The sequence below is a fragment of the Paraburkholderia sp. BR14374 genome (assembly GCF_040948685.1).
Lineage (GTDB): Bacteria > Pseudomonadota > Gammaproteobacteria > Burkholderiales > Burkholderiaceae > Paraburkholderia > Paraburkholderia youngii.
In genome coordinates this window covers 57,382-170,564 of the sequence record NZ_JBFPKF010000016.1, presented here as the reverse complement: position 1 = coordinate 170,564, position 113,183 = coordinate 57,382, and the positions used below count along the sequence as shown (strand labels likewise).

99 protein-coding genes and 4 pseudogenes (1 of these 103 running past the window's edge) are annotated in these 113,183 nt (G+C 64.5%); 45 read left to right on the top strand and 58 right to left on the bottom strand.

Going from position 1 to position 113,183, the window contains the following annotated elements; genetic code table 11:
* Positions 1-1,024, top strand: the 3' portion of a protein-coding gene (locus tag AB3X86_RS28920; protein ID WP_368598661.1) for an acetyl-CoA hydrolase/transferase family protein. Its footprint begins 476 nt before the window's first position; the window shows 1,024 of its 1,500 coding nt (coding positions 477-1,500); its start codon lies off the left edge, out of view; the stop codon is at positions 1,022-1,024.
* A 112-nt stretch (positions 1,025-1,136) separates the two neighbouring features.
* Here the strand turns inward: AB3X86_RS28920 and AB3X86_RS28915 are convergent, their stop codons facing one another.
* From AB3X86_RS28915 to AB3X86_RS28905, 3 genes are all read right to left on the bottom strand, one after another.
* On the bottom strand, positions 1,137-1,391 hold the full coding sequence (locus AB3X86_RS28915; protein ID WP_176105653.1) for a GlsB/YeaQ/YmgE family stress response membrane protein: 255 nt from the start codon (positions 1,389-1,391) through the stop codon (positions 1,137-1,139).
* A 162-nt stretch (positions 1,392-1,553) separates the two neighbouring features.
* Positions 1,554-2,261: an MgtC/SapB family protein gene (locus AB3X86_RS28910; protein ID WP_176123196.1), complete on the bottom strand. Its 708-nt coding sequence runs from the start codon at positions 2,259-2,261 to the stop codon at positions 1,554-1,556.
* A gap of 486 nt (positions 2,262-2,747) precedes the next feature.
* Positions 2,748-3,911 (bottom strand): metallophosphoesterase, encoded by a 1,164-nt coding sequence (locus AB3X86_RS28905; protein ID WP_368598652.1) that lies wholly within the window; start codon positions 3,909-3,911, stop codon positions 2,748-2,750.
* A gap of 429 nt (positions 3,912-4,340) precedes the next feature.
* On the opposite strand from AB3X86_RS28905, the gene AB3X86_RS28900 reads away from it, so the two are divergent.
* Positions 4,341-4,688: a hypothetical protein gene (locus AB3X86_RS28900; protein ID WP_176382735.1), complete on the top strand. Its 348-nt coding sequence runs from the start codon at positions 4,341-4,343 to the stop codon at positions 4,686-4,688.
* A gap of 59 nt (positions 4,689-4,747) precedes the next feature.
* Here the strand turns inward: AB3X86_RS28900 and AB3X86_RS28895 are convergent.
* Positions 4,748-4,948, bottom strand: a pseudogene (locus AB3X86_RS28895) (nitroreductase family protein); the annotation flags it as partial.
* 116 nt (positions 4,949-5,064) lie between these two features.
* Between AB3X86_RS28895 and AB3X86_RS28890 the strand changes: the two are divergent.
* From AB3X86_RS28890 to AB3X86_RS28860, 7 genes are all read left to right on the top strand, one after another.
* Positions 5,065-5,667: an alpha-ketoglutarate-dependent dioxygenase AlkB gene (locus AB3X86_RS28890; protein ID WP_368598651.1), complete on the top strand. Its 603-nt coding sequence runs from the start codon at positions 5,065-5,067 to the stop codon at positions 5,665-5,667.
* Positions 5,668-5,848: 181 nt separating this feature from the next.
* Positions 5,849-6,835 carry an ABC transporter substrate-binding protein gene (locus AB3X86_RS28885; RefSeq protein ID WP_176105659.1) on the top strand — a complete coding sequence of 329 codons (987 nt, stop codon included), beginning with the start codon at positions 5,849-5,851 and terminating at the stop codon, positions 6,833-6,835.
* Between the two features lie 254 nt (positions 6,836-7,089).
* A complete protein-coding gene (locus AB3X86_RS28880; protein ID WP_368598650.1) occupies positions 7,090-8,730 on the top strand; it encodes a sugar ABC transporter ATP-binding protein in 1,641 nt (546 codons plus the stop codon).
* Complete coding sequence (locus AB3X86_RS28875; protein ID WP_184228225.1) at positions 8,727-9,770, top strand: ABC transporter permease; 1,044 nt, start codon at positions 8,727-8,729, stop codon at positions 9,768-9,770. The genes AB3X86_RS28880 and AB3X86_RS28875 overlap by 4 nt, the downstream gene beginning before the upstream one ends.
* Positions 9,767-10,867, top strand: a complete 1,101-nt coding sequence (gene yjfF, locus AB3X86_RS28870) for a galactofuranose ABC transporter, permease protein YjfF (protein ID WP_176105662.1) — start codon at positions 9,767-9,769, stop codon at positions 10,865-10,867. The genes AB3X86_RS28875 and yjfF overlap by 4 nt, the downstream gene beginning before the upstream one ends.
* A gap of 407 nt (positions 10,868-11,274) precedes the next feature.
* On the top strand, positions 11,275-12,189 hold the full coding sequence (locus tag AB3X86_RS28865) for a polyphosphate kinase 2 family protein (protein ID WP_368598649.1): 915 nt from the start codon (positions 11,275-11,277) through the stop codon (positions 12,187-12,189).
* Between the two features lie 77 nt (positions 12,190-12,266).
* Complete coding sequence (locus tag AB3X86_RS28860) at positions 12,267-15,023, top strand: HAD-IC family P-type ATPase (RefSeq protein ID WP_368598648.1); 2,757 nt, start codon at positions 12,267-12,269, stop codon at positions 15,021-15,023.
* Between the two features lie 21 nt (positions 15,024-15,044).
* Here AB3X86_RS28860 and AB3X86_RS28855 read toward each other — a convergent pair whose 3' ends face one another.
* From AB3X86_RS28855 to AB3X86_RS28815, 9 genes are all read right to left on the bottom strand, one after another.
* Entirely contained in the window at positions 15,045-15,854 is an 810-nt protein-coding gene (locus AB3X86_RS28855; RefSeq protein WP_368598647.1) for a class I SAM-dependent methyltransferase, read from the bottom strand.
* 604 nt (positions 15,855-16,458) lie between these two features.
* Positions 16,459-17,394, bottom strand: coding sequence for a malonate decarboxylase subunit epsilon (mdcH, locus tag AB3X86_RS28850; RefSeq protein WP_368598646.1), 936 nt, complete (start codon positions 17,392-17,394; stop codon positions 16,459-16,461).
* Positions 17,394-18,092: a malonate decarboxylase holo-ACP synthase gene (locus AB3X86_RS28845; RefSeq protein WP_368598660.1), complete on the bottom strand. Its 699-nt coding sequence runs from the start codon at positions 18,090-18,092 to the stop codon at positions 17,394-17,396. The genes mdcH and AB3X86_RS28845 overlap by 1 nt, the downstream gene beginning before the upstream one ends.
* The gene (mdcE, locus tag AB3X86_RS28840) at positions 18,092-18,907 is read right to left on the bottom strand and encodes a biotin-independent malonate decarboxylase subunit gamma (protein ID WP_368598645.1); all 816 of its coding nucleotides are present in this window, start codon (positions 18,905-18,907) and stop codon (positions 18,092-18,094) included. The genes AB3X86_RS28845 and mdcE overlap by 1 nt, the downstream gene beginning before the upstream one ends.
* Positions 18,904-19,788: a biotin-independent malonate decarboxylase subunit beta gene (locus tag AB3X86_RS28835; RefSeq protein WP_368598644.1), complete on the bottom strand. Its 885-nt coding sequence runs from the start codon at positions 19,786-19,788 to the stop codon at positions 18,904-18,906. The genes mdcE and AB3X86_RS28835 overlap by 4 nt, the downstream gene beginning before the upstream one ends.
* Positions 19,785-20,105: a malonate decarboxylase subunit delta gene (locus AB3X86_RS28830; protein ID WP_176123180.1), complete on the bottom strand. Its 321-nt coding sequence runs from the start codon at positions 20,103-20,105 to the stop codon at positions 19,785-19,787. Before AB3X86_RS28830 ends, AB3X86_RS28835 begins: the two co-directional genes overlap by 4 nt.
* A 5-nt stretch (positions 20,106-20,110) precedes the next feature.
* Positions 20,111-21,079 (bottom strand): triphosphoribosyl-dephospho-CoA synthase, encoded by a 969-nt coding sequence (locus AB3X86_RS28825; RefSeq protein WP_368598643.1) that lies wholly within the window; start codon positions 21,077-21,079, stop codon positions 20,111-20,113.
* Positions 21,080-21,081: 2 nt separating this feature from the next.
* A complete protein-coding gene (mdcA, locus tag AB3X86_RS28820; protein ID WP_368598659.1) occupies positions 21,082-22,752 on the bottom strand; it encodes a malonate decarboxylase subunit alpha in 1,671 nt (556 codons plus the stop codon).
* Between the two features lie 44 nt (positions 22,753-22,796).
* Positions 22,797-23,567 carry a GntR family transcriptional regulator gene (locus tag AB3X86_RS28815; protein WP_368598642.1) on the bottom strand — a complete coding sequence of 257 codons (771 nt, stop codon included), beginning with the start codon at positions 23,565-23,567 and terminating at the stop codon, positions 22,797-22,799.
* Between the two features lie 206 nt (positions 23,568-23,773).
* Here AB3X86_RS28815 and AB3X86_RS28810 point away from each other — a divergent pair, with 206 nt between their 5' ends.
* The gene (locus tag AB3X86_RS28810) at positions 23,774-25,072 is read left to right on the top strand and encodes an MFS transporter (RefSeq protein WP_368598641.1); all 1,299 of its coding nucleotides are present in this window, start codon (positions 23,774-23,776) and stop codon (positions 25,070-25,072) included.
* 21 nt (positions 25,073-25,093) lie between these two features.
* On the opposite strand, the gene AB3X86_RS28805 is transcribed toward AB3X86_RS28810, so the two are convergent.
* The gene (locus AB3X86_RS28805) at positions 25,094-26,038 is read right to left on the bottom strand and encodes a DMT family transporter (protein WP_368598640.1); all 945 of its coding nucleotides are present in this window, start codon (positions 26,036-26,038) and stop codon (positions 25,094-25,096) included.
* Positions 26,039-26,140: 102 nt separating this feature from the next.
* On the opposite strand from AB3X86_RS28805, the gene AB3X86_RS28800 reads away from it, so the two are divergent.
* On the top strand, positions 26,141-26,998 hold the full coding sequence (locus AB3X86_RS28800) for a LysR family transcriptional regulator (protein WP_176368242.1): 858 nt from the start codon (positions 26,141-26,143) through the stop codon (positions 26,996-26,998).
* A gap of 26 nt (positions 26,999-27,024) precedes the next feature.
* Here the strand turns inward: AB3X86_RS28800 and AB3X86_RS28795 are convergent, their stop codons facing one another.
* The 6 genes from AB3X86_RS28795 to AB3X86_RS28770 all read right to left on the bottom strand — a co-directional run bounded on the left by AB3X86_RS28795 (position 27,025) and on the right by AB3X86_RS28770 (position 34,987).
* The gene (locus tag AB3X86_RS28795; RefSeq protein ID WP_368598639.1) at positions 27,025-28,080 is read right to left on the bottom strand and encodes an ABC transporter ATP-binding protein; all 1,056 of its coding nucleotides are present in this window, start codon (positions 28,078-28,080) and stop codon (positions 27,025-27,027) included.
* A 57-nt stretch (positions 28,081-28,137) separates the two neighbouring features.
* Positions 28,138-29,742, bottom strand: a complete 1,605-nt coding sequence (locus AB3X86_RS28790) for an ABC transporter permease (protein WP_368598638.1) — start codon at positions 29,740-29,742, stop codon at positions 28,138-28,140.
* Positions 29,743-30,774, bottom strand: a complete 1,032-nt coding sequence (locus tag AB3X86_RS28785) for an iron ABC transporter substrate-binding protein (protein ID WP_368598637.1) — start codon at positions 30,772-30,774, stop codon at positions 29,743-29,745. It abuts the gene before it with no gap.
* Between the two features lie 71 nt (positions 30,775-30,845).
* On the bottom strand, positions 30,846-32,150 hold the full coding sequence (efeB, locus tag AB3X86_RS28780) for an iron uptake transporter deferrochelatase/peroxidase subunit (RefSeq protein WP_368598635.1): 1,305 nt from the start codon (positions 32,148-32,150) through the stop codon (positions 30,846-30,848).
* A gap of 37 nt (positions 32,151-32,187) precedes the next feature.
* Positions 32,188-33,282, bottom strand: a complete 1,095-nt coding sequence (locus AB3X86_RS28775; protein ID WP_368598657.1) for a hypothetical protein — start codon at positions 33,280-33,282, stop codon at positions 32,188-32,190.
* A 181-nt stretch (positions 33,283-33,463) separates the two neighbouring features.
* Entirely contained in the window at positions 33,464-34,987 is a 1,524-nt protein-coding gene (locus AB3X86_RS28770) for a carbohydrate porin (RefSeq protein ID WP_368598634.1), read from the bottom strand.
* A gap of 280 nt (positions 34,988-35,267) precedes the next feature.
* Between AB3X86_RS28770 and AB3X86_RS28765 the strand changes: the two genes are divergently transcribed.
* From AB3X86_RS28765 to hutC (AB3X86_RS28750), 4 genes are all read left to right on the top strand, one after another.
* Positions 35,268-35,945 (top strand): hypothetical protein, encoded by a 678-nt coding sequence (locus AB3X86_RS28765; protein WP_368598633.1) that lies wholly within the window; start codon positions 35,268-35,270, stop codon positions 35,943-35,945.
* An 86-nt stretch (positions 35,946-36,031) separates the two neighbouring features.
* Positions 36,032-36,868, top strand: a complete 837-nt coding sequence (locus AB3X86_RS28760; protein WP_368598632.1) for an arylamine N-acetyltransferase — start codon at positions 36,032-36,034, stop codon at positions 36,866-36,868.
* A 23-nt stretch (positions 36,869-36,891) separates the two neighbouring features.
* On the top strand, positions 36,892-37,572 hold the full coding sequence (locus tag AB3X86_RS28755; protein WP_368598631.1) for an isoprenylcysteine carboxylmethyltransferase family protein: 681 nt from the start codon (positions 36,892-36,894) through the stop codon (positions 37,570-37,572).
* A 112-nt stretch (positions 37,573-37,684) separates the two neighbouring features.
* Complete coding sequence (gene hutC, locus AB3X86_RS28750; RefSeq protein ID WP_368598630.1) at positions 37,685-38,464, top strand: histidine utilization repressor; 780 nt, start codon at positions 37,685-37,687, stop codon at positions 38,462-38,464.
* A gap of 20 nt (positions 38,465-38,484) precedes the next feature.
* Here hutC (AB3X86_RS28750) and hutC (AB3X86_RS28745) read toward each other — a convergent pair whose 3' ends face one another.
* From hutC (AB3X86_RS28745) to AB3X86_RS28725, 5 genes are read right to left on the bottom strand one after another with little or no spacing between them, the layout of a single operon-like run.
* Positions 38,485-39,297, bottom strand: a complete 813-nt coding sequence (gene hutC, locus AB3X86_RS28745) for a histidine utilization repressor (protein ID WP_176105685.1) — start codon at positions 39,295-39,297, stop codon at positions 38,485-38,487.
* On the bottom strand, positions 39,294-40,181 hold the full coding sequence (locus AB3X86_RS28740; RefSeq protein ID WP_368598629.1) for an amino acid ABC transporter ATP-binding protein: 888 nt from the start codon (positions 40,179-40,181) through the stop codon (positions 39,294-39,296). Before AB3X86_RS28740 ends, hutC (AB3X86_RS28745) begins: the two co-directional genes overlap by 4 nt.
* Positions 40,182-40,194: 13 nt before the next feature.
* Complete coding sequence (locus tag AB3X86_RS28735) at positions 40,195-40,857, bottom strand: amino acid ABC transporter permease (protein WP_368585298.1); 663 nt, start codon at positions 40,855-40,857, stop codon at positions 40,195-40,197.
* A 28-nt stretch (positions 40,858-40,885) separates the two neighbouring features.
* Positions 40,886-41,536, bottom strand: coding sequence for an amino acid ABC transporter permease (locus AB3X86_RS28730; protein WP_368598628.1), 651 nt, complete (start codon positions 41,534-41,536; stop codon positions 40,886-40,888).
* Between the two features lie 50 nt (positions 41,537-41,586).
* Positions 41,587-42,414 carry a transporter substrate-binding domain-containing protein gene (locus tag AB3X86_RS28725; RefSeq protein ID WP_368598627.1) on the bottom strand — a complete coding sequence of 276 codons (828 nt, stop codon included), beginning with the start codon at positions 42,412-42,414 and terminating at the stop codon, positions 41,587-41,589.
* 237 nt (positions 42,415-42,651) lie between these two features.
* On the opposite strand from AB3X86_RS28725, the gene AB3X86_RS28720 reads away from it, so the two are divergent.
* Both AB3X86_RS28720 and AB3X86_RS28715 read left to right on the top strand, forming a co-directional pair.
* Entirely contained in the window at positions 42,652-43,626 is a 975-nt protein-coding gene (locus tag AB3X86_RS28720) for an isopenicillin N synthase family dioxygenase (protein WP_368598626.1), read from the top strand.
* 11 nt (positions 43,627-43,637) lie between these two features.
* A complete protein-coding gene (locus AB3X86_RS28715) occupies positions 43,638-45,074 on the top strand; it encodes an FAD-binding oxidoreductase (protein ID WP_368598625.1) in 1,437 nt (478 codons plus the stop codon).
* 191 nt (positions 45,075-45,265) lie between these two features.
* Here AB3X86_RS28715 and AB3X86_RS28710 read toward each other — a convergent pair whose 3' ends face one another.
* A complete protein-coding gene (locus AB3X86_RS28710; RefSeq protein ID WP_368598624.1) occupies positions 45,266-48,682 on the bottom strand; it encodes an alpha/beta fold hydrolase in 3,417 nt (1,138 codons plus the stop codon).
* Between the two features lie 268 nt (positions 48,683-48,950).
* Positions 48,951-49,742 carry a hypothetical protein gene (locus AB3X86_RS28705; RefSeq protein ID WP_368598623.1) on the bottom strand — a complete coding sequence of 264 codons (792 nt, stop codon included), beginning with the start codon at positions 49,740-49,742 and terminating at the stop codon, positions 48,951-48,953.
* 395 nt (positions 49,743-50,137) lie between these two features.
* Here AB3X86_RS28705 and AB3X86_RS28700 point away from each other — a divergent pair, with 395 nt between their 5' ends.
* On the top strand, positions 50,138-52,033 hold the full coding sequence (locus tag AB3X86_RS28700) for an ATP-binding protein (protein WP_368598622.1): 1,896 nt from the start codon (positions 50,138-50,140) through the stop codon (positions 52,031-52,033).
* Between the two features lie 39 nt (positions 52,034-52,072).
* On the opposite strand, the gene AB3X86_RS28695 is transcribed toward AB3X86_RS28700, so the two are convergent.
* The 4 genes from AB3X86_RS28695 to AB3X86_RS28680 all read right to left on the bottom strand — a co-directional run bounded on the left by AB3X86_RS28695 (position 52,073) and on the right by AB3X86_RS28680 (position 55,878).
* Positions 52,073-52,816 carry a response regulator gene (locus tag AB3X86_RS28695; protein WP_368591670.1) on the bottom strand — a complete coding sequence of 248 codons (744 nt, stop codon included), beginning with the start codon at positions 52,814-52,816 and terminating at the stop codon, positions 52,073-52,075.
* 438 nt (positions 52,817-53,254) lie between these two features.
* Positions 53,255-53,452, bottom strand: a complete 198-nt coding sequence (locus AB3X86_RS28690; RefSeq protein WP_176368228.1) for a hypothetical protein — start codon at positions 53,450-53,452, stop codon at positions 53,255-53,257.
* Complete coding sequence (gene cydB / locus AB3X86_RS28685; RefSeq protein ID WP_368598621.1) at positions 53,427-54,431, bottom strand: cytochrome d ubiquinol oxidase subunit II; 1,005 nt, start codon at positions 54,429-54,431, stop codon at positions 53,427-53,429. Before cydB ends, AB3X86_RS28690 begins: the two co-directional genes overlap by 26 nt.
* A gap of 22 nt (positions 54,432-54,453) precedes the next feature.
* Positions 54,454-55,878, bottom strand: coding sequence for a cytochrome ubiquinol oxidase subunit I (locus AB3X86_RS28680; RefSeq protein WP_368598620.1), 1,425 nt, complete (start codon positions 55,876-55,878; stop codon positions 54,454-54,456).
* Between the two features lie 471 nt (positions 55,879-56,349).
* On the opposite strand from AB3X86_RS28680, the gene AB3X86_RS28675 reads away from it, so the two are divergent.
* The 3 genes and pseudogenes from AB3X86_RS28675 to AB3X86_RS28665 all read left to right on the top strand — a co-directional run bounded on the left by AB3X86_RS28675 (position 56,350) and on the right by AB3X86_RS28665 (position 59,677).
* On the top strand, positions 56,350-57,171 hold the full coding sequence (locus tag AB3X86_RS28675) for an alpha/beta fold hydrolase (RefSeq protein ID WP_176105698.1): 822 nt from the start codon (positions 56,350-56,352) through the stop codon (positions 57,169-57,171).
* Between the two features lie 364 nt (positions 57,172-57,535).
* The gene (locus tag AB3X86_RS28670) at positions 57,536-58,333 is read left to right on the top strand and encodes an NAD(P)-dependent oxidoreductase (RefSeq protein WP_176105699.1); all 798 of its coding nucleotides are present in this window, start codon (positions 57,536-57,538) and stop codon (positions 58,331-58,333) included.
* A gap of 45 nt (positions 58,334-58,378) precedes the next feature.
* Positions 58,379-59,677: pseudogene (locus tag AB3X86_RS28665) on the top strand (MFS transporter).
* 201 nt (positions 59,678-59,878) lie between these two features.
* Here the strand turns inward: AB3X86_RS28665 and AB3X86_RS28660 are convergent.
* From AB3X86_RS28660 to garL, 4 genes are all read right to left on the bottom strand, one after another.
* Positions 59,879-60,169: a contact-dependent growth inhibition system immunity protein gene (locus AB3X86_RS28660; RefSeq protein WP_368598619.1), complete on the bottom strand. Its 291-nt coding sequence runs from the start codon at positions 60,167-60,169 to the stop codon at positions 59,879-59,881.
* Positions 60,170-60,177: 8 nt separating this feature from the next.
* Complete coding sequence (locus AB3X86_RS28655) at positions 60,178-61,011, bottom strand: RNase A-like domain-containing protein (RefSeq protein WP_368598618.1); 834 nt, start codon at positions 61,009-61,011, stop codon at positions 60,178-60,180.
* A gap of 391 nt (positions 61,012-61,402) precedes the next feature.
* A complete protein-coding gene (locus tag AB3X86_RS28650) occupies positions 61,403-62,332 on the bottom strand; it encodes a 2-hydroxy-3-oxopropionate reductase (RefSeq protein WP_255215164.1) in 930 nt (309 codons plus the stop codon).
* Positions 62,329-63,129 (bottom strand): 2-dehydro-3-deoxyglucarate aldolase, encoded by an 801-nt coding sequence (gene garL, locus AB3X86_RS28645; RefSeq protein ID WP_368598617.1) that lies wholly within the window; start codon positions 63,127-63,129, stop codon positions 62,329-62,331. Before garL ends, AB3X86_RS28650 begins: the two co-directional genes overlap by 4 nt.
* Before the next feature lie 238 nt (positions 63,130-63,367).
* Here garL and AB3X86_RS28640 point away from each other — a divergent pair, with 238 nt between their 5' ends.
* A complete protein-coding gene (locus AB3X86_RS28640; RefSeq protein ID WP_368598616.1) occupies positions 63,368-64,951 on the top strand; it encodes an aldehyde dehydrogenase (NADP(+)) in 1,584 nt (527 codons plus the stop codon).
* Positions 64,952-65,095: 144 nt separating this feature from the next.
* Here AB3X86_RS28640 and AB3X86_RS28635 read toward each other — a convergent pair whose 3' ends face one another.
* From AB3X86_RS28635 to kdgD, 3 genes are all read right to left on the bottom strand, one after another.
* A complete protein-coding gene (locus tag AB3X86_RS28635) occupies positions 65,096-65,839 on the bottom strand; it encodes a FadR/GntR family transcriptional regulator (RefSeq protein WP_176105705.1) in 744 nt (247 codons plus the stop codon).
* Positions 65,840-66,063: 224 nt separating this feature from the next.
* Positions 66,064-67,422 carry an MFS transporter gene (locus AB3X86_RS28630; protein WP_368598615.1) on the bottom strand — a complete coding sequence of 453 codons (1,359 nt, stop codon included), beginning with the start codon at positions 67,420-67,422 and terminating at the stop codon, positions 66,064-66,066.
* A 189-nt stretch (positions 67,423-67,611) separates the two neighbouring features.
* A complete protein-coding gene (gene kdgD, locus AB3X86_RS28625; protein WP_368598614.1) occupies positions 67,612-68,529 on the bottom strand; it encodes a 5-dehydro-4-deoxyglucarate dehydratase in 918 nt (305 codons plus the stop codon).
* Between the two features lie 255 nt (positions 68,530-68,784).
* On the opposite strand from kdgD, the gene garD reads away from it, so the two are divergent.
* The 7 genes from garD (at position 68,785) to AB3X86_RS28590 (ending at position 77,219) form a co-directional block, all read left to right on the top strand.
* Complete coding sequence (gene garD / locus AB3X86_RS28620; RefSeq protein ID WP_368598613.1) at positions 68,785-70,374, top strand: galactarate dehydratase; 1,590 nt, start codon at positions 68,785-68,787, stop codon at positions 70,372-70,374.
* 100 nt (positions 70,375-70,474) lie between these two features.
* Positions 70,475-71,326, top strand: coding sequence for an NAD-dependent epimerase/dehydratase family protein (locus AB3X86_RS28615; RefSeq protein WP_368598612.1), 852 nt, complete (start codon positions 70,475-70,477; stop codon positions 71,324-71,326).
* Positions 71,326-72,255: an SMP-30/gluconolactonase/LRE family protein gene (locus tag AB3X86_RS28610; protein WP_368598611.1), complete on the top strand. Its 930-nt coding sequence runs from the start codon at positions 71,326-71,328 to the stop codon at positions 72,253-72,255. Before AB3X86_RS28615 ends, AB3X86_RS28610 begins: the two co-directional genes overlap by 1 nt.
* A 611-nt stretch (positions 72,256-72,866) precedes the next feature.
* Positions 72,867-73,859 carry a TRAP transporter substrate-binding protein gene (locus AB3X86_RS28605; protein WP_176105711.1) on the top strand — a complete coding sequence of 331 codons (993 nt, stop codon included), beginning with the start codon at positions 72,867-72,869 and terminating at the stop codon, positions 73,857-73,859.
* Between the two features lie 167 nt (positions 73,860-74,026).
* The gene (locus tag AB3X86_RS28600; RefSeq protein WP_368598610.1) at positions 74,027-74,536 is read left to right on the top strand and encodes a TRAP transporter small permease; all 510 of its coding nucleotides are present in this window, start codon (positions 74,027-74,029) and stop codon (positions 74,534-74,536) included.
* Between the two features lie 13 nt (positions 74,537-74,549).
* Entirely contained in the window at positions 74,550-75,902 is a 1,353-nt protein-coding gene (locus AB3X86_RS28595; RefSeq protein WP_176105713.1) for a TRAP transporter large permease, read from the top strand.
* Between the two features lie 78 nt (positions 75,903-75,980).
* Positions 75,981-77,219 (top strand): porin, encoded by a 1,239-nt coding sequence (locus tag AB3X86_RS28590; RefSeq protein ID WP_176105714.1) that lies wholly within the window; start codon positions 75,981-75,983, stop codon positions 77,217-77,219.
* Between the two features lie 166 nt (positions 77,220-77,385).
* Here the strand turns inward: AB3X86_RS28590 and AB3X86_RS28585 are convergent, their stop codons facing one another.
* The 4 genes and pseudogenes from AB3X86_RS28585 to AB3X86_RS28570 all read right to left on the bottom strand — a co-directional run bounded on the left by AB3X86_RS28585 (position 77,386) and on the right by AB3X86_RS28570 (position 79,574).
* On the bottom strand, positions 77,386-77,712 hold the full coding sequence (locus AB3X86_RS28585) for a 4-oxalocrotonate tautomerase (protein ID WP_368598609.1): 327 nt from the start codon (positions 77,710-77,712) through the stop codon (positions 77,386-77,388).
* Positions 77,630-78,066 (bottom strand): annotated as a pseudogene (locus tag AB3X86_RS28580) (class II aldolase/adducin family protein); the annotation flags it as partial. The gene AB3X86_RS28585 and the pseudogene AB3X86_RS28580, both read right to left, overlap by 83 nt.
* Positions 78,067-78,495: 429 nt before the next feature.
* Positions 78,496-78,804 carry a putative quinol monooxygenase gene (locus tag AB3X86_RS28575; protein WP_368598608.1) on the bottom strand — a complete coding sequence of 103 codons (309 nt, stop codon included), beginning with the start codon at positions 78,802-78,804 and terminating at the stop codon, positions 78,496-78,498.
* Between the two features lie 14 nt (positions 78,805-78,818).
* Positions 78,819-79,574: an SDR family NAD(P)-dependent oxidoreductase gene (locus tag AB3X86_RS28570; RefSeq protein ID WP_368598607.1), complete on the bottom strand. Its 756-nt coding sequence runs from the start codon at positions 79,572-79,574 to the stop codon at positions 78,819-78,821.
* 172 nt (positions 79,575-79,746) lie between these two features.
* Here AB3X86_RS28570 and AB3X86_RS28565 point away from each other — a divergent pair, with 172 nt between their 5' ends.
* The 4 genes from AB3X86_RS28565 to AB3X86_RS28550 all read left to right on the top strand — a co-directional run bounded on the left by AB3X86_RS28565 (position 79,747) and on the right by AB3X86_RS28550 (position 83,932).
* Positions 79,747-80,664, top strand: coding sequence for a LysR substrate-binding domain-containing protein (locus tag AB3X86_RS28565; RefSeq protein WP_368598606.1), 918 nt, complete (start codon positions 79,747-79,749; stop codon positions 80,662-80,664).
* 220 nt (positions 80,665-80,884) lie between these two features.
* Complete coding sequence (locus tag AB3X86_RS28560) at positions 80,885-82,330, top strand: IS1182 family transposase (protein WP_368598605.1); 1,446 nt, start codon at positions 80,885-80,887, stop codon at positions 82,328-82,330.
* Positions 82,331-82,759: 429 nt separating this feature from the next.
* Complete coding sequence (locus tag AB3X86_RS28555) at positions 82,760-83,317, top strand: isochorismatase family protein (RefSeq protein WP_368598604.1); 558 nt, start codon at positions 82,760-82,762, stop codon at positions 83,315-83,317.
* A 237-nt stretch (positions 83,318-83,554) separates the two neighbouring features.
* Complete coding sequence (locus tag AB3X86_RS28550; protein WP_368598603.1) at positions 83,555-83,932, top strand: RidA family protein; 378 nt, start codon at positions 83,555-83,557, stop codon at positions 83,930-83,932.
* 101 nt (positions 83,933-84,033) lie between these two features.
* Here AB3X86_RS28550 and AB3X86_RS28545 read toward each other — a convergent pair whose 3' ends face one another.
* The 3 genes and pseudogenes from AB3X86_RS28545 to AB3X86_RS28535 all read right to left on the bottom strand — a co-directional run bounded on the left by AB3X86_RS28545 (position 84,034) and on the right by AB3X86_RS28535 (position 85,775).
* Positions 84,034-84,237 carry a hypothetical protein gene (locus AB3X86_RS28545; protein WP_368598602.1) on the bottom strand — a complete coding sequence of 68 codons (204 nt, stop codon included), beginning with the start codon at positions 84,235-84,237 and terminating at the stop codon, positions 84,034-84,036.
* A gap of 149 nt (positions 84,238-84,386) precedes the next feature.
* Positions 84,387-84,701: pseudogene (locus AB3X86_RS28540) on the bottom strand (class II aldolase/adducin family protein); the annotation flags it as partial.
* Positions 84,702-84,902: 201 nt separating this feature from the next.
* Positions 84,903-85,775: an urea transporter gene (locus AB3X86_RS28535; RefSeq protein ID WP_368598656.1), complete on the bottom strand. Its 873-nt coding sequence runs from the start codon at positions 85,773-85,775 to the stop codon at positions 84,903-84,905.
* Positions 85,776-85,962: 187 nt separating this feature from the next.
* On the opposite strand from AB3X86_RS28535, the gene AB3X86_RS28530 reads away from it, so the two are divergent.
* The gene (locus tag AB3X86_RS28530; protein WP_368598601.1) at positions 85,963-86,517 is read left to right on the top strand and encodes a putative glycolipid-binding domain-containing protein; all 555 of its coding nucleotides are present in this window, start codon (positions 85,963-85,965) and stop codon (positions 86,515-86,517) included.
* 50 nt (positions 86,518-86,567) lie between these two features.
* Here AB3X86_RS28530 and AB3X86_RS28525 read toward each other — a convergent pair whose 3' ends face one another.
* The 3 genes from AB3X86_RS28525 to AB3X86_RS28515 form a co-directional block, all read right to left on the bottom strand.
* Entirely contained in the window at positions 86,568-87,149 is a 582-nt protein-coding gene (locus AB3X86_RS28525) for an N-acetyltransferase family protein (protein ID WP_368598600.1), read from the bottom strand.
* A gap of 76 nt (positions 87,150-87,225) precedes the next feature.
* Positions 87,226-88,134 (bottom strand): sap1 transcriptional regulator SapR, encoded by a 909-nt coding sequence (gene sapR / locus AB3X86_RS28520; protein ID WP_368598599.1) that lies wholly within the window; start codon positions 88,132-88,134, stop codon positions 87,226-87,228.
* Between the two features lie 119 nt (positions 88,135-88,253).
* A complete protein-coding gene (locus tag AB3X86_RS28515; protein ID WP_176105720.1) occupies positions 88,254-89,141 on the bottom strand; it encodes a DMT family transporter in 888 nt (295 codons plus the stop codon).
* Positions 89,142-89,251: 110 nt separating this feature from the next.
* Here AB3X86_RS28515 and AB3X86_RS28510 point away from each other — a divergent pair, with 110 nt between their 5' ends.
* Positions 89,252-90,691, top strand: a complete 1,440-nt coding sequence (locus AB3X86_RS28510) for a PLP-dependent aminotransferase family protein (RefSeq protein WP_368598598.1) — start codon at positions 89,252-89,254, stop codon at positions 90,689-90,691.
* A 43-nt stretch (positions 90,692-90,734) separates the two neighbouring features.
* On the opposite strand, the gene AB3X86_RS28505 is transcribed toward AB3X86_RS28510, so the two are convergent.
* The 3 genes from AB3X86_RS28505 to AB3X86_RS28495 form a co-directional block, all read right to left on the bottom strand.
* Positions 90,735-91,808: a TAXI family TRAP transporter solute-binding subunit gene (locus AB3X86_RS28505; RefSeq protein ID WP_176105722.1), complete on the bottom strand. Its 1,074-nt coding sequence runs from the start codon at positions 91,806-91,808 to the stop codon at positions 90,735-90,737.
* 256 nt (positions 91,809-92,064) lie between these two features.
* The gene (locus AB3X86_RS28500) at positions 92,065-93,255 is read right to left on the bottom strand and encodes a hypothetical protein (protein ID WP_368598597.1); all 1,191 of its coding nucleotides are present in this window, start codon (positions 93,253-93,255) and stop codon (positions 92,065-92,067) included.
* A gap of 420 nt (positions 93,256-93,675) precedes the next feature.
* Positions 93,676-95,217 (bottom strand): MDR family MFS transporter, encoded by a 1,542-nt coding sequence (locus AB3X86_RS28495; RefSeq protein ID WP_368598596.1) that lies wholly within the window; start codon positions 95,215-95,217, stop codon positions 93,676-93,678.
* Positions 95,218-95,334: 117 nt separating this feature from the next.
* Between AB3X86_RS28495 and AB3X86_RS28490 the strand changes: the two genes are divergently transcribed.
* Positions 95,335-96,105, top strand: coding sequence for a TetR/AcrR family transcriptional regulator (locus tag AB3X86_RS28490; protein WP_368598595.1), 771 nt, complete (start codon positions 95,335-95,337; stop codon positions 96,103-96,105).
* Positions 96,106-96,154: 49 nt separating this feature from the next.
* Here the strand turns inward: AB3X86_RS28490 and AB3X86_RS28485 are convergent, their stop codons facing one another.
* Complete coding sequence (locus AB3X86_RS28485) at positions 96,155-96,886, bottom strand: ribonuclease activity regulator RraA (RefSeq protein WP_368598594.1); 732 nt, start codon at positions 96,884-96,886, stop codon at positions 96,155-96,157.
* Positions 96,887-97,441: 555 nt separating this feature from the next.
* On the opposite strand from AB3X86_RS28485, the gene AB3X86_RS28480 reads away from it, so the two are divergent.
* Complete coding sequence (locus AB3X86_RS28480) at positions 97,442-97,954, top strand: response regulator (protein WP_368598593.1); 513 nt, start codon at positions 97,442-97,444, stop codon at positions 97,952-97,954.
* A gap of 157 nt (positions 97,955-98,111) precedes the next feature.
* Here the strand turns inward: AB3X86_RS28480 and AB3X86_RS28475 are convergent, their stop codons facing one another.
* Both AB3X86_RS28475 and AB3X86_RS28470 read right to left on the bottom strand, forming a co-directional pair.
* Positions 98,112-98,705 (bottom strand): Fur family transcriptional regulator, encoded by a 594-nt coding sequence (locus tag AB3X86_RS28475; RefSeq protein ID WP_368598592.1) that lies wholly within the window; start codon positions 98,703-98,705, stop codon positions 98,112-98,114.
* Positions 98,706-98,821: 116 nt separating this feature from the next.
* Entirely contained in the window at positions 98,822-99,448 is a 627-nt protein-coding gene (locus tag AB3X86_RS28470) for a glutathione S-transferase family protein (RefSeq protein ID WP_176123133.1), read from the bottom strand.
* Between the two features lie 238 nt (positions 99,449-99,686).
* On the opposite strand from AB3X86_RS28470, the gene AB3X86_RS28465 reads away from it, so the two are divergent.
* Positions 99,687-101,354: an ATP-binding domain-containing protein gene (locus tag AB3X86_RS28465; RefSeq protein ID WP_368598591.1), complete on the top strand. Its 1,668-nt coding sequence runs from the start codon at positions 99,687-99,689 to the stop codon at positions 101,352-101,354.
* A gap of 15 nt (positions 101,355-101,369) precedes the next feature.
* Here the strand turns inward: AB3X86_RS28465 and AB3X86_RS28460 are convergent, their stop codons facing one another.
* Positions 101,370-102,317 carry a phosphoribosyltransferase gene (locus AB3X86_RS28460; protein WP_368598590.1) on the bottom strand — a complete coding sequence of 316 codons (948 nt, stop codon included), beginning with the start codon at positions 102,315-102,317 and terminating at the stop codon, positions 101,370-101,372.
* A gap of 182 nt (positions 102,318-102,499) precedes the next feature.
* Here AB3X86_RS28460 and AB3X86_RS28455 point away from each other — a divergent pair, with 182 nt between their 5' ends.
* Together AB3X86_RS28455 and AB3X86_RS28450 are read left to right on the top strand one after the other, a co-directional pair.
* Positions 102,500-103,069, top strand: a complete 570-nt coding sequence (locus AB3X86_RS28455) for a molybdopterin-dependent oxidoreductase (protein ID WP_368598589.1) — start codon at positions 102,500-102,502, stop codon at positions 103,067-103,069.
* Complete coding sequence (locus tag AB3X86_RS28450; RefSeq protein ID WP_368598588.1) at positions 103,039-104,886, top strand: hybrid sensor histidine kinase/response regulator; 1,848 nt, start codon at positions 103,039-103,041, stop codon at positions 104,884-104,886. The genes AB3X86_RS28455 and AB3X86_RS28450 overlap by 31 nt, the downstream gene beginning before the upstream one ends.
* Before the next feature lie 40 nt (positions 104,887-104,926).
* Here AB3X86_RS28450 and AB3X86_RS28445 read toward each other — a convergent pair whose 3' ends face one another.
* The 3 genes from AB3X86_RS28445 to AB3X86_RS28435 form a co-directional block, all read right to left on the bottom strand.
* Entirely contained in the window at positions 104,927-105,781 is an 855-nt protein-coding gene (locus AB3X86_RS28445) for a helix-turn-helix domain-containing protein (RefSeq protein WP_368598587.1), read from the bottom strand.
* Positions 105,782-106,093: 312 nt separating this feature from the next.
* On the bottom strand, positions 106,094-107,434 hold the full coding sequence (locus tag AB3X86_RS28440; RefSeq protein ID WP_368598586.1) for a type II toxin-antitoxin system HipA family toxin: 1,341 nt from the start codon (positions 107,432-107,434) through the stop codon (positions 106,094-106,096).
* Position 107,435: 1 nt separating this feature from the next.
* Positions 107,436-107,690 (bottom strand): helix-turn-helix domain-containing protein, encoded by a 255-nt coding sequence (locus AB3X86_RS28435; protein ID WP_018433135.1) that lies wholly within the window; start codon positions 107,688-107,690, stop codon positions 107,436-107,438.
* 234 nt (positions 107,691-107,924) lie between these two features.
* Between AB3X86_RS28435 and AB3X86_RS28430 the strand changes: the two genes are divergently transcribed.
* The 5 genes from AB3X86_RS28430 (at position 107,925) to zwf (ending at position 113,050) form a co-directional block, all read left to right on the top strand.
* Positions 107,925-109,265, top strand: a complete 1,341-nt coding sequence (locus tag AB3X86_RS28430) for an NAD(P)/FAD-dependent oxidoreductase (RefSeq protein ID WP_368598585.1) — start codon at positions 107,925-107,927, stop codon at positions 109,263-109,265.
* Between the two features lie 52 nt (positions 109,266-109,317).
* Positions 109,318-109,950 (top strand): C39 family peptidase, encoded by a 633-nt coding sequence (locus tag AB3X86_RS28425; RefSeq protein WP_368598584.1) that lies wholly within the window; start codon positions 109,318-109,320, stop codon positions 109,948-109,950.
* 89 nt (positions 109,951-110,039) lie between these two features.
* Positions 110,040-110,318, top strand: a complete 279-nt coding sequence (locus tag AB3X86_RS28420) for a hypothetical protein (protein ID WP_176123124.1) — start codon at positions 110,040-110,042, stop codon at positions 110,316-110,318.
* An 83-nt stretch (positions 110,319-110,401) separates the two neighbouring features.
* Positions 110,402-111,334, top strand: a complete 933-nt coding sequence (gene lhpI / locus AB3X86_RS28415) for a bifunctional Delta(1)-pyrroline-2-carboxylate/Delta(1)-piperideine-2-carboxylate reductase (protein ID WP_368598583.1) — start codon at positions 110,402-110,404, stop codon at positions 111,332-111,334.
* Positions 111,335-111,568: 234 nt separating this feature from the next.
* Positions 111,569-113,050 (top strand): glucose-6-phosphate dehydrogenase, encoded by a 1,482-nt coding sequence (zwf, locus tag AB3X86_RS28410; protein ID WP_368598582.1) that lies wholly within the window; start codon positions 111,569-111,571, stop codon positions 113,048-113,050.
* Positions 113,051-113,183 lie beyond the last annotated feature (133 nt).

The following is a 113,183-nucleotide window of genomic DNA, read 5'->3' as shown; positions in this document are numbered from 1 at the left end:
GGACAAGGTCATCGTCGAGATCAATCTTGCGCAGCCACTCGAGCTCGAAGGCCTGCACGACATCTGGATTCCGGGGCGCCGGCCGCATCGCGAGCCGCTGCCGATCGTGCGCGCGCAGGATCGCGTCGGCGCACCCGCGATCGAGATTCCGCCGGAGAAAATCGCGGCGATCGTGATCACTGACATGGCCGACAGCCCGTCCACCGTGCTGCCCGCGGATCGCGAAACCGCGTTGATCGCCGGCCACTTGATCGAATTTTTCCAGCACGAAGTCACGCGTGGCCGCATGCCGAAGCAGTTGCCGCCGTTGCAGGCTGGCATCGGTACGATCGCCAACGCGGTGCTGGCGGGCTTCGTCGATTCGCCTTTCGATGTGTTCGAAATCTATTCAGAAGTCTTGCAGGATTCGACGTTCGATCTGATGGACGCCGGCAAGGTCGCGTTCGCGTCCGGCGCGTCGATCACGTTGTCGGCCGCACGGCAGGCGCAGGTGTTCGGCGATATCGAACGCTATCGCGACCGGCTCGTGCTGCGTCCGCAGGAAGTCAGCAACCATCCCGAGGTGATTCGGCGGCTCGGTCTGATCGCGCTCAATACCGCGCTCGAATTCGATATCTACGGTAACGTCAATTCGACGCATGTCGGCGGCACGCACATGATGAACGGCATCGGCGGCTCGGGCGACTTTGCGCGCAATGCGTCGTGCGCGGTGTTCGCGACCAAGTCGACCGCGAAGGACGACCGCATCTCGAGCATCGTGCCGATGGTGCCGCATTGCGACCACAACGAACACGACGTCGACGTCGTCGTCACCGAGCAAGGTCTCGCCGACCTGCGCGGCCTCGCACCGCGCGAACGTGCGACGCTGATCATCGAGCATTGCGTACACCCGCGGTATCGCGAACTGTTGCGCGACTACTACCGCGATGCGTTGCGTTGGGGAGGGCAGACGCCGCATTGCCTCGATCAGGCGTTTGCATGGCATACGCGGCTGAGCGATACCGGCTCGATGCTGCCGGCCTGATCCGCAACGGCCGCAGCGCCCACAATTGCCGCGATAAAAGCAGCAGAAACAGGCAATAAAAAAGCGCCAGCGGCACGAGCCCGCTGGCGCTTGATGAAATCGAATGCTGTGCTCAGGAGCCTCGTCGCACGAGCCGGATAATAAACAGCAGAATGACCGCGCCGATCACCGCGGTGATGATCGAGGCGATCCAGCCGCTGCCGATCGAGATATGCAGCACGCCCGCGAGCCAACCGCCGATGAACGCCCCGATGATCCCGACGATGATGTCGACGATCAGGCCGAAGCCGCCACCCTTGACCAATACGCCCGCGAGCCAGCCAGCAATCGCGCCGATGATGAGCCATGCAATGATGCCGTGTTCCATATTCGAGACTCCCTGGTTGAGTGTGAACAAATCACGGTGACAGAGCTTAGTCGAAGGTTATGGGACGGTCCACGTTCGGGACGCGGAATTAACACTATCTGAATCTGATGCAAGCTAAGTGTAGACGATGCGCGCGAACAGAGGAGACTTGTGCACAGCGCTTCACTCCGGTGTCGGTTCGGCTTCCCGCGCGGTCCAACTGACGCTGGAGACGCTCTTTTCCATGCTCAGGCGGCTCGCCATCTGTTCCAGCTTCGATTGATCCTTCGGATGCATCGTCAGCGTCGCCGTCACGCGAATGCGCGCCGGCTCGTCCTCGACATCCTCGCTGGTCAGGCTCTGGAACGACAACGGCGCAGAGTACATCGAGTTGGAAATCGCGGTGCGAATATGGATCTCGTCGGCTTCGCGGCAGACGATCGTCAGCACGTACTCGCGCACGAGGTCGGCGTTTGAAACCGGTGTCTGGTTGATCATCCGGCTCACTTCGCGCAGTACGGTGTTGGCCAGCAGCACGACCGCGGTGCCCGCGAACGCCGGTCCGTAATGTCCCGCGCCGCTCAATACGCCGACGGCCGCCGAGCACCACAGCGTCGCCGCGGTGTTGATCCCCTGGATCGAACCCTTGTCGCGCATGATGACGCCGCCGCCGAGAAAGCCGACGCCCGACACCACATAGGCCGCAATCTGCGTAATGCCGCTGACGCCGTTGCCGGTCAGCACGCCGAGCGTGACGAACAGGCACGCGCCGCTCGCCACGAGCGTGATCGTGCGCAGGCCGGCAGTGCGCTGGCGGATCTGTCGTTCGAGGCCGATCGCGACGCCGCAAGCAAATGCGGTCAGAAGCCGCAGGAAGAATTCGAGTGTCATCGTTCAGAAAGGTTGGCGTGCGCGCTGTCGCAGTGTGAAGCCTACGCGAGCGAACACCAGATCGTCTACCTCGTGCGCGGCAAGTGCATGCGGGCGGGACGAAATACGCGCGAATACGCGCGCACACGCGTGCAGCGGCCGTAGCGTGCGGTATCGGCATGGCATCGAGCCACGCCGTGCTTTACCGACAGTACGCGAATAACAATGAAATGAGAGCGACGTGCGCCGTCGAGCCCCGAGGGCAGGACGGCGACAGAAAAGACTGACGCGGAAATCCTGCGGCTCAGGAGAGCGGGCAAATCGATACTCGGCTCGTACAACTGCTACTGTCCAAGATCGTGATTCCGGTTAGAAGAATTGCGCGAATTTTAGGGGGCTGCGCAAAGATCAGTCAAGCCGCGAGCGGCACGGAGTGTGCATTTAGCGTTGCCATAGCCCTAATTCTGAAAGGCTGCAATTAATTGCTCCGGACTGCGAATGTTGAGTTCAATTGGGTTCGCCCGGTACGAGTCTCAACCGTGTGATCTCCGAAGGCGCGCCGAGTCGTTTGGGCGGACCCCAATAGCCCGTGCCGCGACTCGTATAAACCCATAGTCCGTCCAGACGCGCGAGGCCCGCCGTAAACGGCTGCTGCAGCCGCACGAAGAAATTCCACGGAAAGAACTGACCACCGTGCGTATGACCCGACAACTGCAGCGTGAAGCCGGCCGCCGCGGCCGCTTCGGCCGAGCGCGGCTGATGCGCGAGCAGCACCCTGATCAGCACGTCCCCCGGCGCGCCGGCGAGCGCCGCGACCGGGTCGCTGCGATGCGCGGGGTCGTGATGACCCGCCGAGTAATCGGTGACGCCGGCGATCACGGCGCGCGCGCCGTCATGATCGACGATCACGTGTTCGTTCAGCAGCACCCGCAAGCCGAGCCGGCGGAATTCAGCGATCCACGAGTTCGCGCCGGAGTAGTACTCGTGATTGCCGGTCACGAGAAACGCACCGTGCCGAGCGGCGAGCCGCGACAGCGGCTGCGTATGCCGGCTCAACTGCGGCACGCTGCCGTCGACGACATCGCCCGTCACCGCGATCAGATCCGGCTCGAGCCGGTTCACCGCGTCGACGATCGCGTCGACATAGCGGCCCTTGATCGTCGGACCGACGTGGATATCGCTGATCTGCACGATCGTGAAGCCGTCGAGCTCGGCAGGCAGATCGTCGATCGGCACTTCGATCGTGACGACACGCGCGCGACGGCGCGCGTTGACGAGGCCGATCAGCGTCGACAGCAGCGCGAGCAGCGGCACCGCCGCGGCCGAGCCGGTGCGCCAATGCGCGATCGTGAGCGTGTTCGGCCAGATCGCGTCGATCGTCAGCAGCGACGCCAGCATCAGATCGCGCGCGAACGTCAGTACCAGCAGCGACGAGAAGAAGCCCATCGCGAGCAGGCCAACCCACGCGAGCCGGTCGCCGAGCGGCTGGCGCTTGAAGCCGCGCGCCATCATGCCGACCGGGATCAGGTAGATCGACAGCAGGAGCCACAGCACGCACAGTCCGCGGCCGGCCGAGTCGATCGGCATGTCGGGAATCAGGCGCAAACCAACGTAGATATGCAGCAGGATGCCAATCAGGATGATGCGGACAAGAAACGATGAACGTCGCATAAAGAGGATCAGGACGGGAAGGGGGCCAAAGGGCCGGCATGACAGGGACAGCGCGGCGGCGATCCGTTGGCGGGCAGTGCTTGCGTGCGCGACGGTTAGCGAACGCGGCAAATCATTCTACCGACATGTTGGGTCCCTTGCCGTGGCCGCAATATTCATGCTCCCGCACCGCACGAGACGCCCGCCGGAAGGCGCCGGGACGCGCCACGACAGCGCTTCGCCGGGGGCACGCGCATTCCGTGCTCAGCACATACTTACAAGGGCACGCGCGACGTATTTAATGCCTACGCAAACGAATTAAATGGGCTTTGAATGGTATTCATGCGTGGAGTATGCTTGAAACCAACCAGCTTGTTGCCGGGGCAGCGCAGCGCGCTTCGGCCATGACTGGTTCTGTCGCCGGAGAAGACCGGCGGGGGGAGGCACACCATGAAGCTGCTCAAACCGGGCCACCTGTGGCATCACGCGGACGACGTGCATCATGCTCATCATGCGCATCATGTCGGATACGAGGGTAGCCATGTGATGCTGCCGCTCGTCGGCATTTCGCTGATGGCGATTGCGCTTTACATCGGCGTGCGCGGCATCGATTTCTCCGAACTCGGCAAAAGCGCGCTGTTCGACGTCGTGATGGTGTGTGTCGCGCTCGGCATCGCGGGCCTGTTCGGCGCGGTCGGCGCGTGGCTGCGCTCGAATGGCGACGAAGCGGATGAGGGCTTCTGCTTCGTCGGCGCGTTGATCGGCACCGTGGTGTTCTATATCGCGCTGCTAACCTGACGAGATTCGATTCAACGCGAGGCGCGACACCCGCCGCGCCATCCATCATCATCGCACCGTCACACTATCCGCGCCGCTTCGTCGAACGAAAAACGCGGGCTGCGAGGAAACAGCCTGGACGGATCGCCATAGCCAAGATTGATCAGGAAGTTCGACTTCACCGTCGTGCCCGCAAAGAACGCTTCGTCGACCTTCGCCTGATCGAAGCCCGACATCGGCCCGGTGTCGAGACCGAGCGCACCCGCGGCGAGAATCATATAGCCGGAACGCGCAGAGCCGCGTCGAATGAAAGAGCAAGGCGGATGAATCAGCGCGTGAGCCGTCGTCGCCATAATAGCCAAGGTACTTGCTCGTCCGCTCCCATCCAGGCATTCCGATGAACACCGATCTTTTCAACGACCTGCCGACCCCCGACGTCGACTGGTATCCCGACTGGCTCGCACCGGCCGACGCCGAACGCCTGCTCGCCCGCCTGATCGACGAAGTGCAATGGCGCCAGGACATGATGGGCACGCCTGGCGGCCGTGTTGCACTGCCGCGTCTGACCGCCTGGCAGGGCGAGCCGGACGCGGTGTATGTGTACTCGGGCATCCGCAACGTGCCGCAGGCGTGGACGCCCGCCGTCGCTGAACTGAAGGCCGCCGCAGAGGCGACCAGCGGCGCGCGTTTTAACAGCGTGCTGCTAAATCGCTACCGCAGCGGCGCCGACAGCATGGGGTGGCATGCGGACCGCGAGCCCGAACTCGGCAAGCAACCGGTGATCGCGTCGGTGAGCCTCGGCGTCGCGCGCAGGTTCGATCTGCAACACAACCGCAGTGGCGTCGTGCAATCGTTCTCGCTTAAGGGCGGCAGCCTGCTCGTGATGAAGGGCGACACCCAGGCGCAGTGGCGTCATCGGGTGCCGAAGGAGCCGCGCGTGAGCGGCGAGCGCATCAATCTGACGTTTCGCTGGGTCACCCCGAGAGTCACGCCGACCTGAATCAGCGAGCGGCAATGCTCTGATCGGCGCGCTATACCAAAATTGATATCGAGGGCGCGAATCATATGATTGGACGGTTAACGCGTCGCACAGTACGCTACATCACGATCCATGCGCCGTGAGGGCCACGAGGGCCGGGCTGACCGCTGGGTCGTCTACACAACAACGATTGGAGACTGTCATGGCGAATACACGACGTGCCGCGTGTCGCGCTCTGGGCGCGCTCGCGCTTTCCGCGAGTCTCGGAGTGCTAACGCTGGCCACGCCCGGCGCGCATGCCGAAGACAAGAAAATAACGCTCGGTTTTGCGCAAGTCGGTGCGGAAAGTGCATGGCGCACCGCGAATACCGAATCGGTGAAGTCGGCAGCGACGGAAGCCGGTATCAACCTCAAATTCTCCGACGGGCAGCAGAAGCAGGAAAACCAGATCAAGGCGATCCGCTCGTATATCGCGCAGAAGGTCGACGTAATCGCGTTCTCGCCGGTTGTCGAATCGGGCTGGGAACCGGTGCTGCTCGAAGCCAAGGCCGCGAAGATTCCGGTGATCCTGACCGACCGCAACATCGACGTGAAGGACCCGTCGCTGTACGTGACGATGATCGGCTCGGACTTCCTCGAAGAAGGACGACGCGGCGGCAAGTGGCTCGAGGAGAACTACAAGAACGATAAAGGTCCGATCAACATCGCCGAGCTGCAAGGCACGGTCGGCTCAGCGCCGGCGAATGACCGCCACTCGGGTCTGATCGAAGTGATCAAGAGCGATCCGAAGTTCAAGATCATCGCGTCGCAAAGCGGCGACTTCACGCTTGCCGGCGGCAAGCAGGTGATGGAAGCGTTCATCAAGACCTACGGCAACAAGATCAACGTTGTCTATGCTCATAACGACGACATGGCGCTCGGCGCGATCCAGGCGATGGAAGAAGCCGGCATGCATCCGGGCAAGGACGTCGTGGTGGTTTCGTTCGACGCAACCAAGGGCGGCTTCCAGGCGATGGCCGCCGGCAAGATCAACGTCGACGTCGAGTGCAGCCCGCTGCTCGGACCGCAGCTGATGACGGCGGTGAAAGACGTGGTGGCTGGCAAGCCGCTGCCGAAGCGCATCCTGACTCAGGAGACTGTCTTCCCGATGAGCGTCGCTGCGCAAACTTTGCCGTCGCGTAAGTACTGACGCGGCGCGCAACGTCGCCGCGGCATCGCTCGAGCGAGTGCCGCGGCGTGTGCGGTGTTCAGGCGCCCGGGCCGACGCGGCCCACGGCGCGAAGGAGATGTGCAGTACGGACGCATCGAACAGGTTTCTCCAGTGGTGCCTGACCGCCCGGGCTGCTTCCTTCTGCAGCGGGCGGTCTCTTTTCAGGAGCCTGCGTCCGCGGGAGCATGCCGCTGGGGCCTGCCGAACCATGCATAGCCGATCGAGCGAGGTCCATGACCCAATCCGCTACCGAACCGACTCAGCCGGACCAGCCGCAGCGCGGCACGTCGCCGGGTGCGCGAAGCCAACAGAATGACACGAGCGCGCGCGAACCGATCCTGGCGACCTCCGGCGTCAGCAAGACATTTCCGGGCGTGAAGGCGCTGCAACACGTCGACTTCCGCCTGTTTCCCGGCGAGGTCCATACGCTGATGGGCCAGAATGGCGCCGGCAAATCCACGTTGATCAACGTGCTCACCGGCGTGCTCGCACCCGATGCCGGCACGATCCGCCTCGGCGGCGAGGTGGTCGCGTTCGCGTCGCCGCAGGAGGCCGAGGCGGCCGGCGTGCGCACGCTGTACCAGGAGGTGAACCTGTGCCCGAATCTGTCGGTCGCGGAGAACATCTTCGCGGGCCGGCAGCCGCGCCGCTTCGGCGCGATCGACTGGCCCGACATCAAGCGGCGCGCGCAGGAAGCGCTCGCGCGCCTCGACGTGTCGCTCGACGTCACGCGCTCGCTCGACGCCTATCCGATCGCCGTGCAGCAGATGGTCGCGATCGCGCGAGCGTTGTCCGTCGATGCGCGCGTGCTGATTCTCGACGAGCCGACTTCGAGCCTCGACGACAGCGAAGTCGCGCAGCTTTTCAAAATCCTTCGCCATCTCAAGCAATCGGGCATCGCGATCCTGTTCGTCACGCATTTCATCGAGCAGACCTACGCGATCTCCGATCGCATCACGGTGATGCGCAACGGCGAGCGCGAAGGTGAATATCTGGCACGCGATCTGTCCGCGGATCAACTGGTGGCGAAGATGGTCGGCCACGAGCGCATGAGCGCGCGTCTGCGCGAAGCGGCGCACGAAGGTCAGGCCGCCGACGATCTGCAGGAGATCGCGCACGATCACCCGGAGCAGGCAACGGCCAAGCAGCCGTTCATCGAACTGCGCGGCGTCGGCCGTCGCGGCACGCTACAGCCGATCGATCTCGAAGTGCACGCCGGCAAGATACTCGGCCTCGCGGGACTGCTCGGCTCGGGGCGCACCGAAACCGCACGTCTCTTGTTCGGCGCGGATCGCGCGGACAGCGGCACGATCCTCGTCGAAGGGCGTCCCGTGCGGTTGCGCACGCCGCACGACGCGGTGCGCCACGGCATCGGCTATTGCGCGGAAGACCGCAAGAAGGAGGGCATCGTCGCCGAGCTGTCGATCCGTGAAAACATCATGCTCGCGTTGCAGGCGCGGCGCGGCTGGTGGCGCAAGATCAGCCGGCAACGCGCGCGCGAACTCGCCGATACGTGGATCGAGCGGCTCGGCATCAAGGCGTCCGACGCCGAGCAGCCGATCGCGCTCCTGTCCGGCGGCAACCAGCAGAAGGCGCTGCTCGCGCGCTGGCTGGCAACCGATCCGAAACTGCTGATCCTCGACGAGCCGACCCGCGGCATCGACGTCGCCGCGAAGTTCGACATCATGGACCGGCTGCTCGCGCTGTGCGCGAACGGCCTGTCCATCCTGTTCATCTCGTCGGAGATCAGCGAGGTGCTGCGCGTCAGCCATCGCGTCGCGGTGCTGCGCGATCGCCGCAAGATCGCCGAGGTGGCCGGCAACGCATCGAACGAGGACAACATCTACCGACTCATCGCAGGGAGCGGCGAATGAAGCTATCGAACTGGTTCGCGCGCGACGGCGTCGAGCGGCCGCTGCTGTGGCCATGCGTGACGCTGGTGTTGCTGTGCGGACTGAACCTGCTGGTCAATCCGCATTTTCTCGCGCTGCGCACGCTCGACGGTCACCTGTTCGGCGCGCCGATCGACATTCTGAACCGCGCGGCGCCGCTGGTGCTGGTCGCGATCGGCATGACGCTCGTGATCGCGACGCGCGGCATCGACATCTCGGTCGGCGCGGTGGTCGCGATCGCGGGCGCCGCGGCCGCGACGATACTCGCGACCCAGGCCGTACCGAGCGGTGCGCTGATCGTGCAGGCGCTCGTGGCCGCGCTCGTCGTCGGCATCTTGAGCGGCATGTGGAACGGGCTACTCGTCGCGTTCGTCGGCATGCAGCCGATCATCGCGACGCTGATTCTGATGGTCGCCGGCCGCGGCATCGCGCAACTGCTGACCGCCGGGCAGATCATCCCGATCGGTGCGCCCGGCTATCTGTTCGTCGGCGGCGGCTACTGGCTCGGCGTGCCGTGCTCGGTATGGATCGCGACCGTAGCGGTGCTGGCGACCGCCGCTTTGGTGGAGGGCACGGCGCTTGGCCTGTTCATTCGCGCGATCGGCGTGAACCCGGTTGCGACGCGGCTCGTCGGCTTGCGCTCGAAGGCGATCGTGTTCGCGGTGTATAGCTTCTCGGGCTTGACCGCGGCGCTCGCCGGCATCCTGATCAGCTCGAACGTGCGCAGCGCGGACGGCAACAACGCTGGCCTGCTGCTCGAACTCGACGCGATTCTTGCCGTGACGCTCGGCGGCACGTCGCTGCTCGGCGGCCGCTTCAGTTTCGCGGGCACCGTGCTCGGTGCGCTGATCATCCAGACGCTCACGTACACGACCTATTCGATCGGCGTGCCGCCGGAAGCGACGCTCGTCGTCAAGGCGGCCGTCGTGCTCGCGGTCAGCGTGATCCAGTCGCCTGCGGCGCGCGCGCTCGCGGTGTCGTTCGGCGCGTCGCTCGTCAAATCGCGCGGGGTGGCACGATGACGCGCTTTCTCGAAGCACTCGCCCGCGTGATCGATCCGCGCACGCTGCCGATCGCGGTGACGGTCCTGCTGTTCTGCGCGCTATTCGGCTTTGGTTCGGTGATGTACACCGGCTTCTTCTCATGGCAGGTGCTGCTCGATCTGCTCGTCGATAACGCGTTCCTGCTGATCGTCGCGATCGGCATGACGTTCGTGATCGTGTCGGGCGGCATCGATCTGTCGGTGGGCTCGATCGTCGCGCTGACGACGATCGTCGCCGCCGTGCTGTCCGAGCACATGCACGTGTCGGTGTGGCTGATCATTCCGATCGTGCTGTTGATGGGCACGGTGTTCGGCGCGGTGCAGGGCGCGCTGATTCACTACTTCCGCCTGCAGGCGTTCATCGTGACGCTGGCGGGGATGTTCTTCGCGCGTGGCCTGTGCTTTCTGATCACGACGCAGTCGATCACGATCACCGATCCGACGTTCAAGGCGATCTCCGCGTTCCGTCTCAATGTTGGCGTCGGTTCGGTATCGGCGAACGTGCTGATCGCGCTCGTGGCGCTCGCGGCCGCGATCTATGTCGCCCATTTCACGCGCTTCGGACGCAACGTATATGCGGTCGGCGGCAATCCGCGCTCGGCGCTGCTGATGGGGCTGCCGGTCGCGCGCACGCGGGTCGGCGTGTATGCGCTGAGCGGCTTCTGCTCGGCGCTCGGCGGCGCGGTGTTCACGTTCTATGTGCTGTCGGGTTATGGGCTGCAAGGGCAGGGTATGGAGCTGGATGCGATTGCAGCGACGGTGATCGGCGGCACGCTGCTGACCGGTGGCGTCGGTTATGTGGTCGGCTCGCTGTTTGGCGTCGGCATTCTCGGCACGATCCAGACGCTGATTACGTTCGACGGCACGCTGAGTTCGTGGTGGACGCGGATCGTGATCGGCGCGCTGCTGTGCGCGTTCTGTTTGCTGCAACGCTTGATCGAGCGGCATGCGAAGTCCGTGCGTCGGCCCGGCGGCACCAATGCGGTCACGACCACGGGGCATGGGCACGGCCATGACGAGCCGTCGACGACGGCGGCGTCGTCGGATTCGCAGGTGTTGGGGCGCGCGCCCGGCTAGGGCGCGGTCTTCCAGCGCGTCATACGGCGGCGCCCCGTTCTTCGGGGCGCCGCTTTTCCATCAGTCGCTAACGACTCGATTCGCTCGCGTCGCTGCCTTCGGTGCACGGCGATCGCGGCATCGTCCATGCCGGTCTGTCGCATTGGCGCAAGTGTGCCGAATTCGCGAGGATGCCGGTCCCCGACGAATCGCCCGGCCACCATTTCTCACCCGCGATGACCGCGCTCGAGGCAGCCGCCGACGGCGCTGGTGTCGTCGTCAGCTCGCCGTTTGCGTCGCTACGCCAGTGCGCAGCGACGTTGCCGATGAGCACGTTTCCGTTTGTGTGACCTATTATCAGAAAGAGTTGTGACCAGTACGACCGCGGTTGCGAGGCAACTGATTGCAGATGTCGTGGGGAACAAGCGATGGTTCGCACGGAAATACTCAACGCGCTGCGGGCATACACCGATCCGTTCCGCGTCACGAGCGGCAAAGATTTCTTCCTGAAGAATTTCGATCCCGGCGAGACGCTGGGACTCAAAATGCATAAGGGAGAGGCGCAGCAACTGCTCCAGCGCGGATCGAAATGGCTCGCGATGGAGCAGGAGATCCTCTACGCGCAGGATTCCTGGGCCGTGCTGCTGGTATTCCAGGCCATGGACGCCGCGGGAAAGGATGGGACGATCAAGCACGTGATGTCGCGCGTCAATCCGCAAGGGTGCGATGTCATCTCGTTCAAGCAGCCGTCGGACGAGGAACTCTCGCACGACTTCCTTTGGCGCTATTCGAGGAAAGTGCCTGAGCGCGGGCACATCGGTATTTTCAACCGCTCGTACTATGAAGAGGCGCTGGTGGTGCGCGTGCATCAGCATCTGCTCGGTGCACAGAAGATTCCGCCGGTACGGGTCGGCAACAACATCTGGGACGAACGGCTCGCCGACATCGCGCGCTTCGAAGACTATCTGACGCGCCAGGGCGTGGTCATAGTCAAGTTCTATCTGAACCTGTCGTACGGGGAGCAGAAGAAGCGGTTCATGGAACGCCTCGACAATCCCGACAAGAACTGGAAGTTTTCCGCATCCGACGTTCGCGAGCGTCGCTACTGGAACCACTATATGCACGCCTATGAAGAGGCGATCCGCGCGACGGCCTCCGCAGCGGCTCCGTGGTACGTCGTGCCCGCCGACAACAAGCCTTTCACGCGCCTCATCGTCGCGGCGGCGATCGTCGAGGCCGTCGAGAAGCTCGACCTCGCATATCCGAAAGCGACGCCAGGGCAGATGAAGGATCTCGCCGCCGCGAGGGAGGAGCTCGACGCTGAAGCGGTGGACGAGACGTGACCCGATCAACCCGGGGACGATCCGGATCATTGAGAGCGGCCCCTGACCCGAAATCACTGGAACCGGGAGACACGAGGATGAGCTCAGTTGAGAGTGCGACGCCGTGGCATGCGATGCCGGCCGGTGACATCGAACGGCAGTTCAACGTCGATCCCGCGCAGGGCCTCGATGCCGCGGAAGCGGCCGGGCGGCTGGCCACCTATGGGCCGAACCGCCTGCCGCAGGGCAAGAAGAGAGGGCCGGTCGCACGCTTCCTGATGCAGTTCCACAACATTCTGATCTACGTGCTGCTCGTGGCCGGTTTCATCAAGTTCATGATGGGCCTTTGGCTCGATGGCACGGTCATTCTTGCCGTCGTGATTCTCAACTCGCTGCTCGGCTTCATTCAGGAAGGACGCGCCGAGAAGGCGCTCGATTCGATTCGCAACATGCTGTCCGCCGAGGCGCGCGTGATGCGTGGCGGAGCGGTTCGCTTGATCCCCGCCGATGAACTCGTTCCTGGCGACATCGTGCTACTGGAATCGGGCGACAAAATCCCGGCGGACATGCGTCTCGTCGACGCGAGGAATCTGCACACGGAAGAAGCGGCTCTCACGGGCGAATCCCTCCCGGCCGAGAAGAGCACCGCGCCGGTGCCCGCCAAAGCGACGGTCGGCGACCGCGAGAACATGGCATTCTGCGGCACGATGGTCCTGTCGGGCCGGGCAACCGGTGTCGTGGTGACGACCGGCAGCCAGACGGAGCTCGGCCGGATCAACCAGATGCTCGCCGAAGTCAGCGCGCTCGAGACGCCGCTGCTGCGCCAGATCAAGAAATTCGGCTACGTCATCACGGCGGTTATCGCCGTTGTCAGCGTGCTGCTGTTCTCCTATGGGCATTGGCTCGGACACATGACGTTCGTCGAGCTGTTCCAGGCCATCGTGGGGATTGCGGTGTCGGTGATCCCGGAAGGCCTGCCGGCGCTGATCACCATCACGCTCGCCATCGGCGTGCAGCGGATGGCGCAGCGCAACGCCATCATTCGCCGCCTGCCGGCGGTCGAAACGCTGGGCGCCGTCTCGCGCATCTGCTCGGACAAGACGGGCACGCTGACCCTGATGGAGATGATGGTGACCTCTGCCGTGACGGCGGAAGCCGGCTATTCCGTCACCGGCGACGGCTACGCCAGCGAAGGACAGGTCAGCGCCGATGGCAAGCCGCTCGGCGCCGCGCCGGACGTGCTAAAGCTGATGGGCCGTGTGTCGCTGTTGTGCAACGACGCCGAGCTCTTCGAGGAAGAAGGGAAATGGAAAGTGGAGGGTGACCCGACCGAGGGCGCGCTCTATCCGTTCGCTTCCAAGCTGGGCATGGACCGTGCGGCCGAGACCGCGGCCGCGCCGAGGGTCAACGCGATTCCGTTCGAGTCCGAGCACAAGTTCATGGCGACGCTGAACCGCTCGGCCGACGGCGAGATGCTGCTGGTCAAGGGCGCGCCAGAGGTGATAATCGATCATTGCGACCGCCAGGAAACGGCGCAAGGCCCCGTGCCACTCGATCGCGAGTATTTCGCAAGAGAGGGCGACCGGCTCGCCGCGCAAGGTGAGCGCGTGCTCGGGCTCGCGTGGCTGCCTGAGCCGGGTCTGCGCACAGGGACACTCGGGCCGCAGGACCTGCCGCGTAATCTCGTATTGCTCGGCCTCGTGGGCCTGATGGACCCGCCGCGCAAAGAGGCGATCGAGGCCGTGCGCGAATGCCACGGCGGGGGCATCCGCGTGACGATGATCACGGGCGACCACAAGATCACGGCGGCGGCAATCGCAAGAATGCTGGGCATCGGCGACGGCAAAACGGCCGTGTCCGGCACCGAGATCGAAGCGATGAACGACGCGGCGCTGCAGGAATGCGTGCGCAGCGTCGACGTGTTCGCGCGCGCGAGTCCCGAGCACAAGCTGCGGCTCGTCAAGGCGATCCAGGCGAATCGGCAGATCGTCGCGATGACGGGCGACGGCGTCAACGATGCGCCCGCGCTGAAGAAGGCCGACATCGGCGTCGCGATGGGGATCAAGGGCACCGAGGTGACGAAAGAGGCGGCTGGAATGATCCTCGCCGACGACAATTTCGCGTCCATTTCCGCGGCTGTGAAGGAGGGGCGCACGGTCTACAACAACATCGAGAAGGCGATGCTGTTCATGCTGCCGACCAATATCGCGCAAGGCGCGGTGATCGCCGTGGCGATCCTGTTCGCCTTCACGCTGCCGATCACGGCCCCGCAGATCCTGTGGGTCAACATGGTGACTTCGGTCGCGCTCGGCCTGACCATTTCTTTCGAGCCGCACGAGGCCGACGTGATGCGCCGCTCGCCGCGCGCAATCGACCGGCCGATCGTCACGCGTTTCGGCATCTGGCGCATCCTGTTCGTCGGCGCGGCGCTCGTGCTCTATACGCTATCGACCTTCTTCTGGATGAAGTCGCACGGGGCGTCGGATGATTTGGCGCGCACGGCCGCGGTCAACGCGATTACGCTGGGCCAGGTGTTCTATCTGCTCAACATCCGGTATCTGCTCGATTCGTCACTGACCGTGCGCGCGCATATGGGCAATCGTCATCTGTGGTACGGGATCGCCGGGGTGGTGGTGTTGCAGCTTCTGTTCACCTACACGTTCCCGTTCCAGGCCGTTTTTCACACTGAGGCTTTGCCGTTGTCGGCGTGGGGGTGGCTCTTTGTCGGTGGCGTCCTGTTCTTCCTCGTGGTGGAGCTCGAGAAGCTCGTTTTCCGACTCACTCCCGCATTGAGAGGATTCGTGACTTCGCAACAGGAGGGCGGCGCGGCCTTGCGCAATGATCCGGCGGGGTAGGCCCGCCGTGGCGGCCTGCCGCTACATCTTTTGAACGCGGCGGAGGATGAAAAACAGATTCGCCGACACTGCATTGACGATCGGTATGCGCTCGAAAGCCCGGTTCAGCTTCATGCCGATATTGGCCAGTGCATTGAGCGCTCCACCGCCCTTTATGCCTTTTGCGAACGTCGGAAAGACCTGATGATAGCCGCATTCTTCCAGTACGAATCCCGACCTGAGAAACAGGCGCTTCGCGTCGCTGAGGCTGTACAGTCGATTATGGCCCGTGTACTTCTTCATCACTCTGCAGGCGTTTTCTGTTGCCGATAAGCGGTTAGGTAGAAATGTGATTATCAGCAAACCATTGTCTTTCAGCACGCGCCATAGCTCGTCGATGCTTTTTTGTTCGCGAGCCACGTGCTCGAGTACACCGCTTCCAATCACCACATCGAATTGATTGTCTTCGTACGGCAGCAGAAATTCATGATTGAGCGCAGCGAAAGATAACCCGGCGTACTGATGGAATTCCGCGAATTGCTCATCATTGCATCGGTCGCAGCCATAAATCTCGATGTCCCGGAAGAGCGTGCGAAGCATGCACGAATCTGGGGCGTGACGGCATCCCCAGTCGAGCACTTTCATTCCACGCTTGATATACGGGGCATAAATTTCGAACGCGCGCACATGACGATCGAGACTAGCGTCGTTGGCAATGACCGATTGCACATAGTCCCGGTATTCACCATCGGCGCGATGCGCAAGGTAGTCCTCGCAAAGCTTGGCATAAGTCGTCTTGACCTGCTGCAATTCATTGCTCGGAATCGTTTCGGTGTCGATGGGTCTATGCATGTCTCCCTCATATCGGTGCGAAGGCGGAGTTCTGCGCAACTCGTTTCCAGAATGCCGGCTGTTGCTACACGTGTGACATCAGACCGATAAATTCGCGGGAAGTTGATCAGCCTGAATTTGAACCTGCTGCTTCAACTGCGTTGCGGTTCAGGTTTTGTGTAAGGCTCTGTGCAGCCGGACAATCGCTCGAGGGCGGTGCACGCGACATGTGTCGCAGGCAACCCGGCAATGGAACGACGGGGCAAAAAATGTCGCGATAGTGCGGGACAACTCATGGATCCCTCTTTCCGAGTGCGCGCGCATGGGAGCGCTCGAGAACGGGTCGACTTCTTTCAAGGATAGCAGTTGGCCCCCCCGCATTTGGCCACGAATCTCCACGTTTCGCGCCTTATTGTGATGGTTTTGCGCCCTCGGCTCCCGGTGATGCGGTCGAGACCCGTCCCGTCGGGTCGAAGTGGGCTCTGCAAGGTATGCAAATGAAATATCCGGGCGGAGAAATCGATTCGGGCGTGGCAGTGTTGCGTTAGGGCAGACACCTGGGCGAATCTCGCGTTGTTCAGCGGCCGACACATTCAGGGGCAACCGGAAGATTTATATGAAACGCTTATGCTCCGCGCTCGAGGCGTCTGCGCACTGTCCCCACCAGTCTGTCGAACGGCCATGCACTGGCAGCCAGCGCGCTAGTCTCCGAAAAATACTCCCTCACGATATCCGTCAACACCTGCCCCGGCGGCGCCTCGACCAGCACATGCGCGCCCATTTCCTGCATCACGGTGAGCGCATCGAACCAGCGCACGGTGTAGCGCATGTTCGTCGCAAGATCTTCGCGGATCGCGTCGGCCGTATACAACGGCCGTCCACCGCGATTGCCGATATAGATGCCGCGCGGTGTTTCGAAACGCAACTCGCGCGAGTACGCCAGCAGTTCGTCGCTCGCGTGCGCGAGCAACTCGCAATGCGAGGGCACGCTGACCGCGAGCCGGGTGGCCTTGCGCGCGCCGGCCGCTAGTGCGCGTTCGATGAACAGGTCGAGCGCATCGTTCGCGCCGGCCATCACGATCTGGCGCGGCGCATTGACGTTGCCGATATAAACGGGTTGCCGGTGCTCTTGCGCCTGCTGCGCGACGAGCGTTTCCACCTGCTGCTCGTTCAAGCCGGATACGGCCGCCAGACCATAGCCCGACGGGTAAGCGGTTTCCATCAATTCGGCGCGCCGCCGCACCATCAGCAAGGCATCGCGAAACGGCACCGCGCCGCTACTGACCGCTGCCGGATATGCGCCGACCGACAGCCCCGCGCTGATTTCCGCCACCAAACCTTCATCGGCGAGCGCGCGCGTGATCGCGACGCCCGCGATCGTCAGGCCCAGTTGCACGGCGACGGTCGAGTCCAGAGCGTCGGGCGAGTCGAGCGTCAGCACGTCGACGCCGAGCGTGTCCGATGCTTCAGCGAACGTGTCCTGTACCGCGCGATGCCGCGGCAGTCGATTCAGAAAGCCTTCGCTTTGCGCACCCTGACCGGGGAAGATAAGCGCGAACATCAGGTAGCGCCATCCTGAGCGACCTCGGCCCACGGATTGGCGATCAAGCGGGGACCGCTCGCGTGGCGGGCCAGCACGCGCGCCTTGCCCGCAGCCCACTCCGCGAGCGCGACGCCGCCCGCGGGGGTTTCGAGTTGTGCATCGATGCGCACACCGATACGAGCCGAGAGCGTTTGAAGTTGCTCCAGCAAAGCACTCGCAACCTTCAACGCCAGCGGTTCGGGCACGCGGATCAACAGATCGAGATCGCTGGCTTCGTTCACGGTGGGAGCATGCGTCGCCAGTTCGAATCCCGTGCTACCAGAAGGGCCCCAAGCGAATCCAGAAAGCGGACCGCTCCGGTCCCGTTGCAACGAATTCAGCGCAACGAAGGAAGGCAATGCATCACGTTCGGGACCGGGTCGCGCCTGCGCCAGGGACTCCGGCGCTACGACGCCGACGATATCGTCCGCATGCGCCCACGTGCCGTAACGCTGCGCTCGCTCTGCGCCGCGCACGCCGATCGCGACGAAACCTTCAACGGCGAGCGCGCGTCGCACGACCGCATACGGTGCGCGTTCGAACGCAGCGCGGACCCACGCGGGTTCGTCATCGAGCGCATCGAGTCGTCGCAAGCGCAGCAGATCATGCGGCCGCCAGCGCGCGTCGCACGACGTGGCGCAAGCAGTCGGGAAGGGCGCAGCCGCGCACACGCGCATCACACGGCGTCCCACTGTTCGGCAAGGCGCCGCCGCACCTCGATCGACGCGGCGCGAGTCTGCCGCGCCGCAACCGATTCCAGCCGACGCGCAAGCGTCCGATCCCCGTCGCGCGCGCTGCGAATCTGTTCGATCAGCACGGTGCGCACGCGCTCGATCTGCGCCGCGTCGGGCGCATCCGCGTCGACGCCGTCGATCAGCCGATCGAGCAGCCCCAGCTTCGCGAACGAGGCCATCGAATACGACATCGGCACGATCGTCTCGCCGAGTTCGTCGAGTTCTTCGACCGTGCGGCGCGTGACGCGCGCGGCTGCTTCCTTGCCCATCGCGTGGACCATCGTGCCGGGCACGTCGAGCGCGACGATGCGGTTCGCCTGATAGCCGTGCGCGAGGAACGCGCCGGACATCGCAGGACCGACGATCAGCGCGATCACCGGATGGCCGGCGTCGCGTGCGCTCGCGTAAGCGTCGACCGCGGCCGCGCAGGCGAGGTGGATGCCGAGCATTTCCTCGCGATAGCCATACGCCTGGCTTTTCACATCGACGATCGCGACGATCGGGCGGCGTGTGCCGGCGCCTCGATCCGCCTCCATGACTTCGCGCACCGCGCGCGCGAGTTGCCAGCCCTGTTCGAGTCCGACCACGTTGCTGGTCGCGCGTGGAAAGCGGTTCGCGGCATCGGGCACGACCGCGATAAAGCGCGCGGTGTCGCCGCCGAGCGGCGCATCGCTGCTCCAGACGGGCGCGGCGCTCGAAGATTCGCCGGCCAGTGCGTTGAACCAGCGCGCGCCGCGCGTGAGTGTCGTGTCGCTCATGCCTGCTCCTTGTTCGATGCATCGCCCGCTTGCCGGTTGTACACATCACGCATTGTCTCGGGCGTGACGCTCGCCGGATCGATCCGCGCGAGCCGCTGCAGGAACGTGTCGACCTGCTCGCTGCGATGCGCGGCCGGCACGCCCTGCGCGAACGCGGCGAGCACGGCGGCGCGCACCGCGTCGGCATCGTCATCAACCAGGGTATCGGCGAGCGCGCTCGCGACGCGCTGCTCGCCGCCGATCAGTTGCCACACGCGGCGGCGATCGCTCGCATCGAGCTCTTCAATACCGGCTTCCTGCTCGATCACTTCGGGTCCGTTCATGCCGAGCCGTCCCTGCCTGGTCACGATCAGATACGAGCACAGCGCGGCCGCGAGCGACATGCCGCCAAAACAGCCGACCATCCCCGCGATCACGCCGACCACCGGCACGTGCCGGCGCAGCGCGACGATCGCCGCCTGAATCTCGGCGATCACCGCGAGCCCGAGGTTCGCTTCCTGCAACCGCACGCCGCCGGTCTCGAACAGCACGACCGGGCGCACGAGCTTGCCGCGCTCGCAATCGCGCCGCGCCATCTCGAGCGCCGCGGCGATCTTGCTGCCCGACACTTCGCCGATGCTGCCGCCCTGGAACGCCGCTTCGATCGCCGCGACCACGGCCGGTTCGCCGTCGATCGTGCCGCGCGCGATCACACAGCCGTCGTCGGCCTGGCAGACGATGCCCTGCATGGGCAGCCACGGCGACGCGATGCGGTCGAACGGTCCGAGCAGTTCGCGGAAGCTGCCCGCGTCGAGCAGCGAACGGGCGCGCTCGCGCGCGGGCAGTTCGATGAAGCTCTCGTGCAGCAGCGGTGCGCGGTGAATGCTGGTGCGCGTGCTCATACGCTGTCTCCTTCCTCGGCCGCTTCGACCGCTTCCGCGAGCCGCAGCGCGACCACGCCCGGCGTCGCGCCGAAGTCGTTGATCTCGATGTTCGCAGCGCCGTCGTAGCGCGTGAAGAAGCGGTCGAGCACGCTCTTCCAGATGTGGCTGTAGCCGTCGACGCTGGTGCGCACGACCACGTGCGCAGCAAGCGCCGAGCCGCCTGCATCGGCGGCGGGCGACAGCAGCACTTCCAGATCGCCCGAGCCGACTACGCCGACGTGCGCGCGGGTCGTGACGGCGCGTTGCGCCGGATAGTCGAAGGTCAGATGTTCCATGAGACTCAGCTCCGGCTGGCGTCGCGATGCGCCAGCATGTCGAGAAAGAGGGTGGCGGCGAGCAGATCGGCCGCGCCGCCAGGCGATGCGTTCAGCGCCAGCAGTTCGCGTTCGAGCGCGTCGAGCGCGACGCGGCCCGCGGCTGTCGAACTGCCGCCCGCGTCGAGCACGCGTCGTGCGCCGCGCTGCCCCGCATGCAAGCCGGCGAGGCCCGCGCGATGCAGCAGGCAGGTGTCGTCGAGCGTGCTCATGATCGCGAGCAAGGCGTCGATGCGCGCGGTGTTTTCGTCGATGCCGCGCGCGCGCGCCGCGCGTAATGCGGGCAGGCCGACGTCGAGCGCGTGCGGGAAGCCGTCCTGCGCTTCGCGCCGCGCGCCGCCGACCTGATAGCGTCGACGCGCGCGTTCGCCGTGGCTATCGGACGAAGCGGCGAAGCGGTCCGGGAAGCAGGCGATCTGCGCGGCCAAAGTGCAGACGCGCGAGGTATCCAGAGGGTTCGGCGCGCCAGGTCCGTGCGTACGCATCGAGGCACTCAAAGACGTTTCGAGCGCGACGCCCGCAACGAGCAAGCCGATGATCCAGATCGCGCCGCGATGCGCGTTGCTACCGCCGGTCGCCTGCATCATGTCCAGTTCGCCCGCGCGGCCGATCTGCGCGAGTTCGGCGCGCAGCAGCGCCGACGGTTCGCCGCGGCGGCGCGCGGTGCGCGCGAGCGCCGCGAACGTCGGTTCGAGCGCGTGCGCGGAGCGCCGCATGATCGCGAGATCGAGGTCGCGATGCGCGCCGCTGCCGCGCCGGTCGACGAGCGCGGGCTTCGGCGTGAGCTCGGCCTCGTCGATCAGCGCGGTGATCGCGTCGCGCGCGAGTTGCGCGTCGGAAAACGGCGCCCCCTTGGGCGATGTGCCGCACGCATCGCGCAGGACAGAAACAGGCGGCGCGTCCAACCGTTCGAGAACAGCAGCAGTGGACGCCATCGTCACCAGCTCCGGAAGCGCGCGGGCGGCGCGTACAGTCCGCCCGACCACGTGACCAGATCGTCGATGCTGCGCGCCGCGAGCAGCGAACGCTTCGCTTCGCCGCGCCGAATGCTGAGATCTTCCGGATACGCGACGATGCCGCGCCGGCGCAACTCGGCGGTTTTCTCGGGTTTTGCGCGCAGGCCGATCGGCGTGACACCGGCCACCGCCGCGATCGCCGCGCGCCGCTCGTCGATGCCTTCGGCCTTGTGCAGATGCGCGATGCCTTCCTCGGTGACCACATGGCTCACGTCGTCGCCGTAAATCATCACCGGCGCGATCGGCATGCCGTTTTTCGCGCCGACGGCGATCGCGTCGAGTTCATCGACGAAGGTCGGCTCGCCGCCTTTCTTGTACGTTTCCGCGAGTTGCACGACGAGCTTCTGGCCGCGCGACACCGCGCCGAAGCCCTTCAACAGCTTCAGCCACGCCTCGCTCGCATGACGCCGGCCGCGCGGATCGTGGCCCATGTTCGGCGCGCCGCCGAAACCGGCGAGCCGTCCGCGCGTGACTGTCGACGAATTCGCGTCCGCGTCGATCTGCAGCGTCGAGCCGATGAACAGATCGACGCCGTATTGGCCGGCCAACTGACACAGCACGCGGTTCGAGCGCAGGCTGCCGTCGTTGCCGGTGAAGAACACATCGGGGCGCGCCTCGATATACGCCTCCATACCGACCTCGCTGCCGAAGCAATGGATGCTGTCGACCCAGCCCGATTCGATCGCGGGGATCATCGTAGGGTGCGGGTTGAGTGTCCAGTTGCGGCAGATCTTGCCTTTGAGGCCGAGCGCTTCGCCGTAGGTGGGCAGCAGCAGTTCGATCGCCGCGGTATCGAAGCCGATGCCGTGATTGAGCGACGTGACGCCATACGGCTCGTAGATGCCGCGTATCACCATCATCGCGGTCAGCACCTGCAAGTCGCCGATATGACGGGGATCGCGCGTGAACAGCGGCTCGACCGCGAACGGCCGGTCCGCCTGCACGACCACGTCGACCCAGGAACCCGGAATGTCGACGCGCGGCAACTCGTCGACGATCTCGTTGACCTGCACGATCACGATGCCGTGACGGAACGCGGCGGCTTCGGCGATGGTCGGCGTGTCCTCGGTGTTCGGGCCGGTGTACAGATTGCCGTGACGGTCGGCCTTGTCCGCGCACAGCAGCGCGACGTGCGGCGTCAGGTCGACGAACATGCGCGCGTACAACTCGACATACGTATAAATTGCGCCGATTTCCAGCTGGCCGTCTTCGAGCAGTTGCGCGACGCGCAGACTCTGCGGCCCCGCGAACGAGAAATCGACCTTGTGCGCGATGCCGCGCTCGAACAGCGTCAAGTGTTCAGGACGACTGATGCTCGAAATCAGCAGATGCACGTCGTGCAGCTTTTGCGGATCGACCTTCGCGAGCGAGCGCGACAGGAAGTCGGCCTGTTTCTGGTTGTCGCCTTCAAGCGCGACGCGCTCGCCGGGCTGGATCAGCGTTTCGAGCGCATCGACGATGCGGTGCGTGGGCAGCACGCCGTCTTCGAGCCACGGCGCGATCGCCGCGAGGCGGCGGTTCTTCTCGTCGCGACGGGTCGTCCACGAGCGGGCAGTGGACCGCGATGCGGCGGCTTCGGCGGGGTGGTTCATCGGCTCGGTCATCGGCTCATTCATCGGCTCATTCATCGGTTCGTTCAGCTCCCGGTGTGGACGCGCGGGCGTCGGCCGCGCGGCTTCGGTTGATGCGCCAGCGCTTCTTCGCGCGCGCGCTCGGTCAGGAAACGATGCAGAAGCTCGCCGGTGCCGAGCAGATGCGCGACCACCAGCGACTGCGCGGTCGCGATATCGCGGCGCTCGACGGCGTCGAGCAGCGCGGCGTGCTCACTGTCGGACTCGCCCTTGTACGACGGCAAGCCGAACTTCAGCCGCAGATAGCGTTCGCCGCGCCGGTGCAGCAAGCCGATCATGTCCTGCAACTGCGGCCGGCCGGCGGGCGCGTACAGACACATATGGAACGCGGCATTGCGCTTCACGTATAGCGACGGGTCCTCTTCGCGCTCGGCGGCGCTGCACAACTGCGCGGCTTCGCGCAGCGTCGCCGCGGTGTGATTCGGAATCGCGAGGCCGAGCGCGAGACTTTCGAGCGCCGAGCGGATCTCGTAGATCTCGCGCGCCTCGCTGGCGGACAAAGGCGCGACCGTCGCGCCTTTGTGGACGGCTGCGCGCGCCCAGCCCTCGCTTTCCAGCTGGCGCAGCGCCTCGCGCACGGGAATCGCGCTGACGGAGAAGTGCCGGGCGATCGCGTCCTGGCGCAATGGTGCGCCGGGCGCGAGCGTGCCGTCGACGATCGCCGCGCGCAGCGCCTCCGCAATCATGTGCGAGGTGCTTTCGCGGGGTGCCGCGGCCGGAAGAAACGAGCCGGGCACGAGCGCGTCCAGGGGAAAACCTTCAGTTGCGTCGGTCATAGTATCAAATATTATATATAAAAAGACGCGTATTTCAGCGCGGGCAAACCCGGAAGGGTCTTCACCCACGGTCCCGGCAATTTCCCCGCGCCGCCCTCTGAATCAGTTGTACGAGGACATCGCCGATCAATCAACGTCGTCGATCCAACCCCAAGCGCGCCCGTCGTTTTTCGTTACGTTCAACCATCGTAGGCTGGAGGAGCAAGATGAATACAGTGACCGACCGACGAGCGCTCGCGCGTCAGCGCACACCGCTCAATCGTTCGCAGATCGCAGGGTTTTGGGGCGCGTGGGCCGGCTGGACGCTCGACGGCATGGACTCGTTCATTTACGCGCTGGTGCTCACGCCAGCGCTGACCGAGTTGCTGCCGCGTTCGGGCTTCGCGGCCACGCCGTCGAATGTCGGCCTTGCGGGATCGATCCTGTTTGCGCTGTTCCTGGTCGGTTGGGGGCTGTCGTTCATCTGGGGACCGCTCGCCGATCGCTTCGGCCGCACCAAGGTGCTCGCCGCGACGATCTTCACGTTCGCAATTTTCACCGGGCTTGCCGCGACCTCGACCAATGTGTGGCAGCTCGGTATTTATCGCTTCATCGCGGGCGTCGGCATCGGTGGGGAATGGGCGCTTGCGGGCACCTACGTGGCCGAAGCGTGGCCCGAGGATCGCCGCAAGATGGGCGCCGGTTATCTGCAGACCGGCTACTACGCGGGCTTCTTTCTCGCGGCCGCGCTCAATTACACGATCGGCGTGCACTTCGGCTGGCGCGCGATGTTCCTGACCGGCGCGGTGCCGGTCGTCGTCGCGATTCTGATTCTGCTGCGCGTGAAGGAGCCGGAGAAGTGGCAGAAGGCCGACGCCAAGACAGTGCGCGTGAAGCCGCTGCGCGAGATCATGGGGCCGGCCTACAGACGTCGCACATGGGTCGCGTGCATTCTGCTGACCATCGCGATCATCGGACTCTGGGCGGGTGCGGTCTACGAGCCGTCGGCGGTGATCCAGCTCGCGGCGCGCGCCGGCATGTCGAAGGGCGATTCGATTCGCACGGCGTCGCTGGCTACCGGCCTGCTGTCGATCGGCACGATCCTCGGCTGTCTCGCGCTGCCGCCGATGGCCGAGCGCATCGGCCGCAAAATGACGTTGGCGGTGTATTTCGCTGGGATGGCGGTGTCGATCGCGGCGAGCTTCGGCTGGGCGTTCTATCTGCCGAACGGGCTCGCGCCGTTCATCGCGTGGCTGTTCGTGCTGGGCTTTTTCGGCGGCAACTTCGCGTTGTTCAGCCTGTGGCTGCCCGAGCAGTTCGAAACCCGCGTACGCGCGACCGCGTTTGCGTTCTGCACGTCGTTTGGACGCTTCGTCGGCGCGGGCGTCAACTTTCTGCTAGGCGCGGCGGTGCTGCATATGCAGACGCTCGGTGTGCCGGTCGCGTTGACCGCGCTCGCCTTCGTGCTAGGCCTGTTCGTGATTCCGTTCGCGCCGGAGACGAAGGGTGAGACGCTGCCGCAGTGAGCACCAGGCGGGCGGCGCGCGTTATTTCGCGTGACTGCGCGCGTGACTGCGCGCCCGCCCGGCCGGATGCAGCAGCGTCAGCAACGGCCAGCCGAGATTGACGCCGAGACTCGCGGCGACGATCAGCGCCATGCCGGCCAGTTGCGCCAGCGACAGCGCCCGGGCATACACGAGCGCATCCACGACGATCGCGGTCAGCGGATAAACGAACAGCAGCACCGCGATTACCGGCGTGCTGAGCTTCGGCAGCGCGCCGTAAATCAGCACGTACGACAATCCCGTGTGCAGCACGCCCATGCCGATCAGCCAGAACCACTGCATCGGCCCGATATGCGTGAGCGTCAAAGGCGCGATGAACGGCGCGATCAGCGGCAGGCAGATCACGCCGACCGCGCATTGCATGAGCGTCAGCAGATGCGGGCGCATGTCGCCGAGGCTTTTCGCGATCAGCGTGACGCTCGCGTACAGCAGCGAGCCGAGCAGCGCTTCGCTCAAGCCGATCAGGTAGCTGGTGTGGCCCTGCAGATTGCCGGCCGCGATGACGCCCGACGCGAGCACGAGCCCGACGAACGCCGTCGCGATCCAGCCGAGCCGGTCCGCCCCGAGCCGTTCGTTAAAGAGCGCCGCGCCGATCAGCACGACCCAGAACGGCTGCACATGAAACACGACGGTCGCGACCGCGATGCTGGTGCGATGAATCGCGTCGAAAAAGCCGACCCATTGCGTAACCATCAGCACGCCGGAAATCAGCGCGAGCGCGACCGTGCGGCGCGTGAACTGCGCGCGCGTGAAAAAGCCCTTCCACGCGCAATAAGCGGCGAGCGACAGAAAGCCGAACAGGCAGCGGAAGAACACGAGCGTCAGCGCATCGAGCCGCGCCTCCTCGACGAAAACGCCGATCGTGCCCATCAGCAGCCCGCCGCTCGCCAGCGTGATCGCGCCTTGTTGACGTGAGGTGAGGGGCATGCGCAACGACTCCTTGAGATGATGCCTGCGAGTATTGCGCCGCTTGCGGGCTTATCACAAACGAATTAAATTGAGCAATTCCATAAGCCCGGTTGATAAATCGTGAACCCTGAATTCGACGTCGATCTGTTGCGCAGCTTCGTGGCGGTCGTGGAGGCGGGCAGCTTCACGAAGGCGGCGGCGAGCGTGCATCGCTCGCAGGCGGCGGTCAGCATGCAGATCAAGCGGCTCGAAACGATGCTCGGCACGACGCTGTTCGCCCGCAACACGCGCAACCTGTCGCTGACACGGCCCGGCAACACGCTGCTCGAATACGCGCGGCGCGCGCTCGCGTTGCAGGAGGAGGCGTGGTCGGCGATCGTGCGGCCCGAGGTGACCGGGCGCGTGGTGCTCGGCGCGCCGGACGACTATGTGTCGTCGCTGCTGTCGCCGGTGTTGCGGCGTTTCGCAACGCTGTACCCGCGCGTCGAGATCGAGATCGTCTGCGCGCAGAGCACGGCGCTTGCGCCGATGCTCGCCGACAACAAGATCGACCTCGCATTCGTCACGCGCGACCGCAAGCTGCGCGGCGAATTCGTGCGCAGCGAGCCGATGGTGTGGGTTGGGGCGTCGGTCGATACGCCGGTGTTGAAGGCGTCGCCGTTGCCGGTGGGGTTGTACGAGCCTGGCTGCGTCGCGCGCCAGCATACGCTCGCCGCGCTGGATGGCGCGCGCATCCGCTATCGCGCGGCGTTCAGCAGCGCGAGCCTGATGGGACTCGTCGCGACCGTGGATGCCGGTTTGTCGGTGATTGCGCTGACGCGTTGCAGCGTGCCGCCGCGGCTCGCGATTCTCGGCGACGCGCAAGGCCTGCCGAAAATCGCGCCGCTCGAAATTGTCGTCGCACGCAGCGCGAAATCGGATCGGCCGACCTGCGATTATCTGGCGCAGCAGATGGTGCAGGATCTGTCGTTGCGGTAGCCGAGCGTGCCAGCCCTGGTCACCCTTCAAGCCCGCGTATAGGCGGTCACTTCACCCTCGACCGCTAGCCGCACGCGCTCGCCCGGACGCGGGCACAGATAACCGGGCACGCGTGCGCGCACCATCGTCTGCGTGGCGGACTGCAATTGCAGCGCGACGCTCGCGTCCTGCCCCTGGAAGATCACATCGGTGACGAGCGCATCGTGCGCGGCACCCGTGCGCGCGGTTTCGTCGGCGCGCAGCAGACGGATCTGCTCGGGACGCAGCATCACGTCGACCGCGCCGTTGCCGACGGGCGCGGCCAGTGCTAGTTCGCCGAGCTCGCAGCTCGCGCGATCCTGTTGCGCGACGCCCGGCAACAACACCGCCTCGCCGATGAACGACGCAAGCTCGCGCGTCACCGGACGGCGGTACAGCGCTTCGGGCGTCGCGGTCTGGATCAGCCTTCCGTTCCACAGCACCGCGACCTCATGCCCGAGCGACAACGCCTCGGACTGATCGTGCGTGACCAGCACGGCAGTCGCGCCAGCCGCGGCCAGCGCATTCGCGACCGCCTGACGCGTCTCGACGCGCAACGCGGCGTCGAGCGACGAGAACGGCTCGTCGAGCATGACCAGCGTCGGCGCGGGTGCGAGTGCGCGGGCGAGCGCAACACGCTGCTGCTGACCGCCCGACAACTGCTGCGGCGCGCGTTCGCCGAAATGCGCGGGCAGACCCACCAGCTCCAGCAACTCGGCCACGCGATGGCGCGCGCGACGCTGCGTGCGCGACAGGCCGAACACGATGTTGTCCGCGACCGACAGATGCGGAAACAGCGCGCCTTCCTGCGGCACATAGCCGATGCGGCGTTGCTCCGACGGCACGTGCAGGTTGTCGCCGACGACACGTCGGCCGTCGATCTCGACACTGCCGCCGTCCGCGCGCTCGAAGCCGCACAAGAGCCGCAGCAGCGTGGTCTTGCCGCTGCCCGAGGGCCCCAGCAACGCGAGCAGCGTGCCGGGCTCGACCGAAAGATCGATGCCGTGCAGCACGGGATGACCGTCGAACGATTTCTGCAGTCCGCGGATACGAAGTTCGCTCATGGAATCCCGAAGAAAGTCGAACCAAAAGCAGCGATGAAAAAGCCGACGCGTGTCGGGTCAGCCGCGCTCGCCGAGCAGCGCCGAGCGGCCGAGCAGCGCGAACAGCAGTCCCGACGCGCACAGAGAGATGCCGGTCAGCAGCGCCGCATACGGCGCGGCGGCGGCGAACGCCATCGTCGACGTGTCGGCCCACACCTGGGTCGCGAGCGTTTGCGTGTCGAGCGGCGACAGCAGCAGCGTCGCGTTCAGCTCGGTGACGACCGAGATGAACACCATCGCGGCGGCCGCGCCGAGCCCGGGACCCGCGAGCGGCAGCACGACGCGCACGAGTGTTTGCGTCCAGTTCAGGCCGAGCGCGCGCGCGGTTTCCTCGAGGCGCGGCTGCGCCTGCATGAACGCCGCGCGCACGCTGACCAGCGCGACCGGCATGAACAGAATCGCGTAGGCGACGATCAGCAGCGTAGCGCTTTGATAAAGCGGCCGCAGCGCATGCACCGCGAGCGACACGATCGCGAGCGCAATCACGAGCCCCGGCACGCCTTGCGCGAGAAACACGGCGCGCTCGAACAGCGTCGCGAAACGGGTCGGGTAACGCACCAGCAGAAATGCGAGCGGCACCACGAGCAACGTGGTCAGCACGGCGGCGGCGAGGCCGAAACCGAGCGAAGACATCGTCGCGTTCCACAGCAATTCGGGCGAGACATCGGCGGGCGTCACCGCGGCCGCGCCCGGCTGCGTGAGCCAGAAGCCGATCATGCCGAGCGGCACGCCGAGCGTCGCGAGCGTCAGCAGCGCAAAGCCCGCGACGACGAGCCAGCGCCAGGCACCGAGCTCGTAGCGCAACACCGGGCGGCGCGTGCCGCGATCGACGCGCTCGTAGCGCGCCGCGCCGCGCACGCGAAACTCGAATGCAAGCACGACGAGGCAGATCACGATCAGCAGACACGCGAGCAGCGATGCGCCGCCGGCGTCGAAGCTGGTGCGGAATTCCGCGTAGATCTGCGTGGTGAAGGTATGAAAGCGCAGCAGCGTGAACGCGCCGAACTCCGACAGCACGCCGAGCGCGACCAGCAGCATGCCGCCGAGCAGCGCCGGCCGCAGTTGCGGCAGCACGACGCGCACGAAGCTGGTCCAGCGGTTGCAGCCGAGCGCGCGGGCGCTTTCCTCGAGTGCCGGGTCCATGCCGCGCAGCGCGGCGGCGACCGGCAGATAGACGAGCGGAAAATACGCGCAGGTCAAGACGAGCAGCGCGCCGTTGAAATCCTGCAAGTCCTCGCTCAACGACACCCACGCGTAGCTCGAAATGAAAGCCGGCATCGCGAGCGGCGCGGCGCATAGCACGGCCCACGCGCGCCGCCCCGGCAGATGCGTGCGTTCGACGAACCACGCGGCGGCCGTGCCGATCACCGCGCAAACGAGAGTAGTGGTGACGGCGATCAACACCGTATTGACGAGCAGCTCGCCGACGAGCGGCCGCCAGATCAGATCGAGCGCGTCGCCGATGCCGAAGCTCGCCGCGCGCCAGAACGTAAACGCAATCGGCAGCAGCACCAGCAAAGCGCTGAGTGCCGCCGCCGCAAGCAGGCCGCGCGGCGCGCGCGTGCGTGCACGCGCCGGGGCAGGGGGGACAGCCGGCGGACCGGCTGACAGGGCTTCGCTCATTTACAGCAGGCCTGCCCGACGCAGCAGTTTGCCCGCCTGGCTATCGTCGCCGAGCTGCTGGATCGTCAGCGTGGGCGGAGTCAGTTCGGCAAACGGTTTGAGGACCGGGTCAGGCGCGACACCCGCATGCAGCGGGTACTCGAACATCACGTGGCTATTGGCCATCAACTGCTGCGCGCGTTCGCTGACCAGGTACGCGAGAAACTTCTGTGCGCCGTCCGGGTTGTGCGCGGACTTCAGCACGCCCGCGCCCGAGACGTTGACGAGCGCGCCGGCGTCGCCGTGGCTGAAGTGGTAGATCGCGCTGCGGGTTTTCGCATCGCCGATTTCCGCATGCAGACGCGACCAGTAGTAGTTGTTGAGCAGACCGGTCGCGACCGCGCCGCGATTGACCGCGGCGACCAGGCCTTCGTCGTCGTCGAAGATCTGCGAGTTGGCTTTCAGGCCCTTCAGCCACGCGAGCGTCTGCTCGTCGCCCTTCAGTGCGAGCACCGCGCTCACGAGCGGCAGGAAGTCGGCGTCGCTCGGCGCGATGCCGACCTTGCCTTTCCATTCAGGCTTCGCGAGGTCGAACACCGATTGCGGCAGTTGCGACGGCTGCAGCTTCGCCGTGTTGTATGCGAGCACGCTCTCGCGCGCGGTCACGGCGACCCATACGCCGCTCGGCGAATTGAAGCGCGCCGGCACCGAGCCGAGCGTCGCTGCGTCGACCTTCGCGAGCAGACCCTTTTCCTCCAGCAGCATCAGCTCCGGCGAGTTCTCGGTGAAGTACACGTCGGCGGGCGAGGCCGCGCCTTCCGCGACGATCTGCGCGGCGAGCGCCGGGCCTTCGCCGTTGCGGATTTTCACCGAGATGCCCGACTGCTTTTCGAAGTCCTTCGCGAGCAGATTGACGACCTGCTCGTGCTGCGCGTTGTACAGCGTGATCGATGCCGCATGGGCCGCCGACGGCATCGTCGCGAGTGCGGTGAGCGACAGCGCGGCCACGCTGCCGAGTGCGCGCAGGCGGGAGGCAAACCAGGAATGAGCCATGTTGCAGAAGTCCGTTCAGATTGTGTTTAGTGAGAGAGGCGCTGCGCGCCCGGCGTGCTTCATGTGCTTCATCACGCTTCGAACAGCCCCGCGCCGACATACGAACCCGGCTTCGCCCCGGGCGGCACGACGAAGATCGCGCTGCCCACGTGGGTCGTGAACTGGTTCATCATGTCGAACTTCGCGAGGCGGTCGTTGATCGGGATGAAGCCGGTGCGCGGGTCGCTCTGATGCGCAATGAAAATCAGCCCCGCGTCGTACTCGGTTTCCTGACGCCACGGCGGCCAGCGCTCGATATAGAAGTTCGTGCCTTCGTTGTACGAATACGAGCGCCGCAGAATCTGCGCGCCGTTGTTGCTCGCCTGATTCGACAGACGCACGTGCGAGTTCTCCGGAATCACCGGATCGCCGTTCTTGTCCTCGGCTTTCAGGTCCACCGCGTCGAACTCGTTCTTGCTGCCGATCGGCGCGCCGCTGTACTTGTGGCGGCCGAACACCTGTTCCTGGAAGCCGAGCTCGGTGTTGTCCCAGTGTTCGAGCGTGATGCGGATGCGGCGCACGACCGTGTAGGTGCCGCCTTCCATCCACGGCGCGTCGTTGGTGGCGCGGGCCCACACGAACTGGTTCATCAGCTCGGGTTTCGCGGTCGACGGATTGTTGGTGCCGTCCTTGAAGCCCATCAGATTGCGCGGCGTCTGGCCGCGCGGACCGGACAGGAAACCGGCCTGGCCCCAGCGCATCGCTGCGACGCCGTAGGCCCGGCGCGACAGTTGGCGCACCGCGTGAAACGCGACCTGCGCATCGTTCGCGCAGGCCTGGATGAACAGGTCGCCGCCGGTCTTCTCCTTGATCAACTGATCGCCGTTGAAGCGCGGCAGATCGACGAGCGCGGCGGGGCGGCGCGACGCGAGCCCATAGCGGTCCTTGCCGTCCTTCGTGAAGAGGCCGGGGCCGAAGCCGAACGTGATGGTCAGACCGTTCGGGCCGAGGCCGAGCACGTCGCCGGAATCGGGAGCGGGCTGGTCGTCGCCGGCGGGCATCGCGAAGGCCGTGCCGCCTTGCGTCAGGCGCGCGGCCGCTTCGGTCCATGTGCGTAGCAGTGCGATCACGTCGTCGCGCTTGTCGGTGGTCAGATCGAGCGCGGCGACGTAGGTGTGGCTCTGCTGCGGCGTGACGATGCCGCCTTGATGCGGACCGTAGAACGGCTCGACCGCGAGCTGCGGATCGGCGTTCTGCGCGCTATGCGCGGGCGCCGTCGCGAGCGCTGCCGGCGAGCTCGCGAGGCCGGCGCCCAGCGATGCACCGGCGGCGACCGCCGCGCCACCCGCTTTGAGAAAGCCGCGTCGTGACGGCCGTGGGGGTTGATCGTTTGTCATGGTCACTTCACCTTCCTGCAGCCTGCGTGGGTGCCGCTTACTTCGCGAGCACCAGCGTGTTCACGTCGTCTTCGACGTAGTAGAAACCGTCGCCTTCGGGCGTCATCGCGATACCGAACAGGTCGCCGTTGCCGGGGGGCGACTGCGCCTTGTCGGTATCGATCCAGCGTGCGTATAGCTGCTTGCCGGTCGCCGGGTCGATTTCGACGACCTGGCCGTTCAGCGCGTTGGTCACGAGCAGGTGGCGGTTGGGCGCGGTGGCCATCGCGAGCGGACGATGCAGCAGGCCGTCGGCGCTCAGCTGGCGGCCGACGCCCGCGCTGGTGTCGCGCGTGAGCGGATCGTCGATCTCGGTGATGCGGTTGCCGATCGCATCGGACACGTACAGCAGTTTCTGGTCGGCCGACAGCGCGAGCCCGGTCGGCCCGACGAGGAACACGCCCTTGTCGGCCTGCGCGCCGAAGCCGCTGCCGATCACGGTTTCCTTCTTCACGACGGGCGGCTTGCCTTGCGGTACGTCGAGGTCGATGCGCAGCACGGTGGCCTGCTTGAACACGGGCGGATTGCCTTGCGCGCCGCCGACGCCGAAGCCCGCGTTGCTGACGAACAGCGTCGCGCTCGCGCCGTGATCGACGACCGCCATGTTGCCCCATGGGTCGTTGATGTTCGGCGTCGAGATCGTCGAGGCGATCTTGCCTTGCGGGTCGATCACGATCAGGCAGCCGGCGCCTTTGGTGCCGGTCGTGCCGTCGTTGCTCGGCGTGCTGCCGACGATCACCCAGCCCGACTTCAGCATCGTCATCGCGGTCGATAGGCCGATGCCGCCCGGACATTCCTTCAGATCGCGCGGCACGGTCGCGAACACCGTCATTTGTCTGGTGTCCGGGTGATAGTCGATGATCGTGCTGCCAGTGCCCTGCAGGTTCGTCGAGTTGTTGAAGTTGCCCACCAGCACGTCGCCTTGCTTCACGGTGCCCGCGCTGACCGGCGCGACCACGATCGCGTACGGGTTCTGGTCGCCGTTGTCGGGGACGGTGTTGATCAGCGTCGTGTGATGCTTGATCGTTTCAAGGAAGCCTTGCGGCTCCGCCTGCGCGGGCGCAGCCATCGTGAGGGCGGCAGCGCCGGCCATCGCGGCGAGCAGGGCGCGCGCGGCGCGCGGCGCAAACTTGCGCGTGACTGGGTTCACGGTTGGGCCTCCGTGCGGGCGCACAAAGCGGGAGTGGCGGTGACGGTCGAAAGCATGGGAAGTGCTGGTCCGGTTGCGTGGGGTGGCATCTGCTTGCGTGGATGAAAGCGCGCGGCGGGCGGCATCAGAAGTTGATATTGGTCCGCACGCCGACGACGAACGTATTGCGCAGCGACTGCGTCGGGTCGTTCGGGTTCTGGCCCGCACCGGCGTTGAACGTGTATTGCGCGTCGGCCTGCACTTGCCACCACGGATTGATCTGGTACTGGTAGGTCGCCTCGAGCGTGGTTTCGCTGGTGCGCACGCCGTACGGACTGCCGTTGAATGCCAGGAAGTCCTCGTCGAGTCCGTTCACGTGGCTGCCGACCTTGATGTAGGTCAGCGCGAGGCCGGCGCTGTCGTTGTCGCGGCCCTTGAACGGCGCCTTCAGCACGACGCCGAGATTGGCCGCGACTTGCACGAGATTGCGATCGCCCGGCGCGCCCATCACGCGCGCGAACACGCCGAGGCTGCGCGGTTCGTCGGGGTCGGGGCGCCACACCATCTGGTCGGCGACCGCATAGAAGCTGTAGTTGCCGCTGTGATTCGCGGCGATGCCGGTCGACGCAGGATTCGCGAGCGACAGTCCCATGTTGTCGAAACGCCGATCGGCGAATTTGTTGGTGTTGTACCAGACGCCGAGCTTGTAGGTGCCCGGCAGACCGCCGCCGCCCGTGCCGACCATTTCGCCGTCGGACGGCTGGTTGATCGCGTACTGCAGCTCGCCGATCCACAATGCGCCGTTATGCAGGTTGAAGTTCGTGCCGCTCATGTTGTCCGGGTTGTTGCCGAGCGGATCGCCCGAATACACACCGGCCAGCGCGGTCAACGAGGGGGTGATCTGGCCGCGCACGCGCACGCCCAGACCCGCGAGCGGATAGGCGGGACCGCCCGACGGCAGGTCGTATGAGGGCAGCGCGGGCCAGCCGAACATGGTGTTGAGGAACAGCGCCGCATACGTGCTCGTGATGAATTCCTGGTCGAGACTCTGTTGACCGATCTTCACGTCGACGCGTTTGTTGAGGAACGACTGCTGATACCAGAGCTCCCACAGACGCGTCGCGTTGTCGGCCTCGATGCCGCTCGCCGTGTTCAACGTGCCGAGCTTGTTCGCGCTCAGGTTCGAGCCGTGAATCTGTAGCGCGCTGACGTTGAAGAGGCCGCCCGGCAGGCCGAACGCCTTTTGCGTATCCATCTGCAAGGTGGCGGTGGTCAGGCCGTCGTAGTCGGCGCCGCGCGCGAGACCGCCGCGCAGATTGGCCAGCACTTCGCTGGTTTCGGTCAGCGTGAAGGTCATGCCGTACTTGCCGAGCCACGGACGCAGGCCGCCCATGTCGCCGAGCATCTGCTGACGATTCCAGAAACCGGTCCACTGGCTAGTCTGCGTCGCCTGAATGTTCAGGTCGGCTTCGGGCGCTTCCGGGTTCGCATCGGGATTGGCTTCGGCCAGCGCCGCGTGGCCGGTCAACGAGGCCCACGCGAAGGCCGTGCACAGTGCGACGCGCCGCATCGAAGGCATACGCGTACGATGAATTGCGCCGGTACTTGCCAAAGCGTCGCAAAAGGGACGCGCGTTGGCGCGCAGTCCATTGAGTTGGGCGAACTTCATCGAAATCCTTATTGGTGTTGTTTCGTCCGATGCGAAAGCAGCTGATGGCGAGATCGTACGCAGGCCATTTGCGAGAGTCAACACAAATGAGAACGATTCGCATCAATATTACTGGCATGTAAACCCGGGATTTACGGACTGCTCGTAAAGCGCAGGAAGGTGTAATTATGTAGTAATAACAGTGTAATAAAACAGTATTGATGTGGTCAGACCGAACGCGCGACAGGGTGAGGTGTCGAAGTGCACGAGTAACCCCGAAAGTCAAAGTGAGGAGGTCGAAATGAGCAAGCGCATTCTTCTGGTTTCGTTGCTGGCGAGTGGCGGTCTGTTGTTGGGCGGCGCCGCGCACGCGCAGTTGAATCTGAAGCAGTTCGGTATCGGCGGGGGCGGTGACAGCTCGGCCGGTGCCGGGGCGTCGTCGGGCGGCGTGTCGCAGCTGCTGCAGAGCTATGTTGGCGCGAACCAGCAGGTGCTGAGCGGGCAGTCGAGCCTCGCGTCGGCGATGGGCATGACGAGTGCGGCCGGCCAGGCGCAGCAGGCGGCGGGGCTGCTCAGCGGTGGCACGCCGTCGCTCAGTCAGTTGACGCAGGTCGGCAGCACACAGCAGTCGCTGTCGCAGAAGCTCACCGATGCGTTCGCAAATCATGCAAGTGGCGGCGCGTCGGCGACGCCGGTCAACAAGGAAGCGTTCACCCAGGGGCTGTCGTCGCTCGGCAAGGGAGTGAGCCAGTATTCGAGCTTGCAGTCGGGGCTTGGCAGCCTTGGTCAGATGAGTCCGTCGTCGCTGCTGCAATCGGGCCTCAATCCGCAGACCGCGCAAAGCGCTTCGTATATCGCGCAGTCGGCGCCGGGGCAGTTGCAGTCGCTGATGTCGACGCTGAGCTCGGCCGTGCAGTTCGCGTCGAGCCACGGTATTACGGTGCCGTCGATCGCGACGTCGGCGTTGAAGGGCATGTAGGCGCGTTTCGCTTCGCCTCGCGCGATCGATTCAGCGCGAAAGCGCTATGATCGCGTCGAACCCGCTACTCAACTGGAATTCCGCCGATGTCCCACTCCGTCAATCTGGAAAACTACTTCGCCCGCATCGGCTATCAGGGCCCGCGCGCCGCCACGCTCGAAGTGCTGCGGGCGATTCACCTGCTCCATCCCGCCGCGATCCCGTTCGAGAACCTGAACCCGCTGACTCGCCAGCCGGTCAGGCTCGAGCTCGAAGCGATCGAACGCAAGCTCGTGACCCAAAAACGCGGTGGCTACTGCTTCGAGCAGAACATTCTGTTCGCGAACGTGCTGATGCAACTCGGCTTCAAGATCACGCCGATGCTTGCGCGCGTCATATGGGGCCGCGAGCCCGGCACGATCTCGCCGCGTACGCACATGGTGCTGCGTCTCGATATCGACGGCGACGAATGGATCGCCGACGTCGGCTTCGGCGGCGTCACGCTGACCGCGCCGCTGCGCCTGACCGCCGGCCTTGCACAACCGATTCCGCTCGGCACGTTCCGTCTCGCCAACGCGGGGCACGACACCGTCTATCTCGAGGTGCTGGCGCCGGACGAGAGCTGGTCGCGCGTCTATCACGTCGATCTGCGCGCAGTCGAGTGGGTCGACTATGAAATCTCGAACTGGTACACGTCGACGTCGCCCGATTCGAAGTTCGTGAATAACCTGCTGGCGTGCCGCGTGCTACCCGAACTGCGCCTCGCGCTATTCAACGATCAGTTGAACGAGCGCGACGCGCAAGGGCAGATCGTCAGCGAACGGCGCCTCGCGAGTGCCGCCGAACTCGCCGACTGCCTGCGCGAGCGCTTCGGCTTGAACCTGGAGGACATCGATATCGCCGCCGTGTTCGAGCGCGTGCGCACGCGTGATGCGTCCGCATAACACCAGCCCATGAGGGAGCCGCGATGGTCGCACGTCTGATTCTGCAATCGCTGGCCTGGCTGGCGTTCATGGGCGTGCTGCTGTTCGGCGCGGCCGGCACGCTCGCGTGGCCGGCCGCGTGGTGGTATCTGCTGGAGCTGGTGGTGTTGAGCCTGTGGGTCGGCTTGTGGCTCGCGCGTCATGATCCCGCGCTGCTCGCGGAGCGGCTCGCGCCGTTCGTGCAGGCGCAGCAGAGCCGCTGGGATCGTGTGTTCATGGTCGCGATTGGAGCCGCGTGGTGCGGCTGGCTGGTCCTGATGGGCTTCGACGCGATGCGGTTTCGCTGGTCCGGGCCGCTGCCGTTGTGGCTGATGGGCTTCGGCGCACTATGCGTGTTCCTGTGCATCTTCATGTGCCGCTTCGTGTTTCGCGCGAACAGCTACGCCGCGCCGGTGGTCAAGGTTCAGGCGAGCCGCGGGCACAAGGTCGCCGACACCGGGCCTTACGCGTACGTCCGTCATCCGATGTACGCGGCCGCGCTGGTGTTCTTCGTCGGCACGCCCTTGATGCTCGGCTCGTGGTGGGGGCTTGGGGCGCTGCCCGTGATGGCGTGCGGCATGGGCTGGCGCGCGGTGCGCGAGGAGCGGCTGCTAGCCGAGCAACTCGACGGCTACACGGCGTACATGGAACGTGTGCGTTACCGTTTCGTGCCGTTTATCTGGTAGCGCGTCCAGGTGGTCTCGCCGCCGTCGAAGCGGGTAAGATGGCTCCCGGCCGCCGGAGAACCGGCCACGGTGTACCTGATGTAACACCGGCGAATCACCGATGAGGTTTGGAGTGAAAACAACTACACAGGCGCGCATCGCGCCCGCCGCACAGGCCGAGCAGAGCCAGGACGCCGCCGATCGCAACCGCGACACGCCGGTCAAGGCGATGCCCGCCTACGAGCAGATCAAACGCTACGTGCTCAAGCGCATCAGCGAAGGCGCATGGAAGCCGGGCGGACTGATTCCTTCCGAAACGGAGCTGGTCAAGGAGTTCGGCGTCGCGCGCATGACGGTGTCGCGCGCGCTGCGCGAGCTGACCGCCGAGCGCGTGCTCACGCGCGTGCAAGGCTCGGGCACCTTCGTCGCGCCGCAGCGATATGAATCGACGGTGCTGGAGATCCGCAATATCGCCGATGAAATCGCCGCGCGCGGTCATCGTCATTCGGCGCGCGTGCTGACGCTCGAACCGAGCGACGACGCCGATGCGCTCGAAGCGCTCGGTCTCGCGAGCGGTCCCGCGTTTCATTCGTGCATCGTGCACAGCGAGGAGGGCGAGCCGATTCAATACGAGGACCGTTTCGTCAATCCGAAAGTGTTCCCCGAATATCTGCAACAGGACTTCTCGGTCGAAACACCGAATCACTATATGGTGCGGCTCGCGCCCGTGCAGCGTGCCGAGTTTCGCATCTATGCGCAGAAGCCCGACGCCTATGTGCGGCGTCATCTGATGATGGATATCGGCGAGCCGTGTCTGCTGCTGTGGCGGCGCACGTGGGTCGGCGAGAACGTCGCGACGTCGGTGCGGCTATGGCATCCGGCGTCGCGGTTTCATCTGGCGGGGACCGTGTAGCCCGGTTGCTGAAGCACGCTTTATCCCTGCCGCTGCGACGTATTCGGCGAAAAGCGGCAACCAAGCCGGTAGCGCGAACCCGGATGCACGAAACGCGCGAACGTCACCGCGACGCCGCTCGTCCACGTGCGGCGTGTCAGCGTCAGGCACGGTTCCTCCGCGTGAATTTCGAGCAGCTCGGCTTCGGCGGGCGTCGGCAGCGCCGCGTCCACGACGTGTTCGAGATCGTGCATCGGCACGGCCGTCAGCAGATACTCGGACGGCTTCAGCGCCGAAAAATCGTGCTGCAGAAAATCCGGCGCGACGGCCGGATTCACATAGCGATCTTCGAGCTGCACCGGCAGGCCGTTCTCGCGATGCACGCAGACCACATGAAACACCGAAGCGCCCGGCGCCAGCCCCAATGCGTTCGACACCGTGACCGATGCGGTCTCGCGCTGCAACAGCACCATGTCGCAACGATATGCGTGGCCGCGCGAGCGGATCTCGTCGCCGATATGGGCGATCATCAATAGCGTGGATTGCGGCTTGTTCGGTGCGACGAAAGTGCCGACGCCCGATACGCGGGTGACGAGCCCCGCGTCGGCGAGCTCGCGCAGCGCGCGGTTGACCGTCATCCGCGATACGCCGAGCGTCCCGACGAGATCGAGTTCGGAGGGCAGACGATCGCCCGCCTGGCGTTCGCCCGAGTCGATGATCTGGCGGATGTGCTGCTTGACCTGCTCATAGCGCGCGGCGGGCGCCTCATCACTGCCGCGCGCGGTTCTGGCCGCGGCGCGGGCCGCGCTGGCGGAGAATTTGCCGTGAGGCTTGCTGCGAGCGGTGGTGCTCATAGGGGCTGGGTGTCGTCGGGGCCGCGCGTCCAGAACGCATTGCGGTCGAAATAGTTTTGCAGAAACTGCCGCAGACGCGGCTGCGCGGCATCGTGAAACACGTCGCGCGGCTTGCCCTGCACGGCAATGCGGCCTTGGTCGATGAACATGACCTTGTCGGCGACCTGCGCGGCGAAGCCCATTTCGTGCGTGACCACGGCCATCGTCATGCCGTCGCGCGCGAGCTGCTTCATCACCAGCAGCACTTCGCCGACGAGCTCCGGATCGAGCGCCGAAGTCGGTTCATCGAACAGCATGATGTGCGGCTCCATCGCGAGCGCGCGCGCAATCGCGACGCGCTGCTGCTGACCGCCCGACAGCTTCGCCGGATACGCATCGCCCTTGTGCGCGAGGCCGACTGTCTCCAGCATCGCGTTCGCGCGGCGGCGCGCTTCGTCGTTCGACAGGCGCCGCACGCGCAGCAGCGCTTCCATCACGTTGCCGAGCGCGGTCATGTGCGGCCACAGGTTGAACTGCTGGAACACCATGCCGACGTTGCGGCGCACGCGGTTGATCTCGCCATGCGACGCGCGCACGCGTTTGCCGTTGCGCTCGGTATAGCCGAGCAGTTCGCCTTCGATGCGCACGTCGCCGTGATCGTAGGTTTCGAGCGCGGCGAGGCAGCGCAGCAGCGTGCTCTTGCCCGAGCCCGACGGCCCGATGATGCAGACCACTTCCGAGCGCGCGATCTCGAGATCGATGCCGCGCAGCACCTCGACATCGCCGAAGCGTTTGCGCAGATCGCGCACTTCGATCAGCGGCGCGGTATTCGATGCGTTCGCCGTTGCGCTGGCGGACGGCGCGGATGATTGCGCGGGGGAGTGCATGTCGGCGATGGCGTTCATAGGGGTCCCGGAATCATGCCATGAAGCGTGCGAGGCGGGCTTCGGCCCACATGCCCGCGCGCGAGGTCAGCTCGACCAGCGCGAGATAGCACACGCACAGCACCAGCAGCGTTTCGACGAAAGCGAAGGTGGCGGAGCCGATGCCGGTCAGCACGAAGGTCAGTTCGGGCACCGTGACGATCGACAGCACGGCCGTTTCTTTGCTCAGCACGATGATCAGATTGGTCAGCGCGGGCACGATCAGCACCAGCATCTGCGGCGCCTGGATGCGTACGATCGCCTGCCAGCGTGTGAGCCCGAGACACGACGCCGCTTCGAGATGACCTTTGGGCACCGACTGGAAGCCGGAGCGGAACGCCTCGGCGAAATACGCACTGCCGTAGAGACCCAGGCCGACGATGCCGGCCGTCATCGGTTCGAGCGTGAGCCCGATCGACGGGCCGCCGTAGTACAGCAGAAACAGCTGCACCAGAAACGGCGTGCCGCGCAACAGTTCGATATAGACGCGCAGCGCGGCGCGCAGCCAGCGTCCGCAGAACAGTTGCAGCACCGCGATCAGGAAGCCGATCACGAGACCGATCGCGACCCCCGCGGCCCAGCTGCCGAGCGTCGTCGCGAGACCGGCAGCGATAGGCTGCAGGTTGTGCGTGATGACGGTCGGATCGAACGTTTGCATGGCGAGATTGGCTTAAACGTGAGTCGATTCAGGCGTGCTGCAAACGGTGCTCGGCCGCATGCGCGACGAGCGCGAGCGAACCGCAGATCACGAAGTAGATCATCCCTGCCGCGACATACGCTTCGAGCGGCCGGTAAGTGCTCGCGGCGATGTTCTGCGCGGTGCGCGTCAACTCGGCGACGCCGACCACCGAGATCAGCGAAGAAGCCTTGATCAGCAGCACCATTTCGTTGACGAGCGACGGCAGCGTCAAACGGAATGCTTGCGGCACCAGAATGCGCCGCAGCGTATCGAGCGGGGAAAGCCCGAGCATGCGCGCGGCTTCGAGATGTCCGGGCGGGATGCTTAGAAACCCGCCGCGCAGAATCTCGGCTATATACGAGGCCGAGCACAACGACACCGCGCTGATCGCGGCGACGATCGGCGACACGTTGATGCCGGCGAACGGCAACAGGTAGTAGACGAGCAGCAGCTGCACGAGCATCGGCACGCCACGAAAGAAGAACACGTAGGCACCGCCCGCGAGCCGCGCGGCGCGATGCTGCGACAGCCGCGCGGTGCATACGCCGATGCCGACGAAGAAGCCGATCACGAGCCCCGTCAGCGAAATGCCGACGGTGGCGAGCGCCGCATGCAGCAGCAGCGGCAGGCCCTGAACGAAGACGGTCGTGTTGAACATGGGTCGCGGCCGGTGGAACGGGAAGGACGACGCGTGCCGCCCACGGACGCTCAGTAGTTCGGCGTGGGCATCGTGGAAGGCATCTCCATCGCGACACCGAACCACTTCTTCTGCAACGCGGCGAGCCGGCCATCCTTCTGCATCTTCACGAGCGCGGCATTGAACGCGTCGGCGAGCGGCTTGCTGTCGGCGTCCTTACGCAATGCGTATGCGAAGTACACCTTCGCGCCGAACGGCGGCTGCACGACCGCGAACATCTCGGGGCGCTGCTTGGCGACATACGCGATGTTGGTCATCGAATTCGCCACCGCGGCGATGCGGCCTGCCGCGAGGTCCGCGTAAGCCTGATTGTTGTCGACGTACTCGCGGATTTCCGGCGGCTTCGGCAGCGTGGCCGCGTAGCTCTTCAGCTGATCGAGCTGCGCGGAGCCCTTGCCCGCGCCGATCGTTTTGCCCGCGCTATCCGCCGATTGCTTGATCGACGCATCGTTCGCGCGCTTGAGCAGCGCGTCGGTCGCATCGGCGACGGGCAGCGTGTACGTGTAGCGTTCCATGCGCGCCTTCGTGACCGTCAACGGGCCGCCGACCATATCGAACTTGCCCGCTTCGAGACCGGGCAGCACGCTCGGCCACGGCAGATCGATGAAGCGCACCTTGACGCCGATTTCCTTGCCGATCTCCGTGAACAGGTCTTTGTTGAAGCCGGCCTGCTGACCGTTCTCGAGGAAGTCGAACGGTGCGAACTGCATTTCGGTGCCGACCACCAGTTCGCCGGCTTTCTTCACTTTGGCGAGCTGGTCTTCGGCGTGCGCTGCGACGCTCGCCGCGCACAGCGCCAGCACGACCAGACCACATTTCCAGCCTGCAAGGATACGCATGGGGTTCTCCGGGGGCGAATTGGTGTTGGGTGCCGGCGTGTCGAAGTCTTCGTTGTGGACCCGCCGCGCCGACGCCGATTGCGGGCCCTGCTGGGCAGTATATACTGCGTTTCCGGCGAAAAATAAATGCTCGCGCGAGTAGAGAAAAGCCCTGATATGGAGGTACGCGAAGCAACTTGCAGCAGTGCTTTTGGCGGTATATACCACTGCAATACCGATCCTCGAAGGAGCAGCGCGATGCCCGCGACTCGCATTCCGATCATCGATGTCGCCGGCGTGCGCGCGGGCGACCGGCAGGCGCTCCGACGCGTCGCGCAAGAAATTCATGAAGCGTGTACGACGATCGGTTTTTTCTACATCGTCAATCACGGCGTACCGGAGGCGACGATCGATGCCGCCGCGCAAGCCGCGCGCACCTTCTTCGCGTTTCCGGTCGACACCAAACGACGCGCGGCCGTCAATCATCGGCATCGCGGTTTCAATGCGCTGGGCGACGCGACGATGTACCAGGCCAAGCGTCCCGACTACAAGGAGTTCTTCAGCATCGGCCTCGAACTGCCGGAAGACGATCCCGACGTGCTGGCAGGGCAAGCACTGCGCGGGCCGAACAACTGGCCGGACTTCATGCCCGGGTTGCGGCCGGTGCTGTATGACTATTACGAGGCGGTCGGCGCGTGCGGTGCCGATCTGCTGCGCGCGGTCGCGGTGAGCCTCGGCGTCGAAGAAAATTTCTTCGTGCCGCGCTACACGAAGCGCATGCAGCGCACGCAAATGGTCTACTACCCGCCGCAGCCGCCGCAATCGGATGAAGATCAGTTCGGCGTCGCGCCGCATACCGACTACGGCTGCATCACCTTGCTGTGGCAGGATCAGGTCGGCGGCCTGCAGGTGCGCGAAATCGCCAACGATACTTGGGTCGAGGCGCCGCCCATCGAAGGCAGTTTCGTCGTGAACGTCGGCGATCTGCTCGCACGCTGGACCAACGACCGCTTTCGCTCGACGCTGCATCGCGTGATCAATGCATCGGGGCGCGAGCGCTATTCGATCGCGACGTTCTACGATCCGACCTATGGCGCGCTCGTCGATCCGCGTGAGCTGGGTGCGAGCGACGCGCAAAGCAAATATCAGCCGGTCGCCGCGGGTGACTATATCCTCGGCCGCATCAACGATTCGATGGGCTATCGCAAGAAGCTCGCCGCTACGGCACGGTAAGGAACTCCTGCATGACAGAGCAGAGCATCACCGAAGACAAGAGAACCCGGACCGCAAGCGCGACCGCGCCGCTCGCGACGACACTCGAGGCGTTGCGCGCCGCGCTCGGCGCCGACGCGGTGCGCGTCGGCGAACAGATCGGCGAACACGCGATGACCGACTGGACGCGCCACGAGCCGACACGTCCGGCGGCGTTGCTGCTGCCGCGCACGACCGACGAGGTATCGCGCGCGCTCGCGATCTGCCACGCCGCGCATCAGCCAGTGGTGCCACAAGGCGGCATGACCGGACTCGCGGGCGGCGCGATCGCGCGCGCCAACGATATCGCGTTGTCGCTGGAACGCTTGAGCGGTGTCGAAGAACTCGACGCGGCGTCGGCCACACTGACCGTGCGTGCCGGCACCACGTTGCAGGCCGCGCAGGAAGCCGCCGAGCAAGCAGGCTTCGAACTCGCGCTCGATCTCGGCGCGCGCGGCTCATGCCAGATCGGCGGCAATCTGGCGACCAACGCGGGCGGCAATCGCGTGATCCAGTCCGGCACCGCGCGCGATCAGGTGCTCGGTCTCGAAGTGGTGCTCGCGAATGGCGACGTGCTCAGTTCGCTCGGCAAGATGGTCAAGAACAACACCGGCTATGACCTGAAGCACTGGTTCATCGGTTCGGAGGGCACGCTCGGCGTGATCACGCGCGCGGTGCTGCGGCTGCATCCGCGACGCGCGGCGCGTCATACGGCGCTCGTCGCGCTGAACGATTACGATGCCGCCGTGAGCCTGCTGCGCCGTCTGGCGACGCGCTTCGGCAACGACATCGGCGCGTTCGAGATCATGTGGCCGGACTTCTACGATTTCGGCGTGAAGCTGACCGGCGCGCGTTCACCGTTCGACGCCGCGTATCCGCTCTATGCGTTGATCGAGCATGCGGGCTTCGATGCCGACGACGCTGGCGACCGCTTCGCGCAAGCGCTGAGCGATGCGCTACAGGCGGGCGCGCTGCGCGACGCGGTGATCGCGCAGTCGGTCGCCGATGCGCGCGCGCTATGGGCGATCCGCGAGTGCACCGCGGAGTTTCCGCTCAAGCTCGACCCGATCAACTTCGACGTGAGTCTGCCGATCGGCGAGATCGGCAGGTTCGTCGACCGTTGCCGCGCGGCGCTCGATCAGCGCTGGCCCGGCAACGAAGCGTATTTCTTCGGGCATATCGGTGATTCGAATCTGCATCTGACCGTTGATGGCCATTCGATTCCGGGCGTCGATCATCACTCGGTCTATGCGTTTGTCTACGAGATGCTGGGGCCGCTGCGCGGGTCGGTGTCGGCGGAGCATGGCATCGGAACGCTCAAGCGCGAGTTCCTGCCGATTTCACGCTCGCCAGCCGAGCTTGCCGCGATGGTCGCGATCAAGCATGCGCTCGATCCGCACGGCATCCTGAATCCGGGCAAGCTGTTCTGATACTGATGGAGGCGGCGCGTGCGCCGCCTGATCGCTCAGTGCGCGGCGACCGGATCGAGCCCGGTTGCACGAACCGTTTCCTGTGCGGCCGGCGACGCCGAGCCGCTTGAACATCGCGCTGAATATAGACGCCGCTTGCGCTGTCCGAGTAGGCGATCGACTTCGCACGGTGCATCGGCGATGCCGCGCCGTCAGTGCGCGTTCAAATAGCTGACGATCAGCGGATAAACGTCGACCGCCGCGTTCTTGCCGAAGATGCAGTCGATATGTCCATAGCCCGGAATCAGATGCCGCTCGTACGGCTGCTCGGGGAAGCGCTCGCGCAGCAGGTCGTAAGTGCGTTCGGTGCTGACCGGCAGATAGGTTTCGTTCTTCTCCCCGTGAATGAAGCCGATCGGCAGACGCATGCCCTCGAGTCCTTTCACGCCGTTTGCACCGCTCAGATACACGTCGTCGCCGCGCGCATCGACGACATGGCCCGCGCGCACCATCGTGGCCAGATGCTGGAACACGGCCATGTCGTGAATGCCGAACAGTTCCTGCAGGTTCGCATGCAGCGTCTCGTTCAGCTTGTCGTGCTCGTAGAGCAGGCCATACAGGAACGTCGCGCGATGACAGATCGCATTGCCGCAGCCCTCGTCGTGATCGACCGGATAGAGACGCAGCGCTTCGTCGAACAGGTTCGCGGGCCACGAATCTTCCTGCGTATAGGCAGTGAGGTCGCGGATGCGCAGATGCTGCATCAGGTCGGGAATATGCAAGCCGGCCTTGATCCGTTGCAGCGTGCCCGGAACCGGATGTGCGGACACCTGCGAAATCACCGCCGAGCGCACGCCCTCGAGTCCATATAGCAGCGACATGCTGAGCGCGAGGCCGCCCAGGCAGTGGCCGAGTACCTGGATGTTCGGCGCGCCGGTCACCTCGCGAATCTTCGCGACCGCGGCGGGAATGTCCTCGCGCGCGACCATGTCGACGTTGGCCGGCACGAGCACGCTCGGCAGTTCGATGCTGACGCGCAGATCGACGAGCCATACGTCGTAGCCCGACGCGTATAGATATTCGACGAGGTTGGTCGATATCAGATCGGTCGAGAAAATGCGGCTCGAGACGCCCGAGCCGTGGATCAGCAGGATCGGCTTCGACTCTTTGTCCGCGTCGGGATCGAAGTAGCGCGTGAGCTTGAGCCGCGTGCGGTCCGGTGTATCGAAGTAGGTGATCTGCGGCGCCGGCGCGCGCAGCGTGCGCTTGGCGCGCGGCGGCGTGTAGGGATCGTAGAACTGCAGCGGCGCGGCGATGCCGCCGTATTCGGTGAACAGCACGCCCGCGAAGAATTTGCCGAACTTCAGCGTCCATTCGAGGCGCGTCTTCAGGTCGGGCGCGTGCGTGACTTCGAGCGTGCGCTGCTGCTTGAGGAAGTTCTCCGGCGTGATGACGAGCGTGGCGGTGCCCACGACGGGCGCATCGTCGTTATTCGACGCGCGTATCTCCGCATACAGCGTGTTGGTCTGCTCCCATAGGTTGATCGGCGACGTGCGCGTGATGATCTTCCTGCCGGTCAGGTACCAGGTGTTGCCTTCGGCCGCGTCGAGCGTCATCCGGTAGTTCATGTTGCGCTCGTCGACGTCGGACTTGTCGACGACGAACAGGTTGAACGTGCCGTCGCTGATCGTCAGCGGTTGTGCGGAGAGGGCGCCGCAGGTCAGCGTGCCGGCGGTGCGCGCGAGGTGATTCGGGTTGCTCAGCATGTCGGCGAGATCGTCGGACTCGACCGTCAGCGTGAATTCGATCTGGCTCTTTGCAGCTTCGCCCGCCACCTCGGGCGTGTAGGTGCCGACCATCGTCTCGGTGAAGCGCAGGCCGATCTTCTGCGCGGGCGGCGTGGCGGCGGTGCCCTTCGACGCGTAATCGATCGACCAGTCGTGCGCTTTGGCCAGCAGCGCGCAGTTGCGTTCGGCGAGCGCGGAGATGGTCAGGAGCGGATTGACGCCGAGCGACATCGGCATCACCGCGCCATCCATCACGTAGAGACCGTCGTGCACCGCGGCGCCGTCCGTGCCGCTGAACACGCGGCCCAGATGATCGACCACGCCATGCGCGGCGTCCTCCGCCATGCCGCAGCCGCCGAGCGGATGCACGGTCACGGTGCGCCGGCCGGCGATCTTCGTCGAAATCGGGTTGCGCAGATATTTGCCGCCGAGCGGCCTGGTCGCCTCAATCAGCACGTCCTCGACGGTCTGCAAGATCGGCTGGCGTCCCGCGTTTTTCCATTCGATGCGCGCACGGCCTTTATCCCCGATCTTGATGCGGCCGCTTTCGTCATCGTGCGCCATCACGAGGTAGCTTTGCGTGTGATTGAGCGCACCGTGGTACGGGCCGCGGATCAGGCTCTCGATCGCGCGCGCGTCGTAGGCCATGCGCTCGAGCAGCGACGGGGCGCCGGCCGCATCCACGCCTTCGAGCGGCGCGACCGCGCCGAGCATGCCGACGAGCGCTTCGCCGACCGGGCCGGCCAGCGAGCCTTCCTCGATCACATAGCCATCCCCGACGTTTTTCTCGGCGGCGCGATTGTCGATCAGGCCGGTGATGGTCGGCCCGACCGGAGGAATCTGCCCTGGCTTGTGCTCGCCCCAGCCGACGCCGTTGATCGGGTCCTTCGTGTTGTACGCGAAGGCGAGCACGTCGCCGTTGCCGGTGAAGTGCTGGCCGAGCATCTCCGACGTGCTCAAGCCGGTGGCACGCGAGCGCAGCAGCAGCGCGGTCGAGCCGATCGTGCCCGCCGCGACGATGACGATATCGGCCAGCACGAACAGATCGGGCGCGTCGTAGCTTTCGCGGCCGAGCTTCACGAGCTGGAAGTTGACCTTCCATTGCTGGGTGTCGGGATCGCGCAGCACCGAATGCACGGCCGTGCCGGCGAAAATCTGCGCGCCGTGGGCGACCGCGTCGGGCAGATAGTTCATGTGGGTCGAGTTCTTCGCGTCGTAGTTGCAACCGGAGTTGCAATCGCCGCAACCGACGCAGCGCTGCTGCTCGACGCCCGCCGCGTTTGGGCCGGTCTCGAACGTGACCGTGATCGGCGGACGGCTGAAGCGGTCCGCCATGCCGAGCGCCTGCGCCGATTTTTCGAGTGCCTGCAGCTTCGGCAGCGGCGGGAAGTCGTCGGGGACCGGCGACGGCGACAGCATTGTCCGGGCGAGCGCATAGCCGTCGTCGCGTCCGGCTTTGTCGGCGCGCAGCGCGGCGGGCCAGCGCGGGTCGTCCCACAGGCGCGGATCGGCCTCGAGCGCGACGTTCGCATTGATCAGCGACGTGCCGCCGAGCCCGCAGCCCACCACCGCGTTGACGTCCTCGTTCACGTGCACTTCGAGCAACGCGAGCGGCGAACCGATCTGCGCCTCGGCCGTGTTGTACTGGATATTCTCGACGCCCTGTACGGGCGTGCGCGGATACTCGCCGGCCATGAATTCGCGGCCGCGCTCGAGCACGCATACGCGACGGCCCGCGCGCGCCATGCGGCTCGCGGCGATCGCGCCGCCGTAGCCCGAACCAATCACCACCACCTCGTAATGCCGTTGCAGCGCCGTCGGCGCGCTTGATAAGCGGTTCATCAGGACCACCTCGTCTGGAATCGGATGCGGGGAAAGGAAGCGCGGCTTCGGAACAAAGACGGCGTGCTGCGGCAGCTTTTTTATCGTAGGCGGAATATCGCTGCAAAAAAAGCGAATGCAAAAAATGCGCGCCATGAAGGGGCGCGCCGAAGTCGTAGCGTGCGACGTTCAGGGCGGCATGACCGGCCGGCCATTGCCGGGTGTACCTGGCCGTACGGGCATGCGCTCTTACTCCGCTTCTTATGTGGCCTGTTGGTTCTCCGAACTATTACGCGGCCACTTCATTGCATTCGCTATCGCTCGATTCCGCCGCGAGCAGATTCAGCGCGACCAGAATCGCCGCGCGGTTGTCGACGTCGATCTCGATGCCGAGCGCGTCGGTGAGCCAGCGGCCGATCTTGGTGTTGGAAAATTCCGCGGCGCCGGCCGTCTTTTTCATCGTGACGCCGAGTTTGACGGCGCGATAGTGATAAGAGGGCACTCGATGCTGCGCCGCCACCGCCGAAAGCCCGCCTTTGCCTTCCGAGCACCAGCCGAGGCTGCCGGCCAGCACGATCCGCTCGGGTTCGTCGAGCCCTTCGATGAACTCGCGCGCCGCGCGCCGCACCTGCTGTTCGTCGAGGCCGTATTGCAGCAGCACGCTTTCCACCGGGTCTTCGAGCGCGTGCGCGTGCAGATCGATTTCCTGCGCGACGCCCTCGGTCTCCATCGACACGTTGCGCTGATGGCACGCGCTGCGCAGGCAGTCGATCAGATAGCGGCGGAAATACGCGCACACCGCGTAGCTGTTGGACGGCGCGCTGTCGGCGCAGGCGTTCGTTTCGGTGTGGCCGGGCGCAAGGCGCAACACCTTCGCGTAGATGAACTGCGCGACCAGTTCTTCCTTGTCCTCGCCGAGCGCCTGCAGTTCGAGCGGGTGATAGGTCCGCAACGCGCGCTTGACCAGTTCGACCATCGACACCATTTCGTCCGCGGAGAGCCGGGTGCGTTTGCGCCACAGGTCCGGCAGGATCGCGTCGTCGAGTTGGCGGGCGAACTCGTAGCTCGGGACTGCGCCCATGGAAACCTCCGTCACGGTTGGCAGGGAGCGCGGTGAGCCGCGGCGCGTGGACCGCGAAGCGGGGAAGTTGCCTGTGATGCCGCGCTGAAACGTGAATGCAGTATGGTTCGCGGCAAGGCCTTCGCCTATATGGAAGAAGTGTTAGCTGATGGGTAAACTGCCGGGTAAACCTTCTGACGGATTGCCGACGGTTCGCCTGAAGCGTGCGCATTCGCCGTAGAATGAACCGCGCGGGCGGCGCGTTTGGTCGCCCGGTTCGACCCGCGGTTTTCCCGGGGCACCGCCGCTTGGCCAGTGCTTCGTCTCAACGAAGTTGCGATGCCCCCGCGATCAAACTGCGTGGGATCGGATCAGGCGCTAAAGCGCTAACGCCGATCGACAGAGGAGAGCGCCCCATGCGGGCCGACCCGATCCAGCGTGCCATCGACGAAGACCTCGTGCGCGTGCTCTACGCGCAGGACCCGATCGCGTTCTTTTCGCACTGGTTTTCGATCGCGGTGCTGGTAGCCATCTACTGGCCGCATGTGCCGGCGCCGCCGTTGTTTATCGCGTGCTTCCTTTTTTATGCGCTCGCCAATTGCGCGGGCCTCGCGCTGTGGATTTGCAATCGCCGCTACCCGCAGCTGGCGTCGCCGCGCGACTGGATCTATCTGCACGCGCTGCGTGGCGTGCTTCTTTACAGCGGACCGGGCTTCGCGGTGTGGTTCGCGTTCCAGAGTCCGCAAACCGATCTGCCGCTATTGCATACCGTGCTGCTGGTGACGCTCGCGGCCGGCGTGTTCATGTCGAATGGGTTCGATCTCCTCAATTTTTCGACGTCGATTCCGTTTCTGCTGCTGCCGTCGATCGTGCTGCATTTCGGTTCGCATACGTTCGATCGCACGATTCTCGCGATCGTGCTCGCGTTCTTCTTCTGCGCGATCAACGTGTACGCGATGAGCTATCGCAAGCTGTTTCGCCAGGTCGTGCAGGCGCGTGTCGATCAGCAGTACCTCGCGGAATCGCTGGCCGCGCAAAAGCGCGTCGCCGAGGAAGCGAGTCTCGCGAAGACGCGCTTTTTCGCGGCGGCGAGCCACGATCTGCGCCAGCCGCTGCATGCGATCGGCCTGCTTGCGGCGTCGCTGAACGACCCGGCGGCGACGCCCGAGCAGCACGCGAAGACGGCCGGGCACATCGTCTATAACGTCGAGGCGCTCAATCAGCTGTTCAACCAGGTGCTCGATCTCGCGCGGCTAGAAAGCGGGGTGACCCAGGTGATCCGGTTGCACTTCCGGCTCTCCGAGCTGTTCGAGCGGGTCGGCAGCCAGTATCGTCCGCAGGCCGCGGCGAAGGGGCTCGCGCTGCGCATCGCGCCGACTTCGATGGTCGTCTACGACGATCCTGTGCTGCTCGAACGGGTGTTGAGCAATCTGTTGTCGAACGCGGTGCGTTATACCGAGCAAGGCGCGATCTGGCTCGGCTTCCGGCGCGCGGGGCGACAAAAGGGCGGCTATATCGAGGTGCGCGATTCGGGCGTCGGCATTGCGCCGGAGGAGCATCAGCGCATTTTCGAGGAGTTTTACCAGGTCGAGAATCCGCAGCGCGACGCGCGTCAGGGGCATGGGCTCGGATTGCCGACCGTCAGGCGGCTGGTCGGCCTGCTCGGCGGCGAGTTGCAGCTGCGCTCGGCGCCGGGGCGCGGCTCGGTGTTTCGCTTTGCGGTGCAGGCGGGCGACGCGAGCGGCATCGTCGCGAGTCTGAACGATTCGGTTGCGCGCGGCCCGGCTTCGCTGGGGCGGCGCGTGCTGTGCATCGACGACGAGCCGTCGATACTCGAAGGCCTCGCGAGCCTGCTCGAGCGCTGGGGCTGCGAGGTGCGCGGCGCGCGCGACGAAGCCGGTGCGCTCGCCGCGCTCGCGGACGGCTTCGTGCCCGACGCGGTGCTGTGCGACTACCAGCTCGCCAATCGTCGCACCGGCGCGCAGGCGCTGAGCGCGATGCGCGGCGCGCTCGCGCGCGAGGGGCACGGCAATGTGGTCACGCTGCTGATCACCGGCGATATGGCGTCGGCGGAGCTGGCGGCGCTCGCGTTGCAGGGAATTCCAGTGCTGCACAAGCCGGTGACGCCGGCGCGGTTGCGGCGCACGCTGGAAATGCTGTGGCAGCAGACGGAACTCGACAAGGGGCGGCTGGCGGGCCCAGTAGTGTTGGGAGACGGGGCGGCACAGGTTGGTTCAGCGCAGTCGCGCGTGGGGGGCGGCTCGCCGCAAACGGAAGCGGGCTCCGGGGCGCAAAGCGAAACGCAGCCTTAGCAACGCGGAATCAGCGACGGTTGGCGCTGCGGCGCAGCGCTACAGCGTTTTCCCCGCCTCCAGCCATCCATTGATTACCGCGATCGCCGTCGAGCGGTTATGCACGCCGAGCGCGCGGAAGATCACCGACAGATGCACCTTCACGGTACCCTCGGCGACGCCGAGATCGCGCGCGATCATCTTGTTGGTCCAGCCGCGATGCACGAGCCGCATGATGTCCTGCTGACGCGGTGACAGATTCTCCAGCAAATGCTGCTGGTGCGGCTGCAGCGACGGCACCGGCCTGAGCGGTTCGGTCTGCGCGGCGGCGCTCGGGGGCGGCGCTGCTGCCGATGCATCCGCTTCTGCACCCGCGCAGCCGGCCGCCTGCGTCTCGCGCGTGCCGAGCAGACTCAGCGCTTCCATCGGCACATAAGCGCCACCGGACAGCACCAGTTCGATTGCCTTCAGCATCACGCTGGCGGGCTGGCGCTTCGGCACGAAGCCGAGCGCGCCGGCCGCGAGCACCGCGCGCATCTCGTCGGGCGATTCTTCAGCGGACAGCACCACGACCGGCAGCGCCGGATTCGCCTTCAGCAGCGATTCGAGCGACGTCGCGCCGCTCATCCCCGGCATATGCAGATCGACGATCGCCAGATCGTGATTGGCGTCGGGGCGTGCGGCGGTCGCAAGGGTTTCCCAGCTGTCGGCTTCGTCGAACTGGGCGTCGGGATCGAAGCCGCGCAGCATGCCTTTGACGCCTTGCCGGATCAGTTCATGGTCGTCGGCTACAAGAAACTTCATGATGTCTCCGCGAGTCGAGCCAGTCCGTTGAGGGCTGCCGCCGATGCGCATTCCGCCGTTGCGGGCTGCGCACTTGCAGCGTAAATAACTGCGGTACTCATGACACACATCATGGCCGGTCTTCCGCGCTTCTTGGTCGATCTCAGGGACCCCGGACGAGCCGATCCGATTGCCGTTCTCTCGTGCTGCGATTCGCATCCGGCATCGTTCCAACTCGCCAGGGTCCCGCTCCCTTGCCGTGCCGCGCGCCGCTCAGCAGGGCTGCGACGCGCATGGCCGGCTGCCGGCATCGTTCGATGCGCTTCGTGATGTTAAGGCAGGTCTCCCGCGCATAGGTTCCGGCTTGCTACGTAGACGAGCCGTGCGCAGCTTTTTTTGAAGCGCTGGCGGGCGATCCGAGAGGTTATGCCCACTGGATCGACACGGGTTCGCGCGCCGCTATCTGACCGCAAACAGCGTCGCTTTCATCAGAAGCTTGAAGGCGAAACCGAGCGACATCGCCGCGGCCACGCCGAAGCACCAGAGCGCGATGAACCAGAGCCAGCCCGGCAGCTTGCGGCCGGGCGCTGCCGCATTGGCAGCCGGAGCCGACGCGCGGACACTCAGCTTTTCAGTGGTAGTGATGTTGGTCGCCATGACGCACCTTACCTCGAAAGACCCAGTAACCCATCGTCGTATAGGCGACGATGATCGGCAGGATCACCGCCGCGCCGGCCAGCGTGAACGTCTGGCTCGTGCGTGGCGCGGCGGCTTCCCATAGCGTGAGGCTCGACGGAATCGCGTACGGCCACAGGCTCACCAGCAACCCGAGATAGCCGAGCAGCACGAGCGCCAGCGCGAGCACGAACGGCGTGTTGTGGTGGCGCGCGCGCACCGCGCGATGCATGAAGAACGCGCAGATCGCGACGAGGAACGGCACCGGCAGCAGACGATAGAAGATCCCGTCATGGAACCAGCGTTGCGCGATGCCCGCATCCATCAGCGGCGTCCATAGGCTCACGAGCACGATGAAGCCGAGCAGCACCAGCGTCAGCGGCCAGACCACGCGATGCAGCCGGCGCTGCAGGTCGCCTTCGGTCTTCGCGACGAGCCAGCAGCAGCCGAGCAGCGCGTAGGTCGCGACGAGCCCGAGGCCCGTCAGCAGGCTGAACGGCGTGAGCCAGCCGAACGCGTCGCCGGCATACGCGCCATCGACGACCGGAATACCTTGCAGGAAAGCGCCGAGCACGATGCCCTGGAAAAACGTCGCGCCCGCCGAGCCGCCGATGAACGCGAGGTCCCACAGGTGCCTCGTGCGACGCGACTTCGCGCGGATCTCGAACGACACGCCGCGAAAGATCAGGCACACCAGCATGAACACGAGGGGCAGATAGAGCGCTGACAGCACGGTCGAGTAGACGACCGGAAACACCGCGAACAGCGCGGCGCCGCCGAGCACGAGCCAGGTTTCGTTGCCGTCCCACACTGGCGCGACCGTGTTCATCATCAGGTCGCGTTCTTTCTCGTCGGGGAAGAACGGAAAGACGATGCCGATGCCGAGGTCGAAGCCGTCCAGCACGACGTACATGAAAAGGCCCAACGCGATGATCGCGGCCCAAACGACGGTTACGTCCATATTCTTTCTCTCGTAGCGTGGGTTAGACGACGTCGATCATCCGATCGGCGGCGGACAGCGGGCGGCGCGCGGTCTGTGCGGGCGTCGGCTGCGGCGTGTCGTGCGGCGTGTCGTGCGGCTTGCCGCCAGGCAGTGCGGGACCCGAGCGCATCAGCTTCAGCATGTAGTAGATGCCGGTGCCGAACACGAGGAAGTAGACGGCCACGAACGTCATCAGCGACAGACCGACCTGCTGCGTGGTCAGCGGCGACACCGCCTGCGACGTGCGCATCACGCCGTACACGACCCACGGCTGACGGCCCGCTTCGGTGGTGACCCAACCGGCCAGCAGCGTGATGAAGCCGCTCGGCCCCATCGCGACGCATAGCCGCTGGAACCACTTCGCTTCGAATAGTCGCCCGCAACGGTGCAGCACCCAGGCCGCGATCGACATCGCGATCATCAGCACGCCGAGGCCGGCCATGATGCGGAAGCTCCAGAACACCACGGTCGAATCCGGCCGGTCCTGCGGCGGAAATTCCTTCAGGCCGCGGATTTCGCCGTCCCAGCTATGCGTGAGGATCAGGCTGCCGAGGTGCGGGATCGACACCGCGTAGTGCGTGGTTTCGGTCTTCATGTCGGGGATGCCGAACAGGTTCAGCGCGGTGCCGCCTTTTTCGGTGTCCCAGATGCCTTCGATCGCCGCGATCTTCGCCGGCTGATATTCGCGCGTGTTCAGGCCATGCTGATCGCCGACGAATGCCTGGATCGGCGTCAGAATCAGCAGCAGCCACAGCGCCATCGAGAACATCTTCTTGACGGCGGGATCGCGTCGGCCGCGCAGCAGATGCCACGCGCCGACCGCCGCGACCACCAGCCCCGCGACGATGAACGCCGCCAGCGCCATATGCGCGAGCCGGTACGGGAACGACGGATTGAAGATGATCTTGAACCAGTCGAGCGGCACGACATGGCCGTCGACGACCTCGAAGCCCTGCGGCGTCTGCATCCAGCTATTGGACGCGAGAATCCAGAAGGTCGAGATCAGCGTGCCGATCGCGACCATCAGCGTCGCGCCGAAGTGCGCGCGCCGACTCACGCGCTGCCAGCCGAACAGCATGATGCCGAGGAAGCCCGCTTCGAGAAAGAATGCGGTCATCACCTCGTACATCAGCAGCGGACCGGTGACGGGCCCGGCGAAACTCGAGAAGCCGGACCAGTTGGTGCCGAACTGATAGGCCATCACGACACCGGAGACGACGCCCATGCCGAAGGCCACTGCGAAGATCTTCGACCAGAACAGACAAAGATCTTTGTAGTAGGCCTTGCCGGTTTTCAGCCAACGCCATTCGAGGACCGCAATGAAGCTGGCGAGACCGATGCTGAGCGCGGGGAAAACGATGTGAAAAGAGACCGTGAACGCGAATTGAATGCGCGCGAGATCGAATGCCGATAGTGCCGAGTTCATGATCCTGTTGTGCGTGATGGCCGCGTGAGCGGAATGACGCGCATCGACCGATATCGGTGCGCACTGCGCGGGGCAGATGGCGCAAGAGTAGGGGATCGAAACAAAATGTGTTGCAATGCGCTGTGCGTCAAAAAACCGCCTTGTTTTATGCGAAATACGCTAATCGATGAGGCAAGCCGTTGATGAGTCTCAAGTTTCCTTTAGCGGCCGATGCATGGCCGCATGTGAGTCGTTGCGGGTGCTGCGTCAATCGACCGCGCTGCAGCAATGCTTGTTGCGCGGCCTTGCGCGACAAGGTAGAAAGCGGTGCCCGTCATCGGCCGACAATCGATCCATCCAAACCGACTTCGTCGGCTCGCGCGCTAGTCAGGCGATTTTTTTATCTCTACGATTCGGCCGTTTCCGTAGTTCCGTTATTCCGCTTCATCCACCTGCCGGCGACGGCAAACTTCAACGACAAGGAGTTAGCAGATGAGCACGATCAGGACGAAAGACGGTACTTCGATTTTCTACAAGGACTGGGGCAAGGGTCGCCCGGTCGTGTTTTCGCACGGCTGGCCGCTGACCGCCGATGCGTGGGATGCGCAGATGCTGTTTCTCGGCAGCAAGGGCTTTCGGGTGATCGCGCATGACCGGCGCGGCCACGGCCGCTCGGAGCAGCCGTGGGACGGCAACGAGATGGACACCTACGCCGATGACCTCGCCGCACTGATCGAACATCTCGACTTGCAGGACGCGACGCTGGTCGGCCATTCGACGGGCGGCGGCGAAGTCGCGCATTACATCGGCCGGCACGGCACGGGGCGTGTCGCGAAGGCCGTGCTGATCGGTGCGGTGCCGCCGCTGATGCTGAAGACCGCCGATAACCCGCTCGGCCTGCCGATCGATGTGTTCGATGGCATCCGCAAGGGCGTCCTCGACGATCGCTCGCAGTTCTTCAAGGATCTGGCCGTGCCGTTCTATGGCTATAACCGCGAGGGCGCGAAGGTGTCGCAGGGCGTGATCGATTCGTTCTGGCGCCAGGGCATGGCCGGCTCGATCAAGGGGCTGTACGACTGCATCAAGCAGTTCTCCGAAGTCGACTACACCGAAGATCTGAAGAAGATCGACGTGCCGACCCTGGTGCTGCACGGCGACGACGACCAGATCGTGCCGATCGACGCAGCCGGCCGACGCACCGCGGAGATCGTCAAGAACGCGACGTTGAAGGTCTATGCGGGCGGCCAGCACGGCATGTGCACCGTGGAGGCCGACAAGGTCAATGCCGACCTGCTCGAATTCATCGGCGCTTAAGCGATCAGAAACGCGCAATAAGGTGATTTTTGACCGCGCGGGCGGCGCATGGACGCCGCCCGCGCCGAATGCCAGGCGACCGCAGGCGTCAGGCGAATCCACTTCTTGAACAAAAAAGCAGCTTTGGTTATACGATGTCACATGAATCCGGCATTCGTATGTCTTTGTTTTTTAAGAGGCTGCGAAACTGGTCCTACGTAGTTTAAGGGTAAATGCGGAGTTGAAATCCGCTGGTTCATCGTCGATAGTACGTTATCGTACAACTCGGGCGTGTTATGCGACGCGCACAGCGCGATCCGCCGGCCGCTCAAACCGCTGTCTGTTCTCTGTAGACGTCGCGCGCGGCGCAGTTAAAGGAACCCCTATGAAGAAGATTGCCCTGAGTGGCGCCGGCGGCCAGCTCGGCTCCGTGGTACGGGCTGAATTCGTCGCGCGGGGCGTGCCGTTGCGCTCGGCCGCTGGCTCGAAAGTGCTGACGCCGCTCGTCGAAGGCGAAGACGTGATGAACGGCGACCTGCGCGATCCGGCGGTCGTCGACCGTCTGCTGAACGGCGTAGACGTGCTGATCCATTTCGCCGGCACGAGCGTCGAGCGTCCGCTGCCCGAGATCATCGAGAACAACCTGCGCGGCCTCGTCGAAGTCTACGAAGGCGCGCGCCGCAACGGCGTGAAGCGCATCGTGTTCGCGAGCTCGAACCACGCGATCGGCATGTATCCGGTCACCGAGCATCTGAGCCTCGACTGCGAACTGCGCCCGGACGGCTTCTATGGTCTGTCGAAGGTGTGGGGCGAAGCGCTCGCGCGCATGTACTGGGACAAGCACGGCATCGAAAGCGTGTGCGTGCGCATTGGCAGCTGCCTCGAGCGTCCGACCGAGCAGCGTCACCTGAGCACCTGGTTCGGCCACAAGGACCTGATGCATTTTCTCGATCGCTGCATCGAAGCGGAAGAGGTCGGCTTCATGACCATCTGGGGCGTGTCGGCCAATACGCGCAGCTGGTGGGACAACAGCGTCGGCGCCGCGCGTCTCGGCTACGAGCCGAAGCAGAACGCCGAAGACTACGCCGAAGACATCCTGTCGCGCCCGAATCCGCTCGATGAACTGGGCCAGCGCTTCCAGGGCGGCGGCTTCGTCGGCATCGACTATTCGCGCAAGGACTAAGTCCCGGGCAGTTCGACGGGCAATGCATCACGAGGAGATGGAGTGGTGAAGATCAAGGGTATTCGCTGGTGGATGGTCGCGCTGGTCGCGGCCGGCCTGATCATCAATTACCTGGCGCGCAACACGTTGTCGGTCGCGGCGCCGACGATGATGAAGGAGCTCGACATCACGACCGAGCAGTACGCGCACGTGGTCGTGGCGTGGCAGCTCTGCTATGCGTTCATGCAGCCGGTCGCCGGTTTCGTGCTCGACACGATCGGCACCAAGATCGGCTTCGCGGTGTTCGCGCTGGCGTGGTCGGTGGCTTGCGCGGCGGCGGCATGGGCGACGGGCTGGCGTAGCCTCGCGGTGTTCCGCGGTCTCCTCGGACTCGCCGAATCGGCGGGTATTCCGGCTGGCGTGAAGGCGACGAGCGAGTGGTTCCCAGCGAAGGAGCGTTCGGTTGCGATCGGCTGGTTCAATATCGGCTCGTCGATCGGCGCGCTGCTCGCGCCGCCGCTTGTCGTGTGGGCGCTGTTTCACGGCCGCTGGGAACTTGCGTTCGTGATCGTCGGCGTCGCGGGCATCGTGTGGAGCTTGCTGTGGATCATCGTCTACAAGCATCCGCGCAACCAGAAGCTGCTGGGCAACGCCGAGCGCGACTACATTCTGAGCGGCCAGGAAGCGAAGCATCACGATGACATCAACACGCCGAAGAGCAACTGGCGCGCGATGCTCGCGAGCCGCGATTTCTGGGCGATCGGTATTCCTCGGATTCTGTCCGAGCCGGCATGGCAAACGTTCAATGCGTAGATTCCGCTGTACATGATGACCGAGCGTCACATGAACCTGAAGGAAGTCGCGATGTTCGCGTGGATGCCGTTCCTCGCCGCCGATATCGGCTGCGTGCTCGGCGGTTATCTGAGCCCGCTGTTTCACAAGTACGCAAAAGTGTCGCTGTTCACGTCGCGCAAGATGGTGTTCGTGGTCGGTGCGCTGTTCATGATCGGGCCGGCGTGCGTCGGTCTCGTCGAAAGCCCGTACATGGCGGTGGCGCTGCTGTGCGTCGGTGGCTTCGCGCACCAGACGCTGTCGGGCGCACTGTACGCGATCACGTCGGATATGTTCGGCAAGCACGAAGTCGCGACCGCGACGGGCATGGGCGGCATGGCTGGGTATCTGGGCGCCGCGGCGTTCACCACGCTGTTCGGTGTGCTCGTCACGCAGATCGGCTACAGCCCGCTATTCGTCGTGCTGGCGGTGTTTGATCTGATTGCCGCGGTCGTGGTGTGTCTGATGGCTAGGAGTTCGGAGAAGATGCCGGAGCCGCAGTGGGTGTCGTCCGATGCGGTGGCGGCGAAGTAAGGCGAAGTGGGGGCGGCTTGTGTGGGCCGATCCGGCGAAAGAAACGGCGCTCATGAGGTGGGCGCCGTTTTTTTTGGTCGGTTGTGCGGCCGTTTTCGAGTTGGCGATGTCGCGCCGTGAGTGTTGCAGCCGGCAAGCAGACTAGTCGCCCAGTAGACGGTTTTAATTCTTCTTAGAAGGATGTGGGAGCACCGGGACAAACTACTCGATGAGAAGCCTCTTTAATTCGTCAAGAAATGAGGCGGTCGTGTAGCCCCATAGTTTGGGAGAAAAATCTTGACCATAGGCATCTTTGAACGCTGAGTCCAAATCGTCCCGGTGTTCGCCCATAAATGAATTGATTTCATGAACCATCTCGAGATGGCTCTCCCGGGGGCAGTCTCTCTTGTAGCAAGAGATGATTTCGGGAATCGTATCTCCCCATATTTCAAAGTCCTCATTCAGGTATGCACCAAACAGCTGATACATTTTGGGGTAGCGGGTTGATAGCATAGATTTCTCTATTTAATGTAAGCAGTAACGATATAGTATGGCATTCCGTTGTAGGTTTGATATTTCAGAACGACTACAACCTCATTCATGGGCGTCAGTTTTCCTGTCTCCCTCGTTATGCCATAGCCGACGTTACCCGCCACGCGCCGCGTCAGAGCGAGAGGCCCGCCTCTGCCCGAATACTGCGCCCATTCCCGAATGATGGTCGCATTGGCGCGCATGACTTCTGAGATGGCCGATTCGGCCCGTTCAAGGTTTGTGAACGACGAAACCTTCTCTCGACGCGGCTCGCGGTTGAGTCGTTCTCGCAACTGCGCTTCGGTCCGTCCGACATGCTTCAAGAGCGTGTGTCCGCCAATCCCGCTCCCTGCTTTCGCTTCGTGCATGTCCAGACTGATCCGGCCCATCGCGATACGCGAAGCCCGTATAGCCTTGATCGAACTAGCAAAGCCAAACGGCACGACCATATCGAGCCACAGACCGATATTGTTCGCCATATCGGGACTGGCCTTCATCGCTTCCGCGAGTTTTGTCGTGCCCTGTTGGGTTAGCGTCGCCGTATCTCGCGCCGTCCAGATCTGACGCAAGCCAGCGGCCGCCGTATCCGAGCCATGTACGCCGAACACAACGCATCCAGCCTTGCTCGCCATGGTCGGTTCAGGCATCACACACAGCGCGCCGGCCCCGACCATTTCCAGCAAACCGCCGACAAGTTGCAATCCGCCCCATAACCGGTTGGAAAGCATTTCGCTGTGGCTGATCGATTGGCGGGTCAGCACCGCCGCCAGTTGCGGCGCACTCAGCACGACACGCACGCCGTCTCCATCTTGTTCGCGCGACATTTGGTTTTCCTCTGTGATTGTTCGAGGCCGCCAACGTAGCAGTCGACCAAAGGGACAGGAAATGGGCGATGGATGATTCTTGTGTCCCATTAATCCGATGAGCTGCGAGTCATTGACTGCATATCGCTCGTGGTCATGCACTAGCCACGCGGCTTAACGCACCGGAGCAGACGGCAATCCGAGGAGACACGGGGCGGGGAGTCGCCATCGCCAAACATGATACGAACGTGTCGCGTCACGCGGCGAAAGAGCCCTACGGCCCGGAAGAGGGAAAGGGCATCACGTGCGAACTACGCACGCCCCCAGAAATGCAAAATGCAATCGAGCCGTCCATCGGTCACATGAACACCGACGGACAACCCGATTGCAACGATTTCGAACCTACATCAAATCACGCAGTCTTCTGCCCAATCTCATGATTCGCGAGCACTTCGAGCGCGCGCACCATCGCCGAGTGGTCCCACGCCTTGCCGCCGTGCGCGACGCACGCATTGAACAGCGCCTGGCAGGTGGCGGTGTTCGGCAGCGACACGCCGAGCGCCTGCGCGGTCGACAGCGCGAGGTTCAGATCCTTCTGGTGCAGCTCGATGCGAAAGCCCGGATCGAACGTGCGCCTGGTCATGCGCTCGCCGTGCACTTCGAGAATGCGCGACGACGCAAAGCCGCCCATCAGCGCCTCACGCACGCGCGCCGGATCGACACCCGCCTTCGACGCGAGCAGCAGCGCTTCGCCGACCGCTTCGATGGTCGCCGCGACGATCACCTGGTTGGCCACCTTGCACACCTGGCCCGCGCCCACCGCGCCGATCAGCGTGACGTTCTTGCCCATCATGTCGAACATGGGCTTCACGCTGTCGAACGTGGCCTGTTCGCCGCCGACCATGATGGTCAGCGAGCCGGCCTTCGCGCCGACTTCGCCGCCCGAGACCGGCGCGTCAAGATAGTCGGCGCCGGTTTCGCGCACGCGCGCCGCGAACTCGCGGGTCGCCATCGGCGAGATCGAGCTCATGTCGACGACGGTCTGGCCGGCGCGCAGCGCGCTCGCGAGGCCGTTCTCGCCGAACAGCACGCGTTCGACGTCCGGCGTGTCCGGCACCATGACGAAGATCACGTCCGCGTTGGCTGCGACCGCGGCGGGGTTGTCGCATGCGACGGCGCCGGCCTGCGTCAGTTCCGCGGGCACGCCGCTACGCGTGAACGCTGCCAGCGACACGCCGTTTTTCAGAAGGTTGGCGGCCATGGGCTTGCCCATGATGCCGAGTCCGATAAAGCCTGCTTTTTTCATGGAATGCTCCGAAGATATCGTGGCGGCCGCGTTCAAGCTTCGCCCGCCGGTTTCTGCATGAAGTGTTTCTGCGCCGCTTGAGCGGCGCCCTTGAGCAGCCCGAGATCCGCGCAGACGGCGACGACGCGCGCGCCCATCGACAGATAACGTTCCGCGTCGGCTTGCACCGGCGCGAGAATGCCGCTCGACTTGCCTGCCGCCCGCGCGCGCTCGAACACATGCGCGATCGCCTGCTGCACGTCCGGATGGCTCGCGTTGCCGAGGTGGCCATACGATGCCGCGAGGTCGGACGGACCGATGAAGACCGCGTCGATGCCGTCCACCGCGAGAATGCTGTCGATCGCCTCGACTGCCTTGCGGCTTTCGATCTGCGGGATCACGCAGATATTGTCGTTGGCGAGCGCAAAGTAGTCGGGCACGGTGCCATAGCGGTTGCCGCGATGGCCGACCGACACGCCGCGGATGCCCTGCGGCGGATAGCGCGTTGCCGCGACCGCGCGGGCCGCGTCGTCAGCACTGTCGACGAACGGCACGAGAAAGTTCGAGAAGCCGCTGTCGAGGAATCGTTTGATCACGACGCTGTCGTTAGCCGGTGGTCGGACGACCGGCGCGCTGCCGCTGTCCTTGAGCGCCATCAACTGGGGGATCAGCGTGAGCACGTCGTTGGGCGCGTGTTCGGCGTCCAGCAGCATCCAGTCGAAGCCGACCGTGCCCAGCAGTTCAGTGGCGATCGGGCTGGCAAGCGATGCCCAACAGCCGATCTGGATTTTTCCCTCGCGTACCGCGCGCCGGAAGCGGTTGGGCAAGGATTCGTAAGGCGTGACGGCGGGCATGCGGTGTCTCCTCGAACTACGATGGACCGGGAACAAGGCTTCGACGACCGCGATAAACCACGCAGAATGCGAGGTTATAAGTCGTCGTATGACCGTGCCAGATTAGCACTGAGCTCCTTGGTTGTAACGGTCGTGTAAACCCGAATGAGCCTGTCCGACAAGCGTTTCGGGTTGCGTGGAGTCCCCGCAATGTTGTAGGATGACCTATATCCGAAGCCTTCATTCAAGGAAAGCCAAAATGCCCATCACCGGTGAAATGCTGATCGGTCGCAAAGCAGTGCGCGGCGAAGAAAAACCGCTGCGCGCGTTCAATCCTGCCACGGGTTCCGAGATTGCCGAGCCGGTGTTCGGCAGCGGCACGGTCGAGAACGTCGAGCAGGCCTGCGCGCTCGCGCAGCAGGCGTTCGACGCCTACCGTCAACTGCCGCTCGCAGTGCGCGCCGAGTTTCTGGATCGTATCGCGGACGGCATCACCGGGCTCGGCGACGAGCTGATCGAACGCGCGATGGCGGAATCGGGCCTGCCCAAGGCGCGTCTGGACGGCGAACGCGGCCGCACCACCGGCCAGCTGAAGCTGTTCGCGCAAACCGTGCGTGCGGGCCAGTGGCTCAACGCCACGCTCGATTCGCCGCTGCCGGAACGCAAGCCGTTGCCGCGCTCGGATCTGCGCATGCAAAAGATCGCGCTCGGCCCGGTCGCCGTGTTCGGCGCGAGCAACTTCCCGCTCGCGTTCTCGGTGGCGGGTGGCGACACCGCCGCGGCGCTCGCTGCCGGCTGCCCGGTCGTCGTGAAGGCGCATCGCGCGCACCTCGGCACCTCGGAGCTGGTCGGTCGTGTGATCCAGCGCGTCGCGCAGGAAATGGATCTGCCCGAAGGCGTGTTCTCGATGATCGTCGGCGCGGGTAACTCGGTCGGCGAGGCGCTGGTTGCGCATCCGGCCATCAAGGCGGTCGGCTTCACCGGTTCGCGCGCGGGCGGCACGTCGCTGATGCGCGTCGCGGCGGCACGTCCGGAGCCGATCCCCGTCTACGCCGAAATGAGCAGCATCAACCCGGTGTTTTTGCTGCCGAACGCTCTGACGGCACGCGGCGACAGCATCGCGCGCGGTTTCGTCGACTCGCTCGTGCTCGGCGCGGGCCAGTTCTGCACGAACCCGGGTCTCGCAATCGCGATCGACAGCGACGCGCTGAAGGGCTTCGTCGCGACGGCATCGGAGGCGCTCGCCGCCAAGCCGGCGCAGACCATGCTGACTTCGGGCATCCACGCCGCGTATCAAGACGGCGAAGGCAAGCTGGCTGCAACCAGGGGTGTCGAAGTCGTGGCACGCGGCGTCGCCGCTACTGGCCCGACCCAGGCTTGCGCGGCGCTGTTCGTGACCGACGCGCAGACGTTCCTCGCGAACCCGGCGCTCGAAGACGAAGTGTTCGGCCCGGTGTCTACGATCATCCGCTGCAAGGACGAGCAGGAAATGCTGAAGGTCGCCGAGCACTTCGCCGGCCAACTAACCGCGACGCTGCAGATGGACAGCGCCGACGTGGCGGCTGCGAAGAAGCTGGTGCCGATTCTCGAGCGCAAGGCCGGCCGCATTCTGGTCAACGGTTTCCCGACCGGCGTCGAAGTGTGTCACGCGATGGTCCACGGCGGCCCGTTCCCGGCAACGTCGGACAGCCGCGCGACCTCGGTCGGCACCACCTCGATCGACCGCTTCCTGCGCCCGGTCTGCTACCAGGACTTCCCGGCCGAGCTGCTGCCGCAAACGCTGGCCGACGGCAACCCGCTGGAACTGTGGCGTCGTCGCGATGGCGAACTCACGCGCGGTTAATCGTGTGACGCCGTCCTGAACGGATGCGCGCCTGGTGCCAATATGTTCGTGGGCGCGCATGGAAGGGAAGGGCAGTTGCAATCACAAAAAAATGGCCGGGAATTTTCCCGGCCGTTTTTTTTTCGCCCGCGTGCTTCGTGAAAATCAGCTGTTCGCGTCGTTCGCTTCATTCGCGCGACGCAGCCGTTCGCGGCTATTCGACAGATGCATGCGCATCGCCGCGCGCGCGCCTTCAGCGTCGTGCCGGCTGATCGCCTCGAGGATGCTTTCATGCTCGAGGTTCACGAGCGACAGATATGCATCAGGATCGGCGCGCGCGATGCCGGCCGAGTCGAGCCGGTTGCGCGGAATCAGTGCGCTGCCCATCTGCGACAGGATGTCGACGAAATAGCGGTTGCCGGTTGCGCGCGCGACCGAGATGTGGAACTGCAGGTCGGCCTCCACGCTGTCGAGTCCGTTGTGACGCGTGGCTTCGATCGCGTCGAGCGCGGTACGCATGTGCGCGAGGTCGTCCGGCTTCGCGCGTTGCGCGGCAAGACCGGCGCATTCGGTTTCGAGGCTGATGCGCAGTTCCAGAATGGACAGCACGTCGCGCAGCGTGGTGGCGGGCACCATGTCGATGCCGAGTTTTTCGCGCTGCGGTTCGAGCACGAAGCTGCCGATACCGTGCCGCGTCTCGATGATTTTGCCTGCCTGCAGGCGGGAGATCGCCTCGCGGATCACCGTGCGGCTCACGCTGAGCGTGTTCATCAGCTGCGATTCGGTCGGGAGTTTGTCGCCCGGCTTCAGCACGTTGGCCGCGATCTGCTCGGTGACGTAATTGACGACGAACTCGGCAAGATTGCGAGCGCGTCGTGGCGGTGCCGCGGATGCTAGTGGTGTAGCCATCGAAAACGCTCCTTGTTTGAAAAATCGCGGGGAATCCTGCATTTTTATTATATCGTCGTCTGACGACTGATTATATAAGCGCCGGATCGAATTCGGCGCGATTGTCACGTATACCGGCGGATGCCCAATGTTTGGCGCCTCGGTGCGCATGGCTCGCGCGAGGCGCCGGGCGTCCGCCGCCCGGAAGTACGATAACCGGAACGATAACGGAGCCTATAACGGGCTCACGCCGAGCGCAACTCGACTCGCCGGATGTCCTTGACGATCACCAGATAGCTGATCACCGTCATCAGGGCGTTCGCGCCGACGAACACCAGCGCGCCATTGAACGAGCCCGAACGCGCGACCAGATAACCGATCACGATCGGCGTCACGATGCCGGCGATGTTGCCGAACATATTGAAGATCGCGCCGGACAGACCGAGCGCTTCCTTCGGCGCCGTATCGGCGACGACGGCCCAGCCGAGCGCGCCGATGCCCTTGCCAAAGAACGCGAGCGACATCAGCGCGACGACGATCCAGTCGGTCGACACGTAGTTGCAGCCGATGATGCAGGTCGACAGCAGCATGCCGCCGACGATCGGCACCTTGCGCGCGACGGTCAGCGACCAGCCGCGGCGGATCAACCCGTCCGACAGCACGCCGCCGAGCACGCCGCCGAGAAAGCCGCAGATCGCCGGCAGCGAGGCCACGAGGCCCGCTTTCAGGATCGTCATGCCACGCGCCTGCACGAGGTAGATCGGAAACCACGTCAGGAAGAAGTAGGTCAGCACGTTGATGCAGTACTGCGCGAGATAGACGCCGAGCAGCATGCGGTTACCGAGCAACTGACGCAGGAGCGTCCAGCCGCCGGTCTTCGACACGTCGTCCGGACGCGTCTTGCGCGCGCCGCTGACGAGGCCGCCGCCTTGCTCGATGTACTCGAGCTCGGCGCGCGACACGCCCGGGTGATCGGCGGGATTCTTCATGACCTTCAGCCAGGTCAGCGCGAGCAGCAGCCCGACCACTCCCATCACGACGTAGACCGTCTCCCAGCCGAACGCATGCGTGAGCCACGCCATCAGCGGCGTGAACACGACCGCCGCGAAGTATTGCGCGGCGTTGAAGATCGCCGACGCGGTGCCGCGCTCGTTGGTCGGGAACCAGCTCGCAACGACCTTCGCGTTCGCCGGAAACGCCGGCGACTCCGCCGCGCCCATCACGAAGCGCAGCACGAACAGCGCGGTGATCGCCGCACCGGCGCTGCCGAGCAGGCCGACCGAGCTTTGCAGCAGCGTGAACAGCGACCACGAGAAGATGCTCGCCGCGTACACGCGGCGCGCGCCGAAACGGTCGAGCAGCCAGCCGGCCGGCAGTTGCGACAGCACGTAGGCCCAGCTGAATGCGGAAAATATATAGCCCATGCGGATCGCGTCGAGGCTGAACGCGGTGCGCATCGCGGAACCCGTGACGGACAGCGTCGCGCGGTCGGCATAGTTGAGGGTGGTGATCACGAAGATCAGCGCCAGAATCCCGTAGCGGACCTTGGTGCGTGCCGCGCTAGGGGCGGCGTCGGTGGAACTGGCCGTGCGGCTCAAGTCCATGGGTCATCTCCTGTATTGTTGGGCGAGGTGTGGTCTCCAAGCCAGGCGGTCCGCAGACCACCTGCCTGTCGCGCAAATGCACGAACGCCCGGCAACGTTGCCGTGCCGGGCGTTCGCAACGGGGCCGTCTATGCAGCCCTCGTCGATGAGGCTCGCGAGCTTCTTCGCTCGAAGCCCGACGCCGGTGCGTTACTGCGGTCCGAGCTTCTTGATCAGCGCGTCGAGCTGTTCCAGTTCTTCCGGCGTCAGGTCGGTCAGCGGTGCGCGCACCGGACCTGCGTCGTGGCCGACCAGCTTCGCGCCAGCCTTGACGATGCTTACCGCATAGCCTGCGCGGCGGTTGCGGATCTTCAGGTACGGCAGGAAGAATTCGTCGATCAGCCTGCCGGTCGTTGCGTGGTCGTCAGCGGCGATCGCGCGGTAGAACTCCATCGCCGTCTTCGGGATGAAGTTGAACACCGCCGACGAGTACACCGGCACGCCCAGCGCCTTGTAAGCGGCAGCGTAGACTTCCGCAGTCGGCAGGCCGCCGAGGTACGAGAAGCGCTCGCCGAGGCGGCGGCGGATCGTCACCATGTTTTCGATCTCGCCCACGCCGTCCTTGAAGCCGATCAGGTTCGGGCAACGGTCGGCCAGACGCTCGAGCATGTCGGCGTTGAGCTTCGAGTTCGCGCGGTTGTAAATGATCACGCCCATGCCCGGAACGGCCTGGCAGACCTCTTCGGCGTGCGCGGCGATACCGTCCTGGCTTGCTTCGGTCAGGTAGTGCGGCATCAGCAGGATGCCGTGCGCGCCGAGGCGCTGCGCTTCCTTCGCGTAGGCGATCGCCACGCGGGTCGGGCCGCCTGCGCCGGCGAGGATCGGTACCTTGCCCTTGCAGACTTCGACCGCGGTCTTGACGACTTGCGTGTAGTCGTCTTGCGTCAGCGAGAAGAATTCGCCCGTGCCGCCGGCGACGAACAGCGCCGAAGCGCCGTACGGAGCGAGCCATTCGAGGCGCTCTGCGTAGGTGTTGGCGCGGAAGTCGCCGTTAGCGTCGAAGTCGGTGACGGGGAAGGACAGGAGGCCTTCCGAAACGATCTGCTTGAGTTCCTGCGGTGTCGTCATGATCTAAATATCCCGGCGTCGGATGGGGTCGTTAGTAGGATCCAACTAGTACGACAGACGTCGTACTAGTAGAAAATCTTGGAAAACAGATTTCTTATACGTCATCGTACAACAACGAATCCCGTAACTCAACGGGGTTTTCACGGCATAATGCTGTCTATAGGGTAAATACGGAACATCCGACCAAACTCTAGCGTTGTAGGATGACGTATGATTGCTGGAGAAGCAGGCCTGTCACGCCTCAAGGATTTATCAATGGAACAAACTCCGCTCTACATCCGCGTTCATCCCAATGACAATGTCGCGATCGTCGTCAACGACGGCGGTTTGGGTGAGGGCGCGGTATTTGCCGATGGGCTCAGGCTGCGCGAGCGTGTGCCGCAGGGCCACAAGGTCGCGCTGGCCGATTTCGCCGAAGGCGACGAGGTCATCCGCTACAACGTCGTGATCGGTTATGCGCTGAAGCCGCTGCCGAAGGGCAGCTGGATCAACGAGCACGTGATCCGCATGCCGAGCCCGCCCGGACTCGAAGACCTGCCGATCGCCACGACCAGGGCGCCGGACATGCCGCCGCTCGAAGGCTACACGTTCGAGGGCTACCGTAACTCGGACGGCTCGGTGGGCACGCGCAACATCCTCGCGATCACGACCACGGTGCAGTGCGTCGCCGACGTCGTGCAACACGCGGTCACGCGCATCAAGGCCGAGCTGCTGCCGAAATATCCGAATGTCGACGATGTCGTGAGCCTCGGCCACACCTACGGCTGCGGCGTCGCGATCGACGCGCCCGACGCGATGGTGCCGATCCGCACCGTGCGCAACATCGCGCTGAACCCGAACTTCGGCGGCGAAGTGATGATGGTGAGCCTCGGCTGCGAGAAGCTGCAGCCGGAGCGTCTGATGCCGCCGGGTACGATCCCGATCGCCGCGGCAGCGGTGGTCGACGACGTCGCCGACATCGGCGATGTCGCGCTGGACCAGAACGGCGACGTCGTGGTGCTGCAGGACGAATCGCACGTCGGCTTCCAGTCGATGATCACGTCGATCATGAGGATGGCCGAAGGGCATCTGAAGCGCCTGAACAACCGTCGTCGCGAAACCTGTCCGGCGTCGGATCTGGTGATCGGCGTGCAGTGCGGCGGCAGCGACGCGTTCTCGGGCCTGACCGCGAACCCGGCCGTCGGCTTCGCGACCGACCTGCTGGTGCGCGCCGGGGCGACCGTGATGTTCTCGGAAGTCACCGAAGTGCGCGACGGCGTCGATCAGCTGACCGCGCGCGCGGCCAACGCGGACGTCGCGGCGGCGATCATCCGCGAGATGCAGTGGTACGACGATTACCTGAAGCGCGGCGGCGCGGACCGCAGTGCGAACACGACGCCCGGCAACAAGAAGGGCGGCCTGTCGAACATTGTCGAAAAGGCGATGGGCTCGATCATCAAGTCGGGCAACTCGGCGATCTCCGGCGTGCTGTCGCCCGGTGAGAAGGTCAATCAGAAGGGCCTGATCTACGCGGCGACGCCGGCCAGCGACTTCATCTGCGGCACGCTGCAGGTCGCTTCGGGCATCACGCTGCACGTGTTCACGACCGGCCGCGGCACGCCGTACAGCCTCGCCGAAGTGCCGGTCATCAAGGTGGCGACGCGTTCGGACCTCGCGCGTCGCTGGCATGATCTGATGGACATCAACGCCGGCACGATCGCGACCGGTCAGTCCAGCATCGAGGAGGTGGGCTGGGAGCTGTTCCGCCTGATGCTCGATGTCGCGAGCGGCCGCAAGGAAACCTGCGCGGAGAAGCTCGGGCTGCACAATGCGTTGACCCTCTTCAACCCGGCGCCGGTGACCTGATCAGGCGACCCGCACCATCCAATCTCAGGCGAGCGCCGGTCCAACCGGCGCTCGCTTTTCCGTTCAGAAGACCCGATCGCAATCACAACAGCAAAGAGACATGACCGATTTGAACGTTGACCGCTCCGCGGCAAAGAAACCCTTCCGCCGTCTGCTGCTCACTGGCGCCGCGGGCAACCTCGGCAAGCAACTGCGTCCCGCGCTCGCGCAGTGGGCCGACATCGTGCGCGTATCCGATATCGCGCCGCTCGGCGAAGTCGCCGCGCACGAGGAAGCCGCCGTCGTCGATCTCGCCGATGCAGCGGCCGTGCACGCGCTGCTCGAAGGCGTGGACGCGGTGGTGCATCTCGGCGGCATTTCCGTCGAAGCGCCGTTCGAAGACATCCTCGAAGCGAATATCCGCGGCCTGTACAACGTGTACTCGTCGGCGCAAAAGCACGGCGTGAAGCGCATCGTCTACGCGAGCTCGAATCACGCGGTGGGTTTCCATCCGGTGACGTCGGTGCTCGGCACCGACGCGCCGCTGCGTCCTGACGGCATGTATGGCGTGTCGAAGTGCTTCGGCGAATCGCTGTCGCGCTACTACTTCGACCGCTTCGGCCTCGAAACCGTGTGTCTGCGGATCGGCTCGTCGTTCGAGCAGCCGAAGACCGCGCGCATGCTCGTCACGTATCTGAGCTACCGCGATTTCATCGAGCTCGTGCGCTGCTCGCTGTTCACGAACCGCGTCGGCCACGCGATCGTCTACGGCGTGTCGAACAACCGCACCGCGTGGGTCGACAACACGAACGCAGCGTTCCTCGGCTACCGTCCGCAAGACAGCTCGGCGCAGTTCGAACACCTGTTCCCGCCGAGCGCCCCCGACACGCGCTTCGACGACCCGACCCAGCTGTACCAGGGCGGCCCGTTCGTGCTCGCCGGTCCGATGGAGCCGAAGCGGGAGCCTAAATAATGAGCGCGAATCCGCAAGTGGAACGCTTCGAAGCCGCCGGTCCGTTGCCTGCGGCCACCGGTGAAAGTCCGGTCTGGCGCGCGGCCGAGCAGGCGTTGTACTGGGTCGATATTCCGGCGAAGAAAATCGTGCGCGGCTCGCTCGAAACTGGCAAGCGCACCGAATGGCTACTGCCGGAGCAGGTTGCCTGTATCGCGTTCGATCACGCTGGCACCGTGCTCGCCGGCTGCGAGACCGGCTTGTTCGCGGTCGCGCTCGCCGACGCGTCGAATGCGCGGGGCGGCGAGCCGCTGACAGCGTCGCTGCGCAAGCTCGCGGCGCCTGAATTCCCGCATGGCGGCATGCGTTTCAACGACGGCCGTTGCGATAGGCAAGGGCGCTTCTGGGCCGGCACCATGGTGATGGACATGGCGGCGGCGATCCCGGGCGGCGCGCTGTACCGCTTCGATGAGAAGGGCGTGCTGTCGGCGCCGGTCGTCGATTCGCTGATCACGCAGAACGGCCTCGGCTGGTCGCCGGACGGCACGACGATGTATCTGTCGGACTCGCATCCGCTGCGCCGGCTGATCTGGGCGTTCGACTACGACGTCGACACCGGCGAGCCGCGCAACCGCCGCGTGTTCGCCGATCTGCATCACTATTCGGGCCGTCCGGACGGCGCGGCCGTCGATGCGGACGGCTGCTACTGGATTTGCGCGAACGACGCCGGCCTGCTGCTGCGTTTCACGCCGCAGGGCAAGCTCGACCGGCAGATTCCGGTGCCGGCCATCAAGCCTGCGATGTGCGCGTTCGGCGGCCGCGATCTCGATACCTTGTTCGTCACGTCGATTCGCCCGGCCAACGGCGCGAGCGAGCACGACGGCCATGTGTTCGCGCTGCGGCCAGGCGTGAGCGGGCTGCCGGAGCCCGAATTTGCGGGCCAACTGTAATCTTTCTTACATGAGACATGCGCCGGGAAGAAGTTTTTCTCCCGGCGTTTTCATTTTCGCCGTCGTTCGTGTGGCCCTTTATTCGTCACTCGTCATACAACATTGGGCGGGAAGACATGTTCGCGCATCTTTGTTCGACAAAAGTACAACAATTCCGGAGAGCCATGCCAATTCGCTCTCACTCGGCGCCACACGGCGCGGGGCTTGGCGGCGTGCGATGCCGGTCATACATGCCGGCGCTTTTCTCGATGCGGGTAAATACCGTCTGTACAAGTTAAAACCCCTTTTATAGACTTCGTATGTCGTCGTACAACATATAAGTCCAAACAAACGGCTTTCTGTGTTTGTGTGACAAGTGCAATTCAGTAGGTTTTCAGGTCAGTTGCGCGGCTTTGGTCGATGCCGCATGCATGTCGGAAGCCGGCCGGCGTGATTGAAATAAGTAGTCGAGTTGTCGATTGGAGTGCTGGGTCAACTGTGCCGGGGAAGTTGCACAGCCAGTACGGCCAGCGCCCGCACCTGCGAAGGCGGCGGGCGCGAAGCCCTAGACGCGTCAAAACCATGTCACATCCGCTGTCGCTGGGATGGTCCATTTTTCAAGGAATGTCACGATGAACAAGAAGTTTGCCTCTTCCCGTGTTTCGATGATCGTCGCAGCTGCGGCGTTGGCGTTCAGCACGATGTCGGCTGAAGCACGCGTGTTCCGCGTTGCCGATGTGCACGGCGACACCTTCCCGACCAACATGGCCGTGAAGTACATGGGCGAGCAGATCAGCAAGGCGACCGACGGCAAGGACTCCGTGAAGGTGTTCGGCAACAGCGCGCTCGGCTCGGAAAACGACACGATCGACCAGGTTCGTATCGGTGCGCTCGACATGACGCGCGCGAACGGTGCTGCGTTCAACGAAATCGTGCCGGAATCGATGATCCCGTCGCTGCCGTTCCTGTTCCGCGACGTCGATCATTTCCGCAAGGTCATGTACGGTCCGGAAGGCCAAAAGATCCTCGACGCGTTCACCGCGAAGGGCATGATCGCGCTGACGTTCTACGAGAGCGGCGCACGCTCGATGTACGCGAAGAAGGCGATCAAGTCGCCGGCAGACATGAAGGGCCTGAAGGTTCGCGTGCAGCCGTCGGACCTGATGGTCGACGAAATCAAGGCAATGGGCGGCACGCCGACGCCGATGCCGTTCTCGGAAGTCTATACGGGCCTGAAAACCGGCCTCGTCGACGGCGCCGAAAACAACATCCCGTCGTACGAAGAAACCAAGCACTTCGAAGTCGCTCAGGTCTACTCGGAAACCCAGCATTCGATGACCCCCGAAGTGCTGGTGTTCTCGAAGAAGGTGTGGGACACCCTGTCGCCGCAAGAGCAGCAGATCATCAAGAAGGCCGCGGCTGACTCGGTGCCGTACTACCAGAAGCTGTGGACCGCGCGTGAAGCCGACGCGCAGAAGACCGTCACGAAGGGCGGCGCAACGGTGGTCGCGGCTTCGCAGATCGACCGTGCGGCTTTCGTGAAGGTGATGCAGCCTGTGTGGACGAAGTACGAAAAGACCCCGCAGATGAAGCAGATCGTCGACGAGATCCAGGCAATCAAGTAAGTCTCGCGTTCCGGGCGCAATCAGCAATAGCAACGTTTGTCGCAGCAGCGGCGTGAATGGTCCGCGAGGAAACTCGCGAGCCATTCCGCCGCGCAGTTTCGCGCGCGCGGATCGCCTCGGGACGGCTGAATTTCAAGCACAGGTCGGACGTAAGCAAGGACAGGGTAATGAGTTTCCTGAAACGCCCAAATGATTTTCTTTTTCGCGTGCTGCTGGTCGTGGCGTCGGTCAGCCTCGCCGCACTTTGCCTGCTCGTGATTTATAGCGTGGTGATGCGCTACGTGTTTAGCGACGCACCCGATTACGTTGAGCCCATCGCATTGTTGCTGGTGATCCTGATCGCGATGTTCGGCGCCGCATTGAAGGTTCGCGAGGGCGGTCACATCGGACTCGACTCGCTCGTCAAGACATTGCCCGAGAAGGGCCAGGTGATCGCGAAAGGGATTCAGCACCTCTGCCTGATTGCTTTCGCGGTGGCCGTTTTCGTCGGTTGCTTCGAGATGGCGGAAACCACGATGGGCGACCGCATTCCGATCATCGGCGTGCCGGAAGGCGTGCGCTACTGCATCCCGATCTTCGCGAGCGTGTGTATCGCGTTGTTCTCGATCGAGCATCTGCTCGAGCTCTTTGCCGGGAAACGGGAAGAGCCAGCGCTCGAACTCTCCGCCACGGAATAAAAGTAGAGCCATCATGGAACTTGCCCTCCTTACCGTCAGTTTTCTGGTTTTCCTCTTTCTAGGGGTTCCGGTTTCATTCGCGCTAGGCCTGTCCTGCGTCCTGACGTATCTGTTCGAAGGTCTGCCGACCGCGACCGCGATGCAGTCGATGATCTCCGGCATGAACGGTTTCTCGTTCCTCGCGGTGCCGTTCTTCATCTTCTCCGGCGAGCTGATGCTCCACGGCGGCATCGCCGACCGCATCCTGCGCTTCGCGCAGGCCACGGTCGGCCATTTCCGCGGCGGCCTCGGCATGGCCAACGTGGTCGCCTGTACGCTGTTCGGCGGCGTGTCGGGTTCGCCGACCGCGGATACGTCGGCAATGGGCGGCGTGGTGATCCCGCTGATGAAGCGCGAAGGCTATAGCGCCGCCTACGCGGTCAACGTGACCACGCACTCGTCCCTCGCCGGCGCGCTGATGCCGACGTCGACCAACATGATCATCTACGCGTTCGCGGCGCAAGGCGTAAGCGGCGTGCTGAACGGCAAGCAGATGAGCGGCGTGTCGATCGGCGATCTGCTGTTCTCGGGTCTGTTGCCGGTGCTGTGGGTGATGGGCCTCGTGCTGATCGCCGCTTACTGGCAGGCCGTCAAGTTCGGCTATCCACGCCGTCCCGACGGTTCGACCCAACTGCAGCGTTTCCCGGGCTGGATGGCGGTGCTGCGTACGTTCATCGGCGCGGTGCCGGGTCTGATGGTCATCGCGATCATTCTGTTCTGCGTGGCGCGCGGTATCGCCACTGCGACAGAGGCGGCCGCGATCGCCGTGGGTTATTCGCTGATTTTGACCATCGTCGTGTATCGCACGCTGACGCTGAAGAAGCTCGGCCATGCGCTCGGCAAGGCCGCGAAAACGACCGGAGTGGTGCTGCTGCTGATCGGTGTGTCGAACATGCTGCGCTTCCAGATGGCCTATCTGGAGATCCCGGACGCGATCGAACGCATGCTCGACGGCGCGACCTCGCTGCCGTGGCTGATGTTGTTGTACATCAACGTGATTCAGGTGTTCCTCGGTACGTTCGTCGACATGGCGGCGCACATCCTGATCACGACCCCGCTGTTCCTGCCGATGGCGATGCACAACGGCGTGGGCCCGGTTCAGTTCGGCATCATGATCCTGCTGAACTGCGCCTTGGGTCTCGTGCATCCGCCGATTGGCTCGGTGCAGTTCATTGGTTGCGCAATTGGCAATGTGTCGATAGGGGAAACTACTAAGGTGGCGTGGCCGTATTACCTCGCTATCTTCTCGGCCATCAATATTGTCACTTACGTACCGTGGTTCTCGACGTGGTTGCCGAGCGTCATCAACGGTCATCCGGTGTTCTGATTCAAATAAAACGTCTTACCCACACTCTGCGGCGCTTGCATAGCGCTGCTTCAAAAAGTTTTTAACAGAGGAGTAGAAATGAAAAAGACTCTCGTGGCTTCGGCAGTGGCGTTGGTCGCGCTTGGTGCACATGCTCAAAGCAGCGTGACGCTCTACGGTATTGTCGATGCTGGCTTGGGCTGGCAGAACAGCTCGACGTCGTTGAGCGCACTGGGATCGTCGAAGCCCTCGCCCGGTGGTGCTTCGAAAGTCCAAATGATCAACGGCGTCTGGGCTGGTAGCCGTTTCGGCCTGAAGGGCTCAGAAGATCTGGGCGGCGGCACGAAGGCAATTTTCCAGTTGGAACAAGGCTTTAACAGCGCAACCGGCGCGCAAGGCGTGTCGGGTCTGGCATTCAACCGCCAAGCATGGGTGGGTATGACGAACGGCCAGTTCGGTACGCTGACGGCCGGCCGCCAGTACACCTCGTACTACACGCTGCTGTCGCCGTATAGCCCGACCACGTGGCTGACCGGTTTTTACGGCGCGCACCCGGGTGATATCGACTCGCTGGATACGCTGTACCGCTCGAACAACTCGCTGGTCTATACGTCGCCGAGCTTTGGCGGCCTCACGGTCAGCGGTTCGTACTCGCTGGGCGGCAACGCAGGCAGCTTCGCCGCTGGCCAGGTTTGGAGCGTGGCAGCACAGTACCTGAACGGCCCGGTCGGCATCGCAGCAGGTATCCAGCGCATCGACAATGCGGGCATCTTCACCCCCGCCACCGCCACGGCCGCAGCCAGCACGAACTGGAATTCGGCGATGTCGAACAACGGCGCACAGCCGGCGGTCTCGGCAATCAACAACGGCTTCCAGACCGCAGCGAAGCAGCAGCGCGTCGCAGTGACGGGCGGCTACGCGTTCACCTCGGCGTTGGACGTTTCGTTCGCATACTCGAACGTTCAATACGCTGCGGGTTCGGGCTCGTTGTTCCACGGCACCCAAATCTGGAACACGGGTGGCGCAGTGCTGCACTGGAAGCCGATCTCGGTGCTGGACCTGGCCGCTGGTTATAGCTACACCCGTGCAACGTCGTCGAACGGCATTTCGGACACGGCCAGCTACAACCAGTTCAACCTGTCGCAGTACTACACCCTGTCCAAGCGCACCGGTCTGTACGCGCTGGAAGCCTATCAGCGTGCTAACGGCAAGACGCTGGCAGGCGACGGCAAGACCATCATCAACGCACAAGCAAGCATTGGTGACGGTCAGAACAGCGCGCCGGCATCGTCGCGCAGCCAGGTCGCTGTCGGCGTTGGTATCATCCACAAGTTCTAAACAGTTACTGAACACGCGGCGGCGCGTTGTTTTGCCGCCACATCGACGCGATTTTTTTCGCGTTGTAAGCCTCGAAAGCTGCGCATCTCACGTGCGCAGCTTTTTTTTTCGATGCCTCGTTTTTATGCATGGAAGCGCTGGTCTCGCCAGCGCTTTTCCGGGTCGATCAGGCCTCCGACCACAAACGCCCACCCGTCGCCCAGTTTTCGCGCTTCACGTCGGTCAGGATAATGTCGACCGAATTCGGCTCGACGCCGAGCGATTCGCAGGTGGCTTTCGTAATCGCTTCGACGAACTGGCGTTTCTGTTCCAGCGTACGGCCTTCGAAGAGTTCGATATGAAACGTGGGCATGACGTTGCTCCGTGGGGTTGAGAGTTGGGACTGGAATGAAGCGCACCGGCTCGGGCGTTCAGGAGCGATAGCCGCGATCGAGTCGATCGAGCTTGCGCAGCAGCGCAGGCCATTCGAACGCGCCTTCGATCGCGCCGCCATCGTAGAGCTGCTCCGCCGTGCGCGCGGCGACCGCGTCGCTCGGCATGATCAGCGGCGCGCCGCAGCTTGCGCCTGAATCTGGATTTCACAGGCTTTCAGCAGCGTCGCCATCAGCACATAAGCTTCGGCAACCGTGCGTCCGAGCGTCAGCGTGCCGTGATTGCGCAACAGCATCGCCGGGTGATCGGCGAGATGCGCGACGAGGCGCTCGCCTTCGGCCGGCGTGAACGCGAGGCCTTCGTAGTCGTGATATGCAAGCTGGCCGTAAAAGCGCAGCGCGTGCTGCGAAGCCGGCAGCAATCCTTCCGGCTGCGCGGACACGGCCATGCCCGCGGTGTTATGCAGATGCATCACATATGCCGCGCCATCATACGCGCGCATAAGGGCCACTATTGGCGCGGAATCCTCGGAGAGTGGAACGAGCTTCACCGTGCAACTTCCGCGCTTTCCGTGGAATTCGCAGTGACCTGTACGGCGTTCCGGCTCGACCCGCGACTGGAATGGCGGTCGTCAGGAAAGCGGACTTACGTCTCGTGCCTGACCAGCGTCGGCAATGGGTTTGCGTGTCGCCCTTGGCTGCGCCGCAGGTATCGACGAGGGGCGATCGGCAAAAGTCGGCCAGATGGCGACGTTCGAACAAAATTTGCGAATGGCCGTTCCTGAGCCGAAGCGAGACGCTCACCACACGCGCACAAGCAAGACCGACTCGATGTAATCAATAATACCGATGGTCCAGCTGACAGAATGCATCCGAACTCTGACCTTGCGAGCGTACATCACTCACTATGTTCTTGTCGGATACGTCGAGAACAGGGTGAAGTACTTGAACCGGCGAGGCTCGGCCCACATCGGCTGCGTGGCTTCGAGGTAGGGCCGGTAGTAAGGCTTCGCCAGTTGCTTGGTCTCGAAGTACTCGCGGCTCGGCCAGACTTCGTAGAGCATGAAACGCGCCGGGTCTTCCGCATCCTGCGCGTAGTCGAGCGTCAGGCATTCGGCTTCAGCGACGACAGGCACGGCGACCTTCAGCAATTCCTCCTTGAACGCATCGACGCACTCCGGCTTGATGCGAAACGTGACGAGCACGGCAATCACAATCGGTCTCCTAGTCAGATCAGCGTCAAGCCGCCGTCGATGTTCAGCGTCTGGCCGGTGACGTGGCCCGAGGCCGGCGACAGCAGCCACAGGGCGGCTTGCGCGACGTCGTCGGCCGAGGCGATCTTGCGCAGCGGATTGGCCGCGCGGATGCCGGTTACGGTCGATTCGTCGAACAGGCGCTTGGTCATCGGCGTTTCCACGTTGCCCGGATTCACGGCGTTGACGCGAATGCCCTGCGGGCCAGCTTCCATTGCCGCGACGCGTGTCAGCGCGTCGACGGCTGCCTTGCTGGCGGTATAGATGCCCGTGGCGGGAAGGCCCAGCGCGACGAGGTTCGTCGACGTGTTCACGATCGCACCGCCGCCGCGGCGCCTGAGCGCCGGCAATTGATACTTCATGGCCAGCCAGACGCCTTTCAGGTTGACGTCCATGACCCAGTCCCACGCGGTTTCGCTCAGTTCGTCGAGCGGGCCGAATTCGCCTTCGACGCCGGCGTTGTTGAATGCGTAGTCGACGCCGCCGTAGGCCTCTTCGGCGCGCTTAACGAGCCGTTCGACTTGGGTGGCGTCCGACACGTTTGCGGGGACGAAGATGGTGTCGCCGCCAGCGGCCGCGATCTCGGCCACGAGCATGGCGCCCGTGCTTTCTCGGGTGCCGGACGCGACGACTTTCATTCCCTGGCTGGCGAACAGCAGGGCGGCCGCGCGGCCGATGCCGGACGTGGCGCCGGTGACGATTGCGACTTTGTCTTGCAAGGGTGTCGACATGGGGATGATTCCTGTAGCAGTTGACGATGCGTTGTGGACGTTGCCGAACCGGAATATAGAAATCGCCTGAGCCGCTTCATAGACTGAAAAGCGGAATGCGGTGTCGCAATTCGGTCAACACCGTGGGCAGGGCCCGATTGACTGCGTCCCCGCCGGCCGGCATCGTGCGCCGATGGACAATCTGAACGACCTATATCTGTTCGTGCGTGTGGTCGAGGCGCGCGGCTTCAGCGCAGCCGAGCGCGCGACGGGCATTGCCAAGTCGCGGCTGTCGCGCCGCATCGCCGCGCTCGAAGCGCGGCTGGGCGCGCGCCTGGTCCATCGGGACACGCACAGCTTCGATCTCACGCCGCTAGGCGAGACCGTGTACCGCCACGCCCGCAACATGGTTGCCGAAGCCGAGAACGTGCGGCTCGCCGTGGACGACGCGCAGACGGAGCCGTCAGGCGTGTTGCGGGTCAACGCGTCGTTGCTGATGGGGGAAACAATCCTCGGCGGCTTTCTGGCGGAGTTCGCCAAGCGGTATCCGAAGGTGCGAATCCATCTGACGCTGACGAACCGATACGTCGACCTCATCGCCGAGCGGATCGACCTCGCGTTCCGCGCGGCGAGCGGGCCGCTCGAATCGGAAGACGTGGTTGCGCGCGAGATCGGGCTTGCGCCGAACGTGCTGGTCGCCAGCCCGGAATCGATCGCGCGTTGCGGCGATCCGGCCGACCTCGCGGCTCTCGTGGCGTTGCCTTCTCTCGCGTACGGCACGCCGCAGGCGCCGCGCAACTGGCGCTTCGTCTCGCCAGCAGGCGATCCCGTCGAGCACGCGGTCGACCCGGTCTTCATCGCCGAGAATTTCGTGGCGCTGCGCGAGGCGGCCTTGGCCGGACTCGGCTACGCTCAGCTTCCGCTCAACATTTGCGCGACGTCGATCGCGCAGGGACGGTTGGTCGAGGTCATGCGCGCGTGGTCTTCGCAGCCGGCGAAGTACTACGCGATATACCCGAGCCGGCGCGGCACGGCGCCAGCCATCCGGATGTTGATCGAATTCGTCAAAGAAAAACTGGAGATTCAGTTTCGCAGCGTGTCGGGTGCGTGACGCCTCCGAACTCGCCAGGCGGTATGCGGCAAAACGGATCGGACCACCACGCCCCACCATGCGCGGCACGCACGGCATCATCGCGAGCAGCGGCAGTGTCCCCTTTCCGTCGAACTACGGCCATAACCGTGCGCGAAATGAAGGGCGCCTCCGGGTCGAGGGTGTGTGAAAACGCATTGATCGCCTAGACTGGATTAACTCGTCCAGCATAGGTGACCGGATGAAGCGATTCATAGAAGGTGAAGATCGCAAGCAGGTGACGCTGCTGCCAGAATGCCTCGATGACTTCGTCGCTGAGGACAATCCGGTGAGGATCATTGAGGCGTTCGTTGAAGAGCTTGACCTTGAATCACTAGGCTTCGACGGCGCGACGCCGTCGACTACAGGGCGCCCGTCCTATCATCCGGCCGTGCTGTTGAAGATCTATATCTACGGCTACCTGAACCGGATTCAATCGAGCCGGCGCCTGGAACGTGAATGTCAGCGTAATGTTGAATTGATGTGGCTCACCGGCCGCCTGTCGCCGGACTTCAAGACCATAGCCGATTTCCGTCGTGATAACGGCACTGGCATTCGTAACGTCTGTCGCCGCTTCGTCGTTCTGTGTCGTGAGCTGAAACTGTTCTCGCAAGCGCTGGTTGCGATCGACGGCAGCAAGTTCAAGGCGGTCAACACTCGCGATCGCAACTTCACCGAGGGCAAGGTTGACAAGCGGCAGAAGCAGATCGAGGAGAGCATCCAGCGGTATCTGAACGCGCTGGAGACCGCCGATCGTACGCAACCCATTGAACTGGAAGCAAAGACGGCCCGCTTGCAGGACAAGATCGCGCGCTTGCGCGAGCAGATGCACAAGCTCGACCAGATCAAGGAGCAGCTCAAGACAGAGCCTGACGGGCAACTCTCGATGACCGATCCAGACGCGCGTTCCATGGCGACGAGCGGCAAAGGCTCGGGAATGGTTGGCTACAACGTACAGGTGGCAGTTGACGCCAAACACCACCTCATCGTTGCTCACGAGGTCACAAACTCTGGTAGTGACCGGGCTCAGCTCAGCCCTATTGCGAAAGCCGCGCGCGATGCGATGGGCAGACCCAGACTGCGGGCGGTCGCCGATCGTGGCTACTACAGCGCACCTCAGATCAAGGAATGCGCGGATTTCGGCATTGCAGTCATGCTCCCAAAACCCACAACTTCCAGCGCAAAGGCTCATGGCCGATTTGACAGAGCAGACTTCATCTACATTGCTCGAGACGACGAATACCAGTGTCCCGCTGGTGAACGCGCGATTTACCGCTACACCAGCGAGGAAAACGGTTTGCAAATGCGCCGGTACTGGAGCAGTGCCTGCTCGCAATGCGAAATAAAGTCACAGTGCACGCCGAGCGTCCAGCGACGAATAAGTCGGTGGGAACATGAGCCGGTTCTTGAAGCAGTCCAGCGTCGGCTCGACAGGGCACCGGACGCAATGACGATACGCAGACGGACCGTCGAACATGTCTTTGGGACGTTCAAGCACTGGATGGGCTACACGCACTTCCTGACCCGAAGGCTGCCCAATGTAGGTACCGAGATGAGCCTGAACGTACTTGCCTACAACCTTATGCGGGTGCTGCGAATCCTCGGATTCAAAAAGACCATGAAAGCGATGCGGTTAGCGGGCGTGTGAGCACTGCGCAGGTCCTAAAACTGATCCGAAAGTGCGTGATCGAGCGCACAGAGCCGTTCAATTCAATGGCGCGTCGTTGTCATATTGCCCCCGACGACAGTCGAGCGCACCGGGGCGGCGTTGGAGCCACGCGTCGTATTGCGGTTCCGCGTGTGTTTCCACACGCCCTGGGTCGGTCTATGCCCTTTGCATAGTTTGCTGTCCGTCAGGCCAAGTCAAAGCGGCGTGAGATCCAGTTCGGCCAACTGGGGACATTGGACGGTTCGGGGCACATGTCGACAATGGCGAAGAGCTGCCGAGCGGCAGCTTACCTGGAGTTCCTCGGTAATGATGCTTTCAAAGGTGAGAAGAGAGTCGTCCGCAGACCACGGCTCTCCTCCGTCAGTGCTGCTAGACTCGTCCCGATTCCCAATCAACTGCGAGGCTTTCATGTCCCGGATCGCCGTCATCGTAATCGACGTGCAGCAAAAGTTTTTCAGCGGCCAGGCGGCCGCGTATCGTGCCAACGACGTCATCGATGGCATCAATCGAGTCACGGGAGCGGCGCGCAGCAAGAATGCCCCGGTGTTTTTTGTGCAGCACGAGAGCGATGCGAACGGGCCACTGGCGCACGGCAGCGACGCGTGGCAGTTACCCGCCAGCCTGGTTCGCGAGCAGAATGACGTGACTATCTTCAAAACTGTCGGCGATTCGTTTCAAAACACTTCGCTTGCCGAGCAACTCAGGGAAAAGGATATCGACAGCGTGATGCTGTGCGGGTATGCATCGGAGTTTTGTGTGAACGCCACGGCTCGCCGGGCGGAACTACTTGGCCTGCGCACCATGATAGTGTCCGACCTTCACACGACCCATGACAAGCCGCATCTCACCGCAGACAAGATCGTCGAGCATCAGAACTTCGTTGGGGCGAATTCGTCGATGTCAGGCAGACGAGTCAGAGTCCTTGGCCTAGCGGACGTTCTGGAAACGGAGCTCCAACGGACGTGATGAAGCGTCGCGTAGACGCTCGGCACTCCGGGCCAGAACCAGCCTGTCACTTCAGGCGCTGATCGGCCAGGAAGGGACGGTCGACGTCAACGTATAGATCGTCGACAATTGACGTGCAAGTCATTGGGATGGCTTTGACCGCCGAACGTGGGCTACAGATTCGGCAGCGGTACTTTTTCGCGATGTGCTCCGTGAGCATCGGCATCGCAGGGGCCGCACCGGTGAAAGGGGAGTCGAATGACGATTGAATACTTTGCAGAGAGCAATCCCGTTACCCGAAACCTGCCGCGCTCGCTCGCGACAAAAGCCGGCGGCCTGGTGTTTGTATCCGGTCAGGTGGCCAGAAAGGAAGACGGCAGCATCGTCGATGGCGGGATAGAGGCGCAGGCGCGCCAGACATTGAAGAACGTCGCGCATGTACTGGCGCTTGCGGGTTGCACACTTGAGGACATCGTGAAAACCACCGTCTGGCTTGAAGACACCCGCGACTTCGATGAATTCAATCGCGTCTATGCAGAATTCTTCCCCGGGCACAAGCCGTCACGTTCCACCCTACAGGCGACGAACATGGTCGGCACCAAGATAGAAATCGAGGCGATCGCATTTAAGCCCTGAACTCCGCATGGCGGATCATGCGCAACCTTCAAAGTCCGCTTTTGCTTCGAGCGAGTGGCGGCTGCGGGTCGACTTGCGGCGGTGGTCGTCGGCCCGGGTTGCTAGCACGATGCGGTTGTCTTGGCGTCGGTGTAGGCGAGTTTCGCCCACGCGAACGCCTGCGGGCCCATCAGTTCCTCGCAGCAGTCCGTGTAGGCGCAGAAGTGCTCAAAGTCATCCATCGCGGTATGGCCGCGATCGTTCGGTTCAAGCGGCACCGTTTCGAGCAGATTTTCCAGCAGTTCAACGGGTTTCTGGTAGCACATGGCGCGGCCCTCCGACGTTCAACTCGGTCGACTACCACAGGCGATTTCCGCGCGAACGTCGCGGCGCACCGGAATACGGTCGAACTGCCGCAAACATAAGCCAAGCAATGCTTTCAGCGCGTTTTTAGAGTTATTTATAGTCGACACGACATCACACAGAACGCGTCGTCGCGCGCGGCATGCACGGCCGCGTGCAGCGCGAAGCCGGTAGCGTTCACCGGATGTTCGCTGGCGCCGACGATATTGCCCGCAATGTCGATTTTCACGAGATTCGACGCGCATACCTCATCGAACGCGAGGCTGAACGGATTGATCAGGAAGTGGCCCGGTTCGCCGGGCACGCTCGCGGAAATATGTGTGTAGATCAGATCGTCCCAGCCGTTGAGCGCGGCGAGTCGATAGGCGGCGGCCAGATCGATGCGGGTTTGCTGTTCCGCTTCCGACAGCGGACCGGACTCCGCGATGCGGCCGGCGGGTGAGTGGGCGAATCACATATCTATCTCCTGTCGGCCGGAGTGAGTGTTTCAGCACTGACTCCAGCGCCATGCGATTGATCGCCAAGGCAAGAAGGTTGCTGAATGGGAGGCCGCGCGACGCGGGAACCGGCTTGGGATGCTACCGCACAATGCCGCGCCGTTGGCGACAGCGCACGACCCATTCTTGCGTTACGCGCTGCGGCGCCCGAGCGACTGGATGGTCCACGTTGCGAGCACGAACGGCGCGGTCATCGTAAGCCAACCGCAATGCAGCGCGGCCGCTTGCAACAGCACCGACATCGCGATGCCGCCGAGCCTCGCTGCGTAGCCCGAGTCGGCTAGCGCGAGCGCGGTCAGCGCACCGTTGAACCCCCACAGGCCGGCGTCGAATGAAGCAACGCTCGCGCCGAGCAACAGGTGTGCCGCGCTCGCCAATGTCGCGCCGCCCAGCGCATAGAGCGCGTGTTTGCGCGAGGCGGCGGCAATCCCGAGCAGCACCAGCACGCCCGCTGGCGCGCCCGACGCGAAGCCGGTCTGCGCAACGCCCGCGAGCACGCCGCTGACGAACCGCATCGCGTCGAGCGGATGAGCGGCGTCGGGACCCGCCGACAAGGAACGGCTCGCGATCAGCGGCAACCATAGCCACGTGACGATCAGGCACGGACTCGACAGATAACCGAGCCCACGCACACGCAACCAGCGCGACCACGGTCGCAGCAGCCATGCGGTGGACGTCGCCGCAAGAATCGCGACGGCCGACGCGCGCGCCGGATCGCCGATGAAGCTGAACGCGGCGAGGCCCGCGAGCGCGCCGTTGAAGCCGGGCAGGCCAGCAACCAAGTCGGCGTCGGCCGAACCGGCGAGCATCGCGCTGACGTTGGCCGCGATCGCGCCGAGCAGCGCGGCGCACACGAGACGCGGCTCGCTCACCAGCCACGCGCCGAGCATGCACGCGCCGGTCGCGGCGTTCGATTGCAGCACGATCTGGCCGAGACTGCGCAGCAGCGTGCGCAGCGGGGCGCTGAACGAGGAAGAGGGGGCTTCGGTCGCGGCGGCGTGCATCGGCGGCGGGTTCGGAGTCACGACAAACCGCGAGCATAGTCGAGCGGCCAACATTCAGGCATCTCGCGCGTTGATACTGGCTATTTGCCGGCCGTAAGCGCCTGGGTCGGGATTGACTCGCGCGCGCACTTTCGCGCTACGATGAAAGGCCGGCGCGCCCACTGCGCCGTTTCGCGAGGAGACGCCGATGCGTGAATTACGATGGGCCTCGGAAGAGGGCGACGGCATCGAACATCTGGTATTCGATGCGCGCGACGACGGCTTCGCCGTGGAAAGCGTCGTGATCGGGCAGCGCTATGGCAAGGCGTACGGGCTGCATTACACGGTGCGCTGCGACGCGCGTTGGCGCACGCGCTATGCGCACCTGAAGATCGTCGGCGGCGGCGAGCTGGAATTGCATGGCGATGGCGAAGGCCATTGGCACGACGGGCACGGCCTCGCGCTGAGTGCGATCGAGGGCTGCATCGATATCGATATCGCCGCGACGCCGTACACCAATACGTTGCCGATCCGCCGGCTGAAACTGGCCGAGGGCGAACGTCAACCGATCGAAGTCGCGTACATCTCGACGCCGGACTTGCAGGTTACGCGCGCCGAGCAGGCATACACGTGCATCGAGTTGAATGGCGAGTACCGCTACGAAGGCATTTTTCGCGAGTTCACCGCCAATATGCGCGTGGATAGCGATGGCCTCGTGATCGACTATCCGACCTTGTTCGCGCGTTTGCCGCGCGCGCGTTAGGTTTAGTCTTCGGCGTCGCGGTTGCTACGCCGCGCCGTGCGCGCGGCGGCCTACCCGTGCGTGCCGCCTGCCGCGTTTGAAACGTCGTCGGGCCCGGTCGATGCGCCGCGGCCGAGCGTGCGTTGCATCAGTGTCGTATCGAGCCAGCGGCCGTGCTTGTAGCCGACCGCCTTCAACGTGCCGGTCAGCTCGAAGCCGAGCTGCGTATGCAATGAGAGCGAGCCGCCGCTGCCGCCATCGGCGATCACCGCGATCATCTGACGCCACGGTCCGGTCTCGCAACGATCGATCAGCGCCTGCAGCAGCAAGCGTCCGATGCCGCGTCCGCGATATGCGTCGTTCACGTAGATCGAGTCTTCGATCGTGTTGCGATAGGCGGCGCGCGGGCGATACGGCGTCGCATAGCAATAGCCGGCGACCTCGCCGTCGATCTCCGCGACCATATACGGCAGTCCGTGGCTGCGCACGCTTGCGAGCCGCGCGCGCAAGTCGTCGACGGACGGCGGGGTTTCTTCGAACGACGCGACACCGGTCAGCACGTGATGCGCATAGATCGCCTGGATCGCGGGGAGGTCAGCTTCGGTGGCGTCGCGGATCAGCGGGGCGTCGAGCGGAGGGCGGGGTGAACTCATGCGTGGTCCGGTCGTGGCAGGCTCAGTTTGGTGGAAGCCTTCACTATGCCTGTGGCCGGCGCGGATTTGAAGCGGGTCAAAGATCGAATTGGTCGAACTCGCTCTGCAACTCGCGATTGCGCGCCACGCGTTCGTCGATAGCCGGCCCGCGCCGTTCGACGACCGCCGAGATCAGCAGGTTGAACAGGCACGTCAGCGGCGCGAGCGAATCCCAGAACTGACCGACGTCGGTCTTCACCTGCAGCAGGTCGCCGTCGAAATCGCGCGCCCACGGACAGTAGATATCGGTGACGAGCGCTAACGGCAGACCGCGTTGCGAGGCCGCCTGGCAATAGCGTCGCGCGATCGTCGAATAGGCGCGCGTGTCGGTGACGATCAGATACGGCGTGCTGAACTCCGAGTTCAACGAATCGACGTAGGAACCCGACATGCCATCCGAATAGAACACGCGCGGGCGGATGTATTCGAGGTAGCTGTAAAACGCGTTGCTGATACCGCGCGTCGACTGGATGCCGAGGATATATACCGCATCGGCGTTCGCGATGCGCTCGGCGACGCGCGCGAAGGCCGGCGAGCGCGCGAGTTCGTATATGTGCTGGATCGCGCCGATCTCGAGCTCGAGCGATTGGGCGAGCGCCGCGTCGCGCGGCGAAGCGCCGTCAGCGACGCCCGGTTCATGCGGCTCACGGGTTTGCGTGCTGTCGCTTGGGCCACGGCGGAACGCGTCGAGCCGGTCCGTAATCAGCCAGGGCCGCTGCTGCGTGCCGCGCAGCTCGCGTTTCAGATCGTCGAGATTGCGATAGCCGACGCTGCGCAGGAAGCGGCCGACCGAAATGCCGCTGGTGCCGGCTTGCTGCGCGATCTGGTCGGCGGTCTCGAGGCCGAGCCGGTCGAGGTTCGCGAGCATGTAGCTGGCGACGCGTTTCGATGTCGGCGTGAGTTCGGCAAAACGGGCTTCGACGGTTTGGGCAAAAGCGGTCGTCATCGTCAGTCGCGGCGCAAGGCGCTGGTTGTGCCAATCTGCGAAATGATGACATATCGACCCACGACTCGCGCGATTCGATCCTGAAAAAAGACGGTTCGCCGTGCGCTGGTCGAGCCGCGTCAGGCCGCCCGCCGCGCCGGCGCCGCGCGCGAAAAATGCCGAGCGCCCGCCACGCAGGCGACCACGATCACGGTGACGATGATCATCGACGGCGGGACCTGTTCGTGCAGCAGCACGCCGGCGAGCAGAAGCCCGAAAAACGGCTGCAGCAACTGTAGTTGACCGACCGCCGCGATACCGCCGAGCGCGAGTCCGCGGTACCAGAACACGAAGCCGATCAGCATGCTGAACAGCGACACATACGCGAGTCCCCACAGCGCGGCGGCGCCGACACCGTCGAACGACACGGGGCGCGTCCACCAGGCGAGCGGCAGCATCAATGGCAGCGACAGCACGAGCGCCCACGAAATCACCTGCCAGCCGCCGAGGTGACGCGACAGCCGCGCGCCTTCCGCGTAGCCCAGCCCGCACACGATGATCGCCGCGAGCATCAGCGCGTCGCCGAGCGGCGACGCGCTGATGCCGTGCCGCAACGCGAACGCGGCCACCGCCGCGCTGCCGAGCGCCGAGAACAGCCAGAACGCCGGCTGCGGCCGCTCGCCGCCGCGCAGCACGCCGAAGATCGCGGTGGCGAGCGGCAGCAAACCGATGAACACGACCGCATGCGCAGCGCTCACATGCCGCAGCGCCAGCGCGGTCAGCAACGGAAAACCGACCACGACGCCGAGCGCGACCACCACGAGCGGCAGCAGATCGCGGCGCTGTGGGCGCGTCTCGCGGAACACCAGCAACAATAGAAGACCGAGAACGCCCGCGATCGTCGCGCGCGCCACGGTCAGAAACACCGGATCGAGCCCCTGCACGGCAAGCCGCGTGGCCGGCAGCGAACCACTGAAAATCAGCACGCCTGCGAAACCGCTGAGCCAGCCGTTGGTGGTCTTGTCCATTGCGTACATCCCTGCGCTCAAAGAGTCACATGATGCGCGCCGCCGCCATAAACGTTAAGCTACAGATCAGTACAATTCGCACAAACTGTACCGAACATGGAGCAGTACAGATGGCGGGAAGCGACAGCAACGAGACGGTGCCGGGCACGCGCGTCGGCCTCGTGATGGACAATCTGCGCGAGCGCATCGCGAGCCGCTCGCTGATGCCGGGCGCGCGCGTCCCGTCGATTCGCGCGATGACCGACACGCTCGGCGTGTCGAAGTCGACCGTGGTGGAAGCCTACGACCGTCTCGTCGCGGAAGGGGTGATCGTCGCGCGGCGCGGCTCAGGGTTCTTCGTGTCGGGCCATGCGCCGCCGCTGGCGCTCGCCGATCTCGGCCCCCGGCTCGATCGCGAGGTCGATCCGCTGTGGCTCACGCGGCAGTCGCTGGAGACCGGCTCGAAAGCGCTGAAGCCAGGCTGCGGCTGGATGCCGGCTTCGTGGCTGCCGGAAGACGGGGTGCGGCGCGCGCTGCGTGCGGTCGCCCGTGATCCGCAGTCACTGCTCGCCGACTACGCGAGCCCGGCCGGCTTGCCGGCGCTGCGTCAGCAGCTTGCGTGGCGGCTCTCCGCGCACGGCGTCGATGCGCCGCCCGAGCAGATCCTGCTGACCGACGGCGGCACCCATGCGCTCGATCTCGTGTGCCGCTTCCTGCTCGAACCGGGCGATACGGTGTTGATCGACGATCCGTGCTACTTCAATTTTCAGGCGCTGCTGCGCGCGCATCGCGTGCGGATTGCGAGCGTGCCGTACACGCCGCAGGGACCGGATCTCGCGGCGTTCGAGCGCGTTCTGGTCGAGCAGCGTCCGCGGCTCTACGTGACCAACTCGGCGATCCACAATCCGACCGGCGCGACGCTCGCGCCGGCCGTCGCGCACAGGCTGCTGAAGCTCGCTGGGGAGCACGATCTGCTGATCGTCGAGGACGACATCTTCGCGGACTTCGAAGACGAACCTGCGCCGCGACTCGCCGCGTTCGACGGACTCTCTCGAGTCGTGTCGATCGGCAGTTTTTCGAAGACGCTGTCGGCGGCGGTGCGCTGCGGCTATATCGCCGCGCGAGCCGAATGGGTCGAACCGCTGATCGATCTGAAGCTCGCGACGTCGTTCGGCAACGGCCAACTCGCCGCGAGCGTCGTGCATCGGATGCTGGTCGACGGTACCTATCGGCGTCATCTCGAGGCGATGCGCGCGAAGCTGGCCGATGCGATGGGAGAGACCATCAGGCGACTCGGCTATGGGGGCCTCGATATCTGGACACGGCCGCGCGCGGGCCTGTTCGTGTGGGCGCGCTTGCCCGAGGCGCTCGATGCCGCCGACATCGCCCGTCATGCGTTGACGGCGGGCGTCGTGCTCGCGCCGGGCAACGTGTTCAGCGCGTCGCAAGCGGCGGCGGGCTTTCTGCGTTTCAACGTGTCGCAATGCAATCGCCCGAAGGTGTACGAGGCGTTGCAACGGGCGATGGATGCGTGCGCGGTGTCGGCCGACGCAGGGCGCGAGCGCGTCTGAAACGAACTAATCGAATCAGGCGCGCGCGGTCCTAGCTACGGCGTTATTTGCACAGCAGAAGCATCCGCTCCTGTTCCGAGCAGGGCGTGTGCGGTTTCGGCGCGGGTTGCGCGGCCGCCGCGCTCATCGCCGCGGTGCGGTTCGCGAGACACGCGCGCAGGTGCTTCTCGACCGGACCGTAGTACTTCCACCCGCGTACGAGCGTCGGCAATTCGAGCTTCACCTGTTTCCATTTCGGATGGCCGTGCTCCTGCAGATTGTCGAAGTTCGCGCACAACGAGTCGGCGAAATGATTCAGATTGCTGACGGTGTCGCGCAAGCCATAGTCGTAGGTGACCAGAAACGCTTTGACCGTGAGGCCCGGCACGTCTTCCTTCAGCCAGCCTGGATAGCTGCTCTGACGGATCGTCGTCGGAAAGTAGGTCTGCTTTGCGCGGTTCGTCTCCGGCGCGTTGGGATCGGCGGGCAGCAGACGCAGTTGTGACAGCAGGTCGGGCTTCATGCTGGTGAATAGATTCGCGGGTTGCCCGACCACGATGATCGCGACGTCGATTTTCTTCACGATCAGCGCGGCCAGCGCGTCCTCGTTGCTCAGATGCACGACGTTCTGCTCGGGAATCGGCTGGCCGAACATAAGGCGGTAGAGCGTCGTCGCCGACTGCGCGGTGCCGCTGCCCAGCAGGCCGACGCTGATGGTCTTGTCCTTGATGTCGGCAAGCGTTTTCAGCGGCGAATCCGCCCGCACGACGACGTTAATTTCCTCGTCGTAGAGCGGCATGATCAGTCGCAACGGCCGGATCGTCGTGCCCGCATCGGGATTGCCCGTGTTGGCCATGTCGATGAACGCCTGGTACACGTCGGACTGCACGAGCGCGAGCTTCACGCCGGGCTCGAAACGCATGCGCTGCACGTTCTCGGCCGAGCCTTTCGACGCCACCACTTCGAGGTCGATGCCGACCGGCTGGGCCACCCATTTCGACAGGTCGTTGCCGATCTGGATATAAGTGCCGCGCTCAGGCCCGGTGACGATCTTGTAGTGGGCCGGTTCCGCGCCGGCCAGCGAACACACGACCAGTACCACCAGCCCCAGCCAGCCCGCGAGAAGTCTCTTCAGCATGGTCATTCTACCTATCGGTCAGGTTGATCCCGCTTCACGCGTGGCGCGTGGAAGCACCAGTGATCCGGTTGCCATGTCATGTTCAAACTGCTGTCAGGGCCGCTCCGTCTGTTGCCGCTCAGAGGGCGAATGATTATGTGGGAATCGGCACAGACGGCGGCCATTCGATCTGGTATGCGAAGCAATGTTTTTGCGCGACGGCGGAGTCGTTCGCGTCTCCGCGATCCTGAGCGGAGGGTTGCGTCGCGCTTGAGCGCTAGTTGCTCCGCGGCGTCGCGGTTCCTACGACGCCGGCGTTCGTTGCCGTCGCGGCAAGCGTGCCGTGCTCCAGCATGCCGGCGGGCAGCGGTACCTGCAATTGCGCCTGCGCGAGCGGCGCGCCCGGTGCGGCGTCCGTTGCCGCATGCGGCGGAGTCAGCGGCGCCCAGCCGGTCTCGCGAATCACGCGCTCGAGGATCACTTTCGCCGCGTCGTTGCTGCTGTCGATCGCGAGCGCCTCGTTCGCGTGCTGACGCGCGCACGGCCACGACTGCTGCGCGACGCAGACCTGCGCGGCCTGCAGCGCGGTATCGCGACGCTGGACGAGCGGCCGCATCTGATCGGCCAGAACCTGCGCATCGCTGTTTCCCGGTTGTAACGTTTGCGCGGCAACGAGAGCGGCCTGCGCGGCGGACAGGTCGTTGGCGCGGAACGCGGTCCTCGCGACCTGCAACGCCTGTGCGGCGTCGTGGAATGGCGTCGCGGGCCGCACGGGCGTCGTGGCCAGCGGCGGCATGACAGGCGGCGCAGCCGGTGTCGCTGGAATGACGGGAACCGCGGGCACGACGGGCGCGGGTTTCGCCGCCAGTTCGCTCACGGGCGGAGGCGCAGGCCTGGCCGCGGCCGGCGGGTGCGCGGTCTGTGCTTGAGCCATCACCGGCGCGGACGCAAGCGGCGCGATCATGCCGGTCGTCGTTGTCCGTACATCCTGAGTGATCTGCTCGACGCCCTTATCTTCCGATTCGCCACCGTCGCTGAATAACATATAAGCGATATACGCCAGGCCGATCGCGATGACCGCGCCGATCACGTATAGCACGCGCCAGATCGTCTGCGCAGTGTTGCGCGGCGCGTACATCGGATCTTCGTAAGGTGGGATGGCGGTGTCGGCCGACACGAGCGCCGTGTGCATGATCGGCTCGCTCTGCAACAGAGATTCGGACGCCATCGCGGCCGAGGCGATGACGGGCTCATCCCGTGTGCCGAACTCGTCGTCGAAGCGGGGCAGCGGCTTGTGCGTGGCGCTCGCGCGGCTGCCTGGAATACCGGTGCGGATGTGCGGATCGTCTTGCTCGAACGGATGCGCAGCGCCACAGTAGGGGCAGGCGTCGACTTGTCGGTACAGTGCGCCGCCGCAGCGTTTGCAGGGCGTGGGGAAACTTTGGCCGGTTGCTGTCTGGGTGGACATGCCGTGGACCCACCTTTGGAAAACGATGCCGTAAAGGCATGCTCCGGATCGTGTTGAGGCAGGAGCCTTGTCCGCGGAATCACGATCCACATGCGCCGGAGGTCGCGGAGACGTAGGCCGCGCCTGCGTTTCCACGGTTTCCAATATGTGATGTTTCACGGGGGACGTCAACGCGGTAGGCCCCTGGATTGTGTGCGCTACCGCTCATTCGGAGGTATGAAGAAACTTTGCCGATACGCTCAAAAACGAATGTATGTGTCTGTTGTTTCACGACAAATGCACGGGCGCACCCCATTTAGTGAGCGCGACAAAAAAACAACGAGGCCGACGCGCTGCGCGTGCGGCCTCGTGATCGCCCGGCTGTTGGATGCTTGACGGTAAGCGTTTGCATCAGCATCCGGATCAGGCGCAGAAGAACGCTCAGTGCCTGCGCAACGGATGATCCTTCAGCAGCCATGCCAGCGCGAAGGCGAGCACCACGACGCATGCGGCCGACAGATACACGGTATGCAACGCGCCAGCGAACGCATGCAGATAGTCATTGCGCAATGCTTCGGGTAGCTGATGAATCGCGGCGGGACCCAGGGCCTGCGGAAGTTCGGTATCGGGCGGGATCAGCTTTTCGAGGCGTGCGGCGAGTCCGTTCGAAAACACCGCACCGAAACCGGCCACGCCGATCGAGCCGCCGATCGAGCGAAACAGCGTGACGCCCGACGTCGCCACCCCCATATGCTTGAACTCGACGGTGTTCTGGACCGCGAGGACCAGCACCTGCATCACCATGCCGAGGCCACAGCCGAGCAGGCCCATGTACAGATACATCACATGAATCGGCGTATCGATCTGCAGGCGCGCGAGCAGCAGCATCGCCACGGAGACGAGGAACGTGCCAATGATCGGGAACAGCCGATACTTGCCGATCTTGCTGATCAGACGGCCCGTCACCATCGACAGAATGAACAGGCCGCCCATCATCGGCAGCATCTGCATGCCGGCTTGCGACGGCGTGGAGCCCTTCACGACCTGCAGATAGAGCGGAATGAACGTAACGGAGCCGAACAGCGATACACCGATGATGAAGCTCACGAGGCTGCTGATCAGAAACGTGCGCTGCTTGAACAGTCCGAGCGGCATGATCGGCTCGACCGCGCTGCGCTCTTCGTGAATGAAGCCCCAGATCGCTACGAGGCCCATGCCGAGCGTGAACCACAGTTGTGGCGAGGTCCACGGCAGGATCGTGCCGCCCTGGCTCGTGAACAGGATGATGCAGGTCAGCGCGCCGGCGAGAAAAGCGGCGCCCATGTAGTCGATCGTGTGCTTGACGTGGCGCACGTGCGGCTTGAACACCGCGCCGATCACGATCAGCGACAGGATGCCGAGCGGCAGGTTGATGTAGAAGATCCAACGCCAGGTCAGATGCTCGACCAGAAAGCCGCCGAGCAACGGACCGATGACGGTGGCGAGACCGAAGATGCCGCCGAACACGCCCTGATAGCGGCCGCGCTCAGCGGGCGGAATCACGTCCGCGATCGCCGCCATCGTCACGACGAGCAGGCCGCCGCCGCCGAGGCCTTGCAGCGCGCGCAGCACGATCAGCTGACTCATGTTTTGCGCGATGCCACACAGCGCCGAGCCGACGAGAAAGATGACGATCGCCGTCTGCAGCACGATCTTGCGGCCGAACAGGTCGCCGAACTTGCCGTACAGCGGCACGACGATCGTCGAGCTGAGCAGGTAGGCGGTCACGACCCACGACAGGTTATTGAGCCCGCCCAGATCGCCGACGATGGTGGGCAGCGCGGTCGACACGATCGTCTGGTCGAGCGCGGCGAGCAGCATGACCAGCAGCAGCGCCGGAAACAGCAGCCGGATCGGCGGATGATCGGCTGCGTCTGCGGCCGAGGCCTGGCGGGGTTCCTCGGGCGCGGAGTCGACGGACAGGGTCGTAGCGGGTTGTTCCATGGCGGCAACGCGTTGAAATTAATTAACTGAACGATTAATATAGGCGACATCGCCTCTCACGTCAAATTCAATGCAATGACAAGGATCTCGTCTGATGACGCCGCGGCGGACCACGTCGTGACAGATGCGGGGCCACCCGCGCGAATTGCCGCGAAAAAGCGTGGCGCGTCGAAGCCCAAACTCGAGGCGACGCAAGCGGATACGCAAACCGCGAATCTCACAAGCGGCGCGCCAACCGGGTCGCCCGCCCGCCGCCCCGGCCGGCCGACGGGCGCCGCGCGCGGCCCAGAGCAACGTGCGCGCTTGCTCGAAGCTGCGCTGACGTTGTTCGCAAGGCAGGGCATCGTCGAGACATCGCTCGGTGAGATCGCCCGCGAGGCCGGCTTCACACCCGCGATGGTGCACTACTACTTCAAGACACGCGATCAACTGCTCGATGTGCTGATCGACGAGTGTTTCGCGCCGTTGCGCGCAAGCCTCGGCCTGCCCTTCCAGGAAAATCCCGACGATCCGGTCGCGGCGATCACGCAGTTCACCGAGCAGCTCGTGCAGATCGCGAGCGATAACCCGTGGTTCGCGTCGCTATGGATTCGCGAAGTGATCAGCGACGGCGGTCTGCTGCGCCAGCGCATGCATGAGCGTTTCGGCTTCGCACATCAGAAGGAGTTGCTGCTGGCGATCGCGCGTTGGCAGAAGGAGGGGCGCCTGAATGCATCGCTCGAACCCGCGCTCGTATTCGTCACGCTGCTCGGCATGACGATTCTGCCGCTCGCCACCTCGAAGCTGTGGCGTAATGATCCGTTGCGCCGCAATATCGGCGGCGCGGAGATCGCACGACATGCGGTGGCGTTGCTGGTGCAGGGCATCGGGCCCGCCAAGGGCGCTTGAACCGGCGGCCGGTGTGGTGCACCGGTCGCCGTGTCGTTTGAAAAGGCCCCTAGATTTTGCGGTTTTTCTTCCACTCGTCGAACGCCGCCTTCGTCTCGTCGTTCGGCGGATAGGTGCCGGGTAGCGCGGCGCCGGCACGAATCCTTTCGGTCAGAAACGCTTCGAGCCGTTCCTGCTCGTTCGCGGCTTGCGCGACGTCGTCGGCCATCTTCAGCGGAATCACGACGACCCCATCCCCATCGCCGACGATCACGTCGCCCGGAAACACCGCGACGCCGCCACAGCCGATCGGCACGTTGATGTCGACGGCGTGATGGCGGATCAGATTGGGCGGCGCGCTCGCGCCGGCGCAAAACACCGGCATGTCGAGCGCGGCGATCGTCGCGCTGTCGCGCACCGGCCCGTCGGACACCATGCCGGCCACGCCGCGCACCTGCAAACGCAGCGACAGAATCGAACCGAACGACGCGCTGCCGCGCTCGCCGCGGCAATCCTGCACGAGCACATGGCCCGGCGGAATGGTCTCGACGCATTTGCGTTGCGCGTACTCAGGGTCCGCGAATAGCTCCAGCACGTCGATGTCTTCGCGCGACGGGATATTGCGCAGCGTGAACGCCGGCCCAACCAGATTCGCGCCGCGGCGCGGACCGAGCGGTGCGACGCCCTGCATGAAGGTATTGCGCAGACCGCGCTTGAATAGCTGCGTGGTCAGCGTGGCGGTGCTGACGTGACGAAGGATCTCGAGCGTCGCGGTGCAAAGCGCGGACGATGTGGCGGACATGGTGTCGGGTGGCCTCGGGTTAGGATGAGTGGAGAGTGGACATCGATAGACGCGTGCGGACGGCCGCGAACCGAAGCATGCCGCGCATGCGCGCCCACGATGATAGCGCCGCGGCGCCAACGGTTAGCGGGTAAGCGCCAATTCATCTTTGTGTCATCGACACGCGCGACCCGGCCCCTCTTCACGTGACGCGAACCCCTGCGTGGAGGCACGCGACATGCTTGCAGAGTCGTCGGATGCGAGCGGCGCAACACGAACGACAGCGCCGCGTCGCGCAAACAATACGAAGGACGGAATCGAGACCGGGCGGAGAAGGCCGTACGAACGGGGTTCATGCGAACCGCGCCGGAACATCGGGTGCCGGCAATCGGCGAGCCGCGGAAAAACTGCGGACACTCAGCAGCTAAATCGCGGCATGCGTCGAGCGCCGTTTTTTCATCGACGTGCAATTTTGGCGCGTTACCGTGCGCACGCGTTGTACTCGGGAAGGTGCTCAGCAATGTTTTACAATCGCGGACCTGTCTGCAACTCGGCGTGCGAAATCGAGTCGGAACCATGGACAGCAACACATCGGCCGCGCAAATCGGCGGCAATCAGCAGACTGAAACATTGGCCACTTCCGATGGCCTAACCGGTTTTCCAGAGCAACAACATACGATGAATGCAGCATTGAGGCTCGATCAGGCCACGATCGTGCTGGTAGAGGACGACCCCGACAGCCGGGAATCGTTGACCTTGCTACTCGAGGCGGAAGGCGCGAAGGTATGCGCGGTCGCCGATGCGGAAGAGGGTGTCGTGGCGGCGATGGAGTTGCTTCCCGACGCGGTCGTTTGCGACCTCGACTTGCCGACCATGGATGGCTTCTATCTGATCCAGCGGCTACGCGATCACGAGATTTGCGGCGGCCATTCACCCGCGGTGGCGGTGGCGCTGACCGGCCATACCGACGACGCATATCGCCTGCGGAGCATCGGCGAAGGCTTCCAGCATTTCATGACCAAACCCGCGTTGCCCGAAGCGCTCGTGACGTTGCTGCGCGACGCGATCGACGCCCGCGCGGCGGGGTGATCGCCGCTTCGTAGCGGGCTCGCAGCGGGCTTTCGTGGAGAGCGAGTAGTAGCAGGCCGGCGCGCGGTGGGAAGACGTCGTTTCGCGGAACAGCGCGCGGCCATCGACGCTTCGCAGCGCATCACACCGCGTTGCGCACCTGACGCGTAGCGCGCCGCTATTTCGCCGCGGCCACCGGCGCGGCTTCGCCAGCCATTGCGGCCGCCTGACAGGCCGCACAGAGGCCCTTCAACTCGATTTCGTCGCTCGCGAGCCGATAGCCCGCGTCTTCGATCTGCGCGATCAGGGCCTGACGCAGCTTCGGTTGATGCAGCTCCGTGACGCTGCCGCATTGCTGGCATACGACGAGAATGCCGTGCTGGCATTGCGTCAGATCATGGCAGACGGTGAACGCATTGATCGACTCGATCCGATGCACGAGTCCCGCCGACAGCAAAAAATCCAACGCGCGATAGACGGTTGGCGGCGCCGAGCCCGGGTGAATCTGGCGCATTTCGTCGAGCAGTGAATAGGCCTTGGTCGCGCGTCCCGAGTTCAGCAGCAGTTCGAGCACCTTGCGCCGGATCGGCGTGAGTTTTTCGCCGCGTTCGCGGCAATATTGCTCGGCCAGTGCGAGAGCCGCTTCCTGCGACGGCTGATGCACGTCGTGATGCACATGATGCTCGTGCGCATCGGCGGTGGAGGCGGCAGGTGCGGGAGTGACCGGATGGCCGGTTGCGGCGGGGTTGGCGGCGGGCTTGGCGGTTTTCATGCGTCGATTATAGAGGCATGCGGGGTGGGTCGCCGCGCCGGTCGGGGGATCGGCGCGGCACAGGCGCGGCACAGGCGCGCGGGCGGCGCTTACGAAGTCGCCAACGAACCGGCCGTTCAGGTCAACGGAAAATCCACGTACTTCTTGAAGCCGGTGCGCGTCGTCAGACGCGAATACCAGCGCTCCAGACTCGGCAGCGGCGGCCGCTGCAAACCGTCGAGGCCGAACCAGCGCTTCGCGTACGCGCCGATCACGATATCGGCGAGCGTGAACTTTTCGCCTTCGAGAAAGAAGCGGCCCTGCAGATGTGTGTCGAGCAGGCGCCACAGCACGGTGACCGCTTTCACGTCGGCGGCGAGTTTGGCAGCGTCGCGCTCGGCCTCCGGCGTGCGCACGAGCGACCAGAAAACAGGACGTTCCACCGGCTGCAGCGTCGACAGCGACCAGTCCAGCCAGCGGTCGATGCTCGCGCGCAGTTTCGGCTCGGCCGGATACAGCAGGCTCGATTCGCCGTATTGCATCGCCAGATAGCGCAGGATCGAGTTGGATTCCCACAGCACGAAGTCGTCGTCGACCAGCGTCGGGATCTTGCCGGTCGGGTTCATCGCGAGATAGTCGGGTTCGTTGTTGCGGCCGAATTGCAGGCCCGCGTCGATGCGGTCGAATGGCAGTACGAGTTCGTCGCAGCACCACAAAACTTTCTGGACGTTGACTGAATTGGTACGTCCCCAGATCGTAATCATCCGGTAAATCCTTTTCTCTTACGGTTGGCAAGCCGCGCCTCGCGCGCGGCGTTCAGCCAGTTACGATACACGATGCGCGAAGCTTTGCGCGGCATCCGAACGGCGCTCTGCGCGCGAGGCGGCACCCAGCCTCGCGGACGCGACGCCCGCCACCGCGTTGCGTACAATGACCGCACCCCGAATCGCGCACTGAGCCGACACGCGTGGACTCACGCATCCAAACCCAATAAGGCATCGCATGGCCCGCATTGTTCCCGACGACTGGAAGAGCCTCGAAGCGACCGGCGCGGCGGCGCGCGAACGCGAAACGCTCGCGCTGCTCGAACATGCACTGCCCGACGATTACACCGTCTATCACGGCGTGCATTGGACTCGCCTGAACCAGAACTTCTCGGTATTCGGCGAGGCCGACTTCGTGATCGTGAGTCCCGCCGGGCGTCTGATGATCGTCGAGCAGAAGACCGGCTTTCTGCGTGAAACGCCGAAGGGGCTCGTCAAGCTGTATCTGCAGACCGAGCGCAACGTCGCGATCGCGCTCGCGCATACGATCGAGAGTCTGCACCGGCGTTTTACCGCGGCGTTCGGCGCCGGCACGTATTTCATCGAGGAACTGCCGTACTGTCCCGATCACATCGTCAAGGATGCGGCGATCGCCGGCGTGAATCCCGCGCGCATCGTCGACGCGACGCGGCGCGAACGGCTCGCGGCGATCATCCGCGAAGCGCTGCCGGCCGATGAGCCGCGCCTTCCCAGCGCATCGAAAATCCATCACTTTCTCGCCGACGAACTCGCGCTGGCACCCGACACGAGCGCGCTCGTCGGCCAGGCGGGCACGCTCGTCACGCGCCTGTCGGGCGGACTCGCCACGTGGGCCCGGCGGCTCGAATTCGCGCCGTTCCGTTTGCGCGTGGTCGGCACGGCGGGCTCCGGCAAGACGCAACTCGCGGTGCAGGTGATGAAGGACGCCGTCGCGCGCGGCGAGCGGCCGTTGTACGTGTGCTTCAACCGGCCACTCGCCGATCACATTGCGCGGGTCGCGCCGCCGGAGGCGAAGGTCGCGAACTATCACCAGCTGTGCGACTGGATCATGCGCGACGCGGGCCGCGCGCCCGATTTCCAGTCCGCGCAGGTATTCGATCAACTGGAGGCTGGATTCGCCGACACGCCGATCGAGCCGCGCTGGCAGTTCGACGTGCTGATCGTCGATGAAGGGCAGGATTTCGAGCAGTCGTGGATTGCCTCGCTCGAGCGGCTGCTGCGGCCGGGCGGCGCGTGGTGGTGGCTCGAAGACCCGCTGCAGAATCTGTACATGCGCGAGCCGGTGTCGTTACCCGGCTGGGCCACGCTGAAGGAAACCACCAATTACCGCAGTCCGCGTGACATCCTCGACTATCTGCGCGATGTGGTCGGCTCGTCGGTGCCGCTTGCCGCGGCGCTCGCGTCGGGCAGTCCGTTCGACGGCTCAGACGTTTCGGTGTCGGTCTACGACGAAGCGCAGGCCGCTGAAAGCAGTATCGACGCGACCAAGCGCGCGATAACCCACGCGCTCGGGCTCGGCTTTCGCAAGCAGGACATCGTGGTGCTGTCGTTCCGCGGCAGGGACGGTTCGGCGATGAGCGCGCTCGATCATCTCGGACCGCATCGGCTGCGCAGCTTCACCGGCAAATACGATCTGTTCGGCAACCCGGAGTATCGCGACGGCGACGTGCTGTTCGAATCGATCTACCGCTTCAAGGGGCAGGCGGCGCCGTGCGTGATCTTCACCGAGATCGACTTCGACGCGTTCGACGAACGCGTCGCGCGCAAGCTGTTCGTCGGCGCGACGCGCGCGACGATGAAGCTGATCGTCGTCGCGTCGCAGCGGGCCGCGCGTCATTTGCAGTTGCGCGAGGGGAAGGACAAGTAGAGCGCTGAGCTCGGCTCAACTCCACGCCCTTGCGCTCACCAGCATCCCCGTGCGCGTCAGCGCATCCCACCAGATCACGCGCAACAAAGGCGCCTGCTGCGCGATCAGCAGCGCCTGCACCGGATCGCTTTCGACGAAGTGCGTGACACCCGAGCGCAGCGCCGCGCTTGCCTTGTGCGCGGCCGCGCCGGAGGGGCTGTCGTCATGCAGGCCGGGCGCGCGCATCACCAGTTGCAGATGAGCGAAGCCGTGTCGCGCGAGCCACGCTTCGGTGCGCGCGCGATCCATCTCCGGGCGGCCCGTGATGATCGTGCGCACGTGTTGCAGGTCGATGCCGGGCAGCACCTCGAACGGCAGCAGCGCGTCGCGCTCGGCGAGCGCGCCGGCAAGGTCTTCGTCGTAGCGCGCGAGCGGTACGTCGGGCAGCAGGATGCCGTCGAGGTCGATTGCGTAAGCCGCGTATTCGTGGTCGTTGGCCATCGCCGGCGCGGTGCCGGCTTCGACGCGTGCCCAGTCGTCGCGGTAGCGCTCGGTGTACGCCTGGCGCTCCCATGGAAAGAGGGCGAAGTAGCCGCGCGCGTCGATCGCGTAGTCGGGCTGCACGCGGCTCAGTTCATCGACCGCGGCGGTCAGCGTTTTGACTTCGAGCCCGTGCGACTGCAGGAACGCGATGCAATCGGCGAGCGTAAAACCGCGTCCGGCGATGTCCTCGCACAACAGCACTTTCGAGCCGGCGGCCGGGATCGGCAGCGTCGAATCCCATGCGACCGCGCGCGTCTGGCGATCGTAGCGCAGGAACGCGACCGGCGCGCCGACCGCGTGCGACACCATCAGCGCGAGCGGCGCGCCGCCGCGCAGAATGCCGAGCGCCATCGTGAAACGCTCGGCGAGCAACTCGGGTTGCAGCGATTCGATCCAGTGATCGAGCTGTTCGTACGTCAGGGGCAAGACCGGCTTGTTCATGACTATCGGGCTTTTGAGTCAGCGCATTTTGGCGATATTATGCATGCGGGTCAAAGGTCGCGTGTCGGGGTGGCACGCGTTTGACTGCACGGTATGGCGCAACACTTCGCGTGGCATAAGATCGGCTGACCGTGGCGCCGCCCACGGTCCGGCGAATCAACTAAAACGGATAAAAAAAGCAAATGGCCAACCTGATTGCAACGCCGCGCAATGCAGCCGGCGAAACCGGTGTGCCCTCGCGGATGCGCTGGCTAGCGGGGCTCGCGGGACTGATCGTCGGGCTTACCGTCTGTGGCGCGCATGCCCAGCCGGGCGTGCGGCAGTCGCCGGCGCTGGCGCTCGACGTCGAGGGCAAGATCGCCAACACCAACGACGCCGCGCATCGCAGCTATCACTTCGACGAGGCTCAACTGCTCGCGCTGCCCGTGCATACGATCACGACTTCGACCACCTGGACACCGCGCTCGACGTTCGCCGGTCCCAGGCTCGCCGACATCCTGAAGGCCGTCGGCGCGCGCGGCAGCGAAATCGAGCTTCACACGTACGACGATTACACCTACACGGTGCCGGTCGCGGACTGCGAACGCTACGGCGTGATCGTCGCGTACAGCATGAACGGCCAGCGCCTGAAACTCAGCGACTTCGGGCCGCTGTTTCTGATCTATCCGCGCGACGCTTTTCCGGATGAACTGACTGGCGCGGTCGGCGACTCGAAATTCGTATGGCAGATCAAGGCCCTCATCGTCAAATAGCGCGTCGTCCGTGGCGGCGCGCGATGTACGTGCTGATCTGGCTGATGGCGCTCGCCGCGCCCGTCGGCGCGATCGGCTACCTGCTGTATGCGAACCTGTTGAACCCGCGCGCGACCGAGCAGTTGACCGGCACCTACGATGGTTTCTACTGGGACGCCGCACAACTGCAGATCGCCTACGCTCGCTTCGAGAACCAGCTGCTGCTGTATCAGTCCGGCGCCGACGACGACTATCAGCGGTTGCTGCTGCGCTTCCAACTGCTGCAATCGAAGCTGCGCGTGATGGCCGGCTCGACGCAGCGGCTCTCCGCGCAGCTCGCTCTGTTGCAACGGCAGATCGACGAAATCAGGACGCTCGAGAATGTGCTCGACGACATCCAGCCCGAGATGGACGTACTGCCGCGCGACCGCACCCGTGCCGCGCGGATCGACGCGCAGCTGCGCCAGCACTGGAGCGAGGTCAACGATCTTGCGCTGTCGCGCCGTTTCGCCGATGTCGCCGACCGCGAAGCGATGAACCGCGATTTCATCGACAAACGCCGCCTCCTTTTCGCGGGTGGTCTGGTGCTGCTGTTGCTGTCGGCGGCGGCGACGCTGCTGCTCGTGCTCAACGGCCGGCGCCGCACGCGGCTCATGCGCCAGCAGCGCGCGGCGCTGGAAGCCGAGCATCAGGCAAGCCGCGCGGCGCGCGAGGCGAGCCTCGCGAAGGATGCGTTTCTCGGCATGATCAGCCATGAGCTGCGCACGCCGTTGCATGCGATCGTGTCGTCGGTGGAACTGCTCGGCTTCCACTATCACACGGAGGCCGACCGCAAGGTGATCCAGCGGCTCGAAACCGCGGCGCGCCATCTCGAAGCGCAGATGAAGGACCTGACCGACTACGCGCGCCTCGGCGCCGGCAAGCTCGAACTGCGGCACCAGCATTTCGAGCCGCGCGAGCTGCTGGCATCGATCGTCGATGAACACACGATGTCCGCCAAGGCGCGCGGCCTGAAGCTCGAAAGCGAGGCGAGCGGCGCGAGCGGGCTCGTCGAGTCGGACCCGCACCGCATCCGGCAGATCGTCAACAACCTCGTCACCAACGCGATCCGCTACACCGAGACCGGCACGGTGCGCGTCGAGCTGCGCCAGCAGCCGGCGCTGCTGGTTTTCGTCGTCAGCGATACGGGACCGGGCGTGCCGTCCGAGCAGATCCCGCTGATCTTCGAGGAGTTCACTCAGCTCGACGCGAAGCGCTCGCGCCGTTTCGAAGGCGCCGGCATGGGGCTCACGATCGTGCAAGGGCTCGTCAAGCTGTTCGGCGGCACGGTGGAAGTCGCGAGCACGGTCGGCGAGGGCACCCGCTTCACGGTGACGATTCCGGTCGTGCCGGTCGCCACCGTCGAGCCGGCCGACGTCGCGGCGCAAGCCGAGCCGGACGGCGCGCAACCGTGCGTGCTGATCATCGACGATAACAGCCTGATCCGCGAGTCACTCAGCGAAATGGTCGCGCACATGGGCTACGACTCGCTCGCACTCGGCAACGCGAACGACGCGCTCGCGTGGCTCGATACACACCGGTGCGAAGTGGTGCTGCTCGATCTGCATATGCCGGGGCGCGACGGCTACACGTTTCTCGAGGACTTCGCGGTGCGCGGTGGACCGTCGGCGGGCGTGCCGGTGATCGTGGTCAGCGCGTACGCGCCGGAGGTCGTGCGGGATGATGAAGGTGGGGTGACTGGCGCGCCGTCGGTGTTCGAGGCGCTGTTAAAGCCGGTCCATTACGAGGATCTGAAGCACGCGCTGCAGCGCGCGCTGGCGGCGCGGCATCAGGCGTGAGGGCGGCGCCGCGCCCGGGGCGCGCATCGGCGCCAGCGGTTCAGGGGCGATTCAGCCGCTTCGACAGATCGGCGACGAGGATCGCCATGCGCGCGGGCTTTTCGTAGCACGCGACGTCGTAATCGCGGATCACCTCGCTGATCTCCGATTCGCTGGCCTTGCCGGTCAGCAGCTCGCCGGTCAGCACGAAGATCGGCGCGTCCGGGTTCTCCGATGCGCGCACCGCGCGAATCGCGGCCGCCGAGGTCTGCGAGCCGAACAGCCAGTCGATGATCACACCGTCGAACACCTGCGTTTGCAACTGCTCGCTGAAGGCCGCGAGCCCATAGATCGCGACCGCCGCGAAGCCGCTGCGCTCCAGATAGTCGCGCAGGTTATCGGCGCTCGCGCAATCGTCGTCGACGACCGCGATGCAAGGCTTGTCGGTTTCGGCGCGGCGCGGATAGATCTCGATCTTGTGGACTTCATAGGCGCTCTGATACAGCGCGCCATCATGTCGCGAGACACGCCATTGACCGAGCCGCGAATAGGCGACGAATTCCGGACGGCTGCCCGGTTCTAGCGCAGCGCCGACCCACGCGGTACAGGCGATTTCGGTCGCGCCGATGCAGAACACCGCCTCCTGGGCGATCGCGCCGACCACGCCCGGATCGAGCGACTGCGCGCCGAACAGCTGCGCCGCCGGTTCGTCGAATACCTCGGCGACTTTCTTGATCTGCGACAGCGTCCATGGACTATTGCCGCGCAGTTTGCGGTGCCCCTGAGAAAAACTCAGATCGAGGATGCGGCATAGCTCCGTGGTTTGCTGGCGCTTGCCGATTCCATGCCGGCTCATCAACTCGCGCACGCGCTCGGCAACCGCGATGGAGTCCGGTGAGTGTGTTTCGTTGGCCATGCTGCGTGAAAATCCGCGAGTTAAAAGGTACAGGTGGTACGCGGTCGACAGGCGCAAGCCGACCTTGCGCATGCAATGCGCATGAATCGGCCACGCGGGGACAGCAAATGTACCGTAAAAAAATTCACTGTTTATGATTTTGTCAGACCGTCGCCGAGGCCGCTAATGCAAGCGACGCAGCCGTCGCGCGGGTGACTTTTGATGCATTGAGCATCAAAAAGCATTCTACCGGTGAAACGATGACGAAACCGTAGGGAATCCACGAATGAGTTGTGCGCAAGCCAACGGTTCCGGCTTCTGGCCGCAAAGCGTTCAACTCGCCGGCATCGTGTCGAGCCGGGCCGCCGAGTTTTGAAGTCCCTTGAAAATCCGCTCGGCGACCTTGCCCGGAAAGCGCTCGGGCAACGCCGCCGACACCCGCTCGATCACGCCGGGCGTCTGCTCGATCAGACGCTGGATCAGCGGCTCGGCGTTGGCGCCGTACGAACACTTCAACGCCATCGCGTTGAAATGACGCCGCTGCACGTCGCGAAACGCATCGTGCTTGCTGCGCGACCACAGACCCATCGCAAGCCGCGCCTTGTACCACGACCACTGGTTCGGGCCATTGCCTTCGACCGGCCAGATCGACATCACGTCGTATAGCGGCGTCAGACGGTACTGGCCGCCCGCGAGCAGACGGATGCTGAAGTTCTTCGCGTGGCCGTCCGGCGCGGCCAGCATCCAGAACAGGATCTGGCTCGCGAGCAGGGTCTCGAGGTCCTGCCGCGCATCGACCGACTGCTGCAGAATCCGCGCGAGATCGAGCACGCCGGGGCCGCCCTCGTTCTCGTACTTGCGATGCGACGGCACGCCGTACACCTGGCAGAAATCTTCCTGCGGCAAACGCAATAGCCAGCTGCCGCTCGAATGCATCTGCCGGTCGAAGCGTTCGACGGCGAGCACGCGCTGCTGGCCGAAGCTGAGCACCTCCGTGTTCGCGACCGGCAGGCCGAACTCGCGCAGAATCCGCATGCACAGCCACTCGTTTTCGACCGACGTGCTCAGATCGGCGAGCCGGTTGCCGACTAGCCCCAACGGCAGCTTGAAGATATGCGTGGTCGGCGTCGCGCCGTGCGGCCGCTGCCATTGGCCGTCGTGCCACAGCAGCGCGGTTTTCTCCTGCGCGCCGGCGAGCGAGATGCGGAAGTCGTCGGGTTCGTCGGGCGCGCCGAGCGTCGGTTTGCCGACCGTTTGCGCGAGCAGCGCCTCGATGTCGTCGTCGGAGAGCGGCGTGCCTTCGATGCGCTGAACCCCGGCCGGCGCGTCGTCTTCGCCGAGCAGTTGGACCGCGCCGACGCAGTCGCGGCCGATGGCCCGCAGCAGGTCGAACGCGTCGAGCGTTTCGGTCCGGTAGCGCTGCGCGATGCGTTTGCGGATAGCGTCGCTGTCGGGCAGCAGGTTGTCGAAGTAGTTGAGCACCCGCGGCCCTTTGTGCGTCATGTTGCCGGGCGTGAACGGCAGCGACAGCGACAACGGACGACCCGCGGGCGACGCGATCCAGGCGGCGTCGTAGGCGAACTCCATCGGACCACGCGCGGGCAGGCGCCAGACGCCGACGCGCTCGCCGTTGGCCCAGACCGACAATGCCTTCGAGGCGGTTTGCCGGGCCATCTCACCACTCGACGTTCGGTGCCGGCTCGGCGCTCGGCTGATTTTTGTCGCGCAACTGCAGTTGCAGGCCGTAGGCGCCGCAGAGCGCGAGCAGCTGCGTAAGCGTGAGCCCGCTCGCATCGGTTTCGAGCGCGGAAATGCGGCTTTGGCTCACGCCGACGCGCGCGGCCGCCTCGGTCTGCGTGAAGCCGGCCTGGCGGCGGCTGGCCGCCAGCAACTGCGCGAGCTGGTCCGACGTGGTGATCAGATGGAGCATAGCGGATTATTTGCGAGACGAATAAACGCAATTTATGCGTTACACGAATATTTGTCAAATATTTGCGTGACAGATAATCGACGAATATCCGTGTGACGGATAATCGCGGAATCCGGCAGGAGCCGGCGCGTCGTCGTCCCGGCTGCGACCAGCAGCGGTGCCGAACTCACGCGGCATTGCGGACAATGGCCGCCACTGCGAAGATGACGCCCACGTCTCCAACCCGCCCAACCAATGACCACGACTTACCCGCTGCACTCGACCTTCACGCCCGCCGACCAACCGTTTCCCAGCCGCGCCGACGTCGTGATCGCGGGTGCCGGCATCATGGGCTGCGCGGCCGCTTATTACCTGGCGCGGCGCGGCCTGTCGGCGGTGGTGCTCGACAAGTCGCGGATCGCCGGGCAGCAGTCGTCGCGCGCGTGGGGCTTCGTGCGCCAGCAGGGTCGCGAAGCCGCCGAGGTGCCGCTGATGATGGCGTGTATTCCATTGTGGAAAGAACTCGAGCGTGAGCTGAATTTCGATCTCGAATGGCGCCAGGGCGGTTGCCTGTATGTCGCGACCAATGACGAAGACTGGACTTCGTTCCAGCAATGGCTCGAAGTCGCGCGTCAGTATGGCCTCGACACCCGCACGCTCGACCGCGGGCAGATCGACGCCGTCGTCACCGGCATGCAGGGGCCCGCGCTCGGCGGCCTATACACGCCGAGCGACGGTCAGGCCGAACCGCGCCGTGCGGCCGCGGCGTTCGCGGCGCGCGCGGCCGAAGCCGGCGCGCAGTTTTTCGAGGGCTGCGGCGTGGTCGGCGTCGAACGCGCGGGTGGCGCGATCGCCGGCGTGGTCACGGAGCGCGGCACGATTCGTACCTCGCGTTTGATCTGCGCGGCCGGCGCGAGCAGTTGGCGGCTCCTCAGGACGCTCGGTCTCGAACTGCCTCAGCAGGCGGTGCGCGGTACCTGCATGCGCACCAATCCGCTGCCGCCGATCACGGCGTCGACGTTCTGGGGGCACGGCCTCGGCATCCGGCAGCGCGCGAACGGCGCGATCAACCTCGCCGACGACATGCAGGTCGACGTCGACATGACGCTCGGCCATTTCCGCGCGCTCAAGTGGTTTTTGCCGGAACTGTGGACGCAGCGCGAGAAGTTCAGCTTCCATCTGAACGGCGCCTGTCTGCGCGATCTGCGCGAGCGTCTGCCGGGCGGCGTGCCCGACGCCGAACGTGTGCTTTATCCGCGCGACCCGCATCCGCAGCCTAACCCGAGCCACGCGCCGCGCGCGCTCAACAAGCTGCGCGCGCTGTTTCCGGCGTTGCGCGACGCCCAGGTGGTCGAGGCGTGGGCCGGGCTGATCGACGTGTTGCCCGACGGAATTCCTGTGATCGATGCGCCGCCGCAGGTCGCTGGCCTGACGATTGCGACCGGTTTTTGCGGACATGGGTTCGCGATGGGGCCGATCGTCGGCAAGCTGCTCGCTGAACTCAACGATGGCGGCAACGCGTCGCTCGATCTGTCGGCGTTCCGTTTGCAGCGTTTCTTTGACGGCACGATGAAGCGGCCGCGCAGCATGCTTTAACCGCGCGCAACGCAACCCGACCCGGTACAACTCAACCTGACCGATACCAGCGATGACCGAACCCGTTCTCCGCCACGCCGATGTTCCGTACTACACGCAATGGGGCAGCCCCGAGTGGGTGCGCGACATCGTCGAACAGCGGCGCGATCCGTGTGACGACCCGCACTGGCAGCGCAGCGGTTTCGCCGACCCCGAGCACTATCGTTTCTGGGCGCAACGCCTGTGCGGGCTGACGTGCCTTGAATCGGCGCTCGACTACTGGGGCATCGATCACGCGCCGCGCGCCGCATTGCTCGACGACGCGCTGCGGCACGGCGTGTATCGGCTGCGCGACGATGGCGGTGTCGAGGGGCTGATCTACCGGCCGTTCGCCGACTGGGCGGGCCCGGCCTTCGGCCTCGATATCGACGTGCTGCCGCAGGCGTCGCTCGAGGAGATCGCGGCGCGGCTCGACGCGGATACGCTCGCGATCGTGTCGGTGAGCCCCGAGATCCGCTATCCGGAGCGGCCGAACCTACAGCGGGGCGGTCATCTGATCCTGCTGCACGGCCGGGATCGCGACGGCGTGTGGTTCCATAACCCGTCGGGCGTCGCGCCGCATCAGTCCGACGTGTACCTGCCGTTCGCGACGATGTCGCGTTTCTATGCGGGGCGGGGGATGACGCTCGGCCGCTGCACGAGCTAGCTGGCGCGCTGGGCATCACGCGGCCTTCGCGATTCGGGTCTGCTTCCTGCTGAGGCAGCATCTTCGACGTGCGACCTATCGGATCTCCCATGAATCGAGCCTTCCGCCTGCTTGCTGCCAGCCTCGTCGTGCTCGACGCTGCCAGCGCCGCGCAGGCAGCAACCCGCGAAGAACAGGCCCATGCTTGCCGTCATGATGCGTTCCATTTCTGCGCCGCGGAGATTCCGCACCGGGCGAAGATCATCGCCTGCATGAAGCGGCACCTCGACGAACTGAGCCCGGCGTGTCGGGCGATGTTCGGCAACGGCAACGGTAACGGCAACGGCAAGAACGGCGACCAGAACCGCGACGGTAACGGCGGGAAGTAGCCGCCCACACGACTAGTCAATTTTCTTGCGCTCGGTTACGGTGACGCCATGCCCACTCCATCCACCATTGGACCGTCCCGCCCATGACCCGCCCGACCACGCAGATCTTCGACGCCGCCGCCACCGCGCGGCTGATGCCTTATGCGGCGCTTGTCGACGCATTGCGGCGCGCAAGCATCGACTACGCGCAACGACGCATCGTGAGCCCCGAGCGGCTCGTCGTGCCGCTGAACGCCGGCGGCATCATGCTGTCGATGCCCGCCACCGCGCCCGATCTGGCGATCCACAAGCTCGTCAACGTGTGCGCGAGCAACGGCGCTCGCCATCTGCCGACGATCCACGGCCAGGTGATGGCCTTCGATGCCGATACCGGCGAGACGCTGTTCGTCCTCGACGGTCCGACCGTGACCGGCCGTCGGACCGCGGCGATGTCGATGCTCGGCATCGCGACGTTCGCCGCGCGCACGCCGCGCGAATTCCTGCTGATCGGCACCGGCACGCAGGCGCTCAATCATCTGGAAGCGATCGGCGAACGGTTTCCCGACGCGTGCGTGTGGGTCAAGGGCAGCACGCCTGCGCGCGCCGAAGCGTTCTGCGCGGCGCAACGCGGCAAGGCGCGGGAGTTGCGGCCGCTCGCGGAAACCGGCGCGACGATTCCGGCTTCGATCGAGGTCGTGATCGCGTTGACCACGAGCAAACAGCCGGTCTACGACGAGACGGCGCGCGCCGAGCGGCTCGTGATCGGGATCGGCGCTTTCACGCCGCAGATGGTCGAGATCGGCGCGACGACGATCGCGGGCAGCGCGCTGTTCGTCGACGACGAGGCCGGCGCGAAGCACGAGGCCGGCGATTTCATCCAGGCGGGCGTCGACTGGGCGCGGGTGGGCGGGATCGCCGCGGTGCTCGGTAAGACGCAGCCGGTGCCGGCGGGACCGGTGGTATTCAAGAGCGTCGGCTGCGCGGCGTGGGATCTGGCCGCGTGCCGGGTAGCGCGAGACGCGCTGGCGCGCGGCTGACCGTCGGCAGTCCACCCGCCAAAATCACGCAAAATATCCCGAAAAAACAACCGCGTGGCGCGCAAGCTTGGCAACTTGCGCTAACCTGCGGCAGATGTTGCCGTGCAAACTATCTCAAAACGTTGCACCATAGAAGTTTGCCGGAAAAAGCGCCATACCGGACGTGAGCCATAGCCCGTCCGCCCGCCGCCGATTCCTGATCGACGCCTTCCCCCTAGACGCTGCGACCGTGCCATGAAGACCCAACAAGCTCCTGCCACACCCGACCTGCCGCTCGACATGATCATCTTCGGCGGCACCGGCGACCTGTCGTTCCGCAAGCTGCTGCCCGCGCTGTACATGGCGCATCTGCACTGCAACCTGCCGCCGGACACCCGCATTCTGACGATCGGGCGCAAGCCCTGGTCGCGCGAGGAATACATCAGCGAATTCATGGAGCAGAAGGCCAAGCCCTTCATCGACAAGAAGGCGTTCGATGCATCCGCGTGGGACAAATTTCTCGCGATTTTCGAATACGTGCGGATGGACGTCGATTCGCGCGAAGACTACCTGCGTCTGAAGGAAGCGTCGCGCGACGGCGTGAACCGCGTGTTCTATCTGGCGACGTCGCCGGATCTGTTCACCAATATCTGTGACAACCTGTCGGCGGCCGGGCTCGTCGACAGCCATTCGCGCGTGGTGCTCGAAAAGCCGCTCGGCCACGATCTCGCGTCCGCGCAGGAGATCAACAACGCGGTCGGCAAGCATTTCGAAGAATCGCAGATCTACCGGATCGACCACTACCTCGGCAAGGAAACCGTGCAGAACCTGATGGTGCTGCGCTTCGGCAATCCGATTTTCGGGCCGCTGTGGCAGGCGCCGTACATCAAGAGCGTGCAGATCACGGTGGCCGAAACGGTCGGCGTGGGCACTCGCGCGGGGTTCTACGACAAGACCGGCGCGCTGCGCGACATGGTGCAGAACCACCTGCTGCAACTGCTGTGCATCGTCGCGATGGAGCCGCCGGTGTCGCTCGATCCCGACGCGGTGCGCGACGAAAAGCTGAAGGTGCTGCGCTCGCTGCGGCCGATGACGCCCGAGGACATCGCCCGCGACACGGTGCGCGGCCAGTACACGGCGGGCGCCGTCGATGGCGAGGCGGTCAAGGGCTACCTCGAAGAAGAAAACGTGCCGGCGGGCAGCCGCGCCGAAACCTTCGTCGCATTGCGCGCGCGGATCAACAACTGGCGCTGGGCCAACGTGCCGTTCTTCCTGCGCACCGGCAAGCGGATGCAGAAGAAGCTGTCGGAGATCGTCATCGAATTCTCCGAGCTGCCGTTCTCGATCATTCCGAGCAATGGACGCACCTACGGCAATCGTCTGGTGATCCAGTTGCAGCCGGAAGAGTCGATCCAGCTGCAGGTGCTCGCGAAAGAACCCGGCAGCGGCATGCATATGCTGCCGGTGAACCTGAACCTGGACCTGCAGCAGGCGTTCACCGAGCGTCGCGCGGAAGCCTATGAGCGGCTGCTGATCGACGTGATTCGCGGACGGCTGACACACTTCATGCGCCGCGACGAACTCGAAGCGGCATGGGCGTGGGCCGAGCCGATTCTCGACGGCTGGGCGAAGTCGGGCGAGCGGCCGCGCTCGTATTCGGCGGGCACGTTCGGACCGGCGGCATCGACCTCGCTGATGACGCGGGAGAACGCCGTGTGGGCGGAGGAAGCGCAGTAATGGGCCTTTGACGGCGCGCTATTCGAGGCGGCTCGCGACGTTGCAGTGGCGTCGCGAGCCGCTTTTGCTTGCGCTGTCGTTGCGTTGATTGTTCGTCATTCACATGGCTTGCGCCTATGATGGTTTCCTTGTC

Bases quoted from the DNA above. Each gene is read 5' to 3' on its own strand.
- AB3X86_RS28915 (WP_176105653.1), bottom strand. From the start codon at position 1,391: ATGGAACACGGCATCATTGCATGGCTCATCATCGGCGCGATTGCTGGC.
- AB3X86_RS28910 (WP_176123196.1), bottom strand. From the start codon at position 2,261: ATGACACTCGAATTCTTCCTGCGGCTTCTGACCGCATTTGCTTGCGGC.
- AB3X86_RS28905 (WP_368598652.1), bottom strand. From the start codon at position 3,911: ATGCGACGTTCATCGTTTCTTGTCCGCATCATCCTGATTGGCATCCTG.
- AB3X86_RS28900 (WP_176382735.1), top strand. From the start codon at position 4,341: ATGAAGCTGCTCAAACCGGGCCACCTGTGGCATCACGCGGACGACGTG.
- AB3X86_RS28890 (WP_368598651.1), top strand. From the start codon at position 5,065: ATGAACACCGATCTTTTCAACGACCTGCCGACCCCCGACGTCGACTGG.
- AB3X86_RS28885 (WP_176105659.1), top strand. From the start codon at position 5,849: ATGGCGAATACACGACGTGCCGCGTGTCGCGCTCTGGGCGCGCTCGCG.
- AB3X86_RS28880 (WP_368598650.1), top strand. From the start codon at position 7,090: ATGACCCAATCCGCTACCGAACCGACTCAGCCGGACCAGCCGCAGCGC.
- AB3X86_RS28875 (WP_184228225.1), top strand. From the start codon at position 8,727: ATGAAGCTATCGAACTGGTTCGCGCGCGACGGCGTCGAGCGGCCGCTG.
- yjfF (WP_176105662.1), top strand. From the start codon at position 9,767: ATGACGCGCTTTCTCGAAGCACTCGCCCGCGTGATCGATCCGCGCACG.
- AB3X86_RS28865 (WP_368598649.1), top strand. From the start codon at position 11,275: ATGGTTCGCACGGAAATACTCAACGCGCTGCGGGCATACACCGATCCG.
- AB3X86_RS28860 (WP_368598648.1), top strand. From the start codon at position 12,267: ATGAGCTCAGTTGAGAGTGCGACGCCGTGGCATGCGATGCCGGCCGGT.
- AB3X86_RS28855 (WP_368598647.1), bottom strand. From the start codon at position 15,854: ATGCATAGACCCATCGACACCGAAACGATTCCGAGCAATGAATTGCAG.
- mdcH (WP_368598646.1), bottom strand. From the start codon at position 17,394: ATGTTCGCGCTTATCTTCCCCGGTCAGGGTGCGCAAAGCGAAGGCTTT.
- AB3X86_RS28845 (WP_368598660.1), bottom strand. From the start codon at position 18,092: ATGCGCGTGTGCGCGGCTGCGCCCTTCCCGACTGCTTGCGCCACGTCG.
- mdcE (WP_368598645.1), bottom strand. From the start codon at position 18,907: ATGAGCGACACGACACTCACGCGCGGCGCGCGCTGGTTCAACGCACTG.
- AB3X86_RS28835 (WP_368598644.1), bottom strand. From the start codon at position 19,788: ATGAGCACGCGCACCAGCATTCACCGCGCACCGCTGCTGCACGAGAGC.
- AB3X86_RS28830 (WP_176123180.1), bottom strand. From the start codon at position 20,105: ATGGAACATCTGACCTTCGACTATCCGGCGCAACGCGCCGTCACGACC.
- AB3X86_RS28825 (WP_368598643.1), bottom strand. From the start codon at position 21,079: ATGGCGTCCACTGCTGCTGTTCTCGAACGGTTGGACGCGCCGCCTGTT.
- mdcA (WP_368598659.1), bottom strand. From the start codon at position 22,752: ATGAACCACCCCGCCGAAGCCGCCGCATCGCGGTCCACTGCCCGCTCG.
- AB3X86_RS28815 (WP_368598642.1), bottom strand. From the start codon at position 23,567: ATGACCGACGCAACTGAAGGTTTTCCCCTGGACGCGCTCGTGCCCGGC.
- AB3X86_RS28810 (WP_368598641.1), top strand. From the start codon at position 23,774: ATGAATACAGTGACCGACCGACGAGCGCTCGCGCGTCAGCGCACACCG.
- AB3X86_RS28805 (WP_368598640.1), bottom strand. From the start codon at position 26,038: ATGCCCCTCACCTCACGTCAACAAGGCGCGATCACGCTGGCGAGCGGC.
- AB3X86_RS28795 (WP_368598639.1), bottom strand. From the start codon at position 28,080: ATGAGCGAACTTCGTATCCGCGGACTGCAGAAATCGTTCGACGGTCAT.
- AB3X86_RS28790 (WP_368598638.1), bottom strand. From the start codon at position 29,742: ATGAGCGAAGCCCTGTCAGCCGGTCCGCCGGCTGTCCCCCCTGCCCCG.
- AB3X86_RS28785 (WP_368598637.1), bottom strand. From the start codon at position 30,774: ATGGCTCATTCCTGGTTTGCCTCCCGCCTGCGCGCACTCGGCAGCGTG.
- efeB (WP_368598635.1), bottom strand. From the start codon at position 32,150: ATGACAAACGATCAACCCCCACGGCCGTCACGACGCGGCTTTCTCAAA.
- AB3X86_RS28775 (WP_368598657.1), bottom strand. From the start codon at position 33,282: ATGGCCGGCGCTGCCGCCCTCACGATGGCTGCGCCCGCGCAGGCGGAG.
- AB3X86_RS28770 (WP_368598634.1), bottom strand. From the start codon at position 34,987: ATGAAGTTCGCCCAACTCAATGGACTGCGCGCCAACGCGCGTCCCTTT.
- AB3X86_RS28765 (WP_368598633.1), top strand. From the start codon at position 35,268: ATGAGCAAGCGCATTCTTCTGGTTTCGTTGCTGGCGAGTGGCGGTCTG.
- AB3X86_RS28760 (WP_368598632.1), top strand. From the start codon at position 36,032: ATGTCCCACTCCGTCAATCTGGAAAACTACTTCGCCCGCATCGGCTAT.
- AB3X86_RS28755 (WP_368598631.1), top strand. From the start codon at position 36,892: ATGGTCGCACGTCTGATTCTGCAATCGCTGGCCTGGCTGGCGTTCATG.
- hutC (WP_176105685.1), bottom strand. From the start codon at position 39,297: ATGAGCACCACCGCTCGCAGCAAGCCTCACGGCAAATTCTCCGCCAGC.
- AB3X86_RS28740 (WP_368598629.1), bottom strand. From the start codon at position 40,181: ATGAACGCCATCGCCGACATGCACTCCCCCGCGCAATCATCCGCGCCG.
- AB3X86_RS28735 (WP_368585298.1), bottom strand. From the start codon at position 40,857: ATGCAAACGTTCGATCCGACCGTCATCACGCACAACCTGCAGCCTATC.
- AB3X86_RS28730 (WP_368598628.1), bottom strand. From the start codon at position 41,536: ATGTTCAACACGACCGTCTTCGTTCAGGGCCTGCCGCTGCTGCTGCAT.
- AB3X86_RS28725 (WP_368598627.1), bottom strand. From the start codon at position 42,414: ATGCGTATCCTTGCAGGCTGGAAATGTGGTCTGGTCGTGCTGGCGCTG.
- AB3X86_RS28720 (WP_368598626.1), top strand. From the start codon at position 42,652: ATGCCCGCGACTCGCATTCCGATCATCGATGTCGCCGGCGTGCGCGCG.
- AB3X86_RS28715 (WP_368598625.1), top strand. From the start codon at position 43,638: ATGACAGAGCAGAGCATCACCGAAGACAAGAGAACCCGGACCGCAAGC.
- AB3X86_RS28710 (WP_368598624.1), bottom strand. From the start codon at position 48,682: ATGAACCGCTTATCAAGCGCGCCGACGGCGCTGCAACGGCATTACGAG.
- AB3X86_RS28705 (WP_368598623.1), bottom strand. From the start codon at position 49,742: ATGGGCGCAGTCCCGAGCTACGAGTTCGCCCGCCAACTCGACGACGCG.
- AB3X86_RS28700 (WP_368598622.1), top strand. From the start codon at position 50,138: ATGCGGGCCGACCCGATCCAGCGTGCCATCGACGAAGACCTCGTGCGC.
- AB3X86_RS28695 (WP_368591670.1), bottom strand. From the start codon at position 52,816: ATGAAGTTTCTTGTAGCCGACGACCATGAACTGATCCGGCAAGGCGTC.
- AB3X86_RS28690 (WP_176368228.1), bottom strand. From the start codon at position 53,452: ATGGCGACCAACATCACTACCACTGAAAAGCTGAGTGTCCGCGCGTCG.
- cydB (WP_368598621.1), bottom strand. From the start codon at position 54,431: ATGGACGTAACCGTCGTTTGGGCCGCGATCATCGCGTTGGGCCTTTTC.
- AB3X86_RS28680 (WP_368598620.1), bottom strand. From the start codon at position 55,878: ATGAACTCGGCACTATCGGCATTCGATCTCGCGCGCATTCAATTCGCG.
- AB3X86_RS28675 (WP_176105698.1), top strand. From the start codon at position 56,350: ATGAGCACGATCAGGACGAAAGACGGTACTTCGATTTTCTACAAGGAC.
- AB3X86_RS28670 (WP_176105699.1), top strand. From the start codon at position 57,536: ATGAAGAAGATTGCCCTGAGTGGCGCCGGCGGCCAGCTCGGCTCCGTG.
- AB3X86_RS28660 (WP_368598619.1), bottom strand. From the start codon at position 60,169: ATGCTATCAACCCGCTACCCCAAAATGTATCAGCTGTTTGGTGCATAC.
- AB3X86_RS28655 (WP_368598618.1), bottom strand. From the start codon at position 61,011: ATGTCGCGCGAACAAGATGGAGACGGCGTGCGTGTCGTGCTGAGTGCG.
- garL (WP_368598617.1), bottom strand. From the start codon at position 63,129: ATGCCCGCCGTCACGCCTTACGAATCCTTGCCCAACCGCTTCCGGCGC.
- AB3X86_RS28640 (WP_368598616.1), top strand. From the start codon at position 63,368: ATGCCCATCACCGGTGAAATGCTGATCGGTCGCAAAGCAGTGCGCGGC.
- AB3X86_RS28635 (WP_176105705.1), bottom strand. From the start codon at position 65,839: ATGGCTACACCACTAGCATCCGCGGCACCGCCACGACGCGCTCGCAAT.
- AB3X86_RS28630 (WP_368598615.1), bottom strand. From the start codon at position 67,422: ATGGACTTGAGCCGCACGGCCAGTTCCACCGACGCCGCCCCTAGCGCG.
- kdgD (WP_368598614.1), bottom strand. From the start codon at position 68,529: ATGACGACACCGCAGGAACTCAAGCAGATCGTTTCGGAAGGCCTCCTG.
- garD (WP_368598613.1), top strand. From the start codon at position 68,785: ATGGAACAAACTCCGCTCTACATCCGCGTTCATCCCAATGACAATGTC.
- AB3X86_RS28615 (WP_368598612.1), top strand. From the start codon at position 70,475: ATGACCGATTTGAACGTTGACCGCTCCGCGGCAAAGAAACCCTTCCGC.
- AB3X86_RS28610 (WP_368598611.1), top strand. From the start codon at position 71,326: ATGAGCGCGAATCCGCAAGTGGAACGCTTCGAAGCCGCCGGTCCGTTG.
- AB3X86_RS28605 (WP_176105711.1), top strand. From the start codon at position 72,867: ATGAACAAGAAGTTTGCCTCTTCCCGTGTTTCGATGATCGTCGCAGCT.
- AB3X86_RS28600 (WP_368598610.1), top strand. From the start codon at position 74,027: ATGAGTTTCCTGAAACGCCCAAATGATTTTCTTTTTCGCGTGCTGCTG.
- AB3X86_RS28595 (WP_176105713.1), top strand. From the start codon at position 74,550: ATGGAACTTGCCCTCCTTACCGTCAGTTTTCTGGTTTTCCTCTTTCTA.
- AB3X86_RS28590 (WP_176105714.1), top strand. From the start codon at position 75,981: ATGAAAAAGACTCTCGTGGCTTCGGCAGTGGCGTTGGTCGCGCTTGGT.
- AB3X86_RS28585 (WP_368598609.1), bottom strand. From the start codon at position 77,712: ATGGCGGCGCGATCGAAGGCGCGTTCGAATGGCCTGCGCTGCTGCGCA.
- AB3X86_RS28570 (WP_368598607.1), bottom strand. From the start codon at position 79,574: ATGTCGACACCCTTGCAAGACAAAGTCGCAATCGTCACCGGCGCCACG.
- AB3X86_RS28565 (WP_368598606.1), top strand. From the start codon at position 79,747: ATGGACAATCTGAACGACCTATATCTGTTCGTGCGTGTGGTCGAGGCG.
- AB3X86_RS28560 (WP_368598605.1), top strand. From the start codon at position 80,885: ATGAAGCGATTCATAGAAGGTGAAGATCGCAAGCAGGTGACGCTGCTG.
- AB3X86_RS28555 (WP_368598604.1), top strand. From the start codon at position 82,760: ATGTCCCGGATCGCCGTCATCGTAATCGACGTGCAGCAAAAGTTTTTC.
- AB3X86_RS28550 (WP_368598603.1), top strand. From the start codon at position 83,555: ATGACGATTGAATACTTTGCAGAGAGCAATCCCGTTACCCGAAACCTG.
- AB3X86_RS28545 (WP_368598602.1), bottom strand. From the start codon at position 84,237: ATGTGCTACCAGAAACCCGTTGAACTGCTGGAAAATCTGCTCGAAACG.
- AB3X86_RS28535 (WP_368598656.1), bottom strand. From the start codon at position 85,775: ATGCACGCCGCCGCGACCGAAGCCCCCTCTTCCTCGTTCAGCGCCCCG.
- AB3X86_RS28530 (WP_368598601.1), top strand. From the start codon at position 85,963: ATGCGTGAATTACGATGGGCCTCGGAAGAGGGCGACGGCATCGAACAT.
- AB3X86_RS28525 (WP_368598600.1), bottom strand. From the start codon at position 87,149: ATGAGTTCACCCCGCCCTCCGCTCGACGCCCCGCTGATCCGCGACGCC.
- sapR (WP_368598599.1), bottom strand. From the start codon at position 88,134: ATGACGACCGCTTTTGCCCAAACCGTCGAAGCCCGTTTTGCCGAACTC.
- AB3X86_RS28515 (WP_176105720.1), bottom strand. From the start codon at position 89,141: ATGGACAAGACCACCAACGGCTGGCTCAGCGGTTTCGCAGGCGTGCTG.
- AB3X86_RS28510 (WP_368598598.1), top strand. From the start codon at position 89,252: ATGGCGGGAAGCGACAGCAACGAGACGGTGCCGGGCACGCGCGTCGGC.
- AB3X86_RS28505 (WP_176105722.1), bottom strand. From the start codon at position 91,808: ATGCTGAAGAGACTTCTCGCGGGCTGGCTGGGGCTGGTGGTACTGGTC.
- AB3X86_RS28500 (WP_368598597.1), bottom strand. From the start codon at position 93,255: ATGTCCACCCAGACAGCAACCGGCCAAAGTTTCCCCACGCCCTGCAAA.
- AB3X86_RS28495 (WP_368598596.1), bottom strand. From the start codon at position 95,217: ATGGAACAACCCGCTACGACCCTGTCCGTCGACTCCGCGCCCGAGGAA.
- AB3X86_RS28485 (WP_368598594.1), bottom strand. From the start codon at position 96,886: ATGTCCGCCACATCGTCCGCGCTTTGCACCGCGACGCTCGAGATCCTT.
- AB3X86_RS28480 (WP_368598593.1), top strand. From the start codon at position 97,442: ATGGACAGCAACACATCGGCCGCGCAAATCGGCGGCAATCAGCAGACT.
- AB3X86_RS28475 (WP_368598592.1), bottom strand. From the start codon at position 98,705: ATGAAAACCGCCAAGCCCGCCGCCAACCCCGCCGCAACCGGCCATCCG.
- AB3X86_RS28470 (WP_176123133.1), bottom strand. From the start codon at position 99,448: ATGATTACGATCTGGGGACGTACCAATTCAGTCAACGTCCAGAAAGTT.
- AB3X86_RS28465 (WP_368598591.1), top strand. From the start codon at position 99,687: ATGGCCCGCATTGTTCCCGACGACTGGAAGAGCCTCGAAGCGACCGGC.
- AB3X86_RS28460 (WP_368598590.1), bottom strand. From the start codon at position 102,317: ATGAACAAGCCGGTCTTGCCCCTGACGTACGAACAGCTCGATCACTGG.
- AB3X86_RS28455 (WP_368598589.1), top strand. From the start codon at position 102,500: ATGGCCAACCTGATTGCAACGCCGCGCAATGCAGCCGGCGAAACCGGT.
- AB3X86_RS28450 (WP_368598588.1), top strand. From the start codon at position 103,039: ATGGCAGATCAAGGCCCTCATCGTCAAATAGCGCGTCGTCCGTGGCGG.
- AB3X86_RS28445 (WP_368598587.1), bottom strand. From the start codon at position 105,781: ATGGCCAACGAAACACACTCACCGGACTCCATCGCGGTTGCCGAGCGC.
- AB3X86_RS28440 (WP_368598586.1), bottom strand. From the start codon at position 107,434: ATGGCCCGGCAAACCGCCTCGAAGGCATTGTCGGTCTGGGCCAACGGC.
- AB3X86_RS28435 (WP_018433135.1), bottom strand. From the start codon at position 107,690: ATGCTCCATCTGATCACCACGTCGGACCAGCTCGCGCAGTTGCTGGCG.
- AB3X86_RS28430 (WP_368598585.1), top strand. From the start codon at position 107,925: ATGACCACGACTTACCCGCTGCACTCGACCTTCACGCCCGCCGACCAA.
- AB3X86_RS28425 (WP_368598584.1), top strand. From the start codon at position 109,318: ATGACCGAACCCGTTCTCCGCCACGCCGATGTTCCGTACTACACGCAA.
- AB3X86_RS28420 (WP_176123124.1), top strand. From the start codon at position 110,040: ATGAATCGAGCCTTCCGCCTGCTTGCTGCCAGCCTCGTCGTGCTCGAC.
- lhpI (WP_368598583.1), top strand. From the start codon at position 110,402: ATGACCCGCCCGACCACGCAGATCTTCGACGCCGCCGCCACCGCGCGG.
- zwf (WP_368598582.1), top strand. From the start codon at position 111,569: ATGAAGACCCAACAAGCTCCTGCCACACCCGACCTGCCGCTCGACATG.